The sequence below is a fragment of the Sporosarcina sp. P37 genome, assembly GCF_002109365.1.
Classification (GTDB): domain Bacteria; phylum Bacillota; class Bacilli; order Bacillales_A; family Planococcaceae; genus Sporosarcina.
The window spans coordinates 2,405,114-2,520,456 of sequence record NZ_CP015349.1 but is presented as its reverse complement, the minus strand read 5'-3'; the positions used below and the strand labels follow the sequence as shown (position 1 = coordinate 2,520,456).

The 115,343-nt window shown below is 44.5% G+C and carries 94 protein-coding genes, 2 pseudogenes and 4 riboswitches (1 of these 100 cut by a window edge); of the genes and pseudogenes, 30 read left to right on the top strand and 66 right to left on the bottom strand.

What is annotated here, in order from left to right; translation table 11 throughout:
• Positions 1-339: 339 nt before the first annotated feature.
• A complete protein-coding gene (locus SporoP37_RS12710) occupies positions 340-705 on the top strand; it encodes a DUF2188 domain-containing protein (RefSeq protein WP_085431141.1) in 366 nt (121 codons plus the stop codon).
• Between the two features lie 18 nt (positions 706-723).
• On the opposite strand, the gene SporoP37_RS12705 is transcribed toward SporoP37_RS12710, so the two are convergent.
• Entirely contained in the window at positions 724-1,287 is a 564-nt protein-coding gene (locus SporoP37_RS12705) for a DUF488 domain-containing protein (protein ID WP_085431140.1), read from the bottom strand.
• 244 nt (positions 1,288-1,531) lie between these two features.
• Between SporoP37_RS12705 and SporoP37_RS12700 the strand changes: the two genes are divergently transcribed.
• Entirely contained in the window at positions 1,532-2,425 is an 894-nt protein-coding gene (locus SporoP37_RS12700; RefSeq protein WP_085431139.1) for a diacylglycerol/lipid kinase family protein, read from the top strand.
• 367 nt (positions 2,426-2,792) lie between these two features.
• Here the strand turns inward: SporoP37_RS12700 and SporoP37_RS12695 are convergent, their stop codons facing one another.
• From SporoP37_RS12695 to SporoP37_RS12675, 5 genes are all read right to left on the bottom strand, one after another.
• Positions 2,793-3,305: a hypothetical protein gene (locus tag SporoP37_RS12695; RefSeq protein WP_099662718.1), complete on the bottom strand. Its 513-nt coding sequence runs from the start codon at positions 3,303-3,305 to the stop codon at positions 2,793-2,795.
• Between the two features lie 164 nt (positions 3,306-3,469).
• A complete protein-coding gene (locus tag SporoP37_RS12690; protein WP_085431137.1) occupies positions 3,470-4,666 on the bottom strand; it encodes an NAD(P)/FAD-dependent oxidoreductase in 1,197 nt (398 codons plus the stop codon).
• 107 nt (positions 4,667-4,773) lie between these two features.
• Entirely contained in the window at positions 4,774-7,422 is a 2,649-nt protein-coding gene (locus SporoP37_RS12685; RefSeq protein ID WP_085431136.1) for an MMPL family transporter, read from the bottom strand.
• A gap of 3 nt (positions 7,423-7,425) precedes the next feature.
• Entirely contained in the window at positions 7,426-7,872 is a 447-nt protein-coding gene (locus SporoP37_RS12680) for a MarR family winged helix-turn-helix transcriptional regulator (protein ID WP_081244007.1), read from the bottom strand.
• Between the two features lie 146 nt (positions 7,873-8,018).
• Positions 8,019-9,056 (bottom strand): YeiH family protein, encoded by a 1,038-nt coding sequence (locus SporoP37_RS12675; RefSeq protein ID WP_369922457.1) that lies wholly within the window; start codon positions 9,054-9,056, stop codon positions 8,019-8,021.
• Between the two features lie 112 nt (positions 9,057-9,168).
• On the opposite strand from SporoP37_RS12675, the gene SporoP37_RS12670 reads away from it, so the two are divergent.
• Positions 9,169-10,083 (top strand): LysR family transcriptional regulator, encoded by a 915-nt coding sequence (locus SporoP37_RS12670; RefSeq protein WP_081244006.1) that lies wholly within the window; start codon positions 9,169-9,171, stop codon positions 10,081-10,083.
• Between the two features lie 58 nt (positions 10,084-10,141).
• On the opposite strand, the gene SporoP37_RS17060 is transcribed toward SporoP37_RS12670, so the two are convergent.
• From SporoP37_RS17060 to SporoP37_RS12615, 12 genes are all read right to left on the bottom strand, one after another.
• Positions 10,142-10,327 carry a hypothetical protein gene (locus tag SporoP37_RS17060; RefSeq protein ID WP_099662719.1) on the bottom strand — a complete coding sequence of 62 codons (186 nt, stop codon included), beginning with the start codon at positions 10,325-10,327 and terminating at the stop codon, positions 10,142-10,144.
• Positions 10,328-10,995: 668 nt separating this feature from the next.
• Positions 10,996-11,181, bottom strand: coding sequence for a hypothetical protein (locus tag SporoP37_RS12665; RefSeq protein ID WP_085431135.1), 186 nt, complete (start codon positions 11,179-11,181; stop codon positions 10,996-10,998).
• 11 nt (positions 11,182-11,192) lie between these two features.
• The gene (locus SporoP37_RS12660; RefSeq protein ID WP_085431134.1) at positions 11,193-13,010 is read right to left on the bottom strand and encodes a cation:proton antiporter; all 1,818 of its coding nucleotides are present in this window, start codon (positions 13,008-13,010) and stop codon (positions 11,193-11,195) included.
• A gap of 181 nt (positions 13,011-13,191) precedes the next feature.
• The gene (locus SporoP37_RS12655) at positions 13,192-15,294 is read right to left on the bottom strand and encodes a methyl-accepting chemotaxis protein (RefSeq protein WP_085431133.1); all 2,103 of its coding nucleotides are present in this window, start codon (positions 15,292-15,294) and stop codon (positions 13,192-13,194) included.
• Between the two features lie 147 nt (positions 15,295-15,441).
• Complete coding sequence (locus tag SporoP37_RS12650; protein ID WP_099662720.1) at positions 15,442-15,885, bottom strand: RidA family protein; 444 nt, start codon at positions 15,883-15,885, stop codon at positions 15,442-15,444.
• Positions 15,886-15,901: 16 nt separating this feature from the next.
• Complete coding sequence (locus SporoP37_RS12645) at positions 15,902-16,636, bottom strand: IclR family transcriptional regulator (RefSeq protein WP_196796790.1); 735 nt, start codon at positions 16,634-16,636, stop codon at positions 15,902-15,904.
• 77 nt (positions 16,637-16,713) lie between these two features.
• A complete protein-coding gene (locus tag SporoP37_RS12640) occupies positions 16,714-18,186 on the bottom strand; it encodes an aldehyde dehydrogenase family protein (protein ID WP_231293247.1) in 1,473 nt (490 codons plus the stop codon).
• Between the two features lie 31 nt (positions 18,187-18,217).
• On the bottom strand, positions 18,218-19,018 hold the full coding sequence (locus SporoP37_RS12635; protein ID WP_081243999.1) for a DUF3726 domain-containing protein: 801 nt from the start codon (positions 19,016-19,018) through the stop codon (positions 18,218-18,220).
• A complete protein-coding gene (locus SporoP37_RS12630) occupies positions 19,000-20,022 on the bottom strand; it encodes a membrane dipeptidase (RefSeq protein ID WP_081243998.1) in 1,023 nt (340 codons plus the stop codon). Before SporoP37_RS12630 ends, SporoP37_RS12635 begins: the two co-directional genes overlap by 19 nt.
• Complete coding sequence (locus tag SporoP37_RS12625) at positions 20,019-21,626, bottom strand: hypothetical protein (protein ID WP_232329764.1); 1,608 nt, start codon at positions 21,624-21,626, stop codon at positions 20,019-20,021. Before SporoP37_RS12625 ends, SporoP37_RS12630 begins: the two co-directional genes overlap by 4 nt.
• A 282-nt stretch (positions 21,627-21,908) precedes the next feature.
• Positions 21,909-23,030, bottom strand: coding sequence for a virulence factor (locus SporoP37_RS12620; protein ID WP_081243996.1), 1,122 nt, complete (start codon positions 23,028-23,030; stop codon positions 21,909-21,911).
• Positions 23,031-23,049: 19 nt separating this feature from the next.
• The gene (locus SporoP37_RS12615; protein ID WP_085431132.1) at positions 23,050-24,924 is read right to left on the bottom strand and encodes an ABC-F family ATP-binding cassette domain-containing protein; all 1,875 of its coding nucleotides are present in this window, start codon (positions 24,922-24,924) and stop codon (positions 23,050-23,052) included.
• 222 nt (positions 24,925-25,146) lie between these two features.
• Here SporoP37_RS12615 and SporoP37_RS17665 point away from each other — a divergent pair, with 222 nt between their 5' ends.
• A complete protein-coding gene (locus SporoP37_RS17665) occupies positions 25,147-26,058 on the top strand; it encodes a methyl-accepting chemotaxis protein (protein ID WP_081243994.1) in 912 nt (303 codons plus the stop codon).
• A gap of 750 nt (positions 26,059-26,808) precedes the next feature.
• On the opposite strand, the gene SporoP37_RS12605 is transcribed toward SporoP37_RS17665, so the two are convergent.
• The 3 genes from SporoP37_RS12605 to rbsK (SporoP37_RS12595) form a co-directional block, all read right to left on the bottom strand.
• Entirely contained in the window at positions 26,809-28,434 is a 1,626-nt protein-coding gene (locus tag SporoP37_RS12605; RefSeq protein WP_085431131.1) for a M20/M25/M40 family metallo-hydrolase, read from the bottom strand.
• 97 nt (positions 28,435-28,531) lie between these two features.
• Complete coding sequence (locus SporoP37_RS12600) at positions 28,532-29,062, bottom strand: DinB family protein (protein ID WP_081243989.1); 531 nt, start codon at positions 29,060-29,062, stop codon at positions 28,532-28,534.
• A 168-nt stretch (positions 29,063-29,230) separates the two neighbouring features.
• Positions 29,231-30,112 carry a ribokinase gene (gene rbsK / locus SporoP37_RS12595; protein WP_085431130.1) on the bottom strand — a complete coding sequence of 294 codons (882 nt, stop codon included), beginning with the start codon at positions 30,110-30,112 and terminating at the stop codon, positions 29,231-29,233.
• Between the two features lie 179 nt (positions 30,113-30,291).
• Here rbsK (SporoP37_RS12595) and SporoP37_RS12590 point away from each other — a divergent pair, with 179 nt between their 5' ends.
• The 3 genes from SporoP37_RS12590 (at position 30,292) to SporoP37_RS12580 (ending at position 33,778) form a co-directional block, all read left to right on the top strand.
• Complete coding sequence (locus SporoP37_RS12590) at positions 30,292-31,644, top strand: YjiH family protein (protein WP_085431129.1); 1,353 nt, start codon at positions 30,292-30,294, stop codon at positions 31,642-31,644.
• A 404-nt stretch (positions 31,645-32,048) separates the two neighbouring features.
• The gene (locus SporoP37_RS17055) at positions 32,049-32,216 is read left to right on the top strand and encodes a hypothetical protein (protein WP_157118644.1); all 168 of its coding nucleotides are present in this window, start codon (positions 32,049-32,051) and stop codon (positions 32,214-32,216) included.
• Between the two features lie 341 nt (positions 32,217-32,557).
• Positions 32,558-33,778, top strand: coding sequence for a cation:proton antiporter (locus SporoP37_RS12580; RefSeq protein ID WP_335697022.1), 1,221 nt, complete (start codon positions 32,558-32,560; stop codon positions 33,776-33,778).
• On the opposite strand, the gene SporoP37_RS12575 is transcribed toward SporoP37_RS12580, so the two are convergent.
• Genes SporoP37_RS12575 through SporoP37_RS12565 form a run of 3 tightly spaced genes read right to left on the bottom strand, consistent with a single transcriptional unit; the run spans position 33,779 to position 36,015 of the window.
• On the bottom strand, positions 33,779-34,543 hold the full coding sequence (locus SporoP37_RS12575) for an ABC transporter permease (protein WP_081243985.1): 765 nt from the start codon (positions 34,541-34,543) through the stop codon (positions 33,779-33,781). It abuts the gene before it with no gap.
• Complete coding sequence (locus SporoP37_RS12570) at positions 34,540-35,286, bottom strand: ABC transporter ATP-binding protein (protein ID WP_085431799.1); 747 nt, start codon at positions 35,284-35,286, stop codon at positions 34,540-34,542. The genes SporoP37_RS12575 and SporoP37_RS12570 overlap by 4 nt, the downstream gene beginning before the upstream one ends.
• Before the next feature lie 24 nt (positions 35,287-35,310).
• Positions 35,311-36,015, bottom strand: coding sequence for a CBS domain-containing protein (locus tag SporoP37_RS12565; RefSeq protein WP_081243983.1), 705 nt, complete (start codon positions 36,013-36,015; stop codon positions 35,311-35,313).
• 297 nt (positions 36,016-36,312) lie between these two features.
• On the opposite strand from SporoP37_RS12565, the gene SporoP37_RS12560 reads away from it, so the two are divergent.
• Both SporoP37_RS12560 and SporoP37_RS12555 read left to right on the top strand, forming a co-directional pair.
• Entirely contained in the window at positions 36,313-36,597 is a 285-nt protein-coding gene (locus SporoP37_RS12560; RefSeq protein WP_081243982.1) for a hypothetical protein, read from the top strand.
• Between the two features lie 4 nt (positions 36,598-36,601).
• The gene (locus SporoP37_RS12555; RefSeq protein ID WP_157118643.1) at positions 36,602-36,940 is read left to right on the top strand and encodes a hypothetical protein; all 339 of its coding nucleotides are present in this window, start codon (positions 36,602-36,604) and stop codon (positions 36,938-36,940) included.
• Between the two features lie 47 nt (positions 36,941-36,987).
• Here the strand turns inward: SporoP37_RS12555 and SporoP37_RS12550 are convergent, their stop codons facing one another.
• From SporoP37_RS12550 to SporoP37_RS12535, 4 genes are all read right to left on the bottom strand, one after another.
• On the bottom strand, positions 36,988-37,923 hold the full coding sequence (locus SporoP37_RS12550) for a carbohydrate kinase family protein (protein WP_085431126.1): 936 nt from the start codon (positions 37,921-37,923) through the stop codon (positions 36,988-36,990).
• 96 nt (positions 37,924-38,019) lie between these two features.
• Positions 38,020-39,438: a putative Ig domain-containing protein gene (locus SporoP37_RS12545; RefSeq protein ID WP_085431125.1), complete on the bottom strand. Its 1,419-nt coding sequence runs from the start codon at positions 39,436-39,438 to the stop codon at positions 38,020-38,022.
• Positions 39,439-39,448: 10 nt separating this feature from the next.
• On the bottom strand, positions 39,449-40,216 hold the full coding sequence (locus tag SporoP37_RS12540; protein ID WP_085431124.1) for a cohesin domain-containing protein: 768 nt from the start codon (positions 40,214-40,216) through the stop codon (positions 39,449-39,451).
• A gap of 44 nt (positions 40,217-40,260) precedes the next feature.
• Positions 40,261-43,131, bottom strand: a complete 2,871-nt coding sequence (locus SporoP37_RS12535) for a VWA domain-containing protein (RefSeq protein WP_085431123.1) — start codon at positions 43,129-43,131, stop codon at positions 40,261-40,263.
• A 91-nt stretch (positions 43,132-43,222) separates the two neighbouring features.
• On the opposite strand from SporoP37_RS12535, the gene SporoP37_RS12530 reads away from it, so the two are divergent.
• Together SporoP37_RS12530 and SporoP37_RS12525 are read left to right on the top strand one after the other, a co-directional pair.
• The gene (locus SporoP37_RS12530) at positions 43,223-43,828 is read left to right on the top strand and encodes an Ig-like domain-containing domain (RefSeq protein ID WP_085431122.1); all 606 of its coding nucleotides are present in this window, start codon (positions 43,223-43,225) and stop codon (positions 43,826-43,828) included.
• Positions 43,815-47,735, top strand: coding sequence for an immunoglobulin-like domain-containing protein (locus SporoP37_RS12525; RefSeq protein WP_085431121.1), 3,921 nt, complete (start codon positions 43,815-43,817; stop codon positions 47,733-47,735). The genes SporoP37_RS12530 and SporoP37_RS12525 overlap by 14 nt, the downstream gene beginning before the upstream one ends.
• 49 nt (positions 47,736-47,784) lie before the next feature.
• Here the strand turns inward: SporoP37_RS12525 and SporoP37_RS12520 are convergent, their stop codons facing one another.
• Together SporoP37_RS12520 and SporoP37_RS12515 are read right to left on the bottom strand one after the other, a co-directional pair.
• The gene (locus SporoP37_RS12520) at positions 47,785-50,184 is read right to left on the bottom strand and encodes an RCC1 domain-containing protein (protein ID WP_143565452.1); all 2,400 of its coding nucleotides are present in this window, start codon (positions 50,182-50,184) and stop codon (positions 47,785-47,787) included.
• 47 nt (positions 50,185-50,231) lie between these two features.
• A complete protein-coding gene (locus tag SporoP37_RS12515; protein WP_085431119.1) occupies positions 50,232-52,298 on the bottom strand; it encodes a hypothetical protein in 2,067 nt (688 codons plus the stop codon).
• 374 nt (positions 52,299-52,672) lie between these two features.
• On the opposite strand from SporoP37_RS12515, the gene SporoP37_RS12510 reads away from it, so the two are divergent.
• Positions 52,673-53,596 (top strand): NAD(P)/FAD-dependent oxidoreductase, encoded by a 924-nt coding sequence (locus SporoP37_RS12510; RefSeq protein WP_232329763.1) that lies wholly within the window; start codon positions 52,673-52,675, stop codon positions 53,594-53,596.
• A 104-nt stretch (positions 53,597-53,700) separates the two neighbouring features.
• On the opposite strand, the gene SporoP37_RS12505 is transcribed toward SporoP37_RS12510, so the two are convergent.
• The 7 genes from SporoP37_RS12505 to SporoP37_RS12475 form a co-directional block, all read right to left on the bottom strand.
• Complete coding sequence (locus tag SporoP37_RS12505) at positions 53,701-55,368, bottom strand: glucosaminidase domain-containing protein (RefSeq protein WP_232329845.1); 1,668 nt, start codon at positions 55,366-55,368, stop codon at positions 53,701-53,703.
• Positions 55,369-56,012: 644 nt separating this feature from the next.
• On the bottom strand, positions 56,013-56,948 hold the full coding sequence (rbsB, locus tag SporoP37_RS12500; RefSeq protein WP_085431117.1) for a ribose ABC transporter substrate-binding protein RbsB: 936 nt from the start codon (positions 56,946-56,948) through the stop codon (positions 56,013-56,015).
• A gap of 15 nt (positions 56,949-56,963) precedes the next feature.
• A complete protein-coding gene (gene rbsC / locus SporoP37_RS12495; RefSeq protein ID WP_081244856.1) occupies positions 56,964-57,890 on the bottom strand; it encodes a ribose ABC transporter permease in 927 nt (308 codons plus the stop codon).
• A 1-nt stretch (position 57,891) separates the two neighbouring features.
• The gene (locus SporoP37_RS12490; protein ID WP_085431116.1) at positions 57,892-59,388 is read right to left on the bottom strand and encodes a sugar ABC transporter ATP-binding protein; all 1,497 of its coding nucleotides are present in this window, start codon (positions 59,386-59,388) and stop codon (positions 57,892-57,894) included.
• Between the two features lie 16 nt (positions 59,389-59,404).
• Positions 59,405-59,794, bottom strand: a complete 390-nt coding sequence (gene rbsD / locus SporoP37_RS12485; protein ID WP_081243961.1) for a D-ribose pyranase — start codon at positions 59,792-59,794, stop codon at positions 59,405-59,407.
• Positions 59,791-60,669 (bottom strand): ribokinase, encoded by an 879-nt coding sequence (gene rbsK, locus SporoP37_RS12480; RefSeq protein ID WP_081243960.1) that lies wholly within the window; start codon positions 60,667-60,669, stop codon positions 59,791-59,793. The genes rbsD and rbsK (SporoP37_RS12480) overlap by 4 nt, the downstream gene beginning before the upstream one ends.
• On the bottom strand, positions 60,669-61,661 hold the full coding sequence (locus SporoP37_RS12475) for a LacI family DNA-binding transcriptional regulator (RefSeq protein WP_232329762.1): 993 nt from the start codon (positions 61,659-61,661) through the stop codon (positions 60,669-60,671). The genes rbsK (SporoP37_RS12480) and SporoP37_RS12475 overlap by 1 nt, the downstream gene beginning before the upstream one ends.
• A 167-nt stretch (positions 61,662-61,828) precedes the next feature.
• Between SporoP37_RS12475 and SporoP37_RS12470 the strand changes: the two genes are divergently transcribed.
• From SporoP37_RS12470 to SporoP37_RS12460, 4 genes are all read left to right on the top strand, one after another.
• Entirely contained in the window at positions 61,829-62,152 is a 324-nt protein-coding gene (locus SporoP37_RS12470; RefSeq protein WP_085431114.1) for a hypothetical protein, read from the top strand.
• Positions 62,153-62,184: 32 nt separating this feature from the next.
• Complete coding sequence (locus SporoP37_RS17050) at positions 62,185-62,511, top strand: hypothetical protein (RefSeq protein WP_143565453.1); 327 nt, start codon at positions 62,185-62,187, stop codon at positions 62,509-62,511.
• Positions 62,512-62,602: 91 nt separating this feature from the next.
• Complete coding sequence (locus tag SporoP37_RS12465; protein ID WP_081243958.1) at positions 62,603-62,932, top strand: GRAM domain-containing protein; 330 nt, start codon at positions 62,603-62,605, stop codon at positions 62,930-62,932.
• Positions 62,933-63,077: 145 nt separating this feature from the next.
• The gene (locus tag SporoP37_RS12460) at positions 63,078-65,327 is read left to right on the top strand and encodes a DEAD/DEAH box helicase (RefSeq protein WP_085431113.1); all 2,250 of its coding nucleotides are present in this window, start codon (positions 63,078-63,080) and stop codon (positions 65,325-65,327) included.
• A gap of 135 nt (positions 65,328-65,462) precedes the next feature.
• On the opposite strand, the gene SporoP37_RS12455 is transcribed toward SporoP37_RS12460, so the two are convergent.
• Positions 65,463-68,519, bottom strand: coding sequence for a YhgE/Pip domain-containing protein (locus SporoP37_RS12455; RefSeq protein WP_085431112.1), 3,057 nt, complete (start codon positions 68,517-68,519; stop codon positions 65,463-65,465).
• Between the two features lie 32 nt (positions 68,520-68,551).
• Positions 68,552-69,121, bottom strand: coding sequence for a TetR/AcrR family transcriptional regulator (locus tag SporoP37_RS12450; RefSeq protein WP_081243955.1), 570 nt, complete (start codon positions 69,119-69,121; stop codon positions 68,552-68,554).
• Positions 69,122-69,322: 201 nt separating this feature from the next.
• A riboswitch (TPP riboswitch) is annotated at positions 69,323-69,420 on the top strand.
• 83 nt (positions 69,421-69,503) lie between these two features.
• Here SporoP37_RS12450 and SporoP37_RS12445 point away from each other — a divergent pair.
• From SporoP37_RS12445 to SporoP37_RS12435, 3 genes are read left to right on the top strand one after another with little or no spacing between them, the layout of a single operon-like run.
• The gene (locus SporoP37_RS12445) at positions 69,504-70,274 is read left to right on the top strand and encodes an ABC transporter ATP-binding protein (protein ID WP_085431795.1); all 771 of its coding nucleotides are present in this window, start codon (positions 69,504-69,506) and stop codon (positions 70,272-70,274) included.
• Positions 70,271-71,023, top strand: coding sequence for an ABC transporter permease (locus SporoP37_RS12440; protein ID WP_085431111.1), 753 nt, complete (start codon positions 70,271-70,273; stop codon positions 71,021-71,023). The genes SporoP37_RS12445 and SporoP37_RS12440 overlap by 4 nt, the downstream gene beginning before the upstream one ends.
• Positions 71,020-72,060 (top strand): ABC transporter substrate-binding protein, encoded by a 1,041-nt coding sequence (locus SporoP37_RS12435; protein WP_085431110.1) that lies wholly within the window; start codon positions 71,020-71,022, stop codon positions 72,058-72,060. Before SporoP37_RS12440 ends, SporoP37_RS12435 begins: the two co-directional genes overlap by 4 nt.
• Before the next feature lie 70 nt (positions 72,061-72,130).
• On the opposite strand, the gene SporoP37_RS12430 is transcribed toward SporoP37_RS12435, so the two are convergent.
• Positions 72,131-73,636 carry a S8 family peptidase gene (locus SporoP37_RS12430; RefSeq protein ID WP_198160024.1) on the bottom strand — a complete coding sequence of 502 codons (1,506 nt, stop codon included), beginning with the start codon at positions 73,634-73,636 and terminating at the stop codon, positions 72,131-72,133.
• Between the two features lie 278 nt (positions 73,637-73,914).
• Between SporoP37_RS12430 and SporoP37_RS12425 the strand changes: the two genes are divergently transcribed.
• The gene (locus SporoP37_RS12425; RefSeq protein WP_085431108.1) at positions 73,915-74,997 is read left to right on the top strand and encodes a YARHG domain-containing protein; all 1,083 of its coding nucleotides are present in this window, start codon (positions 73,915-73,917) and stop codon (positions 74,995-74,997) included.
• A gap of 141 nt (positions 74,998-75,138) precedes the next feature.
• Here SporoP37_RS12425 and SporoP37_RS12420 read toward each other — a convergent pair whose 3' ends face one another.
• A complete protein-coding gene (locus SporoP37_RS12420; protein ID WP_085431107.1) occupies positions 75,139-76,317 on the bottom strand; it encodes a tetratricopeptide repeat protein in 1,179 nt (392 codons plus the stop codon).
• 84 nt (positions 76,318-76,401) lie between these two features.
• Complete coding sequence (gene grpE / locus SporoP37_RS12415; protein WP_081243949.1) at positions 76,402-76,995, bottom strand: nucleotide exchange factor GrpE; 594 nt, start codon at positions 76,993-76,995, stop codon at positions 76,402-76,404.
• A gap of 485 nt (positions 76,996-77,480) precedes the next feature.
• Positions 77,481-77,658, top strand: a riboswitch (Lysine riboswitch).
• 117 nt (positions 77,659-77,775) lie between these two features.
• Between grpE and dapA the strand changes: the two genes are divergently transcribed.
• A complete protein-coding gene (dapA, locus tag SporoP37_RS12410) occupies positions 77,776-78,666 on the top strand; it encodes a 4-hydroxy-tetrahydrodipicolinate synthase (RefSeq protein ID WP_085431106.1) in 891 nt (296 codons plus the stop codon).
• Positions 78,667-79,015: 349 nt separating this feature from the next.
• On the top strand, positions 79,016-79,630 hold the full coding sequence (locus SporoP37_RS12405) for a transposase (protein ID WP_085431105.1): 615 nt from the start codon (positions 79,016-79,018) through the stop codon (positions 79,628-79,630).
• A 114-nt stretch (positions 79,631-79,744) separates the two neighbouring features.
• Here the strand turns inward: SporoP37_RS12405 and SporoP37_RS12400 are convergent, their stop codons facing one another.
• The 5 genes from SporoP37_RS12400 to SporoP37_RS12380 form a co-directional block, all read right to left on the bottom strand.
• A complete protein-coding gene (locus tag SporoP37_RS12400; RefSeq protein WP_085431104.1) occupies positions 79,745-80,131 on the bottom strand; it encodes an STAS domain-containing protein in 387 nt (128 codons plus the stop codon).
• Between the two features lie 14 nt (positions 80,132-80,145).
• Entirely contained in the window at positions 80,146-81,840 is a 1,695-nt protein-coding gene (locus SporoP37_RS12395) for a methyl-accepting chemotaxis protein (protein ID WP_085431103.1), read from the bottom strand.
• On the bottom strand, positions 81,841-82,266 hold the full coding sequence (locus SporoP37_RS12390; RefSeq protein ID WP_081243944.1) for an ATP-binding protein: 426 nt from the start codon (positions 82,264-82,266) through the stop codon (positions 81,841-81,843).
• 15 nt (positions 82,267-82,281) lie between these two features.
• Positions 82,282-83,403, bottom strand: a complete 1,122-nt coding sequence (locus tag SporoP37_RS12385) for a PP2C family protein-serine/threonine phosphatase (protein WP_081243943.1) — start codon at positions 83,401-83,403, stop codon at positions 82,282-82,284.
• Between the two features lie 284 nt (positions 83,404-83,687).
• The gene (locus SporoP37_RS12380) at positions 83,688-85,472 is read right to left on the bottom strand and encodes a serine hydrolase domain-containing protein (RefSeq protein ID WP_158233595.1); all 1,785 of its coding nucleotides are present in this window, start codon (positions 85,470-85,472) and stop codon (positions 83,688-83,690) included.
• Between the two features lie 182 nt (positions 85,473-85,654).
• On the opposite strand from SporoP37_RS12380, the gene SporoP37_RS12375 reads away from it, so the two are divergent.
• Positions 85,655-85,885 carry a hypothetical protein gene (locus SporoP37_RS12375; RefSeq protein WP_081243941.1) on the top strand — a complete coding sequence of 77 codons (231 nt, stop codon included), beginning with the start codon at positions 85,655-85,657 and terminating at the stop codon, positions 85,883-85,885.
• A gap of 255 nt (positions 85,886-86,140) precedes the next feature.
• On the opposite strand, the gene SporoP37_RS12370 is transcribed toward SporoP37_RS12375, so the two are convergent.
• Positions 86,141-87,307 (bottom strand): FxLYD domain-containing protein, encoded by a 1,167-nt coding sequence (locus SporoP37_RS12370; RefSeq protein WP_085431101.1) that lies wholly within the window; start codon positions 87,305-87,307, stop codon positions 86,141-86,143.
• Between the two features lie 462 nt (positions 87,308-87,769).
• Here SporoP37_RS12370 and SporoP37_RS12365 point away from each other — a divergent pair, with 462 nt between their 5' ends.
• Together SporoP37_RS12365 and SporoP37_RS12360 are read left to right on the top strand one after the other, a co-directional pair.
• A complete protein-coding gene (locus SporoP37_RS12365) occupies positions 87,770-89,137 on the top strand; it encodes a DHA2 family efflux MFS transporter permease subunit (RefSeq protein ID WP_085431793.1) in 1,368 nt (455 codons plus the stop codon).
• 166 nt (positions 89,138-89,303) lie between these two features.
• Positions 89,304-89,579, top strand: a complete 276-nt coding sequence (locus tag SporoP37_RS12360) for a YqhV family protein (protein WP_081243939.1) — start codon at positions 89,304-89,306, stop codon at positions 89,577-89,579.
• Between the two features lie 67 nt (positions 89,580-89,646).
• On the opposite strand, the gene SporoP37_RS12355 is transcribed toward SporoP37_RS12360, so the two are convergent.
• From SporoP37_RS12355 to SporoP37_RS12315, 9 genes are all read right to left on the bottom strand, one after another.
• Positions 89,647-90,879, bottom strand: coding sequence for an MFS transporter (locus SporoP37_RS12355; protein ID WP_085431100.1), 1,233 nt, complete (start codon positions 90,877-90,879; stop codon positions 89,647-89,649).
• 139 nt (positions 90,880-91,018) lie between these two features.
• On the bottom strand, positions 91,019-91,645 hold the full coding sequence (locus SporoP37_RS12350) for a LysE family transporter (protein ID WP_085431099.1): 627 nt from the start codon (positions 91,643-91,645) through the stop codon (positions 91,019-91,021).
• Between the two features lie 492 nt (positions 91,646-92,137).
• Positions 92,138-93,589: a Na+/H+ antiporter NhaC family protein gene (locus SporoP37_RS12345; protein ID WP_196796783.1), complete on the bottom strand. Its 1,452-nt coding sequence runs from the start codon at positions 93,587-93,589 to the stop codon at positions 92,138-92,140.
• A 108-nt stretch (positions 93,590-93,697) separates the two neighbouring features.
• Positions 93,698-94,804 (bottom strand): D-TA family PLP-dependent enzyme, encoded by a 1,107-nt coding sequence (locus SporoP37_RS12340; protein WP_085431098.1) that lies wholly within the window; start codon positions 94,802-94,804, stop codon positions 93,698-93,700.
• The gene (locus SporoP37_RS12335) at positions 94,804-95,187 is read right to left on the bottom strand and encodes a RidA family protein (RefSeq protein WP_081243935.1); all 384 of its coding nucleotides are present in this window, start codon (positions 95,185-95,187) and stop codon (positions 94,804-94,806) included. Before SporoP37_RS12335 ends, SporoP37_RS12340 begins: the two co-directional genes overlap by 1 nt.
• A gap of 18 nt (positions 95,188-95,205) precedes the next feature.
• Complete coding sequence (locus SporoP37_RS12330) at positions 95,206-95,865, bottom strand: GntR family transcriptional regulator (protein ID WP_081243934.1); 660 nt, start codon at positions 95,863-95,865, stop codon at positions 95,206-95,208.
• Positions 95,866-95,899: 34 nt separating this feature from the next.
• Positions 95,900-96,874, bottom strand: coding sequence for an asparaginase (locus SporoP37_RS12325; protein ID WP_081243933.1), 975 nt, complete (start codon positions 96,872-96,874; stop codon positions 95,900-95,902).
• Positions 96,875-97,157: 283 nt separating this feature from the next.
• Positions 97,158-97,925, bottom strand: a complete 768-nt coding sequence (locus SporoP37_RS12320; protein ID WP_232329761.1) for an urea transporter — start codon at positions 97,923-97,925, stop codon at positions 97,158-97,160.
• Between the two features lie 123 nt (positions 97,926-98,048).
• Positions 98,049-99,788 (bottom strand): sulfatase family protein, encoded by a 1,740-nt coding sequence (locus SporoP37_RS12315; RefSeq protein WP_085431096.1) that lies wholly within the window; start codon positions 99,786-99,788, stop codon positions 98,049-98,051.
• A gap of 198 nt (positions 99,789-99,986) precedes the next feature.
• Positions 99,987-100,104, top strand: a riboswitch (TPP riboswitch).
• A 119-nt stretch (positions 100,105-100,223) separates the two neighbouring features.
• Between SporoP37_RS12315 and thiC the strand changes: the two genes are divergently transcribed.
• Positions 100,224-101,996, top strand: coding sequence for a phosphomethylpyrimidine synthase ThiC (gene thiC / locus SporoP37_RS12310; protein ID WP_085431095.1), 1,773 nt, complete (start codon positions 100,224-100,226; stop codon positions 101,994-101,996).
• 568 nt (positions 101,997-102,564) lie between these two features.
• The gene (locus SporoP37_RS12305) at positions 102,565-104,037 is read left to right on the top strand and encodes a S8 family peptidase (RefSeq protein WP_158233597.1); all 1,473 of its coding nucleotides are present in this window, start codon (positions 102,565-102,567) and stop codon (positions 104,035-104,037) included.
• Between the two features lie 203 nt (positions 104,038-104,240).
• Here SporoP37_RS12305 and SporoP37_RS12300 read toward each other — a convergent pair whose 3' ends face one another.
• The 3 genes from SporoP37_RS12300 to thiO all read right to left on the bottom strand — a co-directional run bounded on the left by SporoP37_RS12300 (position 104,241) and on the right by thiO (position 107,336).
• Positions 104,241-104,987, bottom strand: a complete 747-nt coding sequence (locus SporoP37_RS12300; RefSeq protein ID WP_085431093.1) for a hypothetical protein — start codon at positions 104,985-104,987, stop codon at positions 104,241-104,243.
• A gap of 357 nt (positions 104,988-105,344) precedes the next feature.
• On the bottom strand, positions 105,345-105,923 hold the full coding sequence (locus SporoP37_RS12295; RefSeq protein WP_085431092.1) for a hypothetical protein: 579 nt from the start codon (positions 105,921-105,923) through the stop codon (positions 105,345-105,347).
• Between the two features lie 261 nt (positions 105,924-106,184).
• Positions 106,185-107,336, bottom strand: coding sequence for a glycine oxidase ThiO (gene thiO, locus SporoP37_RS12290; protein WP_158233598.1), 1,152 nt, complete (start codon positions 107,334-107,336; stop codon positions 106,185-106,187).
• A gap of 118 nt (positions 107,337-107,454) precedes the next feature.
• Positions 107,455-107,564, bottom strand: a riboswitch (TPP riboswitch).
• A 104-nt stretch (positions 107,565-107,668) separates the two neighbouring features.
• Here thiO and SporoP37_RS12285 point away from each other — a divergent pair.
• On the top strand, positions 107,669-108,031 hold the full coding sequence (locus tag SporoP37_RS12285) for a hypothetical protein (protein WP_143565454.1): 363 nt from the start codon (positions 107,669-107,671) through the stop codon (positions 108,029-108,031).
• 112 nt (positions 108,032-108,143) lie between these two features.
• On the opposite strand, the gene SporoP37_RS12280 is transcribed toward SporoP37_RS12285, so the two are convergent.
• The 5 genes and pseudogenes from SporoP37_RS12280 to SporoP37_RS12260 form a co-directional block, all read right to left on the bottom strand.
• Positions 108,144-110,525, bottom strand: a complete 2,382-nt coding sequence (locus SporoP37_RS12280) for an Ig-like domain-containing domain (protein WP_198160023.1) — start codon at positions 110,523-110,525, stop codon at positions 108,144-108,146.
• Between the two features lie 275 nt (positions 110,526-110,800).
• A complete protein-coding gene (locus tag SporoP37_RS12275; protein WP_443028380.1) occupies positions 110,801-111,412 on the bottom strand; it encodes a transposase in 612 nt (203 codons plus the stop codon).
• Complete coding sequence (locus SporoP37_RS12270) at positions 111,390-112,928, bottom strand: YifB family Mg chelatase-like AAA ATPase (protein ID WP_085431087.1); 1,539 nt, start codon at positions 112,926-112,928, stop codon at positions 111,390-111,392. Before SporoP37_RS12270 ends, SporoP37_RS12275 begins: the two co-directional genes overlap by 23 nt.
• A 631-nt stretch (positions 112,929-113,559) precedes the next feature.
• The gene (locus SporoP37_RS12265) at positions 113,560-113,904 is read right to left on the bottom strand and encodes a hypothetical protein (protein ID WP_085431086.1); all 345 of its coding nucleotides are present in this window, start codon (positions 113,902-113,904) and stop codon (positions 113,560-113,562) included.
• A gap of 120 nt (positions 113,905-114,024) precedes the next feature.
• Positions 114,025-114,594: pseudogene (locus SporoP37_RS12260) on the bottom strand (ATP-binding protein); the annotation flags it as partial.
• A 90-nt stretch (positions 114,595-114,684) separates the two neighbouring features.
• Between SporoP37_RS12260 and SporoP37_RS17695 the strand changes: the two are divergent.
• Positions 114,685-114,858: pseudogene (locus SporoP37_RS17695) on the top strand (transposase family protein); the annotation flags it as partial.
• Between the two features lie 33 nt (positions 114,859-114,891).
• Here SporoP37_RS17695 and SporoP37_RS17475 read toward each other — a convergent pair.
• Positions 114,892-115,086, bottom strand: a complete 195-nt coding sequence (locus SporoP37_RS17475) for a hypothetical protein (protein ID WP_232329759.1) — start codon at positions 115,084-115,086, stop codon at positions 114,892-114,894.
• Positions 115,087-115,192: 106 nt separating this feature from the next.
• Between SporoP37_RS17475 and SporoP37_RS12250 the strand changes: the two genes are divergently transcribed.
• A protein-coding gene (locus tag SporoP37_RS12250) for a transposase (RefSeq protein ID WP_232329758.1) crosses the window boundary here: on the top strand, positions 115,193-115,343 show its 5' end (the start). It continues 914 nt past the right edge of the window; only the first 151 of its 1,065 coding nucleotides appear in the window; the start codon lies at positions 115,193-115,195; its stop codon lies beyond the right edge, outside the window.

The following is a 115,343-nucleotide window of genomic DNA, read 5'->3' as shown; positions in this document are numbered from 1 at the left end:
GTAAGGTTGTTGTAATGTATCTCAGTTTGATGCCAAACACTACAGGAATATGACATTCTTCACAGTTTGATGATTTCCGTTTATTTCGGTTTTCATAGGTTATACTAGTACTAACAGCAATTGCACAAACGGATATGGGTTGAAGTTTGATGCAGCTGGGTTTGTGATAGTGAAGAAGTAAAGTCGAATAATTTGTACCGCTTCGTCGAAGAGCGCGTACATAACCAAAAGCTCCGCGGCAATGGGTTGACCGCGGAGCTTTTGGTTTTTTTATTCTGCCGAACTCACGTTTAACGTAAATCAATTTTGGGAATTTGTAAAATGAGGAGGTGATGGCAGATGCCATGGAGCAAAAATGATTACCCTGCTTCGTTAAAGAATTTGAGTCCGGACGTTCGCAATAAAGCGATTGAGATTGCAAATGCCCTGCTTCGAGAGAATTACGACGAAGACCGTGCTATTTCTATTGCAACGGCACAAGCTCATGAGTACGTGGAAGGTAAGAGTGAAGGCCGTCCTCAGTATGAAGTAAAGCCACGGAATGATGAATGGATATTTCAAAAGTCCGGAAGTGATCACGTAATGTTTAAAGAAGAGACGAAAACGGCATTACTGGATAAAGCAAAAAAGTATGTCACTGAACATGACGGGATTTTATCTGTTTATCACGCAGACGGTTCACATGAAAAGACGTTATATAAATAACTAGAATGGACAGCCATTCTAGTTATTTTCATTTTCTTCTGACGGATATGTCACTTCCCCGTCTTCTGATATGACCGGTTCAGCGCCCCACTTTCCAACTTCATGATCTTCAATCAGCGTCTTTTCTTTCGGTCCGTCGATAATATGTTTTACATTCCAGCCGTGTGCTGCAAGCCAGTTACTGATCAGCAGCCGATGACATCTTGCCGGATGGCGTTCAGAACAGCATATCGCGACACGCTGCTTTTTCGCTTCATCCATCAATTCATCTGCTCCTTCTTGGAATTCCGCTGTCAGCGTGTAATCCGCATAGTTATGGAAGGATTGATTATTCCATCCGTCATTGACGTCATTGTCGATACTTTTAGATTTTCTTCTGCGCCCTCCCAATTTACCGCAGTGTCTGTAGGCAATGTCATGTGAAGGCAGCCATTCTTTCATCCGGTCTTCGTGAAAATGCGGAAATTTCCGGCTGCCGGGAAACGCCCGCACATCCACCAGTTTTTCAACTCCCGCGTCATCGAGCAATTTCAAAAACTCCTCTTTCGTATGGGTGGAATGACCGACTGTATAGATCTCCATATATACTCACTCCTTCTCTATTGTTATTCCCTGACGAACCGGTAAAATAACCTCTTCTGTCAGTTCTAATTCACTGCTGAAGCGAGCAGCATCTATTCATAAATTATCGATCAAGGGCTTATCCGCCAGGGCGCAAACGCTCTTTAGGTGAATGAAAGAAATCAGCCAGCACTGTCCGCTCTTCATCCACTAGTTTCCGTTTCAATAAATCGGGAATAATAAAGTAAAAAAGGAAGTGAAAACTATGCTTCGTTTCAAACGGGCATTGTTTCTGTATAACCGGACCGCCGGAGAAGATGACACGCAGCAAAAGCTTTCCGATACTATTCATGTGTTTACGCAAGCAATCGATGAACTCATCGTGCTGCATACAGCGTCTGAAGTGGAACTGCAAAAAGCCTGCAGGGAGTACGGCGGCCAAGTCGACCTGCTCATCATTCTCGGCGGGGACGGTACAGTGCATACATGCATCAACAGCATCGCTCCTTTGCCGGTACGTCCCGCCATTGCCATACTCCCAGGCGGCACTTCCAATGATTTCAGCCGGTCACTCGGCATTCCGCAAACATTGAATGAAGCAGCCGCTTCCCTGCTTTCCGGCTCCGTCATTGATACTGATGTCGGACAAGCAGGTGACGATTATTTCATGAACTTCTGGGGGACCGGCCTAGTTACCGACACATCAGAAAATGTGAAATCCAATGAAAAGAAACGCTTCGGCTCTATCAGTTATTTGCTCAGCACATTGCGGACGTTGAATCAAACGGAGCCTTTTTACTATAAAATCCGTTGTGAAGGAACTGAACTGGAAGGTAAGGCTATTTTGCTGTTCGTACTGAATGGCCGGTTTATCGGAACGACTGAACTGCCAATCGTTTCGCTGTCTCCTTTTGACGGGAAGCTGGATGTGCTTATCGTCCGCGATTCCAACTTATCCGCTTTCCGCGAATTGCTTACATTGCAGAATCCTGTTGTGGAAAATGAACAGTTGACCCAGCTCGAATATATTCAAGCGGATGCATTGGAGGTTTTACAGCCCGTTGGCAAGAAGGCGGATATGGATGGAGAGATCTACGAAGAAACTGCAAAGAAGATCACTGTATTGCCGGGACATTTGAAGATGATACGGGTAAAGTGAAGGTAAAACCGGCGGGAGAATGCAGCAAGTCATGTAACTAACACTATGGCTGTGCAGTTCATGCTGAGCGTTTTTTGGTTTACTGCTTTATGAATTTGATTAAACAAAAATCTCTATTGGTTGAATATGAGGAATGATGTTTACTTCATATTCGCGTCTGATAGGTAGATAGTGGTTTGAAACCGTTGATCTGCGCTGCAACCGGACGCTTTCTGGAGGGCGGGCGGTGAACCACACACCCCTCGCTTCGCTCGCTAGGTGTTTCACCTGTCCCGCTGATCCTTCCAGAGTCGCCGGTTTCCGCTCCGATCAACTAAGCGAGTGCGAATAAATCATATGCTGCAAACGCGCCCGATAATAGAATATGCTAATCCCAACAATTAAAAATAACTTCCCCGTTTGTATTTGGTCTCCAATGTTTCTCGTTTTTCAATTCGAGCTCTGATAAATCATGAGAATTGGGATTAAATGGTTCGTTTAGAAATGCCATTTCTAAAACTGTATAATATGGACTCAATTCGTTTATTAGATCTTTAGAATTTAAATAATGAATTTGAAGTTCATTTTCATACGTCGCGATTGCAACATAAGGGAAATATTCATGAAGCAAAATGGACATTATATTTTCACCTATCTTTATATCTAAGCGAAAATAATTTAATGGATACCTGGGCGAAATATAACCAATTACTTCGCCATGAAATTTCCTGGCAATTTCATATCCTAACTTTTTAAATATGTGTCCATCCATCTTCTTTAAATCAATATTTTGATTTGCTAAACCTGTAATATACATTGGTAACCGCATTTTATTCATCTCATCTCCACAAGCATTTATACTTCTAAATGGCCCTTTTATGGAATAAACAATAATATCCATTCTATCACATTCCGGATGAGCTGATTCATTCAATCTGTCTGTTAAAATAGCAGGTTGGCAATGAAAAAAAGACATCTGTTCATAACTGAATGATGTCTTTTGTAAAATATTTGTTAATGACTTCTCCCTAACTATTGAACCAATTAAAGTACATCGGCAGCCCGTCAGCGTTCTATTTCTAAAATCGGTTCATTCGGATTGGACTTCCCTGCCAGTTCATCTCGGAGCAAATATGCACCGAGCATACTGTACACTGTTCCGTTGCCGCCGAGTCCTATCAAATAATAGACATTCGGCTCCAATGGATGACGGCCGATGACGGGCAGTTCATCGGTCGATTCGCCGAACAGCGCCGTCCACTCATAGTCAAAATGAAGCTTCTGCTCTGGGAACAGTTCCTGCAGTTCGCTTTTTAATTGGCCGAATTTCTTTGCGATATGTTCCTCTGAATCAGGTAACGTATCCATATTTTGATCCAGCCCGCCAACTACAATTCGGTTATCATCCGTCAGACGCATATATAAATACGGGCGTTTAGTTTCCCAAATCATCATACGGTCACGCCAAAATGACAAATCTTCTATTGGCTGTGTGGCGGCCGCATAGGTGACTTTCACATCTTTTTGCGGAATTGTCATATCAGGGGCCGGCGCATAGCCTGTTGTGACGATAACTGCCCTTGCCTGAAAATCACCATCCGTTGTTTTGATCAGTACGCGCTCTTCGGTATCCTGAATTCCCAGCACTTCGGTATGTTCAAAGACATCCATTCCTCTTTCATATGCATAGTAAATTGCCCCCATACATAAACGAAGCGGATTCACTTCGGCATCTCCTTCTGTCACAATTGCGGCAGGCTGGGAAAACGGGAAATGGGCTTCGATGTCTTCACGTTCCCAAAACTCCACGGGAAAGCCGTGTTTCCTCAGTGCATCATATTCTTTTTTTAATCTGGCGACATCTTCTTCCGTACTGGCGTAGTATAAACTTTCTCTCGTATGGAAATTCACGTCAAACGGTGCATGTTCCGCCACATCCTGCAGATTTTTCATCGCCTCTTTACATGACAAATAAAATTCGACCGCCTTGTCTTCCCCGATTTGCTTGATTAGTTCATGCAGCATAATGTCGTTGGAAAACTGTAATAAACCGGTGTTAGCTGACGTGCTTCCCCCTCCGGCTTCATCCTGTTCAATCAGCGCAATTGAATAGCCTTCATTCGACAGTACATAGGCAGTCAAAGCCCCAGACATGCCTCCGCCTATAATGGCCGCATCATATATTTCTTTACGCTCGGCCTTAGCAAAACCTTCTCTCTGGAATGTCGTATCCCAATATAGTGATCCTGTATGCAGTTTCATCGTAAACAATCTCCTGTCTGTCTTTTTCACTTTATTTACCCATACTGCGCAGCCAAGTAAACATAGACAAAAAAGCACTCAGCAGAATTTGCCGAGCGCCTTTTCGTTTAACCTCTGAACGGCCACCACACACCGCGTCCGAATGATACCGTAATAGCCGGAATCAGCAGCGGCAAGATAATTAAGCCGTATAATAATAAACCGGAAATAACAATTGTGGCAATCTGCACAAGACTTAAGACACCTGAAGGCATCATTGCCCCGAATGTCCCTGCCAAAATAACAGCTGCCGTAATAATAACCGTACCCATTTTCGCCATTGAATACATCAACGCTTCGCGGACCTTCATACCCCCAATGCTCTCTTCGCGGAAACGGTCCAGAAGAAAGATGGAGTAGTCCACGCCGAGTGCGATCAGCATGATAAATCCGAAGAACGGAACCGCCCAGCTGATCCCGTCGTAGCCGAGACCATTAACAAATACCAATTCCGTAATCGAAATCGCTGTATAATATGTCAGCAATAGCGAACCGATCATATACAGCGGCATGATTGCCGAACGGAACAAGACGAACAATACAATGAATAAGCCGACTAACATAACCGTTACTGTACGCGTAAAATCGGCAGAGGAGATGTCATTCAAATCAGAGTTGATACTTGAAATACCGCTGAATGCCAGCTCTGCATCTTCAAACGGTGTACCGATGACCGAACGCTTTACAGTACCTTTTATATCATGAACCGTTGATATGGCATCACGCGAATAAGGGTTTTCCGTCAAAATGACTTCCATCAGAATTCCCTTTTCATCGTCAAATGCATAGCGGTCAATCACCGGTTTGAATTCTTCATTATCCAGTGTGCCCTTGGGAATGAATAATCCCGTATCCCGCACACTTTTCGTATCCGCCATGTCTTCGAGCATATCCGCAATTTCCTGCAGACCGGTCGTCACTTCGGCCAATCCGTCTTTAGAAGCCTTCACACCGCTGCCCAACTGCTTTAATCCGCCTTTTAATTGGCCAATTTGCGATCCGCTCTGACTAATCTGTGTTCCGGCACCTGCAATCCCGCCGCTGATTTTATCCAGCTCATTACCGAGTGCATCCAAACCGCCCGCTGCCTGTGCTGCCGGCATGCCTTGCTGCAGACCGCCTGAAATCTGCGATAACTGATTGGTAATCTGTTCGATTCCATTTGCGGCTTGGATCAGTCCGGCACCGCCGCCCGCTCCGCCTGAAGGCAGCTGATTGGCTGCATCTCGTAAATTATACTGAACTGTTGCCAGACCAAGACGAATCTCTTGTATGCCGTCATTCGCCTGCTGTAAGCCGTCTGCCATCAGTCCAATCTGATGATCCACATATAAGTCTTCTAACAGTTCACCAGTCGGACGCGTCACCGTACGTACACTTTTGACGCCTTCCACTTTTTCCAGGTCACGGGAAATCGCTTCTAAATATGTGACATCCCCTTCTTTAACAATCGGTGAATCTTTTTTCAATAACACTTGCACAGGCAATGAATCTCCTTCACCAAATGCATCTGAGATGAGATTCAATCCTTTAACAGATTCTTTACTGCTGTCAATTTCATCCACTGTATTAAATGACAGATCATTATCATATGTCAAAAGCAAAGGCACTGTAATCACTGCCACGATCAGCATAGAAACGAGCGGGCGCATGACCGACACCTTACTGAAAGCAATCCACAGTTTACTGTCTTTATGTGATGCGGCACCTTTTGACGGCCAGAATAATTTATCCTTCAAAATTGACATTAACAACGGAACGACCGTGAACAAAATCAGCATGAGGACCGCAATACCGACGGCCACCGCGACTGCCGACTTAAATATTGGGAAGTCCGCAAAGCCGATCGCCGCGAAACCGATAAATACAGCAAGCGCACTGATGAACAGCGTGCGGCCAGCCGTTTTATACGTATTAATGATCGCCTCTTCCACTTCATGGCCTGCGAGCAGTTCTTCTTTATAGCGGCTCAGCAGCAGAATGCAGTAATCTGTCCCGAGACCGAATAAAATCGCCACGAGGAATATTTGCGTGTAATTGGAAACCGGGAACCCAAACCAGTCGATGAAGAAAGCTACCAATGACTGGCTCAATAAATAAGTGATCCCGACCGCCAATAAAGGAACAAACGGTGTCACAATCGAGCGGAACACAAAGAGTAATAAGGCGAAAATTAATACAACAGTTATTAACTCCGTCTTTTTCAAGCCTTCCTGCGCACTTTCATTAACGTCATGATTGATAATTGCTTCCCCTGTCATATAGACTGCATCGTCTTTTGACACCAGGTCTTTTTTAATCTTTTCTGCCACCTGGATAATTTCGTCCTGAGAACCATCCACTGTTATCGGCAGTAAGACTGTTTTTTTATCTTCAGAAACCAACTGATTTTCTACTTCTTCACTTTCAAACGGATCCAGGACACTAGTTACCGTCTTACTGACTCCTTTGATTTCCTCAGCCACAGCGGAAATTTCTTTTTTCTTCGCTTTGTCCGCCGGCTGTTCCAGTGCATAGACGAGCGAAATCGTTTCATCCGCTTCCCCCGCATCTTCAAGCATTTTTGCGGCTTTTTGGGAATCAGCAGAGTCGAGCAGCTGGAAAGATCCTGCTTGTTCTGCCTGCTTTGCCAAATCCGGCGCGAGTATGAATAACACGGCCGTCAGTACAACTAAACCAATCGTAATCGGCCATTTGAATTTTAGTACGTTTTTCACAAATTACCTCTCCTTCATTACTAGAATTGATTTGAGCTTACGAAATGTGCCGATGAATTGCTCCAGCTCCTGTTCATCAATCTGGTCTTTGAACAGCTTTTCGACACTTTCATAGATTGCTTCATCCGAAATAGACAGCACTTCCAACCCTTTTGCAGTCAGTGCAATTCGGTTAATCCGCTGATCGTTCGGGTCTTTTTCTGACACAACAAGTTCTTTTTCAACCAGTTTCTTGAGCCGGGTCGAAATGGCGCTTTTATGTACTCCTTGAATTTCCGCCAGCTGTCCGCTTGATAAGTGTCCATAGGCAGAAAGGATTTTCAACACTTGGATTTGTTCACGCGAATAGTCTTTCCATATCGGCATATCCAAATTTTTAACGACATGTTCAGTGCCGTAAATAATCACTTCTTCAAATAGTTCCACCGCTTCCTGAAGTTGTTCTTTCAAAATAGTCCACCCCCTCAACCAATAGTAATAGTTTAGGGGGTGGACTATATAAAGTCAATCAGCAAAGTCTAGTTTTTTGCAAATAAAAAGTCAGCCCGGCAGAATTCATTCTGCAGGACTGACTGTATAATTTTTGAACTTGTTCATCACACGATAAAATACGCGATGACAGAAAGCAATACCGATGTAATCGCCATAGCAGCGAGCGGCTTCATCGCACGGTCTTTAAGATCTCTCAGACTTACATTAAGTCCAAGGCCGACCATTGCCGCTGTCAGCAACCATGTCGTCAGTGTGAATACACCTTGCATTACGTTGTCTGAAACAGGAATGGAATGACCGAATACATAGCTTCCTAAGATACTAAGAACAATGAATCCTACCAAGAACCACGGAAATTCGATTTTCGCATTGGATTCGTCTGTTCCTTTGTTTTTGCGTTTCATCAGGAAGATGAAGATGAAGCAAAGTGGAACTAACAGGAAGACCCGGCCGAGTTTTGCAAGTAACGCAATCGCCAGACCGTCTTCTCCTGCCGGCGCACCCGCCAGCGCGACGTGTGCCACTTCGTGCAGACTGATTCCTGCCCACATTCCATACTCAATTGAATCCAGCGGAAGAATCGGCCGAAGAATCGTATAGCCAATCGCAAAAATAGTACCCATTAATGCGATGATGCCGACGCCGATCGCCGTATCTTCATCTTTCGCTTTAATAATCGGAGCCACTGCCGCAATAGCTGCCGCACCGCAGACACCAGTTCCGACACCAAGAAGCATGGAAATATTTTTATCCGCTTTAAATACTTTTGCCAGCCATACTGTCATCAATATAGCGAAAATGATGACACCGACATCCCGTGCGAGTAATCCAAGGCCGTCGCTTAACACCGTACTGATGTTTAGCTTCAAGCCGTATAAAATAATTGCCGTCCGAAGCAGCCGCTTAGATGAAAAGACAATTCCGCTTCTGATGATTTCCGGGTAGCCGAAGAATTGGCGGTATGCGACTGCGATAATAATCGCGCATGCCAACTGGCCAATATGATCGAATCCCGGTGCTTTTGCTAAGAAAAATCCTAAAAGTGCTATAAGAAATGTAAATGCTATACCACCGACCCAGGCCAGCCACTTAGGCGGATGCTGGGGTGTATGCTGCTCTGTTGTAATATTTGCTGAAATCACGATAACAACACCTCCTGTTATCAGTATAGTAAATGACTGGCTATAAGAGAAATAACTATTTATAATAGGCATGATAAGCAAAATCATATACATGAAAAGGAGCTGAATCATCATCGATCAACAGCTGTTAGTATTCATTACGGTAGCAGAACGAAAAAACTTCTCAAGGGCAGCCGAGGAGCTGCACATGACCCAGCCCGCCGTCAGCCAGTACATTCGATCGTTTGAAGAATCCATTGGGGTGCGTCTGCTTGAACGCACCAATAAATATGTACGGCTCAACCAAGCCGGAGAAATTGTGTATCACCACGGCAAAGAAATCGTCGGGTTGTATTCCAAGATGCAGAACTTGGTCGATGACTTGGCCAATAAAGCTAGCGGCCCTCTCACGATTGGTGCAAGCTACACATTCGGGGAATATGTCCTTCCCCACATTCTGTCTAAGCTAGTCGCCGATTATCCGTCGATCAAGCCGCAAGTGACAATCGGCAATACAGCAGACATCGCAGAGCTGGTCATCAGCCATCAGCTGGAAGTCGGCTTAATCGAAGGGCATTTTAAAGAGGCGGCTCCGCTGCAAAATGAAGATTTCGCAGAAGATGCGATGTATGTCGTGACCTCGCCCAGCCACCCGTTGGCAAAAGAAAAAGGGCGACGGGCAATTACTGAGCTGGAGAATGATACGTGGCTGCTGCGCGAGGAAGGTTCGGGCACACGGGAAGCTGCGGAGCTGTTCTTTTCCCAGTCGGGGTTCTATCCGAAGCGCATCATGCAGTTCAGCAGCACGCAGCCGATTAAAGAGTCTGTCGAGGCAGGACTCGGCGTAAGTTTGCTGTCGCAGTGGGCCATCCAGAAGGAGCTTCGCTACGGCAGTTTAACGACTCTTTCTTTAAAAGGCACACCGTTCAAGCGCCACTTCTCCATCGTGACCAACTCCCCCTTCCAAACAAAGGCGCTGCAAGTCTTTATTGAGTTGCTGAAGAGCAGCGAGGAGCTGACGGTGTTGACCGGGAAGCGTACGGAGTGACAGCATTGTAACGGGAGAAGCAAAACGGCATTGAACTCACTGCGGCGCTGGCGGATGGCTACGCAATGAGCCAGACAGGAAGACCGCCTGGCTGTCTCATCACTTCGCCGACCGCTTGTAAGGCGCCTCCGTTCAGTGAGCGGATATCACTTTGGCTACTGATTTTTGAAATGTGACGGGCAAGTGCTGTGCAGATGATTTTCTGCTTTTTGCATCGAAAATGGAATACATCAGTTGCCGTCATTGTTATTAGAGAAGCAAAACGGCATTAAACTCACTGCGGCGCTGGCGGATGGCTACGCAATGAGCCAGACAGGAAGACCGCCTGGCTGTCTCATCACTTCGCCGACCGCTTGTAAGGCGCCTCCGTTTAGTTAGGGGGAAGCAGAACATGACACGTCATTTGCCAAAGCATACGCCAGTCGGTAACAAGTCACAGCATTTCCTCTCTTTAAACAACAACCTGGATTGCTTCCACGCAGCAGCGCAGGCACAACTGCGGGGTCGGCCGAAGTCATGAGACAACTGGCGCGCACTTTCGCCAGCTGGCTCATGACGTAAGGCAATCCCCCACGTGCCGGCGCGGGTCCTAAAAGCGGACACTTACTAACTTCAATCCCCGACCACGAGTCGAGCTATGATCCCAAAACAGAGACAGAACGGCATTGGACCCACTGCGGCGCTGGCGGATGGCTACGCAATGAGCCAGACAGGAAGATCGCCTGGCTGTCTCATCACTTCGCCGACCGCTTGGGAGGCGCCTCCGTTTAGTTAGGAAGAAGCAGAATATGACACTTCATTTGCCAAAGCATACACCAGTCGGCAACGAGTCACAGCATTTCTTCTCTTTTAAACAACAACCTGGATTGCCTCTCCGCAGTAGCGCAGGCACAACTGCGGGGTCGGCCGAAGTCATGAGACAACTGGCGCGCTCTTCGCCAGCTGGCTCATGACGAAAGGCAATCCCCCACGTGCCTGTGCGGGTCCTAAAAACTGACACTCGCTAACTTCAAACCCCGACACCGAGTCGAGCAACGCCCCAACTCCATGAAAAAAAGAGCCGCCAAAGTCATCCAGCACTTTGACAGCTCCATTCATACACCTATAACCTATACATTCGCAGGAACACCAGGCCTTAACTTCAGTACCACCAACTGATCCCCGGCATCCAGCGAAATCTTCTTCTGCAGCGTAGCAAAAACAAGCGTATTATTCTTTTTCTTCACAAACAGCGCAGTCGCCGTCTCCGGGATAATATCCTTAAACAGCAAATCCGTCTCAGTGCCTTCCCACTCAAACAAACCAATCTCATAATCCGTATTAATCTTCCGGTTCAGCTCAGGGAAAGTCGCCCCTTCTTCAAACAACAGATGAGCCTTCAATGAAATCGGCAGCGCCGACTTGCTCATCTGATGATTCGACACAGCCGTCAGCGAGAACGTATTATTAAAACCGAACTCTGGCGCAAACGACTGCGTAATCAGCGCATTATACGAAGCGTCGCCCGTCATCGACAGAATGGTGTCATACGGCGCCAAGTCGATGCTGAAACGTGAACGTTCCGACAGGATCTGACCTGTAAAGGTGTCGATGCCGCTTTCCACAGCGGGGCGCAGACGTCCATGCGACGGGTCGACAATGAGCACCGGGATATTCATGTCCTTTAATTGTTTCGCTAAAGAAATAGAAAAACTGCTGGCGCCGACGATGAGTACGCCGGGCGGCTCATTGCTCGCCAAGTTCAGCTTTTTCGCAAGCGGGCCGAGTGTAAAGCCGTGTGCAATTACCGTAATGAATACGAGAGCAAATGTCAGTGCTGTCAGCAGCGAAGCTTCTTCATAGCCGTCGTCAGCAAGTGTCGAAGCAAAATACCCCGCCACAGTCAGCGCCACAATTCCCCTGGGTGCGATCCAGCCGATCAGCAGCTTCTCCCGCCATACCAGTTCGGTCCCGATTGTTGAAAGCCAAATGGACAGCGGACGTACAACGAACAGCATCACCGCCACGAAACCGATAATCGGCAGCGTGAAAATTTGTGCGATCGTTTCTCTCGCCAGGGATGCCGTCAGCAGGATAAAGACCGTGGACGTCAGCATGACAGATACGTTTTCAACAAAATGTCCGACGTTTCCGATAGAGGAAACATAGCGCTTTGAGCGTCCGAGCACAAGACCCATGACAGTCACCGCAAGCATTCCTGTTTCATGCATGATGACTTCTGCCATCGTAAAGCACAGCAAGACAAACGCCAGAATGACCGGCGATTTTAAGTACTCCGGGAACTGTCCTCTATTTGCCATAACACTGATCAGCAGGCCCATCACCAATCCAAGGACGGCGGCCAGTGCAGCACCTCCAAAGAAATTCAATAAATAATGCAAAGATAAATGTTCATTCGTAATTACTTTGATTACTTCATATGCAAATAGAGCAAGCAGCGGGCCTGCGGGATCTACAATAATCCCTTCCCACTTCAGCACAGCTGCGGTGCGGGGCTTCAGTTTAGCATTTCGCAACAGCGGTATAATTACCGTCGGACCGGTCACCACGAAAAGTCCGCCGATAATAAACGATACTTCCCACGTAAGTCCGGCAATAAAATGAGCAGTGACCGAGCCGAGAATCCAGGCTAAAAACGCACCCAATGTGACGACGCGGAAAACAGATTTCGATATGTCCCGTATCTCCCGGAAGTCCAGATTGGAACTGCCTTCAAATAAAATAATAGCAACTGCCAATGAAATGAGCGGACTGTACAGCTCGTCCAGCGCGACTTCAGGATTCACCCAGCCAAGGAGCGGCCCGATCAGCAGGCCTGCGATGGACATGATGAAAATAGACGGCCATTGAATCTTCCATGCCAGCCACTGTGAAAAGATTCCTAGAGCCAAAATGGATACTACACTAATGAGTGCTGCTTCTTCCATACACACACCTGCCTTCTTAGTGGACTTATTTATCTGTTCAGTGTACCAAAAGTGTGCCGCTATGCATAATAGAAAGGCATCATGGTTTGATCGGTTCTCATAAAAGAAAGAACAGTCTGCACACAGACAAAAAACAGAAGCGGATTCATCTTCCCCACCTCTGTTTTTGTTATTCCATCACTTATGATAATTTAAATCGATCGACTACGTTCCGTAATTCCCCGGCAATTTCATTCACTTGGTTTGTGGAATTTGCGACTTGTTCAAGCTCGTGCTGCTGTGCAGCGGACGATGCGCTGACTTGTTCTGCGGATGCAGCGGTTTGCTCTGAAATGGCAGATACATTTTGAATGGATAAAATCGCATCATCTTTGTATTCCATCATTTCAGCCAGTCCTTCCGACAGCTCGGTAATTGCTTTGCGGATTTGATCTGTAATGTCAGCATTCTGAACAAAGGATGCTTCTGTATCAGTCACGGATTGGTTTTGGCCTTCCATCGATTTCATATTCATCTCAATGACCTCTACCGTCTGTTCAGATTCGGCAAGAATTTCTTTGACCGTTTCCTGGATGACTTCCGTTTCTCTGCGGGACTGCTCAGCCAATTGACGGACTTCATTGGCTACGACCGCAAATCCTTTCCCGCTATCCCCCGCACGCGCGGCTTCGATACTGGCATTTAACGCTAACAGATTCGTGTTTGCCGTGATGTCGTGCAATGTCTGGATTACTTGATTAATTGATGAAGTTTTACTTGTCAGCGTCTGAATTTGAAGCTGTACTTTTCTGTTCATATCATTGGCTGCCATGTTATGATCACGTAATTTCCTCACTTCGTTCATTCCATTTTCAGCGGAGTTTGACGCGTCTGAAGATAACTGGTTCATTGTCATGAACATTTCATTCAAATGATCCATACGTTCCGCCAAATCTGAAATTCGGTGACTTGTACGTTCTGTATCCTCAGATTGCTTGGAAGCTCCTTGGGCAATTTCGTCTGTCGCTACAGACACTTCCTGATTGGCGGCCACCAATTCTTCGAAAGCATGTGTTACTTCAGATGATGAATCACTTAATTGTCCAGATGACTGCTGAACTGTCTGCAGTGCCTCATTCGTCCGGCGCAGCATATTATTATAGGCGAGAGACACTAGTCCGATTTCATCGCCGCTGATGTGCTCTTCGTCTACTAGCATCCTCAAGTCTCCCGCTGCTGCAGTTTCCATAGATTTCTGCAACGTTTTTAACGGCTTTAACTGACGATAGATGAAAGCTGCAGATGCGGCTGACATTAATAACATAATGATAATTGCAGAGATAATGGTAATCCATAAAATCGCGCTGAACGTTTCTAAAATAACTGATTTAGGTGTGACTGTCTGGACCGTCCATTTTTCATTGATTTCCTTTAAATTGATAGGTGCGAATGCATTAAATGAGCTTTCCCCCAAGCTTTTGGAATCTACATACATGCTTGTCAGTTCACCTTGATCGAGAACGGATTTAGCCGCATGCCAATCGATTGCATCTGCCATATTCGTAGTATTTAGCTCAGGCTTTAAACTGTTTGCAGTAATATATCCGCCGTCGGTAATGATAGACGCATAGCCGCCCTTTGGCTGAATCGTTTTCACTACGTCTGTCAGGAATTCAATGGATAAATCAGTTGTTAATAAACCGAAGTAATTTCCTGCAGCATCGGTCATCGGAACGGATATGGTCGTCATCAGAATGGTTTGTCCGTTTGTTTCATAGGAATAAGGCTCCGTTAAAATGGAACGATTTTCTGTCTTCGGCACGGTGTACCAGCTGTTAGCCTCCGAATCGTCCATTCCGCTTAACGGCTCTACACCAATTATTTCGTCATCTTTAAAAATATACGGAATGAATTGCTTATTGTCATCGAGCAAATTTTTCGGTATCACTTCTCCTTCGGCAAATGCAGATTGATTGATCACTGCTGCCATACCGGTTGCATCCTCATTCTTCCGAAGGTTATTCTTAATAATTCGAATGACTTCATCAGGCTGCATGCCGCCTTCCGCCTGCAGCGATTCTATTATGTGGCGTGTTGTCCGCAGCATTTCATTCGTTTCACTCAGTTTCGCGCTAAGAACCAATGCATTTTTGTTTGCACTCTCTAAGGCGAACTCTTCGGCATCCTGAATGCTTTGCTTATGTAACATGACACTGGTAACGATCGAATAAACTAAAAACAGCAATAAAAACAAACCGATGATTAGTCCGGAAAGTTTCATTGCAAGACTTGCTGACTTCTTCACTATAGGCCCTCCTAGTAATTTATGAGTAGATCACTAGTATACCTTTAGTCCTCCATAAAAGATATAGTTTTCAGCTAAATGACACAGAAAAAACCTTGCCTGGAAGACAAGGTCAGAATACGAACATAGTAAACTAGCCGGAGTACTTTATTTCACTTCGACAATAACGTCAATCTCCACTGCTGCTCCGCGCGGCAACATCATCCCCACTGCCGTACGGGCATGCGCGCCAACTTCTTCCCCGAATACTTCCACCAGTAAATCAGAAGCACCGTTCATGACTTTGGCCTGGCCTGTAAAGTCAAAAGCCGTGTTAATCATGCCCAGCAGCTTGACGAACTTGGTGACGTTCGACAGTTCGCCGACTTCCTCTTTGATTGTGGAAAGTGCAAACAGAATAGCCTGTCTTGAAGCTGCATAGCCTTCTTCAATTGTCAGCGTGTCCCCTACTTTACCGATTACATCGTAAGAAAGTGATCCCGATAAAAATAGTAGATTTCCTGTACGTACACAAGAGATGTAGTTTCCTCCTTTTGCACGTTTTTCAGGCAACTCCAAACCCAGCTCTTTTAATTTATCCTCTGGTCTCATGTATATCCCATCCTTTTCATAATGCATTGGTGATTTCTTCTGTTGCAGCGAGCAGCCCAGCAATATGAGGTTCCATTGTCTCACGATTCCATCTGAACAATGGGCCTGATACAGACAATGCACCAATTACACGGTGTTCCTTGTCAAAAACCGGTGCAGATAACGCTGCTACATTTGTAGTGATTTCTTCTTCATTTGTGGCATAGCCTTGGTTTCTCGTTTCTTCCAGCAGACGCTCCAATTCTTGACGCTCATCTAAAGGCAATGTGGACAATAGACGATTTTGCAATTCAGGGGACTGGAACGCAAGAATAGCTCTTCCGCTGGCTCCCACGTGAATCGGCAGCCGTTTGCCGATTCCGACAGAACGCCTGATTTCCAGCTGACTTTCATACTCCAGCACACAAACGCGCATATGGCCAGTCGGCATATAAAAGCCTATTGTTTCCCCAGTATCATTTCGCAATGACATGAGCCATGGTTCGATAACAGGCGCGATCGGCATTTCTGTTAAAATTTTATTGGCATAGTCTATAAATATCGTGCCCAATGAATACAGCTTTGATCGGGGATCCTGAAACACCATTCCTTCGAGTTTCAACGTCGTCAGAAGGCGGTGAACGATCGTCGTCGACAGACCGAGACCTTTACTGATATCACTGACACCTTGCGGACCCGACACATCATTCAGATAGTTGATTACGGATATTGCCCTCACTACAGTGGACGATACTTCCGGTGTCTTAGTCATCATTATGAACTCCTTTTATGTAAGGAATAAAAAAGAAGAGGAAAGTTGACGCTATTCCTCTTCTTAATTTATCCCGCTTAGTTGCTGTTGATGTAACGTGTTTTATTCTGGCAGTAGAATTCAACTGCTTCGCTGCCCAACTCTTTATACGTGCCGGTACTTGACTGTTTGTAGCCGCCAAATGGCGCCTGGAAGAACGTGCCTGTTGTTGTCATATTCACTTTGACGATACCTGCCTGAATTTCATTCAATGCGCGGTTCATATATGTCAGGTTGCGTGTGCAAATTGCTGCTGACAGACCGAATGCTACGTCATTCGCCACTTCGATTGCTTCGTCGATGGACTCAATTTCAATGATGCTGATGACAGGGCCAAATACTTCTTCTTGCGCGATTGTCATGTCCGTCTTCACACCGCTGATTACTGTCGGCTCTACGAAGTATCCTTTATCCGAACCTTCGAATGCTGGAATTCCTCCGCCTGTCAGGATTTCGCCGCCTTCAGCTTTTGCTTTTTCAATCAGATCCAATGTGGATTGGCGCTCGCCTTCGCTGACTTGAGGGCCCATTGTTACGCCTTCATCCATGCCGTTACCGATTTTGATTTTCTTCGAAGCTTCCACCAGTTTATCCGTGAATTCCTGACGAATATCTTTGTGCACAAGCACACGGCTCGTCGCTGTGCATGCCTGGCCAGTTTGACCGTATCCGCCTGCGACCGCTAATTGAACTGCCGCATCCACGTCTGCATCTTCCATAACGAGCAATGGGTTCTTACCGCCCATTTCAAGCAGAACACGCTTCATATCTTTTGCTGCTTCTTTATAGATTAAGTTCCCTACACGGTTTGAACCTGTGAACGTAATTGCTTTAACCGCAGGGTGGCTGATCATATCTGTCACCAGACGGCCTGGTCCCACCAATTGGTTGACTACGCCTGCAGGAACGCCCGCACGTTCAACAATTTCAATGAATTTTTGTGCAGTCAATGGTGTTTCAGAAGATGCTTTTAATACAACTGTGTTACCGCTAAGGATGGCCGGAGCAATTTTCCAAGCCGGAATCGATAATGGGAAGTTCCAAGGTGTAACAACCAATACAACGCCCAGTGCTTCTTTATGCAATTCGATTTGTACGCCTGGCATATCCGATTCAACGATGCGTCCCGTCATGCGGCGCCCTTCGCCTGCATAGAACTTGACGATACCAGCTGCGTAATTTACTTCTTTTAGCGCATCCGCGTATGTTTTCCCTTCTTCTTTTACGATAACGCGTGCGATTTCATCTGCTTCTTCTTCCATGATCGCTGCGATTTTGAATAAATACTCGCCTCTTGCCGGTGACGGTGTCTTGCTCCACTCCGGGAATGCTTTTTCTGCCGCTTCGATTGCTGCCTGCGCATCGTCTGCATTGGACTGCTGCACCTTTACGATCAGCTCGTCCGTGTTTGCAGGGTTTTTGATTTCAAGCATATCTGTTCCAGAAGTTTCAACCCACTCACCGTTAATATAGTTCTTCAATACTTTTACTTCGTTTGTAACTGTCATCATGTATATTCTCCTCCAGCTGGTAAATTTCTGTTTACGCCAATTCTCCTGCGCCGCGTTCGCGCGATTGATCTGTTGACTCCACTAATATCTGCTTGCCGGTTTCATTGAGATCGAGCCATAGTTCGCGGTTGACTTCTGTGCCAAACTGCCAGGCCGATTCCCATCTCTGCTCAAAATCATCTGTTGTAGTCAAAATATAGGACGTGTCTATTGTGTCCTGGAATCTATCCATCAATTCATCGATTTGCTCTATGTTGGTCGTGCCAAATATACAGAACCTCGTCGTCACTGCTGGCAACTTCAGTTTGCTGTCTCCTGTCAGCCCTAACTCCTTATTGATTCCTTCCATGATATCTTCATTATTGCGCTTATGAATCATGATCGGGAACAATGAATTAGGTGATGAAATAATCAGTGAAGAATGACTTGGCTTCTTATATACAATAATGCTGGCCAGCCCTTTTCGCGATATATACATCGCCTGCTGCACAAGTACGCGGGACGGTCTGGTGTCACGCACACAAACAGCAGCGCATGGCTGGTTCTGCAAACGGGCAATGACATAATCTGCACACGCTTTTCCGAGCAGCATGCCGCTTTGTTTACCGCCGTCTATAACGGTCACATTATCAGATTCATTCAGTATTTCAAGCTCTTCGAACTCTCCCTGCAAATCCTGCAATTCATCAGAAAGCTGCTGCAGGCCGTATAATCCAAGGAATTCTGCATTCGCAACTGTTTCTGCGCCTTCTTCTGCATAGCCGTAAGGAACTCCCAGGGCCTGGAAGATTTTTTTACAGTGAGTATATAATTCTAAGTGAGAGACGCGCATTTCTCCAACTCCTTCTCTGACTTAAATCCTTCCGCAAAGAACCGGTGCCAGTTACCGCCCATGATTTTGGAAATCTCTTCATACGTCATGCCGCGGGCTTCCAAACCATCCGCGATATTCGGGAAGTCATCCGGCGTCTGGAACCATTCCGGCCAATCCGGCCATCCCGGGCTCGCTTTGGAACCTGCACCGTAATCAATTTCATGTGTCCAGCGTCCCATTCGCATCCATGCAAGGAAATCTGTAGACATATTATGTGTCAAGTCTGTCCCGATGCCTACGTGATCAATTCCCATGAAATCAGCCGTACGGGAGATCATATCACAGAATTCCTCAAGAGTAGTAGCCGCGCCATTAATCAGGTGAGGATACGCACAAACACCAAGTACTCCTTTATTTTCACGTAACGCAGACAGAATTTCTTCTGACTTATTACGTTTTGAAGGATAGATCCAATCAGGATTTGCATGTGTGATCGCCACTGGACGGCTTGAAAGCGCCAAAGTATCAAGGGATGTCTTTGTTCCAACATGTGATAAGTCAATCACCATCCCGACACGGTTCATTTCCGCTATTACGTTTTTACCGAAACGTGAAAGACCCGGATCTGTTTCCTCATAACAGCTGCTGCCGATCAAGTTCTGGTTGTTGTATGTCAGCTGCATAATTTTTACGCCCAGTTCATTGAATACAGATACAAGTCCCAGCTCATCTTCTAAAGCTGATGTGTTCTGCGCTCCCAGGATAATCCCCAGTTTGCCTGTACGTTTTGCTGTTTCAATATCTGCGCCTGTTTTTACAGGTAAGATCAAATCGCTGTGATCTTTGAAAAAGCGGTGCCATTCTCCTACTTTACTTAATGTTTCACGCGCATTTTCCCACAGACCCACGCAGGCGTGCACACATGTTACTCCGCCTTTTTGCAGCATAATAACGAAATCGCGGTCCCATTTACTGAGTTCCAGCGCATCTATTACAATCATATCTTTCATATCGACAGTCATTTGATCTCCTCCGCTTTCGGTAATAATGGATAGAACCAATCGTCCTGGAATGGCGTCTTGCCGATCTCTTCGACTAACGGCGCACCTTGGAATAACGTAATCCGCACCCAGCGATTAGATTTCGGGTCATAGCGCTCCGCTCCGTAAAGTGCTAATTTACAGCGCAGCAGATAGACAGGGAGTAACTCTTTACCCGTCAAATTGGCTCGTATTTCTCCGTACTCCAGCCCGTCAAGTGACTGCATTCTTCTGACGATTCCCCGGAATTCCGGCTTTTTCAGCAGGAAAGCGGCTACATTTTGATCATCAGGCACCGTCTCCATTTCTGCTGCGAGCTGCTGGACCTGTTCCGCAATATTCATCGGCATATACAGTTCGTCACCCGGGTCGATTCCACGTTCCCCAATACGCGGTTCTTCCTTTTCCGCAGAACGGTACCAGAAATAGTGTCTGGACTCAGGCTGTGTAAAGTCATACTCAAATGCCCACTGATATTGCTCTTTGAGAATGCTGCGCAATGCGCCGATCGACATTTCCGGAATTAAATGAAGTCCGTCGTCCGCATTCGTCTGACGTTCCAAATCGACAAGCACTTCAGGGTACAGTTCAATCAATTCCGCATTGATCAATTCATGTGCTTCCATTGTGAACTGGTCTTTCACCTGATCTGTGAAATCAATCCAGATATTGTCTGCAGCTTTCCCTGACATCTCTATATTTGCACAAATAGTATTCAGTAAATTGATAATCTCTTTGACTTCTTTCGCCAAGTCTCTCGGATTCGCAAATACTTCCATTTGCGGAACAGGAGCATCTTCAAAGAAAATACGCACTTGCTCCAACTTCTTCATGAAGCGTTTGCAATCGTCTGCTGTCGGCTGCATTTTTTTCGCACGCGCCAAGGCAACTTCACGAATCCAAATCCACTGGTGAAGCAGTTTCGGATGTGAAATTAAGTAAGGCACCATCCCGAGTCCTGTTGCATTCCCCGTACCGAGCAGTTTTTTAAGTTCAGGCTTCAGTACAGCCGCATTGGGATTCTTTCTCCGTGCAATATGTTCAACCAGTTCAAAGCTGAAATGGCGCAGCATGTAAACTGCGAACATTTGTGATTGATAGGCACCGCTGAACGTATGGTTATCTTTCATATGTTCGTAAGGGGCAATGCCGAATTTCCCATTTCCGTATACCGCAGTCGTGCGGAACAGATAGCCAATGTCATAGATAAATTCTGCATCAGGCTGTTCACCCTGTGACAGGGCTTCCACTACATGAGAAAAAACCCGCTCACTTTTATTGGCTCTGGACCAAACGAGATCTGTGACATCTCCTCTGCCCATTTCCTGTTTCGGAAGTTCCTGTTTCATTCGTTTTAATTTTTTATCGGAAATCAGTCCATCGCAAAGCGCAAATGTAACATCCCATCTTTCTGAAATCACGCGGTCACTGCGTGTTTCTTCGCTGATTTCACGGGATAATGCGACAAATGTATACTGTCCTTGCGGGGTAGTGATACTATACAGCGCATCTCCGTAACCTTCATCATCTAAATTAAAAGCGGTCTGCTTAATCTCCCAAGCCTGATTCATCATTTTACGTACCATAATGCGTAAAAAGCTGAGACTTGTTGAACGCATTACGCCAAGTCGTCGGATGTCCATTACTTCAGATGCCGGCCTTAAAGCATCCGTGTTTTTAATAGCCAGGTTGAACATTATAAAAACCCTCCATTCTTCTACTGCCGCACAATATACATTTCTTTTACGATTATCGGAATGCCTTTCCGAATATCTACTTTCATCATATACCTGTTTAAATTCTCTGTCAATAGTTTCATACAAAAAAGCCTTTGAAATCATCGATAGATTTCAAAGGCTTTTACCAGTTTATTTACTTCGTTCAGTCATTTGCCGCCAAATAGAACCTTGTGCTTCCTCGCCCTCTTCTATGCGGGCAATAGCCATGCGAACTTGCAGTTTGACTTCAAACTCTGTATCGTTTTCTGCTTCATGCAATGCCGGCAGCGCGCGTTCCGTTCCGGTTTCATACAGGAACATCGCTGCCCGCCAGCGGACCAGCTTGTTTTTATCCTGCAGCAGACGGATTGCTGCGGGCTCAAAGCCTGTATAGCCGAGATCACTCATGCAGTCTGCCGCTGTACGGCGAACGGCCCAGCTTTTATCTTCCAGTGCTTTTTCGATATACGGAATGACCGATTCGTCTTCAATCATTCCAAGATATACCGTAGCGAGTCTGCGGATCGACATTTTCTCATCTTCAAGCGCAAGAGTCAGCACGGGATAATCAGATACGTCAGGGTCAGGCATTTGATCAAGCAGCTGAAACCGCGTTTCCCATTCGGGTACGCTAAATTCAGCAACTGTCACTTTTTGCCCCCGTACTTTTGTTTCTTCGTCTGCTTTCTCGGCTTTTTCCACCAGTTCCTGAAGACGTTCTTGAGGGTAGGCAGCTTCCAGTTCCTGTACGACTTGGTCGCCGACTTCCTGCAATTCACCATAGCGGATTCCGTAATCAGCCCATTTACGAAGCAAAATATAATTCTCCACTTCCGAATGATGTACTGTTTCCATCGCCTGAACGAAACGATCACTCAAACCAAAGCGGGCTTCGGCATCGCTGTTGAACACTTTCACCTGCAGCGGAATTTCCTTATAGGTTTGGACATGAACATACACTTCACCGAAATGTTCATCTATTTGCGGTTCTTCTGCTTGCTCCGAAGTTCCATCTTCTTCATTTAAAATCGCGCGGACTTCCGCAAGTATTGATTCCCATGGAACATTCCCGATTCGTTCAACCGCCATGAAGTCCATGACGTGATAGATTCCTTTAATGCCGTGGATCGCCAAAAGAGAACGAATGGGTTCAGGCGCCTGGGCTTCGTCTTTCTTTTTATAGTTATGACTCGTTCCGTCCGGCAATGATGTGTCCATTACAATTTTCATGGAATTTGGACTTGGCGTCGGTTCAATCGATTTTATTTTCAAGAAAATCTCCTCCAATTCATTAGTCGGCCAGTTCCTGCAAATAAGACCAGCGCTCAATCAATTCTTCATATTCGTTATTGAGTGTCACGAGCTGTTCGTCGAGCTTGCGAAGTTGATCATAGTCTGATCCGGCTGTCAGCATCTGCTGTTCTGTCTCGGCAATTTTCTGTTCGAGCATCTCAATATCCGATTCAATCGTTTCCCACTGCTTCTTTTCAGCATACGTCATTTTCTTTTTCGGCTTTTCCTCTTTCACCGCCGGAATTTCCGCTTTTGCTGATGGTTTGTCTTCCTTTACCGGCGTTTCATTCAAATAATCGAAATACAGGCCAAGCCGTACATCCACTTCTCCCGACCCGTCAAGAATCCATAGTTTTCTTGAGATCCGGTCCAGGAAAAAGCGGTCGTGCGAAATCGTCACCACAACGCCGGCAAACGTGTCAATGAAAGATTCAAGGACAGAAAGCGTTTCAAGATCCAAATCATTTGTCGGCTCATCTAGCAATAGAACGTTCGGCTGCTCCATCAGCAGTTTCAATAGATACAGCCGTTTCCGTTCGCCGCCGGAAAGTTTTCCGATCGGTGTTCCATGTGCTGAAGACGGGAATAGAAAGCGTTCCAGCATTTGTGTCGCAGACAGCCGCTCACCGCTGCCTGTCTCTATATCATTCGATGTTTCACGGACATATTCAATGATTCGCTGATTCTCATTCATCTCGGGTATATGCTGATGGAAGTGCGCAATTTTCACAGTCGAACCTTTATCTACTTCACCGGAGTCCGGCTCAATCGTTCCGTCAAGCATTTTCAGAAGCGTCGTCTTCCCCACACCATTCGGACCGACAATCGCTATGCGCTCTTTCGCCTGCAGTATGGCGGAAAATGGATGCAGGATCACGTTATCTCCAAATCGTTTGGTAATATCGCGGATTTCCAGCACCTTTTTACCAAGGCGGGTCGTCTGTAGGTCCATATCAAAGTCTAATGAGGCATCTGACTGTTTTACTTTTTCCTCCAACTCTTCAAAACGTCCGATTCGCGCTTTCTGTTTTGTCGACCTCGCCTTTGCTCCACGGCGTATCCACTTTAATTCATTACGATAACGATTGCGGTTTTTTTGCTCAGAAGAAGCGTTCATTTCTTCCCGCAATGCTTTCGCTTCCAAATAATCTGCATAGTTTCCTGTATGGGAATACAGTGTTTTATCGGCCAGCTCATAAATATGTGTGGCAACCTGATCCAGGAAGTATCGGTCGTGTGTGATGAACAATACAGCCCCTTGGACATTTTGCAGAAAATCTTGCAGCCATTGAATGGATGCAACGTCCAGATGGTTCGTCGGCTCATCCAGCAGCAATAAATCAGCCGGTTCAATCAGCACTTTAGCCAGCGCAACCCGTTTTTGCTGTCCCCCTGATAATTCACCCATTTTCTTATCAAACATATCAATGCCGAGCTTCATCAGTATCGTCCGGGCCTGTGCATTCAAATCCCAGCCGCCTGTCGAATCCATTTCATTCTGCAGGTGTGAGAAACGCTCCTGAAACTCTGGATTAGCAGAATCAGAGGAGAGATTCTGCAGCGCATGTTCATAATTCAGGTTCAAACGAATAATGGGGGCATCGCTCTCAAACACCGCTTCCATCACGGTCAGTTCCGGATTCACCACAGGCTCCTGCGGTAAATAGGCAATTTGGAATTTATTCGGATGATCCATCGAAATCGAATCTGCTTCCGACTCTCCCGCTAAAATCGACAATAACGTGGACTTGCCGGTGCCGTTAATCCCAATCAGGCCGACTTTGTCCCCGCTCTGCATGCCAAATTCCACATTTTGAAATAATGTTTTTTCTCCAACTGTTTTAGTTAATTTCTCTATAGTTACATGACTCATCCTGGCACATCCTATCTTCAAACTGCTTCTATCTCTAGTATAGCCGAAATATTGATAAGTTGAAAACATGCACTTCCGTGAAGACTCCTGTCCTCACAGGATATTTGAATGACAGGCCATCTTCATATTTTATTTTTAATTAGCATTCTATTCCATTTGACTCTGTGTTTTAATAGAGAGAAGAAGATTTACTAAAAATAATAAGTCTAAAGGGGCTGCCGCATGGTACAATCTACCGATTTGCAAGTGACCGATCAATTAGTTGTTCAGGCGCTGGAAGAAAATTTAGCGATCATTCGCTTTACCATGGATCACCGCATTGCTTATGTAAACCAAAACTTTGCACATACAGTAGGCTACGAACCGGATGAAATGATCGGCATGCAGCATGAGAAACTATGCTTCCCCGAATTCCTTGAAAGCAAGGCGTATGACCGTCAATGGGCCAATTTCCAAAAAGGCATCAGCTACCAGGGAAAAATTCAGCGAAAAAGAAAAGATGGTTCGGGAGTTTGGCTGGAAGCTACCTATATGCCCGTTTTTGATGAAACACACAGAAAAGTAATCGGCGTCACAAAAATTGCCACGGACATAACCAAACGGCAAAATACTATTGTCGAAGTCGTCAATGAAATGCACGAAATGGCAGAGAACCTCAGCCGCCAGGCAAATGCGGGGATGAATCGCAGTATGGAGTTATTGACGATGATTGAACGGATTGCAGAAGTATCTGAGCAGAACACGAGTTCATTACAAAACTTGGAGGCTCATTCCGCAGATATCCAAGGAATTGTCACAACCATCCGCGCGATTGCCAGTCAGACGAACTTGCTGGCGCTCAATGCAGCCATCGAAGCGGCAAGAGCCGGTGAATACGGCCGCGGTTTTGATGTGGTGGCTAAAGAAGTGCGCAAGCTGTCGGGGAATGTGCAGGATTCCATCGTGGAAGTCCGCAAAGGCATCGATACGATTACTGCAGACATCGGCGTGATTTCGCATGGCACGTCATTGGCACAGCAAAATATCGTGCAATGTCAAAATGAAATCGAAATCGCCATGAACGACTTCCGCTCCATCGCCTCCTCTGCCGCCGACCTGGAAAGCCAGTCGCAGGAAGTCGGACGCATCGTCTGACATAAAACAAGCCCTACCCAGAAGCCGTATCGTGCTGCTTCCGGAAGGGGCTTGTTTTTATGTACTAGTTGAGCGAGACTGCGGACACCTCTTCTGGATTATAACTGGTTCACACGGGCTGAGGTCATTGTAAATAGTGAAGGGGTATGTCTTTGAAGCCACTGCGGCGCTGGCGGATAGCTTCCGCAATGAGCCGACCGCTTGGGAGGCGCCTTCGTTCAGTAAGTGGAAGTCACTTGGGCCTTTGGTTTTGAAAGGTGAGGGGCACATGCTGCGCAGAAGGATTTTGCTCTTTTGCATCACGACTGGATTACATCGTCTGACGTTTTTGTGATAAGTGAAGCGAAACGGCATTGGACTCACTGCGGCGCTTGCGGATGGCTTCCGCAATGAGCCAGACAGGAAGTGCGCCTGGCTGTCTCATCGCTACGCCTACCGCTTGTAAGGCGCCTCCGTTCAGTTAGGGGGAAGCAGAATATGACACTTCATTTGCCAAAGCATACGCAAGTCGTCTGCCAGTCACTGCACTTCTTCTCTTTTAAAAAGTAACCTGGCTTGCTTCCACTCAGCAGCGCAGGCACAACTGCGGGGTCGGCCGAAGTCATGAGACAACTGGCACGCTTTTCGCCAGCTGGCTCATGACGAAAGGCAATCCCCCACGTGCCGGCGCGGGTCCGAAGAGAGGACACTCACCAACTACAACCCCCGACAAAAAGTCGAGCAACGACCCAACACCATTGCTGGAACACCTTATCTAGACTTAGGCTGATGCTGCATCCCCGCCAGCTTCTTCACCAGCTGCTCCAGCAACACAGGCATCTCCTTAAAAGCACTCTCAATATGCAGGCGCTCCGTCTTCTGATGTGCATCCTTGCCGAACGGCCCCACATTCAAAACCGGCGCCGTCAGCTTCCGCATATCCTCAAACGGAATCTCATACGTCGCACCATACACCGGCGTATTATCCGCAAACGCCTTCCAATGACTCGCCTCATCCTTATAATGCACATAGCTCAAATCACAAATCCCATTAAAATAATGCACCTGATCAAGCGTCAGATCAAACATCTGCGCCCGCTCCTGCAAAAACTCGATCGACTCGATAACCAGCGGATCCTGCGATGAATTGACTGCCGGGTAATACGGCGGGGCATAGAACAGAACGGTTGCCGGACCTAGTTCCTGACACTCCATCATCAGCGTATCAACAATGCGGATGCACTGCTCCCGGTCATCCCGATCGTCTTGCAGCAGCACTTCCTGCTTAAGACGATGCACTTCGTTCTCTCCCAATTTCCCCACAGCATATTGCAGCAACTCTTCAAAACGCAACACACGGATTTCCCCAAGCGGCACAGCAGATTCACGATCACAAACCGCCTGATAATGTTCATTGCATCGACTCATCGCTTCATTTGCCACCTGTTCGAATAAATCCATAATTTCAGCGGCAGTCTGTTTGAATACGAAGACATTATATAGCGCCGCTGCCCGCTGCGGGGTCTGTGTAGAGTACTGGTTCTTCAAGTCCCTCTGCATCAGCGTCACCGGAAGGGGAGTAGATTCATTCTGGTCTACTTCACGGAAAAGCGGATTCCATTCCATCGCATGCGTTAAAAATGATGCCATATAGTCTGCCGTGATGCCTTTCAGCGGCTCTCCCACATGCGTTTCCTTGCCGTAGAATAACGCGGACGGCATGATTTTCCCGATCGTTCCGGAATAAATGTATTCTTTTGTATCCGCAGGGCCCTGTGAAAAGGAAGGCTCTCCGTTCAGGAAGAGTTTATAATGATAGCCCTCCTGCTCCTGCAGACGCACAAGTTCTTTCACCGACGCGCGCATGCCGGCCGAATTCACTTCTTCGTCGGGTACGGTGCACAGCAATAAATTGATTGGCCATTTTTCGAGGCTTGCACGTTCGATCAGCTGAATATGCAGGGCAAGCCCCATTTTCATATCCATCGTGCCTCGTCCAAATAAATAATTGCCTGATTCCAAATCTGCGCGCGCGGCTTCCGGCAATGAATCTTTGTTTTCTGTCAGCTTTTTCGTCAGTTCTTCCGGATAGAACGCAAGCGGTTCAAGCGCTCCGTATTCATCGGTATGCACCGTATCAAAATGACTGATCAGCACAATTGTATCTGTTGCATCTGGGTGTTTATATAGGGCATGAACCGATTGCCGTCCAAGACCTGCATCATGGAGCGTGATCTGGTCGGGATGTTCAGTGAAGTATGTCAGTTCGCTTAACTTATTTTGCAGCTTCCAGGAAAAGAAACGTTCCCCTTCTGTCAGTGTGCGGCTATCCCAGCTGACCAATTCACAGAGTAAGGCACGCAGCTTTTCAGGTGTGTCAAAACGATAACGATTCATTCTATCTCCCCCTTAACAGTTAGCTAAAGTATATCTTATAGAAGGTAAAATGAGAAAAGAACTTGCGCCAGCATAGGCAGCAAGTTCTTTCTATTTATTATTTAGACGATGTAACGAGCGGCCGTGAAGCAGATTTTACTTGCTCGACAGCACGTTTCAGTTGCCGTAAATGACGTTTTTCATGGAAGCCGACGAAACGGAACCATTGAATGAGCGGAACATTACCAAAAACCGGATGTTTGAGTGATTTGCAGCGCAACTCTGTTTCCGTTGCAGATTCATAGATATCCAGCAAAAAATTTCTGGACTCATGCAGCTTCTCTTTTATCTCTGGAATGGAGAGATGCGCTTCTGTCGGTTCTGTGTATTCTAAGAAATACGCTTTGAGTAAAGGACTGGACGATACGCCAATCGGTTTTTTGAATACATGCAGACTGTCAGGATTTTTTAGTTCCTGCGCGATGTTTGTAGCAACCCGGCATTCCATTAATGCTAAATGTTCCACAATCTGCTTTGGGGACCAGCCGCCATGTGATGGTGTCTCGTTAAACTCCTTATCTGTCAAGCCTTCAATCAACTGTAAGATACGTTTACGGACTTTGATGTTCTCTCCAAAAACCACCAACATCCTCCTCCATTTCTTTCACATAATCCACTCTATTGCAATAGCATACGCCTTTTATTCGAAGATTTAAAGGGAGAACGGTCAGATTCTATACATTCCATTCAAATGGTGACAATTGCGTGCCATCCGGCATATTCTCAGACTGTCCCAATGCGCGGTATCATCGCATATTTACCCGTTATGATCTGCCAATCTGTCCAGCACTTGCTGTTCATTCGGCATACCGCCCTGTGCGCCGAATTTTTCCACTGCCAATGAAGCAGCCGCATTCGCAAAATGAATGGCAGACTTCAGGCTTTGTTTTTGCACTAATTGACTCGCAAGCGCTCCATTAAATGTATCCCCCGCGCCTGTCGTATCCACGACGGGCACAGATATTCCCGGAACACGCACAATCTGCTTACCGTCATGATAACAAACACCTTCACTGCCGAGCGTCACGAGCAATTGATTCGGATAGGCCGCTACCGCTTCTTCTATTGAAGTGCCGAACAGTTGAGCACATTCTGTTTCATTCGGCGTCAAATACTGCACGTATGGCATGAAATCAAGCTGAAAACTGCTCGAAGGTGCGGGATCCATGATGACAGGCACGTGTGCTTCCCGGCAAAGTTCGAGTACCCGCCACACCGTCTCCGCAGGAATTTCAAGTTGCATCATCACCAGCAGGCTAGCTTGAATGACAGACTGTAAGCTATCAATCCGCGCGCGTGTAAGTGCATGATTGGCCCCCGGAATAGAAATGATCCGGTTATCACCTTCTGTTAATAAAATGACCGCCACACCGGATGGCCCTTCCACCTGAAGAACAGCCGACGTGTCAACTTTCTGCTGCTGCAAGTTGTCTATAATCCTTTCTCCAAATGAATCCGAGCCCACAGTACCGATCAGCCGGACGCTTTGTCCCAGCCGCGCACACGCCGTCGCCTGATTAGCGCCTTTACCGCCGGGCGCCGTCTGAAAGCTCTTCCCCCTTATGGTTTCCCCCTGCAGCGGAAATTGATCCGCTTCTGCAATCACGTCCATATTTGCACTTCCGATTACGGTAATCATGCTCTCTCCCCCACTTCTCACTCTTTCATCCGATCATATGCTTATGTAAAGACATATTCAATCTGGAGCGTCCGCTGACTGAAAAGTTGCATTTTGTGTTAAAGTATTTACTTCAGCTGTGTAAACAGTATAATGAATAAATATACAACAACTAGACTATATACAAGGAGCGAAATACCTTGAAAAAATATTCTGTCGGCACATGGCTTATGTTCTTAATCCCGTCCATACTTGGGATTATGTTATTCATGATTCCATTGCCATTTGAAGCGGGCTGGAAAGTGCCGATTGCCAAATTGGCAGATATGCTGGCCGGCTCACTTGAACCAATTATTCCACAGCTGATGATGTACTTGATCATCGCTTCAGCACTTGGATCCGTACTCTATTTATTCGTTAGAGAAAATCCGAAACGGCCTTCATTCTTTACCAATTTATTTAAAGTCACACCATTTTGGACGGTTACCCGAATTATAGGCGCCGTGTTTGCCGTTATGGTTGTCTATCAATTAGGACCTGAAGCAATTTGGAGTGAAGATACCGGCGGCCTGCTGCTTGCGGGTGACGGACTGGTTTCATTCCTGTTCAGCATCTTCTTCTTTGCAGGATTTCTGCTACCTTTATTGCTGAATTTTGGATTGCTTGAATTCTTTGGTACGCTGATGGTGAAAATTATGCGCCCGCTGTTCAAATTACCCGGACGTTCTTCCATTGACGCGCTTGCCTCGTGGATTGGGGACGGAACAATTGGTGTCCTGCTGACTAGCAAGCAGTATGAAGACGGTCATTATACACAGCGTGAAGCGGCGATTATTTCCACTACGTTCTCGGTCGTATCGATCACATTTACATTGGTCATCATCGATAAAGTAGGGCTCGGAAACTACTTCCTGCCATTTTATGCAACCGTTCTTTTCACCGGATTGGTCCTGGCACTCATCATGCCAAGAATTTATCCGTTACGTTCCATTAAGAATACGTATATCGACGACCGGGAGTATTCAACTGATGATGAAAAACTGCCGCCCGGCACAAGCGTATTTAAACTGGGGTTAACCAGTGCACTTGACACAGCGTCCAAGCAGCGTTCGGTCGTGAAGACCGTTCGCGCCGGCATGCAGAATGTGCTCGATATGTGGTTCGGCGTAGCACCGGTCGTTATGGCATTCGGTACTGTCGCTTTAATGATGGCGGAGTACACAAGCATTTTCCGTATTCTCGGAAAGCCTTTCGAATATGTGCTGAATTTCCTGCATATACCTGAAGCGTCTGAGGCAGCTCAGACCATGGTCGTCGGATTCGCAGATATGTTCCTGCCTGTTATTTTAGCTGAAGGTGTAATCACATCACCGATCACGCTGTTTACAATCGCAGCAATCTCGGTCATTCAGCTAATTTACATGTCTGAAGTCGGCGGACTGATTTTAGGTACGAAGATTCCCCTGAACATTTTCGACTTGCTCATTATTTTCTTGTTGCGCACGATCATTGCGCTGCCTATTATTGCCGGTATTGCACATTTATTGTTTTAAACCGTGAGAAACCCGCTGCTTCCTTGTGAAGCGGCGGGTTTTTTTGTGGTTTTGGGGGACTATGTTTGCGGGGTATGAGCGGTTGAACGGGACGTATGAGCGCTTAGGCGGAGACTATGAGCGGATAGCCTAGCTGATTGAGCGGTTGAACGGGACCTATGAGCGCGACGGCATGGGCTATGAGCGCGACTTCATGGGCTATGAGCGGTGAGCCTGCTTGATTGAGCGGTTGAACGGGAACTATGAGCGCTTGGGCATAGGCTATGAGCGGATAGCCTAGCTGATTGAGCGGTTGAACGGAGACTATGAGCGCGACGGCATGGGCTATGAGCGGTGAGCCCAGCTGATTGAGCGGTAGACAATAGCTATGAGCGGTTGCCGCGATGGATTGAGCGCTTGACGAAATGTATGAGCGGCAATCCGTGCTATGGAAGCTCGGCGGAGGGATGGACTCGTATAAAGCCAGAGTCGTCATCACCCTCCTCTTTCTTCACAGGAAAAAGCTGCTCTCTATAAAGAAAGCAGCCAAATTAAACAGCCTGAAAGCAAGTCTGTTGAATGTCCGCAAGTAAGGGAGGGTTGCGTTTGAAGAGTGGCTTCGCAAAGCAATGGTGTGCTTTTACATGCTGCTCTCAAATAAATCATTTTTTGGCAGATTGCTTTCAAGGTTTTGTACGATATACAGTTTATGCTGACGGAATTCCGAAAGCCATTTATACAGAGATGGTTTGTCTCTGCTGCATGAATCGCTGCCGGAAATGAATCGAATTAGATTTATTACTACTAGTATAATCGATAATGAGAATCATTGTCAAATAGATTTTTCATAATGAATACTTTGTACTATGTAAAGTTTTAGGCTAAGAAGACGGACGTTTTCGTTTCTAACCTCTCCACCAAGGGAATAAAACCATTGAGAGAGAATATCAAGAAAGGTGTGGATGGCATGAATGCTGTGCAGATCTTAATTTTATTAACAATCGGATACGCTGCGATGACGATCGATAAAAAGCAACGGAATTTTCCGCTGCCTGTCTTTCTGGCAGTCATTGGATTCGGATTATCTTTCATTCCCTACTTTGCTTCTATCAGCGTGTCTAAAGAAATGATTTATACTATTTTCCTGCCCGGCTTGCTGTTCGCATCCGCCTATCACTACTCTGCGTCGTCGCTGAAAAAGCATGCGCGGATTATCGGTACGCTTAGTACGGCTGGGCTGCTTGTAACGGCGCTGATTTTAGGGTTTGCCGCATACTGGATGGGGGCGGATGCCGGGATTTCACTTGTGGGAGCTTTGCTGGTTGCTTCAATTCTCACACCGACCGACCCGGTTTCTGTCGTGTCGATATTGGCAAAGTCATTGGATGACCCCTCCGTATCTGAAATTGTCGACGGAGAATCGATGATTAATGACGGTACGAGCGTAGTGCTGTTCACTGTGCTGTTGACGATGTTCACGAAACAGCAGGAGTTTGAGTTTTGGCCGTTTGTCGGGGAATTCTTGTCTGTATCTGTCGGCGGCATTGCAACCGGACTCATCGCGGGCTGGCTCGTCAGTAAAGCGATTCATCTGTCTTCACACCGTGAGAATCAAGTGCTTCTGAGCATTATCATCGCATACGGGGCATTTCATGCAGCGGAAGCTTTCGGGTTTTCAGGTGTGCTTGCGACGGTCGCCGCGGGTATTATGCTGTCAGGAGAACTTAGCCGGGCTGACGATGAAGAGCTGCACAGGGAATCATTAAACGGATTTTGGGAAGTGGCGGAGCCGGGGCTGCTGTCTGTGTTATTTTTAGTCATCGGAATCACAGCGGCAGACTATCTGTTGCCAATCTCCAATTGGCTGCTGGCGATCGGGATTTTCATCGTGTCGATCATCACACGGTTTATCGTCATTGCGGGAACGATGCAGTTATTTTCAGGGTACCGAAAGTTATTGAACGTCAAAAAAGCCGCCCTTCTGTCATGGGCCGGCATTCGCGGTACAATGTCGATTTTCCTGTTGCTCAGTTTGGCAGATGCCGCCGATCAGTCGGCGGATGCGTTAATTTCATTAGGTTTTGCGGTAGTTTTACTGTCACTCGTTGTTCAAAGTATCGGCATTTATCCCCTATCGAAAGCACTCGAAAAATAATTACTTCGAGTGCTCTTCCTGCTGAATCATCTGCATCCGTTCATTAAACAGTGTGGGATAGGAAAGCAGTCCCAAACAGACACTTGTCATTGCCGCAGTAGTCAGCAATAAGAAAATGACTAATAACTGAAACTGCACCGCTTCAAGCGGATCAGCCCCTGCAATAATCTGTCCGCTCATCATACCTGGCAATTGTACAAGACCCATCGTTTTCTGACTTTCTATCGTCGGAATCATACTCGCCTGAATGGAACGGATGAGCTGCTTATGAATCGCCTGCTTCGGCGTGCCGCCAAGAGACAGAATTAATTCACTTTCTGAACGGTGTGTTTCCACTTCAGCCACAAAGCGATTGAGGAATAAAATCGCCAGCACCATGGAGTTACCGATTACCATGCCCGTCAATGAAATAATGTATTGCGCAGTCGCGGGAACGATATGGAAACCAAGCAAAATCCCTTGCGTCAAGACTTCCAAAAATACGAATGTCACAATAAGCTTCCAAGTGATTCCTTTAATTTGCTGCCCTTTTTTGCGCGCATTTTGAACAGCCGCCGCAATAATCAATACGACCATCAGGAAAATGAAGAGATAGCTTTCCGAATCGAAAACGAATTTTAATACGAAGCCGACCGCCACAAGCTGGACTATGGAACGGACTGTTGCAATGATAGTGTCTTTCTCCAGCTGCAGCCCGAGTGTTTTTGACAATACGAGCGGAATGAGCACAAAAATGAGCGTCAGGAATAAGGCAGTCGTACTCATGAGAAATCTCCTTTCAAGAAACGGTCAACTGATGGTATATCTGAATGCTCAAGCACCGATATTTCCCCCGCTTCCACCAATTTTCCGTCCACCATGATCCATGCATACTGTCCCATGCGTTTGGCCTGTTCCAGATTATGTGTGATCCAAACCACAGTGATCCCCCGCTCTTTATACAATCTCCAAATTAAGTCCTCTACTTCATTCAATGAAGACGGATCGAGTGCGGATGTAATTTCATCCATTAATAATATTTTCGATTCATTCAGCAGTGTGCGGGCAATCGACACTTTCTGCTGCTGACCGCCTGACAAGTTTCGGCTGTCACGTTCCAAATACGTCTGTTCAAGACCTACTTGATCCAATATATCCAGTGCCCTTTCTTTACTCAGCGTTTTCCCTTGCAGACGCAGCGGCAATGCCAAATTATCATAGACGGTTCCCGCAATCATCGGCGAATTCTGCAGCACCATACCAGCCTGTCGCCGCAGCTCAATAGGAGATAACTTGTCGATTGCCTGTCCTTCGAGTAAAATTTGCCCGCTTGTCGGACTCACCAATCCGTTGCACATCTTTAATAACGTCGTCTTCCCTGCGCCGGATGGTCCGACTAATACTGTGATTTGTTCTGCAGGAAAAGACCCGGTAATGTCCTCTAAAATTTTCGTATTTCCCGCTTCAAATGAGACACCCTGGAAATGAATAGCAGGCTTGTACACTGAGTCTTCATGTTCAACATCCATCAATTTCACCTTTTCCGCCTTCCATTATAAATCGAGCTTTAATAAATCTAACGGCGTAATAATACCAATCAATTTTTCATCTTTGCCGCCATGTTCCGTGATCAACAGCGCTTCAAGACCTTGGGCTGACGTAATGGATTTCCTAAAATAGCCCTCTGCTTCATAAACCGACATGTCGCTTTTGACGAAACGATAGGTTTTTCTTCTTTTTTCGTGATTATATACATCTAATAATGTCGGTATTTCCCGGGAAATGCTGTCGCTGTCTTGATCTGCCAGCCAGTTCATAATGCCATTCGCGGTAATTAGACCGATAAATCGCCCTTTTTGATAAATCGGTAGCTGATTGAACTTTTTCTCTTTGATTAACCGCAAACCGGCAGCCAGTGATTCTTCCGCTTGCACAGTATGCACTTTTCTCGAAAATAAATCTTTCACTGTCACCGGGTTCGATAATTTTTCATCAATATTCTCAATTAATTTCACAATTTCATCATGCGGCTCGGCTATAGCATAATCAAATCCCGTCCGGTTATGTACAATGGCGTTACGCAAACTGCCGTATTCACGCAGTTCATCTTCATATCGCGCCACCACAGCATTTTGCGATTTCGCCCTGTCAATTTTCTTGGAAAAAGAGAAATGACTCGGCAGGTCCGTGATTTTCATTAGTGCTTTATCAATCCGATTATACGCAACCAAAAAGCGCTCCGAATTTTTATGTTCCATAGCATTTCCCACCTTTTCTAGGAGAAGTATAGTATATTACAATAGCCGCGCTGTCACACCAGCCACCTGTCCAGTTCGTCTGTACATATTGAAATGAACTCCCTAATCTGTTCTAACATATTTCCCGCCGCTTTGCTTCCCAAATCATATCATACGGCATGATTCAAAAGACATATTTCGCTATATCTTCTATGCGGACCGCATTTTTATTAAAAATCCCTGGAACATACAATGAAGCGGCACAGTCCACTCTCAATTTTCAACATACGCTAAAGAGAGAAGGAGGTGCAGATTAGTATGTCATCAAGAAAATTCAGGCCTTGCAGACATTGTGACTCATCGTATATTCCTGCAAGAAAAATGCGTTGTTATGATGAAAAAAAGATTATTCATATATTGGCGGATTTGACGATGGGAGCGCCTGTTGAGATTACATTAAAAGATTCAAAAGAGTTTCAGCATAACGGCTACTACTTACAATATGACCGAAAAAGTTACTTGGTACACTTCCAGCCTTTCGGTGATCCCGGCGTGCTGGAAATTGACGTCTCTGAGATTTGTACCATCAGATACAGTTCATGAAGACATGAAGAAAATGTACACAGGCGCAACGTGTACATTTTTTTCATTTTATTTTGCCGATTTTCTTCTGTTAGAGCGGTTGCGGATGAGGTATGAGCGGTTGGCCGAGGGCTATGAGCGCGGGCGGATGAGGTATGAGCGGTTGACCGAGGGCTATGAGCGCGGGCGGATGAGGTATGAGCGCTTGGCCGCGGGCTATGAGCGCGGGCGGATGGGCTATGAGCGCTTGGCCGCGGACTATGAACGCATGCGGATGAGCTATGAGCGCTTGGCCGCGGACTATGAGCGCATGCGGATGAGCTATGAGCGCTTGGCTGCGGACTATGAGCGCGGACGGGCGTAGTATGAGCGCTTCGACACGCACATTGATCACACACACGATCTGCAGCGTCAATCCAGTTCATCCGCATGCGGCATAGCGGATAGGGCACCTGGCTTCATTGCACATAGCGCCCCCATTTGATTGCCGAATTGGATGTGGGAAAGCATATCTTCCAGGGTGTCCGGTCTGCCATGCAAATGAAGGCCGCGAAGCACACCCGCTATGAACGCATCCCCCGCCCCCGTTGTATCTACAGGCTCAATCGGCTCCACTGCCACATGCCGGCGCACCCCTTGAATAATCGCAAGCGTCCCCGACTCCCCAAGCGTCATCATAACTACAGGGATCTGATAGACGGCCAGACGCTCTAGAGCTCTTTCCACATCGGACTCTTCAAACAGGAAAAGCAGCTCTTCCTCCGTCAGCTTCAATAGATCTGTCTGCTCTAAAAACGGCAGAATCGTCTGTCGGCAGATGTCTTCACTTTCCCAGCGAAGCGGCCGCACATTGGGATCAAATGAAAGATATACGCCATTTGCTTTTGCCAGTTCCACAGCCTTTTTTGTCGTTGCATGGGCAGTCGGCTGAAACATGGTGCCCGAACATATATGCAAAATGGAGGCGTTTTGGAAAGCCTGTTCCTGTAAGTCTTCCGGCTTCACCTGGATATTAGGCGTGTCATCTGCATAATTCGCAAATACCCGGTCGCGCTCCGGCGTTAAATGAACATAGACGCGATTTACTTTCTTTTCGGGCACACGGACTGCAAAAGTTAAATCGACACCTTCATGACGAAGCTCATTTTCTGCAAATACGGAGTCTTCGTCCTCTCCAAAAACGGTAATCAATGAAGATTTAGCCCCAAGACGTGAAACACCCGCCGCCACATTAACCGTTGCGCCGCCAAGGAACGTCGAAAACTCTTTATTCGTTTCATCTGTTGCAATATAGTCTACAAAAATATCCCCGTAGATCAGCACGTGTTTCTCTTGTGAATGATTCATGTGATCGGCCTCCCTTGGACGTTTCTTTCTATACTATCACAGAAAAAAGCCATCTTCTCTGATTATCAATCGGTCAGAGAAGATGGCTGCGCGTCATTAATTAGGCTTTAGCACGTGCTGCTTTGTTTCAAGCAGATTTCCGTATTTATCATACATACGGAATGTGACAGTTGAATTGGCCGGGAAATTCGAACTGATTAAGCTGAATTTTTTATCCCCTTCAAAGTGCATATTATACGTATTATTAACAGTTACCTTATAAACATCCTCCGATACATCAACTTCAATCGTATGAAGGTTCAAGAACTGCACATAGGCGACTTTTATGCCGTTCAGGTAATTTGCCGATACGACATTAACCTCTGCACTTACCGTAAATCCGCTGTCCCCGATTTTTCCTCTCGCAATCACGGTGCCGATTTTCGATGTATCAACCGGCTCCCAGCTGACCGCTTCTTTACCTGTTGTTTTGTCTTTATACGTGACATTTACTTTTAAAGGCAGCTCAGGTGTCCCATTCAGCTTGACGTTGATTGGCAATGGCTTTTCAACGGACATGATATTGGAATCAATGACCTGCATGCTGAATTTTCGCTTTTCTGTGTCGCCAACTGCGTCAGTTACTTGAATATCAAAAACGAATGTTCCTGCACGTGTCGGTGTGCCAGTAATTTGCCCTGTCTTTTCATCCAATGTCAGGCCTGCCGGAAAGGAACCTGACCGCTTGTATGAATATGGGGCGCGACCATTCATTGCAGATATATGCCCACTGTATTCGCTTTTTAATACCGCATTGTCAAGCTCTTTCGACTGAACTGCCAAGAATGTAGAGCGCTTGTCTGCAACATAGTCCAAAATGATTTGGGCGTCTTCTTGAGTCAATACTCCATCTCCATTTACATCAGCGGATAAGAAAGCTTCCCGATCTGTAATTGGATCATTCAAATGCTGTAAAATCCGAATAGCCGCTGCGGCAGTAGGTTTATTGTTTCCTACAACGTCACCGACAGGCATTTTACGTACGATTTTTCCGTTCATTGGTGTCACAATGACGTCCTGATTTAAACGGCCTTTCATATTTAACGATGTGATGGAGAGATCGGCAGAATCGCCAGCTTTAAAAGAAGAGGAGAGTTCATACACTAAATGGCCTACCAGGATTTTATTTCCCACTAAACGTTCTTCTTTTCCTGAAATCGGCAAGAAGTTTAAATCTAATGTATTATTTGTGATTACCGATCTCGTCCGAAACTTTTGATCGTCAAAGGCTGATGACGGACGGAAACTTTTCAACGTAATTCCCTTCCCCGCAATAGGCCCCGTTATCACAAAGTTGGCTGACGTCAAATACGATGTGTCCCGAATGGTAACCGGCACTTCTACTGTTGTACCAAGTGAACGGCTTTCACCGACTTCCAATATCTCCGCATATGTTGACTCTGTATTAAGACCTGACACCGCGACTGCGCCCATCACTAGCAGAAGTAATAAGACTTTATTCATTAAATTTTTCATATCCCTCACCTCAATTCACCTTAAATTTAAGCCGTACTGGCTGATTTAGTTTCGCACCGTTCATTGAACGAAGCTGGTCCGTAATTTCTAATGTATACGTAGAACGTATATATGATCCGATCGGCTTCACCCGAAACTGTGTGGCATTGACTAATTCTAATTCAAAAGGAAAATCGGCGGATCCTCGCTTTAAACTGACAGCACTTGTGTTCAATGTCGCTGGGTTGTAAGGCTTGTTTAATGTAATAAGCCATGGCTTATCCACTGTAACTGAATTTGGATGAGTGGACTCTTTGCCATCGAACGGTTTAATTTGTCCATTTATTAATTGAGTTGTAATACGCTTTCCCTGTTCATTATATAATTCAACGTTTTGCAGTGTTAGATTGTGTATATTCCCATAACCCGCAGAGAGTACTGTAGCTTTCACTTCCATTACAGTCCCATCAATCAAACTGCCGCTGGATTTTGCAAACGACATGGAAACTTTTCCTGCCGCATCACTTCCCGCAGAGGATAGATAGTCAGACAACGTGTCTGTCATTTTGACATCCGAGGCATTAATTCGTAATTGTTCCGGATTATAAAGTATATCGAATGAACCGCCTGCAATTTTCTCATCACTGCTGATAAATACAGACAATGTGGTAGAGCCGCTTCTTTCAATAAAAGCTGATGACACACCGACCGCAGTTTTCTTCACAGTCGCTTTTGCCGATGTAGTCGGGATAAACAGCAGTAACATGCTGAACAGTAGTAGAATCTTTAATTTTTTCATAAATTATGTACGGGCGCTTCTATCCGCGCCCTGCCTCCTTTTTATCATCTGGCAGAAAATCGTAGCTGTTTAGGTGAGTATTCTTCCAGTATTTGATTGAATAATACTTGGTTTTCTAAAAGAGTTTTAATTGAGTAATAACCAGGCGACACGCCGGAAGTTGACGTGAAGTTCACCGGATAAGTCGTTCCGATCCGCTCGAGTTCATTGGATACAGCATCGTAGGCGATAACTTCTACGTAATCAGTAACTTTCATAGATGCACGATTAAATATGAAATTATTGCCGGCCTTGTTCGCTCCCAATGTAATGCCGTTAATACGGACTTCGACACGCGCCGTTCCACTGTCCGTTTCTATCGTTCCGCCTGATAACATGCCTGGATTTGTAAATGTTAATTTTTTGATGTAATTTCCCGGCACGACAATCCCGATTTTATCTACGTCGTACAGACCACCCATAATTTTGTCAAAGCGGTCATTATCGCTGACAAAATCTTCAAGCGTCTTAATTCCTTGCAGCAAATCGTTCTGACCTAATACTTTCACCGCAGCTGTATCAATCAATCCGCCATCTGCTGTTGTCGCCACAATGCTAGTTTCCCCTTTCATATGGGGTGTCACAATTCCGCCTGGGGTGACAGTTGCAACGGCCGGGTTGGTTGATGTCCAGCTGACTTGCTGATTCGTTGCATTCGTCGGATACACTGTATATCCAATAACAATTTTCTCAGGATTATAAGTTCCCCTATCATTTTCGGTAAAGACGATTTCATTTCTATCCAATTTTATAGAAGTGACCTTTCCGCCTGACCCAGGCCCTATCTTCACTTCCACTGTATAGACGCTTTTCGTACCGTCCACCGCAGTAACTTGTACTTTCACTTCTCCCGTGCCATCAGAAGACAGCGTTCTGTCTAAAATATCAACGATTGCATTACGGTCCTGCGGGCGCGCATCCACTTTGAGTGTTTGAGCTCCGCCTGCCGGATAGTCATCTGCCGGCACTTCAAATCTGAAATAATTTCTGACAGCCGGTGTGAAGCCTGGCACTGCTTTGTCGTTAATCGACAGACTGGCTAAATTTGAATTGGCTGATTTTACGACTTCATTCAGCTTATTCCATCGTACATAGGGGTCTGTCGGGTAATCGGACAAATTGCCATGCAGCTCGAGTAAGTTAAAAGTAAATCCTTTTGCCTGAGCCCGGATTTTCCCTTTGTTCATCAACGCTACTTTATGTCTGCCTTCCGCATGGAAATTATAGCGGCTATAGTCTTTTTCGTACTGCAGCATTCTATCCGAATAAATTGGATGTCCTTCCCCGTCACCGGATTGAGTAAATGTACCTTCGATTTTCAGCACGCCATCCGTCAAATGCCCTTGGTCATTCATTGGCTTGCCCAGATGTATATACGTTCGCGTGGCATGGTTTCGTTTACTTGCTGTGGAGAAATCTCCAAAAACATGTACAAAATCCCCGTCGCCTTCACCGTATTGCGGTGTCGAAGTATCCATCGAACCTTTGATCATTGTCAGCCAGCCATCGGAAATCGTATAGTCTCCATAAATTTTGACCGTTCCATGATTAACGAATAACTGCCCGCCGGCTTGTCTGACGTGACCTTTATTATTGGTCATCTCCATCGATTCTTTAGATCCAACTTGCACCAATCCGCCGCCTGCATCCAGAGATTTATTCTCCATATATGCATCGTCAAGTAACGGTCCGCCGTTGATTGTCAGATTGCCGTCTACTTGAAGTTTGCCTTCCTGCACATTAAAGCGGCCTTTTTGTTCCAAATTATTTTTCGCATGGAACGTACCGCCGTTCAGATCTATACGTCCCTCTTGCAGAATCGGTGATGAAATGATTGCTTCCTGGCCGTTGAGATTTAAATATCCATGAATCCGCTGGGTATAAGATGCGAGCACAAGTTCAGGTGCAGCCGAATTTTTATAATTTCCATTCACTACAATGGAGCCGTCTTGCGTGACATTTTCTGTTACATTCAGCTGGCTGTTATTCAGTCTAATGCTTGAACCTGTTTTTTGATCCAGCTTCTTGGCCTTGATCACAGCGCCGTTTACAGCCCGGATTTCTGTACATTTCAGCAGGACTAAATCATCCGTTACAGTTAAGTTATAGCCATTCAAATCAACTTTTACATTTTCATGCACCAGCAATCCTCTCGGCTCAGTCACATCACTTGTCAATGTCCAATCGCTGTACAGTTCACGGCCGGGAAAATCGGCAATTTCCTGCCGTAAATTGGAAAGTACCTCTCTCAAGTATGCAGCATTCACAGCAGTATGGAAATTGCCGTCTGTAATCCTTGAAATCTTTCGTAATGTCGTTTCATCTATAATAGATGAAGGTGTGCTGCCAAAACTGATCGTGTGAATTTGAATATCTTTTTCGTATGCTTCATTGGCAAGCGAAAAAATCTTTTCATTGTTTATCGAAGTTCCTGCTGTCATCAGAACAATGACTTTATCATTTACTGATTGTGTCGCAGATAAATCCCGAATCGCTTTTTCTAGCCCCGTACTTGCATCATTTGCATTTTCTTCGGAACTTGTCAAAAGTTTTTTTAGCGCGGCCTTTGCCTGATATTTATTGGATGATAACGAAAATGAATGCGTCACCGCTTCATTGAAACCAACAATGCCGAATCGATCCAATGTATCCGCTTGATCTACAGCGAATATTGCCTCATTGATTCTGGATTGACTTGGGTCTTGCGCCTGCATGCCAGGAGTATCTTGTATGACAAAAACAACGTCTCTTCCCCGCTCGATTCCGCAGCTATTATTCGATTGATTTGCAGCTGCTTCTGTCCCTTCCGGCTGCCTGACCAGTAATGAAACGAGCAATAAAGCCAGCAAGGCAATGATTTTCCTATGTATCTTCATTTTTCAACTTCCTTCCCGATAATATAAATAGAGCATTTAGCCTCTTCGCAGTATGTACACACTACAAACACACATTAAAGGAGATTTGACTATGCGATTTCTTATTATTACTGCTGTCGCGTTACTTAGTTTCTTGCTGACAAGTCTGTTCAGTCATCCAATCAGTTACGCAGCGGGTATCGAGCCCATCACCGCCCCTAAAAAGCCATGGACAATCACATTTTCACATGACGTATCTGATGAAACAGCCAATTTAGAACTCATTACTATACAATCAAAAAATAATAAGCTGTCTCTTTCTCTATCGGCAGATTTGAATAAAGTTATAGTAAAACCAAAAAATCCATACTTGTTTGGTGAACGGTATACACTGACAATCCCAGGCAGTTTTCGAGCTGCTTCTGGCAAGCTGCTAAACAAGCCGGTAACGAAAGAGTTCGAGATGACTGGAGTGTACATAACAGACGTTTCCGCCACTATGAATCAACTTGCCACTACCGTCTCCGTTAAAGTAAAGCCCGATGTGGTTTCTGTCTTCTATTCAATTAATAGCGGAAATCAGATTAAACTTCATCGCGATGGCGCAGATTCCTTTTCTAAAGGACAGATTGGTTTGGTTACAGGCGATTTGCTGACGATTAACGTATGGAATGAAGCAAATCAATTAATAGAAACACAATATTATGAGGTTAAATAAGGAAGGAATGAAAAGCATGAAGAAGTTTTTCCCTGCATTTATGGCTTTTTTATTAGTGTTTTCTACTATTGGGCCGTTGCCTGGGGTGGCAGAAGGTTTTCCTGGCAGGGTTACATATGACGTGGTCGCTGGGGATGACAATAAGGGCGTTATAGAGGTTGATATGGATGGCGGTAACTCCGCTTGGAAAATCACACTGCACAAAAAAAGTACTGGTAATCGAGTAGGAGATTTATTAAATGAAAATACTTCCTTTCCCGGCGTTACTCCAGGAATTTATGAAGTGAGAGCTGAAAAAATAGATTCTAATCCTAAGTTGACTCAAATTTCACCAGCAATAACTGTAAAACCTAAACCTATATTAGCTGAAAGAGACGTTACTACAGAACCCTATAGGATTATTATTAGTAATGTGATACCAGGTAGTGAAGTAAATCTTTACAAACCAGATTCACAGGTTCCTTATAAAACACAAAAACCTAATGCTAACAATATAGTCATATTTAATAAAATTGATGCAAATAAAAGCTACAGTGTAACTCATTTCATTGATGGTGCAAACAGCATTCATTCTAGTGCGATAACTGTAAACCCTGCTCCAGTTACATTGGAATGGGTAAAAGACTCAGGAGCTGCAAATAATTCAGGTGAAATAAAAGTTACAGGAACGAAAGTTAAAAATAATTTAATTATTTATCGTGCAGAAAATGTGGGGGGAAGTTCGGCTGAATATAAACAAATTACCGCTGTGGGCCCCACTACTACAGTTTCGGGATTGAGAGATGGAGTTTACTCGATCATTCAATCAGAAACTGAGGACCATTTAAAAAGCGAAATATCGAATGAAGTTGTTATTAAGAATGAACAGAAACCCACTATTGAATTAGAAAAACCAATTTACGAAATTTTTCATAATGTTCAGGGACAAAATGAATATACCAATCCCGGCTATAAAATAACTAATAAAAATGGTACTACATCTGAAATTCGATATGATTCTTTAGTTTGTGCACCTGCAAACAATTTAAAAGTTAGCGTTTCTATCGAATATGAAGGCGGTGTCATAGGCAACGGTCAAAAGCCTAACCCTGGAAAATATAAAGCTATATACACAGCAACCGATTGTGAAAATCAACAATTGTATAATACAGCTATAAGAGAAGTTATAGTATATCCCGAAAAAATAAAAGTTAATAAAACGGTAAATACGTTAGAATATCATGGCAGTTCTCCTATCGAACGACACCAGTTCGGTTCAATTACCGTTGAAAATGTATTCAATAATGCAGACTTGTTTTTATATCAAGACCCTAGTGAATCGAATGATTTAAGCAAAGCACAAAAAATTAGGGAAATTACAAATTTAAATGAAAACACCTATACGTTTCCAGATGTCCCCGTAGGTAAAGGCTACTTTGTCTTTCAAGAAGTAGAAGGCGTAAAAAGTAAATTTTCAGATCGTGTGGAGATAAAAGATACAACTCCTCCCAAAATTATATTAAATGCTAAAGACGGAGCTATAAACATAGATTTAGAAGTTGGCGATGAATTCAAAGATCCCGGCTTTACTGCTGTCGATAATATTGAAATTGCGGAAAAGATTGTTACGTATCACCCTAGTCCTGTTAATACAAGCCAACCCGGCGAATATACAATTTTCTACAATGCAAAAGACACTGCGGGTCTGTCCGCAATACAACAAGTGAGAACTGTTACAGTGCGGCCAAAACCTGTTATGGCAATAGGCAGTACTGCTGCTGTTGGTGAAATTGGAGTTACGAATATCTTTCCTAGTACACAAACCAATAAAACTATACTAAAACTTTACAAAGCAAATAACGATGGTGTCTTCCCTGACAACATTGATGACCCTGTAAAGAAAGTCGAACTGGACGCAGGGCAGACTACTTATGTATTTAAAAACATAGAGCCAGGAAGATATCTCGTTAGACAAGAAGTGAAATCCCAGATAAGCCGCCAATCTAATGTAGTGGAAGTCGTAGATATAGACAAACCCCATATCACATTAATCGGCCCTGAAAATATCAACTTAACGCTGGATAGTGAATTGGAGCCTTATTATACAAAGAATAACCAGTTTAAAGATCCTGGAATTACAGCAGAAGATTATTTATCAAATGAACAGAATCCGCTTTCTTTAACTTCTACGCTTGTTTTTAAAGATACGGACGTCAACTCTTATAATGTAAAGGGAACCTCTATAAAATACCCTGAGTTTAATACTAATGAACCTGGCATATACAAAATCAGATACACTGCCGTGGCAACACGGGGAGCAAAAGCTTTACCAAAGTATAGAACTATTACAGTAGCACCACCAAAACCGGGACTTGTTACCGCGACTTCAAGTACTATCAAAGTTAGTCCTGAAACTGAATCCGGTAACCAAGGAATCTATTCTCACTCTACAACAAGAGCAAATTTATACAATGCATATGGACAGCTAATAAAATCAAGAAACGTGACTAATTCAAATAATTTCACGTTTGAAGACGTCCCAGCAGGCATCGGCTACTACGTCACACAAACAGTAAACGGCATCGAAAGCCAGCCTTCCCTGCCAGTAAACGTCAGCATATTCGGCGATGCAAAACCTAATGCACTCATTACTTCATTCAATTTTAAAGAAGTAGATGCAATCAGTGTCATTGATCAAAAAGCAGAAAAAATTACCGTAACTGTACCTAAAACGGCAAAATTAACTAGCTTAACACCTGTCATTACAAGTATTGGGACGGTCACACCAAACCCATCAGTGATAACCGACTTTTCGGACGGCCAGCCTAAATTGTACCGTGTAGTAAATTCAGCTAACAACACTACGACTGAGAAAACATACTCTGTTACAGTGAAACATGCTGCTAACAGTTCGACTGGCAGTCTGCCGCTCGAGAAAGACGGGGAGCTTACACCACTGTCCCCTTCCGTTTCATTAAGCCCTGCTGAAATGGAGACAGCAAAGGATCATGGTGTAACATTTATAACGAAAGATAAAAAAGTAGAAGCTCATGTGCCCGCTAGTAACGTGATAGAATCCCGGCACTCTACTTTCACATTGAAGCAACCGCTGACTAACGGCCCCTATGAAATTAGCTTTGGCAACTTATCCCGCTTTATGCAGCCAATTGAGCTAAAGCTGCCGAAGTCGGGGACTAAGACATTGGCTAAACTGGTTGATGGGTACACAGTCGACGTGCCAAGTGCAGCTACTTCCACCTCAACTACCGGTTTGGTCAATGAACCTGGAACATATGCCCTAGTTGACAGTGTGGGTGCACCGCGCATTAATCCGTCGTCAACAGGAAGTGCGGTATATACGTTGCAGTTAGCTTTACTGGAAACGTCCGGTACAATTTATTACACAACAAGCAGTAAAGATATTTCATACACAAGCAGCGCGCTGTCAAATGACAAACAATTAAAAAACAAATATGTAGCTACAGCATCACCTGCTGATATTCTGAAGTGGACGAAATATACGCCTAATGATAAAATTTCGACGCCAACAGGTGAATTATATGCGGTTGTTGTAAAAGGAAATCAAATCAGCCAAATTGCGTCCCTCGAAGCTGCGCCAGCAATTGACTGGAGCAGAAATATTCCTTCTTACGATACGCACAAAGTTCTGAACATCAATTTCAATGCCCGAGTGGACCGCGAAGCGCTGTACTCCGGCCTGATCTATGTTACAGATGATACGACCAATGAAAAAGTTGCTGCTGCATTGCAAATGAGTAGTGACGGCAAAACGATTTATGTCGTTCCACAAAAAGCTTACACCCGCGGGAAACAGTATACTCTGCATATTGACCGCCAGTTCAAAGGCAATACGAAAAATAAAGAATTCTTGAAAAAGTCTTTACTTCAAACATTCACCATTAACTGATAAAAAAGGAGCTGCTCCCAATCCGGGGCAACTCCTTTTTGCTGTGAGATTACAATTTAATCTGGAACTTCATCTGGACTTTTTCCTTTAACTTGGCACCGTTTGATGACTTCACCGTATCTTCTATAAACAGATAGTAGGTAGCCCCTCTTTTATACTGATACCCATTTTGCAATCGAATTTCCATCGCGGTTCCTTTATTAGAAACCTGATAACCAAGTGGAATCTTCACGCCTGACTCATTTAATACATAGACGGAGTCAGGATTGAATGTCTTGATATCCAGTTCTTGGCTGAGGTTAATTTTCCAAGCTTTCGTAGGCTCCACATTAAATCGGTCATCTTCTGTTTTATACCCTATGCGAGGATAAGATACTGCGCCGTCCTGCTGCTTTACAACAACCGTGACGCTGGCAATCTTCCCGCCGTCCACCGAAGTTACTGCGATGGTAGTTTCCCCAGCGGAATGCGCTGTGATTTTACCGCCTTCCACACTCGCAACAGTCGGTTTGCTGGAATACCAGTTCACATGTTGATTCGTCGCGTTTGAAGGACTGATTCTGGCGGTCAACGTTGACTGCTCCCCTACAATTAAATCCATTTCAGGTCCTTTGCTCAGTGTAACCGATGCAACCGGAATCTTCGTTAAGACATTTTCTGCTACAACAAATGTGTTACGAGAAATATTTGTCAGGGAATCTGTCTGCAAGCCCGGATTCAGCGGATCATTGCGTTTTACAGCAACTGCCCCGCTTTCCTTATCTCGCACGACAAATGAATAAAAATAATCTCTTGGCTTTAATGTTCTGGATACTTTCCATGTATTATTCGGCTGCTTAACCATTGGAATTTCGATCCAGTGGTAATCATCCCCGAAGTTCCCTATGACTGAAACAGATTTTGTTTCCGCATCCAGTTCAAGCTGCTTATTATAATCGTAGCTGCTGTATGTGAAAGTGACTTCTTTATGATCAATTATCGGGCCAACAGTTGCGTAAGGAGCAACTTTCAGCACACTGAACGTCCGTCCGAAGTCGTCAATCGTTTTGTCACGGTTGAGCGGATCCACTGTCCATTCCCCGTTAACACGGAAGCCGTACTCATACTGCCCCGGCTGCAATTCTACCTGGAGTTCCCAAACGTTTCCTGGTTTCCTTTCCATTTGCAAGTCAACATTATCGTTAAAACTTCCATTCAATTTTACGTCTTCAGTCAGACTGGTTCCGATGTATTTAAACTTTACTTGTCCCCCTTGAACGAAAGGGAACTCGTCCAGTTTCATGACGCCGTCAATGCCGGACACTTTTTTAAATATTGGCAGTTTGGTTGTAGAATCAGATGATAATTTATCCCATTGCCAGACGGTGCCGTCGGATTTTACTGCTAGTGTGAAGCTGTCTAAGTATCCGCCACCTCCAATCGCCACTGCATCAGACATTCCTTTTATTTGAATGGGCGCTGTCTGTGAAGTCTGGATACCACTCGTATTACGGCCCCATTGCCAGACGGTGCCGTCGTCTTTCACAATTATTGTATGGTTATCCCCCGCTGCAACTGAGCGAATATTACTTACGCCTTTTACCAAGAAGGGCTTCAACTTATTTTCATATCCGCCATCCCCAAGCTGGCCATAATAATTACGGCCCCAAGCGAGCAGGGACGTACGGTCTTGTTTTAGAGCTAATGTATGATTGTCACCGGCAACAATTTCAATTATTTCACTTAGTCCGCTAATTTGTTTCGGTTCAACGTTGTAATCCATTGTCTGACCCAATCCAAGTTGGCCAAAGGTATTACGTCCCCACGTCCAGACAGTACCGTCCATCTTTAATACAACTGAGTGGTCTTTTCCTGCTGCAACTGCAGCCACATTTTCTAATCCGTCTACTTTTACAGGCACTGCTGAGAAATAGGTAGATGTCGTTCTACCTAGCTGGCCATAATAGTTATATCCCCAGGTCCAGACATTCCCAAGACGATCAACTGCAAGTACATGGCCTCCCCCTGCTGAGATATCTATCATGTTCGCAAGCGATATCTGAGCAGGGTTTTTATCCACATTGCCGCCCATCGAGGATGCTCTGCCTAATTGGCCTAAATCATTTAGTCCCCAGCTCCAAATATCCCCTTTAGTATCAAGCGCAACAGTAAAGTCCCCCCCCGCCGAAACCGCTAAAATATCCGATAATCTCTTTCCATTAGCCATTTGGATGGGTACAGGCTCAATCGAACTGCCACTTGGCACTGCGCCCAACTGGCCGAATGTCTGATCACCCCAACTCCACACACTACCGTCTTCTTTTAAAACGACTAAATGACTCTTTCCTGCGCCTAGTACATTTTTGTGATTAGCGATGCCATGTGCATTTGCAGGATTCACAAATAAAATTAGAAACAAAGTTAGTGACAGATATATCATTGTATTTTTTTTAATAAATTGAGTGAACATAATCGACTCACCCCTTTCTTTTCTGAATGCCTCTGCCAGTTGCAATGTTATGGCTCAATTCCTACCTTTAAATTGATTTGATATCTTGTCACACCATCCGTTGCTTCTAGAATAATACTATTATTCTCTCTTATATCAGCATCAGTTACACCTTTAATATTGAGGTTTTGACCTTCTATACTTACCGCCCAATGTGCAGCTTTTCCCTTCACATTCCAAGTAATTGTTTTTTCATTCAAAACTTTAACTATAGAATCTTCTTGAATTAACTTTATAATATCTGTCAATGGAAGGTTTATTGAATCATCAATAGTGAGTTTTGGTATATTATCCGATAGGGTTGCTACAGTTACATTAGTCATTTCATCTTCGGCGACTTTTACTTCATTTATTGTGAAATATTCTCCGGTAAATTCCTCATCACCTATCACATTCTCTTTATCTTTTATAAATACAGTAAATGCGTTTTCTTGTTTTAGTTCTCCAACCTTATTAGTTAAGTCTATCGACCCGCTGACCACTTCTAAATTAACTGCTGATTTAGCATTATATAAGAAATGTAAAGGCATAGTATTAATAGTATTAGTTGTAACAATACGAAGGGGAGTTATATTTTCTATACTCACTCCGCCATGTGAGATGAATTCATTCAAGTGGATGGAGTTAATTCCGCCGCTTTCAAATATAGTTAGTGGTTTTTCATCTTCTGTACCTTCTGTGCCTACTGTAACTTTATCTAAAATAGCAGTTCCCTCTTTACCGACATTTACAGTCAACTTTCCGTTAATTCTCATATCGTTAAGACGAATTGCAGTAGACTTTTCACCTTCGCCACTTATTAATTCAACATCCCCGTTAATTATTCCGCCAGTGATTGTTACATCGCGAGCTATTTTTACAGGTCTTTGTACCGTACTATCTAACACTGTATTTCCTAATTCAATTTTCTTAAGCCTTGTATTTTTTATGGCCATATCGAATTGATCACGATTTTCAACTGTCGCCAAGTTCCCCACTGAATATACAACACCAAAGTCATTCAATTTACTAAGAGTTGTCTCCTCCATAATACTATTAAGCAAAGCAGGTGAAGCCATAAAGTCGTAAAGAGATACTGGCTTACCATACAATTTAGGATTTGCTTTTATATAATCATTGATTTTGAAGTCTTTTTGAGAATCATTTACACGCATTTTAAAACTTCTGGTTTCAAGCTTCCGACCGTCTTTACTATAAGCCGTTAATTGAATTTGATCGTTTTGATTATTATATTCATCACAGTCATTTTCCTTCGTAGAGGGATCCTTGCATACAATCGTCTCTATTCCTGCTTGCCCCAAAGAAAAACCATTCACTCCAGCAGTCGACCGATCTAGGTCTCTCGAATGTTTTGAATCTGTGCCTGTACCCAATTTCACTTTCAAACGTGTCGCTGCAGGATCTGCAATTACATCGATATTTGATAGGTTGGGTGATTTTTTGCTCGCTGCATCTCCTGGTCCAACTGCTTCAATATAACGATGTATCGTCTCAATCTTTGTCATATAGACAGGCGGGACCTGAATCATTACATTACGGGGTTCATTATATTTAAAAATATTAGTATTTATTTTCGTTGCATTATCAACATTAAGAAATACTGAATTGAACCCTGGCGTCAAATCATAAAACTTAAACGGCAATACATAATCAGTTATCTGGTCAAAATAGAGTGAGCCCTGTTTGATAACCAATTGAAGATCTTGCTTGTTGATATGATCGACAAACTCCAGGTTTTTGAACTTTATAGTCAAAATATTCTCGTTAGGAGCTATACCTTTATTCACACTTTCTACTATAGGTAATTCTATATTCCCTCCTGTAGTAATTTGTTCAACGCGAACGTTGGCCGTTCCCATATCATTAACTTTTTTATCAAATGCAATCACCATTTCCTTTGCACCACTAAACCCATTGTACTTCGCATCTTCGTCCACAATAAACTCATACTCATAAGGCTTCTTCTCAACCGGCGCCGGAGTTCCCGGCTTTGCCGCTGCATCGGCCTTCAATCCCGCGCCGAGCACACTGACCAACAGCATCAGTGCCAGCGCTGCTTTCCATAGTTGTTTCATCTGCTTATTCTCCCCCGCTCAATTAATTTGGTCTTGCAATAAATAGCCAATGACGGCTTTTACACCCGCCAGTCTGAGCTGATCACATGGCTATATTGAAATAAAGTCTCCTTCTCCATTTATCGGCATAATCAGCCAGTAGTTAAGAAAACAGAACCAATCCTTTTGGGCTATTTGTCCAGTGTGAAACATAAAGGGGAAACCAAAAGACAGAAAACATTTTTTAATAGCTGAATGAGTAAAATCAAACTCACTGCTCCCCGCATTCCCACTTTTTCTATACCGCAGCTTCTATTTTCCCGCCAAACTGGACATTCTAAAGTTTATCCGCTGCACGTCACGGGAAATCTACTATCCAAATGGAGTTAAAAGGAATGAGGAAACGTATGATATATGATTGTGCAATTATCGGCGGAGGACCTGCCGGATTAAGTGCTGCTTTAGTGCTGGGACGTGCAAGGCGGAATGTCATTATTTTCGATGATGACCATGCAAGAAACCGTGTTTCCCGTGCATCGCATGGCTTCCTGACGCGTGACGGGGTGCACCCTGCAGAGTTGCGGCGCATAGGACGTGAAGAACTTAGGCATTATCCATCAGTCAGCTTTCATCATAAAAAAATCGTTGCGGCGGAACGGCTGGATGAAACGCATTACGAATTAATGACAGCAGACGGCAAAATGTTCCGCACACAGAAAGTGCTTCTGGCAGTCGGCTTGCGTGATGAGCAGCCAAACGTGCCGGGGATTGAGCGCTTTTACGGCACATCGATTTTCAGTTGCCCGTATTGTGACGGCTGGGAAATGCGGGATCGTCCGCTTGCGGTATTTGCGGATAAAAACGTGTTTAAGCTGGCAGCGGAAGTGTATACATGGAGCCGTGATCTGATTGTTTTTACAGGCGGAGAAGGTCAATTGACGGAAGAGGAGCGAGAGAAGCTGAACGCGAAGGATATTCAAATTGTAGACGATATAATAGATGGCTTGGAAGGAGCTGATGGTCAGCTGCACAGCGTACGTCTTGAGGACGGCACATTGGTAGACCGAGCCGGCGGTTTTGCTTCCCCTCTTTGGAGTCATCCAAATCATTTTGCTGACGAATTGGGATGTGAACGGAATCAGTACGGCGGCATTCAAACCGATGAATACGGGAGAACTACCGTTTGGAATGTCTATGCAGCAGGCGATGTTTCACATATCGTTCCTTCGCAGCTGCTCGTTGCGGCAGGAACAGGGAGCGCCGCGGCCATCGGCATCAACGGCGACTTGACCAATGAAATCTTCAGCCGTATGAATTAAATATAGCAGGCTGCGAACCCGAGTGTCGGTCCGCAGCCTGCTGTTATCATTGTTTCTTTAACGAAATCCTTTAACAGTATTCATTATAAGGCTTCGTCTGTATTTCACTGCCATTCAAGCCGACCTACATAATCGCCGTGTACATACAGCGAATCATACGGAGCTTTATCTGAACGCATTTTAATCCATGGAGATTCCGGCAATTGATCGTCCTGGATAATAAGCGGCATGCCGACTTTCGGATAGTGATAAATTTTTAGTGACTCTCTATATGGTGCCACGCGCACATTTAAGTTCACTTCATTCGTCAACCCAATCTTCAGCTGATCAGCCATTTCCCTGCCGCCCATTAAACGGTCCATGCGATACAGGTGCCCTGCAATTTTAGAGCCCCAATATGGATCGGATGCATATTTAACATTCATGCCGATCGCTTTATTGCCGAAATTCGTCCCATTCGCATATTTTGCAAGGGGCGGTAAATAGTTTCTGTTCAAAAACGCATTGACCAATTCCTGAATATTGGCACTTATCGAATCAAAGTGTTTATTCGACGGATTATCATCTGTCACATACATGCCGAATAAATTATTAGATTCCAGCGCGTACTTACTGAGCCCGTACTGGCTTTCATGCTGTGCAAGCGCCAGAATATGCATCGCATTGACATGGCTCTCTCTTTCAATTCGCTTTAATTCTGAACCCAGCCCGATCAGTTTGCTTCTCGTTGTCGCATGTTTATAGGTGGCGGAGTCTGGATTAGATCGCTCCAATTGTCCTAGCTGCATCATAATATAGGCGTCCAGCTCCTGTGCTGTGTAACGCGTCATACTGCGCATCGGCAAGTGCTGGAAGTATTGATGAGCTGTGCCAATCAAAGCTCCCGTTTCATTATAAAAATGACTGCCGTCCGTGCTGTAATATTTCACTCCTTCTTGCATGAAACTTGGCGCCGCTCCCATTTCATAAGATCCATATTTCTTCGTATGGTGCGAATAAATTAAATGATAGAGCGAGTTGTTCATTACTTTATAATGCGTACGGTCAGTCACCGTCTGCATTGGAAGCAGTTTAGCATTTTGCGGTTTAATATAGAAGTTTCTCCCCGCCAGCTCGATCTCAACGTATGCAGCAGTCGAGTCTACATACACAAGCTCGGTGTGTGCAGGGACATAAGTTTCTTGAGACGTCAGGGCCGCATTATTATATAAAATAGTCAATGAACTGCCGCCAGACGCCACCGTTGAAACAAGCCCTGCAGGCATATGAATGATTTCATTTTGGAACAGAACTGCCTGACCGGCCCGCATCTGACTTGCCGCTGCTTCAAAACTCGGGTAGCTCGCGGCGACAGTCGTTGTGCCATTGGCTTGTACTGTTGCCACGTCATAAGTTGGGCTCTTCTTGATGGAAAATGTTTTGGTGACAGGCTCTTTCAATTCGGTGCCTTCATTGTTTCGCAATGCCTGCGTGATATGGAGCGTATACGTTTCCCTATTGCGATAATTGCCTGCCGGCGGCGCCATATGTATCTTCTTGTCAGAGTCCGAATAGGTAATCGGATTCGTCTGTTTCTCATTGTTAGAATCGGTGATGTAGATAGTTTTAGTAGTCACCGTTGCCTTGTCCACCGGTTTATTGAATGTGACAATCCATGTCTTGTCCGGCTCCTGATCCGGCGAATGATCCTGCCAAGCTGCAGCTTCGGCTGAGAGCGTCAGAGCGAAAGTCACCATTATGGCGATTACTGCAGTTGCGATAATTTTCCACATGTTTTTCAAATCTAGCAACCTCCTTTTGTTGTCAATTATACAGGAATTTACTAGATTCGATAGAGTGACAGATAAAATTGTTGGGGATGGATTTTGGTGGCGCGCAATGAAGCCTCAAGTCCGAGCAATGACCCCGGCCAGCCGCTCAATAATCCTTCGCAAGCGATCATACCTGCGCTGCAACCGCTCAATGACCCCCCGCAAACGATCATACCTACGCCCTAACCGATCAATGCCCCTTCGCAACCGATCATACCTACCACTCAACCGATCAATACCACCTCGCAAGCGATCACCTACCCCTCAACCGCTCAATGCCCCTTCGCAAGCGATCATACCTACGCCCTAACCGATCAATGACCCATCGCAACCGATCATACCTCCTCCTCAACCGCTCATACCCCCGCCTCAACCGCTCAATGACCCCTCACAACCGATCATACCTCCTCCTCAACCGCTCAATACACCCTCGCAACTGATCATACCCCCGCCTCAACCGCTCAATACACCCTCACAACCAATCATACCTACACCCCAACCGCTCAATGCACACCAAACCCCTCGCCCCCACTACACTTCCAAACGCAAAAAAACTCCCCAGCCAAAAATCTGGCCAGAGAGTTTCCCTTATTCATATACTGCACTTACTCTTTAATCAATTCCAAATCAACTGGAATATCCGCTTCGATTTCTTCGCCGTTCAGCTTAGCCACCGCCGCTTCCATTGCCTTCTTCCCGATTTCTTCAGGTTTTTGTGCAATGGTTGCAGCCAGTTTGCCGTCTTTAACAGAATTTACTGCATCGTCTGTTGCGTCGAATCCGATGACGATAATATCTTTACCGGCAGATTGGATGGCTTCCAATGCGCCTAACGCCATTTCGTCATTATGTGCGAATACGGCTTTGATATCGGGGTTCGCCTGCAAAATGTTTTCCATGACCGTCAGACCTTCTGCACGGTTGAAGTTTGCTGTTTGTTTTGCCGCGATGTTTACTTTACCTTCCACCGCTTCGTTAAAGCCTGCTCCGCGGTCGCGCGCTGCGGATGATCCTGCAATTCCTTCAAGTTCCGCTACTTTTGCGTGATCTTCGCCAAGCAGTTCCAGCATATATTCTCCAGCCAACACGCCGCCTGCTTTATTATCAGATGCGATGTGTGACACCACTTCTCCGCCTGCCGCACTGCGGTCTACTGTAATCACCGGAACGTTCGAGCTGTTTGCAGATTCTACCGCAGAGACTACCGCTTCAGAATCTGTCGGGTTAATAATAAGTAAATCTACACCTTGCTGAATTAAATCTTCCACGTCGCTCGCTTGTTTAGATGCATCGTCCTGTGCATCCACAACGATCACTTCTGATCCCGAATCCTTCGCCTGTTCTTTTACCCCTTCACTTAACGTGACAAAGAATGGGTTGTTCAGCGTAGAAACCGACAGTCCGATTTTATACGCTTTGCCGCCGTCTTTACCTGCGTCTCCCTTATCATCTGATGAGGATTCTGAGCCTGGCTGCTCCAATGAACAAGCTGCCAAAACCAGCACGACCGCCATAAGCAATAACCATTTGATATTCTTCATTCATTTCACATCTCCTTATGCTGTCTTTTTGCGATCCAAGAGCACCGCGATTAATATAACTGCACCCTTTACGACCTGTTGGAAGAAAGAGGATACGCCAATCAAATTCAACCCGTTATTTAAAACACCGATAATCAGCGCACCGACTAACGTGCCGACAATCCATCCGCGGCCGCCTGTCAGACTTGTCCCGCCGAGCACTACGGCAGCGATGGCATCGAGTTCAAACATATTTCCCGCTGTCGGCTGTGCTGAATTCAGACGTGACGTCAAAATGAGTGACGCGATGGCTGTCAAGCCGCCCGCCAATGAATACACATAAATTTTAATTCGATCGACATTGATTCCGGAAAGACGGGATGCTTCTTCGTTCCCGCCGACCGCGTAGACACGGCGTCCGAATGTCGTTTTCTTCAATATAAAGTACAGCACTGCAAAGGAGATGGCCATCGTGATGACCGGAACCGGGATACCGAAAATATATCCTTTCCCGAGCATCTGGAATGTGAACGAGTCGCCAAGCCCAGAAATCGGACGTCCTTCTGTGTACACAAGCGTCAGTCCGCGGAAAATGGTCATCGTCGCAAGAGTTGCGATGAACGGTGCGACCTTCCCTTTCGCAATGATCAATCCATTAATAGCACCTAGCAGCACACCTAACAGTACGCCGAGCAGCATAGCGAGAATAGGATCCATACCGCCTGACATCATACCGGCTGTAACTGCCCCGGTCAGCGCAAGAATCGAACCGACCGATAAATCAATTCCGCCCGTCAAAATAACAAACGTCATCCCGAACGCAATCAATGCGTTAATCGATACTTGGCGCAATACATTGAATAAGTTATTCAATGTTAAAAAGCTTGGACTCATAATCGAAATAATGACAACGATCAAAAGCAATCCAATGACCGGTCCTAATTTCTGTAATGAAGATCTCATATTAATCTTGGACAACTTTGTCACCTCCTGTTGCAAAATGCATAATCCGTTCCTGTGTCATTTCTTCTTTTGGCAAATCTGCCATCAGTTGCCCTTCATGCATCACGAGCACACGGTCCGCCATGCCGATCACTTCGGGCAATTCGGATGAAACCATCACAATGGCGACGCCCCGTTCCGAAAGTTCATTGATGATGCTGTAAATTTCCTTTTTCGCTCCGACATCCACACCTCTTGTCGGTTCATCCAGAAACAGAATATCTGGTTCAATCCCGAGCCACTTGGCAATGACGACTTTTTGCTGGTTTCCGCCGCTCAGGGATTTCACAACTTGTTCCGGTCCCGATGTGCGTACGCCAAGGCGTTTAGACATCGTGTCATATAAATTTTTCTCTTTATTTTTCTGGATGACACCTGAATTGGAAATGCGGTTAAAGTTCGTCAGGCACATGTTTTCTTTCACGGAAAAATCGAGTATGAGCCCTTCTGATTTCCGGTCTTCCGTCACAAATCCAATGCCAAGCTTTTTCGCCTGCAGCGGATTAGAAATCACCACTTGTTTGCCGTCGATGAAAATCTTGCCCGCAGTCGGTTTCTTAAAGCCAAAAATTGATTGAATCACTTCTGTGCGCCCCGCACCCATCAATCCGGCAATGCCGACGACTTCCCCTTTATGCACTTCAAACGATACATCTTCAAATATGTCGCCGCGTGCCAAACCTTCTACTTTCAGTTTGACTTCGCCAATTTCACTCGACCGCGCCGGGAAGCGTTCGCCAAGCTCACGTCCAACCATCATCTGCACGACTTCTTCAAACGTCGTTTCCTTAATATTGCGCACACCGACGTACTGACCGTCCCGTAAAATGGTAATACGGTCGCACATTGCGAAAATTTCTTCCATTCGATGCGAAATATAAACAAACGATACGCCTTCTGCCTGCAGTGCGCGGACAGTCTGAAATAACGTTTCGATTTCACGGTCGGTCAGTGCTGCAGTCGGCTCGTCCATGATGATCAATTCCGCATTCGAGGAAACAGCTTTTGCAATTTCAATGATTTGCTGCTTACCGACAGATAATTCACGCGTGATCGTACGCGCATCGACATGCAAGCCGAGTTTTGCCAAAATCTCTTCCGCCTGGCGATTCATTTCCTTCGTCTTCAAAATCCCCGTTTTCCCGAACGTCTTTTCATTGCCTAAATAAAAGTTCTCTGCAACGGTCAGATCCGGCAAAATATTAAGCTCTTGGTGAATAACCGCAATTCCCGCTGCCTCGGCTTCTTGGGCGTTTTTGAATTCCACCTTCTCGCCTTTCACCCAAATCTCTCCTGAATCACGGCTGTAAATACCGGTCAGAATCTTCATCAGCGTGGACTTTCCTGCGCCATTCTCTCCCATAAGCGCATGGATTTCACCTTTCACTACGTCAAACTCGACATTTTCGAGCACTTTGTTTCCATTAAAACTTTTCGATATCCCGCTCATCGCAATCATCTCTGCTCACCCACTTTCAGAATATGACGCCTGACTGCACGATAATATTGGCATAAGGTGTCGCTTCTCCTGTACGAATAATCACTTTGGACTGTCTTGACTGTTCTTTCAGCTGTTCATGCGTCAGCTCAGCAACCGGACATTCCAACTGATTGATTTCGCTGTACACATGCGGGTTCTCTAATTTCATTTCGCCTGCAATATATACTTTTTCTGCTTGAAAATCTTCTAATATTTCAAATAAAATTTCCGTAAATCCTGGTTTTCCCAACGTGTAGGAAAGATCGATGCAAGGAACACCTTCAGGAATCGGCAAACCGCAATCCGCAATCGTCAGCTGATCCGTATGGCCCATTTTAGCCAGGACCGCCGCAATTTCCCGATTGATCATGCCATGCTTTTTCATTTCATTTCCTCCAACCGCGCGGCTACTTCCTCTGCGCTCGGCATACCGCCTTGTGCGCCAAACTTCTCTACGGATAATGAAGCCGCCGCATTGGCGAAACGGACCGCTTTTTCCAGCTCCATCCCCGCGACGATCGCATGCGCAAACGCCCCATTAAATGTATCGCCTGCTCCCGTTGTATCTACCGCTTTCGTCGGGAACCCTTCCACAATGACATGGCGTTCACCGTCAAAGTACCGGGCTCCGTCTTTCCCCAGTGTGATAATCAAACGGTTTGGATATTTTTCTAAGGCATCTGTCATGTTCATGCCGAAAATTTGTTCACATTCTGTTTCATTTGGCGTCAAATAGGAAATCGAAGGCATCATATCCAGTTCAAAACCGCGAGCCGGCGCAGGATTCAACAGAACAGGAATGCCGATTGCCTGACATTTCGCCAATGTGTATATCACAGTAGGTATTGGAATTTCCAGCTGCAGCATCACCAATTTGCTGCGCTTGATGACATCTTCCACTTCATCGATATGTGCAGGCATCAGCAAGGAGTTTGCACCGGGTACTACGATAATCCGATTGTCTCCTTCTGACAGCAGAATATTTGCAATGCCGGAAGCCCCTTCTTCTGTACGGACGCCTGCAGTGTTCACATGATTCTGCTGCATATTATTCACGATACTCGTGCCGAATAAATCACTGCCTACGCAAGCGACCATATTTGTTTCACTTCCAAGCCGTGCTGCCGCAATCGCCTGGTTCGCACCTTTTCCGCCTGGCACCGTATCAAACACATTTCCAAGAACTGTCTCTCCCTGATCCGGGAAATTTTCCGTGCCCACTACCAGATCCATATTGGCACTGCCAATGACTGTTATCATCATGCTCCACTCCTTGTCGTTTCCCGAATGAGCAGCTCTGCCGGAATTAATACTTCACGCTCCGTCAGTTCCTGCCCTTCAATTAATTTAATGAGCATCCTCGCTGCCGTTGCGCCAATTTTATATAAATCCTGCGCTACCGTCGTCAATCCGGGGGTTAATTGGCCTGCAAGCATCGTCCCGTCATACCCGACGATTTGAAGCTGATCCGGAACATGAATGCCGAGCGAATGGGCAGCTTTCATTGCCCCTGCCGCCGTCACATCACTGCTCGCGAAAATCCCGTCAATCGGCACGTCCTGCAATATGTCCTTCACAATCTTTTCAGACGCTTCAAACTGAAACGGACATTCCACAACATGCGTCTTTACGTCTTTCTCATTCACCGCGTCATTGAATCCGTCGAACCGGTCATCCGCCGGTCCCAATCCCGAAGGACCTCTCATGCAAAGAATATTTTTACAGCCGCTCTGCAATAAATGCTCCGTCCCAACGCGCGCACCTTCCCGGTTATCCGTTGCAATATACGGAATCGACGAATGAATTCTGCGGTCAATTGCTACAATCGGCACATTTAATTCAGTATAGTGTTCCGCTTTTTCATGACTTGTCGCCACAATAAAACCCGCCACATACTTTCGCTGAAGCGTCTGAACATACTTAATTTCTTTTTCCAGCTCTTCATCCGAATTGCATAAAATCACGGTGTAATCATACGCCAGCGCAACATCTTCGATCGCCCGCGCCAGCTCCGGAAAGAACGGATTCACAATGTCCGGAACAATCAGGCCGATAAATGTCGTTTGCTTTGTGCTGAGCGAACGCGCAATCATACTCGGCTGATAATTAAGCTCTTCAATCGCCTGCGAAATCACCCGTTTCGCGTCCTCACTTATGTATCCTTTATTATTTAAATAGCGTGAAACAGTCGCTACCGAAACCCCTGCTTTTCCCGCAACATCCCGAATATTCGCCAACCATTCCACCTTCATTCTATTCTTGTGTAACCGGTCTCACATTTCGATGTGGTACCGGTTACACACAATGATAACAGATGAAGATTTTTGATGTCAATAGTGAATTGGAAGCCTGTGGCTACGGGCTTTTATGAGTGAATTTTTAGACTTGTGGGGCTATTTTGTGTGGGTGGGGTTGGGGGTTGGCGTGGGGGTATGAGCGGTTAACGCGCTGCTATGAGCGGATGAAGCGGCAGTATGAGCGGTTAACGCGGGGCTATGAGCGGGTGGCGCGGCAGTATGAGCGGTTGACGCGGCGGTATGAGCGGTTGACGCGGCGGTATGAGCGGTTAGCGCGGGGCTATGAGCGGTTGACGCGGCGGTATGAGCGGTTAGCGCGGGGCTATGAGCGGACAACGCGTGACTATGAGCGGTTGACGCATGGCTATGAGCGGATGAGGCGGCGGTATGAGCGGATAGCACGTCGTTGTGATCAGTCATCGCGTCACTATGAGCGCGTGACGTAGCAGTAGACCAGTTAACGCGTTGCTATGAGCGGATGACGCGGCAGTATGAGCGGTCAACGCGCGGCTATGAGCGGATGACGCGGCAGTATGAGCGGTCAACGCATGACTATGAGCGGATGAAGCGGCGGTATGAGCGGATAACGCAGCGGTATGAGCGGTTAACGCGTCACTATGAGCGGATGACGCGGCAGTATGATCAGTCAACGCACTGCGATGAGCGGATAACGGGGCAGCTCAAGCGATTATCGTCTGCGATCAGCGAAGCCCCCTGCCACTTTGTCGCGGCCAGGCACTTCTCATCACTATTTTCATTCGAATCTGCCAGAAAATCAAAACACTCTTCCCATAACCCGCCTTAGCTGCATGGAATCAGCAGCACTTGTCTAGACATATCTATAAGGGTAAGATAATACTAATCTCAAGAATCACACCTATAAAGGAGAGATCGGCATGGCGGATTTCCGCGAGAATGAAAAAGTTCAATATGAAATTCCGGCAAACTTGCGTAAGAGTATAGATTACGTCAGCGGTAATTTATTCATCACTGATCAGCGCTTTATCTTCCAGCCCCGCAATATGCATTTTCAAAGAGATATTATCGAATTCGAGATCAGCGACATTAATAATATCGATTCATCGTATGTACTGGGCATAGTCCCAAATGGCATTACAGCTGAATTAAAAGACGGTACGATGCACACCTTTGTTTTAGAGAGTTCTCATTTTGTAAAGTGCGATGAAATTCTAAAAAGTGTCTGGGCTCTTATGAATAACGACTAGAGTAAATTACAGGGTGAGATTTTAGTACACATTTGTTCAAATTCAAACACTTTATAGTCTACTTGTTCATTATATATCCAGAATATTGATTTATTAGTAAAGTGAATGAAAAAATCAAGGGGCAGAGATAAAAGAGGTGTACGTTATGAATAAATATGGAAATGAGATAACTTCATCACTTGAAAGATTACAGACTGAAAATATGTATTTAAAAATGATCCTGGAAACCCATCTGCCAGGATTTCAAGTTAAAGAACCCCACATGGTAGTTACTGATCATTCGACAGCCCAGGAAAAGGTGCAGCTTTTCCAAAGTATATTTCGCGGCAGGACAGATGTTTATGCAACCAGATGGGAAATGCAAAATGGCAAGAGCGGTTATTCCCCCGCTCGTCAACGTAACAAGTACATTCCCCTTACTGATCAGACAATTTACGATCATCTAAGCGGCAAACATGTAATCGGGCTATACCCCCTTTTAGCAGATAACTCATGCTGGTTTCTTGCAGTTGATTTTGATAAAAAGAATTGGCAGCGTGATGTGCTGTCATTCGCAAGTATTTGCAAAGAAATCCGAATTCCTTTCAGTATCGAAAGATCCCGCTCAGGCAACGGTGCACATATATGGATTTTCTTCTCCCATCCTTTATCTGCTTCACTCGCCCGCCATCTTGGTTACGCTTTGATGGAAAAAGCGGATAATAAAATGTCTGCAGAACTAGAGTCATTCGATCGTTTATTTCCAACCCAGGATCACTTACCTACTGCTGCTAGTTTAGGTAACTTAATAGCCTTGCCATTACAGCGCTATGCACGGGATTTAGGCAATAGTGTATTTGTGGATGAAAATTTCCGGCCGTTTGAAGATCAATGGCTGTACTTATCCTGTATACAGAAAGTTGATCCACTTGCCATCGAACATTACGTAAACTTGCTCGGCGTAACTGGCCGCGGCGATAAAACTACTGCAAACCCTGATGTCCTTCGAGCCGTCAAAAAGAACGGTATTCATTTTACATTGGCGGATTTATCAGATTCACTTTTATCGCAGCTTGAAGAAGTTGCTTCTTTTGGAAATCCAGAATATTTTAAAGCAAAAGCCAAAAGACTATCTACATATAATATCCCGGCCGTGATTGAAGGTTTTGATAAAACTATTACCCACCTCATTCTTCCCCGGGGATGTGAACAGGCTATTCACGAATTACTATCCTCAAAAGGAATTCAACCGGAATGGATAAACGAACGGTTTTCAGGCAGTCCAATTGAAATAAATTTTCACGGAACTTTGTCATCACAACAGTTCGATGCACTGCAACAATTACGGGCGCATGACAGTGGAATTTTGGCAGCCGGCACGGGATTTGGAAAAACCGTAACTGCAGCAGCGTTAATTGCCGAACAGAAAGTCAATACGCTCATCATTGTGAATCGTAAGCAATTAATGAATCAATGGATCGACCAACTCTCACTGTTTCTGGACATACCCCGCAATGAAATAGGGCAATTTGGCGGGGGCAAGCGTATGTCGACGGGAAGAATTGATGTAGCTACGATTCAAACACTCACTTCTAATGGTATCGATCCTGTTATCACGCAGTATGGACAAGTTATTGTAGATGAATGTCATCACCTTTCAGCCTATACCTATGAACAATTAATGAAGATGGTGCGAGCAAAGCATGTGTATGGTCTGACGGCGACACCTGTCCGAAAAGATGGACTTCACCCGATAATTACCATGCAATGCGGGCCGGTCTTATACAAAACAGACGCTAAAGAGCAGGCGCTCACACGGCCGTTCCATCATTTCATCCTAGAAAGAAAAACTTCTTATCAAACCGCTTCTGAAAATATTCAGCAAATGTACAATGAAATTGCAGAGGACACTAAACGCAATCAATTAATTTTCGACGATGTACTTAGTGCGCTGGAAGAAGGTAAAACACCATTAATTCTGACTGAAAGAATTAGCCATGTGAAAATACTTCATCGTTTATTTAAAGGTTTCGCCAAAAATATCGTTGTGCTTTCGGGTGACCTGACTAAAAAAGAGCAGGACCAAGCATTAGAAATGATTCAAGATCTGCCAATGGAGGAGGAACTGTTAATTATAGCGACTGGAAAGTACATTGGTGAGGGTTTTGACTTTCCGAGATTGGATGCACTTTTTTTGACTATGCCTATTTCTTGGAAGGGACTCCTTACACAATACGTTGGGAGGCTGCATCGGAACTATTCCCAAAAGCAAGAAGTACGCGTATACGATTACATTGATCATAACGTACCAAGCCTTGTACAAATGTCCAAAAAACGGTCAAAAGGCTTTCGGGATTTGGGCTATGTCAGCAAAACAGGCGGTACATGCAGTTCGGAGCAAATGAAGCTATTTTGATAGGCATTAGGAGACGGCTTTCGCGCAGTCTTCTTTTTAAATAGCGCGCCCCCTCCCAACCCACAAAAAAAAGACCGCACACAGAAGTCAGCCCCAGCCGACTTCTCGTACAGTCTTTCCTTTCACTAAAACCACTCACATTACAAGATTACTTTCCTTCGCTTTCTCAATAAACTTATCACTCGATTTATTGAAGAATTTCTTCAAACCAACTCCCGCAGCTATCGCAATTGCGAAGTAGATGAGCAGGTAGATGATTTGCCGTACTGCTACTGCCCAAATGATGCCGCCGATTGCTTCCCTCAATAGAGTAATCGCGTGAGTGAACGGCATGAATGCTGAAATTCGCTGGAAGAAGTCAGGCGCCATTTGGATTGGGAATGTTCCGCCTGATGCACCGAGCTGCATCACCATCAAAATGATGGCGATGACTTTTCCAGTGTTGCCGAATACAGATACCAGCGTGTAGACGATTGTTACGAAGACGATACTGATCAGCATGCCGAATAGCACGAACGGCAGCTTGTTCACCACGTACACATTCATAATGAACAACTCACCGAGCGTCACGATTAATGATTGAATCGTTCCAATTCCGGCGAAGATAATTAGCCGTCCCATATACGTCTGGTAACTTTTAAATCGTGTCTTCTCGCGGATATCCACCTTCAATGTAGAAACCATCAGCAAGGCGCCGACCCATAATGAAAGCGTCGTATAGAACGGGCTCATCGCGGAACCGTAGTTAGGTATCGGATACAGCTGGTGTTCGTCCAGCACAACGGGGTCGGCGAAAAATTTACTGATGCCGGTTGGGTCCGTCGCGAGAACATCCAGCAGCTTATCCAAATCTCCGTCTTTTTCCAGTGCGCGAATTTTCTCCGCCATCGTTTCAATCATGTCGCGTGCTTCAGGGAAGTATTTCTCCGCTTTGGCCAAGTCCTCTTTCCCGACTGCGATGCCTGCTTCTGCTTTCTCAAGCGCTGTGCGAAGTCTTGGAATTCGGCCATTCACTTCATCAAGTACATCAGATACATCGTACAGCGCATTCGTTGCGTCACGCATAGCCGATTTATATTTTCTCGTTAAATCGCTGTTGACGAAATCAATTGCCTCGCCAACAGAACGATCCAGTTCACCGGATACGCGGTCGACTTCAGCGAGATGCTTCTTGCCATTCGCTTTCGTTTCATTAATACGGCTGATCAGCCCGCCGACCGATTCATTCGCTGTTGATAAACTGTCCTGAACCGTTTTGATCCGCTCAATTTCACTCGACAGCCGATCTGAATTAATGAAATTCTGAAGGTCGGTCAATCCGCCCGTGATGGAGCCAATGGCTGAAAGGCCGTTGTCAATTCGGCCGACCATTGTCTGCAATGCTTCAATCGTGCGCTTCGGATTCTCGGCCGTTTCAAGCAGCGCTGCCAGTTTTTCATCGATTTCAGTTTTCGACGCCTGCAATTCATTGAATCGGTCGCGCAATCCCTGATCAAATGTCTGCAATTGTTTAATCGCTTCATTGATCGCCTGTTGACTGCTTGCGTCGAATTGCTTTCGTGCATCGGTAATTCGCTGCTCTGCTGCCTCTAACTGACCTTTCAGCTGATTCAGCAGCGCCAGGCTCGGCTTTTCTCCTTTATCGATGGCGGCCTGCAGTTGGCTGATAACTTGCTGCGTTTTTTGCAGCTGCGTCTTTAAGTCAACGAATTTTTGTTCGAGGCCTGCAATTCTGTCGCTGCCTGTCAATTTACCGGCAGCTTCAAGTACGGAAATCACTGTATCCACTTTTCCCAGCTGGCTTTCAATCGCTGACGACATGCCGTCCAATTGCTCTTGGAATCCGCTTAGATCAATGGATTCCCGCTTATCAATTAATTTTTGAACAGCCTGCAGTGCATGGGCATTTACTTCTGTCGCGCGGTCGAGCAAGCCCGTGATGTTCGCGGACAGTTCTTTCAGCTGTTTCATAAGTTTTTCCGTTTGCGGTGACAGCACATTTTCGTAACTGTCTTTCATTCGGTCCATATCTTCAGCCAGTTTGTCTGACAGCGCCTGCGTCTGTGTAATCAGATCAGCTGCCGGATTTTTCCCGCTCTGCAAGTCCGAAATCAATGTTTGCAGATTCTGTTTTAAACGGGTTAAATCCGCCGTGCTGTCACTCAATGACGCCTGCAGCTCTTTAATATTCGCAGAGTCTTTTAATTGTTGATCCTGTTTTTTCAAATACTCATAGATATCGTCAAGACGTGCATTCGTATCTTCCAGCTTCCCCTGCTTATCACGCAGCGAATTGACAAGACGATCCACATCTTCGCCTTTGCCTGACAGCTCGCTCGTCAAATTAGGCACTTTGCGGAACGCCGTCTGTGCACTCTCCAGATTCGACGTAATCATACGCAGCGTATTGTCCACGGCTTTTTCATTTTCTTGGAGCTTCGCAATCAGCCGGGCATTCAGTTTTTTGGCATTGGCATGCACTGCATCCACGTCGTCCAGCACTACATCGACCCGGTCCACAGAAGAATCTGCGAAATTCAATCCTTTATCCACCAGCTGCAGCTTCGAATAAATGTCCGGAATATCTTCTTCCAGCTGATAAATAATATCGCGCAGCTTTTCGATATTGGCGCGGTTGCCTTCGAGCTCCACGCCCAAATTGTTGAATACTTTAATAACGGCTTTATTCGCTTCTTCTACGAAAGTTTTGTCAATGTTTTCTACGATAGAAGAAGCACCTTTACTTGCCACTTTGGGAGAAATCGCATTGATCTTTTCGTTAATATAGTAATCGAGTGTCGGCTGTTTGATATCATCTGTCACGACACTGCTCAAATTCTCAGAGAAATTTTTCGGAATGATGATGGCAGCGTAGTAATCGCCGTGCTTAACACCTGTAATCGCTTCGTCTTTCGTCACAAACTTCCAGCCTAAATCATCGTTTTTGGTCAGTGAGACGATGACTTCATCCCCGACATTAAATTCCTTATCCTCAATGACTGCACCTTCGTCTTCACTGACAACCGCGACTGACACGCCTTGCGTATTCGCGTACGGATCCCATGAAGCAAGGATATTCATCCAAGCATATAATGAAGGAAGGAAAGCAATCGCCGCAATGACAATGAGCGCCGCTTTGTTTTTTGTGATATTCCGGATGTCCCGTTTAACAATAAACCAAATTTTATTCATCTAGTATAAAACCTCACTTCTACATTCCTGCATCATACCAATAGGCTGGAGAAAATTGTCTCATTCAGCACATCGGTAATTTGCTCCTCTGACAGCTGTTCGTCGTGAGTTTTAGACCAATCGACGACTAATGCCAGATAGGATTTAAACAAAAGATAGGCGACCAGTTCGCTGTTGCAAGGCTTCAATTCCCCTTTTGCCACTCCGCGCTCAATCTTTCCTGCAATAAACTTCAAAATCTCTTTTTCTATTGACGTCAGCACATCACCCACTGCCGGGGTGCGCAGCTCTTTTTCTTCTTCAATCAGTTTAACAAACAGCTGATGCGTTTCACGGAATTTCAGTAATTGCATGATGCGTGCATGGGCATTCTCCTGAAACGAAGCGCCTTCTCTCGTGCTTTGCTCAGATACATCTTTCATTTCACCGACCATCTTCCAAACGATGGAATGAAACAGCTCTTCTTTGTTGGAGAAGAATGTGTAAATTGTACCCTTACCGACATTTGCAATTTTCGCTACTTGATCCATGGTCGTCGCTTTATATCCAAACATCGTAAACGACTTTTCCGCCGCCAGCATTATTTCTTCTCTTCGATCCATCATGACACTTCCTTTAAAATGACCAGAATACCATTCCGGTCTGCTAGTCATTATATTACATAGATTCATCAATGAATGCAAGTTTTCTTCTTTCATTTTCAGGCATCGTTTCATTTGTTAGATATAAAACGGACAAGCATCTGGTAACCTATTCCAATGCAGTCTTGACTAATAGTAGCCGATATGACACCATTAGAGGTGGATAAACACTAGGGGTGCTTTTGCTGAGAGAGGCCGTTGCCTTAACCCTTGAACCTGCACTAGGTAATGCTAGCGGAGGGAAGTGGACATATGGACGGGACTGGCCGTACTATGCAACCGCTTCGCAAATAGAAGTGGTTTTTTTGCGTCTATTTTTGAAGAAAAGAAAAGTGGTGCTTACATGAAGACAAAAGTTCTTGAATTTAACAGCGTATCGTTCCACTATCAGACGGCGAAACATGCAGCACCTGCAGCTATCTTGAACAACGTCGACTGGCATGTGAATGAAGGGGAATTTGTCAGCATCATCGGGCCGAGCGGTTATGGAAAAAGCACACTGTTTCGGCTGATTACAGGGCTTGAGAATCCCGACTCCGGCCGCATTTTATTGAATGGTGAAGCGGCTGCAGACCGTCTCGGAAAAGTCGGCTATATGCCGCAGCAAGATTTGCTTATGCCGTGGCGGACGATTCTTGAAAACGTTCGGCTGCCGCTTGAGCTGCAGCGCGTAAAGCCGTCTGCTGATGAAATGATCGGGCTGCTCGCAGATTTCGGACTGGCCGGCGAAGAACACGCGTATCCCGGAAGTCTGTCAGGCGGCATGCGGCAGCGCGTTTCGTTTTTGCGCACAATTCTCACGGGCTCAAATATTTTATTGCTGGACGAGCCGTTCAGTGCGCTCGATGCCATCACACGGCTGACGATGCAGGAGTGGCTGATCGGTCAATGGCGCAAACTCGATAAGACGATTTTATTTATCACACATGACATCGACGAAGCGTTATTTCTGTCAGACCGGATTTTCGTACTTGCTGAAAAGCCGGTGCAGACGATTCGCGAAGTACAGGTGCCGCTTGACCGTCCGCGGGTGATGCGGGACTTGGCACAGCCTGAACTCGTGGAATTGAAAGAGCAGCTGATCGCGGAGCTTCGTTCGGAGGAGCGAATATGAAGATGAATATTTCTTATATCTGGCCGGCTTCTCTCATTTCGGTCTTGCTGGTCATCTGGGAAATCGCAGCGCGTCTTTACGACAAAAGCTTCCTTTTCCCGTCACCCACCGCCATACTGCTCAGATTATGGGAATTAAAAACGGAGCTGTTTATCCACCACTTGCCTCCGACTGCGCTGACGATTTTGATCGGCTTGTCCATTTCCATCATCGTCGGATCTGCACTGGCGATTGCCATGTACAGTAAAAAGCTGATGGAGCAGGCGTTTTATCCCATTCTGATTGCATCGCAAACCATTCCGATCATTGCGCTGGCACCGATTTTCGTTCTGTGGTTCGGCTACAGCATCTGGAGTAAAGTGGCGGTCACTGTGCTGATTACATTTTTCCCGATTACCGTCAGCGTCTTTGACGGCTTGCGTTCATCCGACCGGAACCTGCGCGAACTGATGCGGACGATGGGTGCGTCGGCAAAAGATATATTCTATAAGCTGGATCTGCCGTCTGCACTGCCGTCGTTTTTTTCAGGACTTAAAGTGGCGGTCACACTGAGTGTAATCGGCGCGGCAATCGGCGAATGGCTCGGTGCACAGGCAGGGCTCGGCTATTTCAGCAGACGAATGATGACCCAATTTGACAGTGCAGCTGTATTTGCACCCATCGTCCTGCTGTCTGCAGTGGGCATCCTCTTTTTCCTGATTGTTGTGTCCGCAGAAAAATACTTTTTACAATGGAGGAACGACCAATGAAAAAACACTGGTTACTGGGGATAACGTTTCTTTTATTACTGATCGCCGGCTGCACTAATGAAGCAGAAGCGCCCGGCAATGAAGAAACGCCGAATAACGAAAAGAAAAAAGTCAGTATTATGCTCGATTGGTACCCAAACGCCGTACATAGCTATTTATACGTCGCACAGGAAAAAGGCTATTTCAATGAAGAAAATGTGGAAGTCGATATTCAATTTCCTGCGAACCCAACCGATCCGATGAACTTGACCGCAGCAGGCAAAGTGACGCTCGGTCTGTATTACCAGCCGGATGTGATTTTGGCGCAGGCAAATGAAGATATCCCCGTAAAGGCGATTGCCTCAATTGTACGCGAACCGCTGAATTACACGGTTATGCTCGAGGAGAGCCCTATTCAGTCTCCTAAAGACATGGAAGGAAAAACGATCGGCTACCCGGGCATTCCGCTCAACGAATCATTGATCAAAACTATGGTAACGAATGACGGCGGTGACTTCGGCAAGGTGAAAATGATTGATGTAGGGTTTGAACTGGAATCATCACTCGTCTCTAAACGTGTTGACGCGGTCACGGGGACATTCATTAACCATGAAGTGCCTGTCATGAACAGCAAAGGCTTCAAAACGCGCTACTTCAATCCCGTTGACTATGGTGTGCCAAATTACAGTGAAATCGTCCTGCTGACCAGTGACGACGCATGGAAAAAAGATCAGGATGCGATCCAGGCATTCTGGAGAGCAGCACAAAAAGGCTATGAATTCATGGCAGAAAATCCCGAAGAAGCACTTGAGCTGTTAATGAACAATCAGGATCAGGCGAACTTCCCGCTTGATCGGACGATTGAAACGGAAAGTTTGAACATTCTGCTGCCTATGATGGATACAGGCGGAGAAGCATTCGGCAAGCTCGACGAAACATCTTGGGAAGAAGTGCGGGACTGGCTGTACGAAATGGAATTGATCAAGACAAAGCCTGAAGTTGAAGATATGATAGAAGACATCAGTTCGACTGATGTGTTTTCAAAAGTAACGAAGTAAAAAGAGACAGACAAAAAGCTGTTGCGGAGAGTCTTCTAGACTTCTGCAACAGCTTTTCTATTAGCCGGCGTCACTCTGGCTGCACAATAAACTTTATAATCACCGACTTCTTCAGCGGCTCATTCTTCGTATTCGGCAACCCTTCCTGAACTCGTAAATAATGAATGCCTTCACCCCAATGCGTGTTCGGTGAGATCAGCAGCTCTTTTCTGTCCGCGGGATTGACCCGGGCAGTAAAATCAAGCTGCCGATCCGCACTGTTCGGCGAACGCGTAATATCAATATACGGATGATAATTCTCCGCCATGTTTAATTCATGTGAAAAACGGACAGTAAATACTTTTGCAGGTTTTACTGTCTTGTCTGGAAAGTCCCCTGTAAATGAAGGCTCATTTCCGCCCGGCAATAAATAGTGGAGCATGCTAATATTCAGCAGCCCCGCCCCGTAATGTGGATCTTTTCCCGGCACACCAAGGTCTGTTGCCGAACTTTCAAGCAGCCGTTTCATGTCACTTGGTGCCAAATGAGGCCGCAGCGATTTCACGACAGCGGCAGCCCCTGCAACGACAGGTCCGGAGAAGGAGGTCCCGCTGACCGATTGATACCTGTTGTGAATGGCCGTAGTAAAAATAGCCGTTCCAGGCGCAACCAGACTAATATGCTTATTATAGTTAGAAAAACTGGCGCGTTTATTCAGCGGATCTGTTGCTCCAACAGAAATCACATCTGCGTACGATGCCGGATACATGATTTCATTGCCTTTTTCGGCACTGTTTCCGGCAGATGCCACGACAGTGATGCCTGACTCGACAGCCCGTTTAATGGCTTGCTCTTCCAGCAGAGAAGGCTCGCTGCTGCCAAAGCTTAGATTGATCACGTCCACTTTTTTCGCTAGTGCATAGTCAATCGCTTTAATGGCATTGGAAACTTTGCTTGTCCCATTCACATGAGAAATTTTCAGCGGCAATACGCGTACATTATACGTTCCGGCAATCCCCGCCACACCGAGGTGACTTCCCGTATCTGCTGCAATGACACCCGCAACTGCAGTGCCATGTCCGTTCATATCTTGCACGTCCCAGTTATCTGCATAAAAATTAAAGCCGCCCGCCTGAATACGGCCCTGCAGATCTTCATGGTGCAGATCAATACCTGAATCGATAACCGCTACGACAGCGTCTTTTTGCTGTTCTGCCGCCCTGGCCCAAATCAGCCGCGGCTTCACCTGCGGAATCCACCATTGCTTCGTCAAATCAAGATCGTCGTATGAAATATGCGAATAGCGTTCATAATTCGGCTCTACATGCAAAACGCCGGGGTCTTCCAGCAGCTGTTCTTTGACAATCTTCATTTCTTTTGCGTCTGTGAAGCTCCACAACTCCACCTGATCCGCAATATTTTCACGGCTTTCCACACCCGGCAATTCTTCTTCAGCTGAAAATGACTGTCTAGTTTCTTCATACTCTACTAATAACTCCGTATACTTTCCATCTTCCGCACTGGCCGATTTATGAAACCCCATTATAGAAAACAGCCCGATAAGCAATAGTAAACTTGTAAGGTGCTTTTGATTCATTTCTTCACTCATCTCTAGTAGTTTTTATATGATTGTGGAATAAAATCCGTTGAATGTACCCTATTATAGCCCAAAAACTGCTAATCTCCCAGACTTATTGATGAGCATAATACCGATTTACAGGAATTATTTTCAAATAGCGTATAAATTGGCATACTTTACGCCCACTGTATACAGCGAAAATCCTTTCATCTAGAATAATCGAGCCAGACATAGTATAATCTTGACTACGTTGGCATCCGTGCCACGGAGCCTTAGCATAAAGTAGGAGCATACCCATGAAAAAATGTCTAATATGTAATGAAGTGAATACTGATGATCAAGAGACCTGTACGAATTGCGGAACGACATTTACTTTACGGCGTTCTTATACTAAAAAACAGTCTTTACTGAAACTGCCTATTTATCTGCTCGCAGCAGCTGTAATAGTGATTATCATACTAACCGGTTATCTCATTTTAGAAAATAAATACGGCAAAGAAGCCACTACAGAGCAATTCATCTCTGCGCTGATCGCTCAGGATAAAGACACTCTTCAAGAATTAATCAAACCAAAAGACACACGCATTGCAATCGATGAAGAAAGCATTCAAGCGCTGCTGCACCTTGTGAAGAAAAACCCTTCCATCGTACAAGTCGCGGAAAATAATTTGCTGAAAGAATCCGAAGACGGCATGTTCTCCCTGCGCGCAGCAGGCAAACGATTCGGCCTATTCCCCCGCTATACGATCAATCCGGCGGGCTATATTATGAAAGTAAAGTCACTCGGTGAAGAAACTGTGCTGGCATTACATGATGCAGAAATCGGCTATATCAAAAAGCGTGATGAAACGGCTGAGTTCGGACCGTTCCTTGCAGGCATCTACCCTATTCAAATGACGACTACGATCGATGAAGAACTCGTGCAGGAAGAAATTCAAGCCAATGTATTCGGCGCAAAACAAACGATTCAGCTGTCATTTGATTCGGTAGAAGAGCTGGCGGCAGAAGCTAAAGAAAACGAAAGCACCCCTGACAGCGAAGCCACCGTACAAAATGACGTAATGCCGGAACAATCCGACGAACCAGTCATTATCAAAGAAGTGATAAAAGAAGTGCCGTCGGGCGTCTATCAGGACCAATTCATCATCTCATACAGCGGAGACGTCTTTTTGGACAAATCCGACCTGAATGGATTATCAAAAGAAGATCTGCGGCTCGCACGTAATGAAATCTTCGCGCGCCACGGCTATATGTTCAAATCAAAAGATCTGCAGAACTACTTCGGTTCGCAGTCATGGTACGAACCCAATCCCGACTTTGACGGAAAGCTCGCGGAATGGGAAAAGCATAATATCCAGCTGATTAAATCATATGAGTGATACAGGGGCGACCGGGAAAGATATTGGACTTTCCTTGGTCGCTTTTTTTGTGTGTCTTGGGGGTTGGATCGGCGCGGTACAAACTCGCTCTGCCGCACCCCTCCGCCATTTCTGCACGCCAAAAAACGCGGCAAGAAAATCTCACCGCGCTTCCTCTTCCGCCGTTTTCAACATTGCTTTCGCCTCATAGGTCACCCAATCTTTATTCGGTTTATTGACAAGCTCCTGCAAAATCGCGATGGCGTCATCGTGTTCATCCAATTGCATCAGCGCACGGCTTTCCTGCAGACGGATTCCTTCCCGATATGGCGATTCTTTATAATTCGGGTTGTCTTCTTTTAAAAATGCCCGAGCGATATCGACGACTTTCTGATAGTCCCGTTCCCTCAAATAACTGGAGGCAAGGAAATAGGATGCGTCGTCGGTGAAATAGTCGCTTTCTTCCGTTTGCACAGCATACTTCAAATAGATAATAGCTGCCGGGAAGTTTTCGTTTAAAAACTGCTTATAGCCTTCATTATAATACGTTTTCGCTGCTTCTTCTGTAACGTATGGAAGTTCTTCTTCCTCTTCAGGCTTTGCTTTAGGCTTTTTAGCAGGTTTGTCCACGACTGCGATCGGCTTCTCGGCAGGCGTAGCGGCTGGCGGTTCGTTAGCGGTTTGCTGCTGTCCTATCATATTGGCCAGCAGCATCACGATTGAAACGAGCAGCACACCGGCAATGGCAATTAAGCCTGCCACGGCGTTTTTCTTCAGTTTGCGCTTCCTCTTCGGCTTCGGCACAGGCCTTGCAATATCCGGACGCGGAGGTTCTGCCGCCACAACGCGTTTGATCGTGGAATCGTCCAGTGCGTACATTGGCAAGCCTGCTGTAAAGCGCGCCAGCGTGCCTGCGTGGTAACGCGCCAACAGGATCGTTTTCATTCGATACAGTTCAATCGGAATCGGCAGTTTTCCTGCGAGATGAATGGCATAATCAAGTATATGTAGTGCATTTTCCGCATAGCCCAGCTGAATTTCTGAAACGGCGCGGTTATATTCAGCGACGACTTGCGTGTATGTGTCCCAATTGCCGAGAATCATTTCCTCAAGCTTCGCTACATGGGGCTCCTTACTGTCCAGTTCTTTCAAATAGGCCAGTGCCGCATGCAGATTGCCCACTTTACTTTCAAGCACTGCCTTGTGCCAGAGAATCTGCTTCTGGCTGACACCCATTTTTTCAAGCTCTCTTATCGTATCTAAAGCATGGCTATAACGCTTCTGCCGGATCTCCTTTTGCATTTGCTGGACCAGCATCGGGATGTTAGTGAATGAACTCATTGAATCACCTCCACTTACTCAATGGGCGGACGCAGTGACTCAACCATTGATTGATCAGTGTGCTCGTCATAGACGTTCCCCCTTCTACAAAACCGTTTTCACTAGCGCGTATTGAACGACTTGATCTTCCAGTATAAATGCTCTGCGGAAGACAGCTCCTACCTGGAAGCGGTCCACACCTTCATCAGCTTCTTCTGCTGGTATGGTGCCGATTGCTTCCATAAAGCTTTCATCAAAATACTCGCCAAGTACAGCCCGTTCCTGAATGCCCATCTCTCCGAGCAGACGGTGCGCTTCATCCAGCATCACATCAAACTGTTCAATGAGTTCTTCTGAATCAAAGCCGAGCTTATCGCGGCCTTCTTCAAATAATGTAAAGATTTCCACTGCGCGTTTCGCCATCTTCACCCGGTCCTGCAAGGCTTCCTCCTGCAGGCGTGTAACCGCTTCATCGACAGGCAAGATTGCTTGATTGCTTTCCAATAAATCTTCCAGCGAGCGGAAACTGGTGGAGGTAAACTGCTGAAATTGCTTCAAATCTTCTTTTGTGACCGGCTTTTCAATAGGATCTACTTCAAAATCCTCAATCGTAATTTTCTCCAGCTGCATTAATTCTTTATCTAATAAACGCTGTAACTCTTCCGGCCTGTTATTCGCGGACTCATGCATAGTACTCATCGAATTCCCCTTTTCAGAAAACCTATGTAGTGTTTCAAGCAAGAAAAGCCCAGACTCACGTTAGGCTATTATACTGATAAGATAGCATTTTTTGGGGGCCAACACAATACTGGGCGGTGAATTGTCGAATGATTACGTCCGCCTGCGCATTCTATCTGACGGGATGCTGCAGGATCTGCCACAGATAGACAAAAAGAGTCCCCGCATTTTGAGAACTCTTCCTGTATTGAACGATTTAGTTGTAGTATGAGTAAAACCTCATTCTGCTTTCCTTGATCAGCGGCGCAAAGTTTGTATTCTGAACATTTTTGGTTATTGTCAGATGGTACTAGTATCTGTTTCATCTAGGCAAGAAGAAATCGATTTCTGAGAAAACCACTGACATTTCAAACTATTTTTGCATTTGTATAATGTTTTGGTTGCTATTTCCCGAGATACCTAGTAGAGTGGGGTTAATTAAACATTCACTTATTTCGAACTTTCCGAAGTAAGATAGAGGCGCAAAAACCATTAGTACACAATCAGAGGATCATGAGGTTCTGTGAAGATTGTCGAAAGGGGAATTTGCCGAAGCGGCGAGAAACTCATGATCTCCAAGCTGATCCTGGACTGAACAAGTGCAGGATTGTCATATAGGAAACTATATGGTGGGCTATCTCATGCAAAGAAATAATTCATTATTTCAACGCAACAGCGAGCCCTCGTTGTTGCTTTTTGCGTTCATTAACATACCGCCCCCACCTCTGTGTTTTTTAATAAAATGATAGGATGTGGAGAATAATGAATTTCGGATCAATTATGACAGCAATGGTAACTCCGTTTACTGAATCAGGAGACATTGACTACACAGCAACTCGCAATCTGATTAACCATCTGCTAGCCAATGGAACAGACTCACTAGTCGTCGCAGGTACCACAGGAGAATCTCCTACACTTACGAATGAAGAGAAAGTGGAACTATTCAAGTTCACTGTCCAAACCGTGGCAGGCAGAGCACCTGTCATCGCCGGCACTGGATCGAACAGCACAAGAGAATCGATCGATCTGACCATTCAGGCAGAAGAAGCAGGAGTTGACGGCATTATGCTCGTCGTCCCTTACTACAACAAACCTTGCCAAGAAGGATTGTATCAGCACTTCAAGACGATTGCACAAACGACGACTCTGCCGGTCATGCTGTACAATATTCCTGGACGCAGCGCAGTGAACATGCTGCCTGAAACAATTATCCGTCTGGCTGACGTTCCTAATATCACGTCTGTAAAAGAAGCGAGCGGTGATCTGGACGCTGTGGCATCTATTATCGAGCATACAGGTGACGACTTCTTCGTCTATACAGGCGACGACTCATCGACACTTCCGGTGCTGGCGATCGGCGGAACAGGCGTCGTATCGGTCTCTGCACATATTATCGGAAATGAAATGCAAGAGATGATCCATCAATTCAGAAGCGGCAATACCAAGCAGGCGGCAGCTATTCACCGTCGTCTATTGCCGATTATGAAAGCAATGTTCGCAGCTCCGAACCCTTCTCCAACGAAGGCTGCATTGAATTTGACAGGCGTTCCAGTCGGCGGCGTGCGTCTGCCAATGATTGCTTTGTCAGACGAAGAAGTGGCTTCATTGAAGAATGTGCTGGAACTTGACGATCGGGCTGCTGTGGGTTTTTGATGTATGTAGAGGAATGAAAATAAGCTGTTCTGGAAAGTCCTGTGTCTATGGACTTTCTGGGACAGTTTTTTTGTGTTGGTGCTGTTAGCGGTACCAGGTCCCGGTACAATTTCCACACAATTTGTCGAAGATGGTGCCAGGTCCCAGTACAATTCGCACACAATTCACATTCAAAAAACCTAAAAATTCAATTCTTCTACTGTATCAGCCCGAAAGATTCAATTCTTCAAACCCCCAACATGATTCGTATGCACTTTACGCTATCCAAAATTCAATTTCGCTCTTTTGACCAAAATAAAACTTCCCCTCTATACTCAACATATTCACAGGACAAGAGGAGGAGAGATCAATGGCAAGACGCAAACGGAATTGGAGGCCAGGTGTAAACTACCATGTCGTCATGCGCGGCAATAACCGACAGAACATCTACGCTACCGAAGAAGACATGTTGCACCTGATGCGATGCATAGGCCACGCATCTATTAATTATCACTTTACAATTTTTGCGTTCTGTATCATGACAAATCACTATCATATTTTACTACAATCCGAAGATGACCTTTCCAAAATCATGCGGCATATCAATCGAAAATACAGCGATTATTACTCTAAACGTTATGGGTATATCGGACAACTTTACCAGGGCCGATATTATTCCAGAGAAGTAAAATCGCCTTACGCATTGCTCGCTGTAAGCCGCTACATACACCGAAATCCGATCGCAACAAAAACACCAATGGTCAAACATTTGGCTGATTATCCATTCAGTACATTCCCCTGCTACCACTCTTCTGCTCCATCACCTTATCCGTATCTCAATACATCAAAACTCCCGCACTGCCTGCCACAACCGTTCGAGAAAACTACAGAAGCCTACGTGCACTATTGTTTGATGAAAACGGAAGATATTTTGAACGTCTACAAAAGTAAGGACATTTTAGAAGCGCTTACGGAATTACAATAAAATGATACTCGAAAAGACTTCTAATCTACTGGATTAGAAGTCTTTTTGCACCGCATGCTGAATTAACTGAATAGTTCCGGAATTGTGTGGGGACCTGGTACCACCAACACCAATTCAATACTCATCAACAGTAAGTTCCGTCTCTACATGGTGCTGAAGCATTTTAAAAGCAGCTGCTTCGCTGTCAACGATCGGGAAAATTCTGTCACATTGGGAAATGGAGAATAACTTACGGACAAAGTCGTCAACGATAATAATGACGATTTTCTCCTTTTTCAACGATACTTTTTTGGCAAAGTTGACGATCAAACCGAAGCCTGTACTGTCTATATTCTGAACTTTGCTCATATCCAGGATGAAACTGCTGTCTTCTTTCTGCAGTATGCTCTGCAGCCGTTTTTTCAGCTCTTCCATTGAGCCGTACTGCAAATGGCCTGAAAAACCGAGAATCACATACGAGTCTTTTTCCGTCACTTGCAATGCTGCTGTTTTTTGTTCCATTCTGCCTGCCTCCATTACATTTTAAATTTATTCACTTCTTCACGTAAACGATCGGCTACTTCCGCTAAGCTGGTTGTGTTGTCGGCGATTTCCGCTACTGTGGCATACTGTTCTTCAGATGAAGCGGCAATTTGCTCTGTCGCAGCAGCGGACTCTTCAATGATGGCGGAAATATTTTGGATGGCATCTTGGACATTTTGAGAGTTTTCATTCACGTGTACGAATGCTTCTTTCATCTGTCCAACCCCCGACTCTGTCTCACTGACTTTCTCCACGATATGCTTCAGCGCTTCCCCGCCTTGATTAATAATGACGACTTGCTCTTCCACTGCTGTCAGATTACTTTCCATCGTCCGGACTGTCACCGATGTTTCTGCTTGAATATCGGTAATTAAATCCGTAATTTGCTGGGCGGCTGCTTTTGATTGTTCAGCAAGTTTACGCACTTCAGCTGCAACGACCGCAAAACCTTTGCCGTGCTCTCCTGCTCTTGCTGCTTCAATCGCCGCATTCAGCGCCAGTAAATTTGTCTGTTCAGAAATCGCGGTGATGACGGTAATAATTCCGCCGATTTCTTCTGAACGCATGCCCAGTTTTTGAATGGAATCGGTCGCATAGCTTACCGTTTCTGTCACTGTGCTTAAATGTTCAATTGCTTTGCTGATTGCCTGCTCACCTTCATGCGCAATAACCGTAGATTGCTTGGCGTTCAGCAGGCTCTGCTCGACATGCCCTAAATTAATTTCCACTTCAGCTATCGTATCGCGCATCATTCCAGCAATCTGTTCCGCATGTTCGGACTGATTCGTCACACCGGATGCAATTTCATTCATGGTCGAAGCGATTTGGCTAGCCGTTTCATTCGTCTGCTGCGATGACTCTGCCAGTGCGACTGAAGAATTGGCGATTTCTTTGGCATTTCGCGCGACGTGCTCGATTGTTTCCGTTAACTGTTCTTTCATATGGCGGAAGGCAGTTGACAGGTCAGCGATTTCGTCTGTTCCTTTTGCTTCATAAAGCGCAACATCTAAATTCAAATCTGCCAGTTCATTCGCATTGTCACGCAAACGATTAATCGGCCGAACAATGATGCGCTGGATAATAAAGCTCGCAATCAGAATGACAAGTACCGCAAGCACTAAGGAAATAATAATCGTCTGTGTTGCGGAAGAAGCAGCAATTTTGATATAAGGCGCCACAGGAATCGCAACCGCGATAATTCCGATCACGTCACCTTCCTTGTTAAAAATAGGATCGTAGACCGCTTGAAACGGCTCGCCCAGAACATCTGCCGTACCGATAAAACGTTCCTTTTTTCCCAGAACAACGTCTCCTACTTGCTCAGACACTTTCGTACCTAAACGGCGTTCCCCATTTTCTATAATATTCGTTGTAATCCGTGTATCATTTTGAAAAATGGACATCGTGTTCCCGAATGTCAGCTCCCCCAGCTGATCTGGAATATCGTATGCTTCGTTCATATCCATTTCGCCTTTATATAACGAACCATTCGTGATGGACCAGTCGCCCGGCACGGAATTATTCAGCAGCTCCATACTCAGCTGCAGATCGGACATCAATTTCGTCTCCGCGGCCTCAAGCAAATTCCCTTTTGTGGCATAGTAATTCAGACCGCTTAAAATACCGGAAAGCAGCACAATTGCCAGTAATATTACTCCGTTAATCTTTTTGCCAATTGACCATTTCATTTATCGTTCCTCCGAAGCCAGTAATTTTTTCTTCACGCCGACCAAAAATTGCGAGCCGGACAATTGTTCAAACCACAGCTGATCAACCATATGCTGTATGAATAAAAAGCCGCGCCCCCGCTCACAGAAGCTTTCATCTGCAAGCGCAGCACCGAGAATTCCAGGCCACTGCTCCTCTGGTATTCCTTCCGCAGAATCGGTAACCGCAATATGCAGCTGATCATCTTCATTGCGCACATACACTTCAATCGATTCAGTCCTGCCGTCTTTCTCCATCGCTTCCACTGCATTAATCACAAGTTCATGCGTCACAAAACAAATCTCTCGGGCGCATGGGATCGCATACAGCTCCGTGTAGTTTTCCATGAGCTGATCTATCAGCCGGATCGACTGCTGGTTCGGTATGATACTGAATGTAAACTCCATAACGGTTTCCCCCACTTATAATGCAGTTGTGATCGAAACAACTGTAATATCATCTTCCAAAGGCAAATGCGGTAATTTGTACTCTTCCGTAAACTTCCGCAGCATCAGGCGGCTATTTTGCGAACTGTATGAATGAAAAAAGTCCCAGTCAATTTTCTGATCAGGATATAAAGTGAACAAGCCGTCTGTATATAAAATGATACGGTGCCAACCTGTCAGACGAATGCTCTTCGCCTTGACTTGGATGGTTGGAAACAGGCCGAGTATTGGCGAATTCGCATGCATCATCACGGTTTCACCGTACTTCCCGAACATGACCCCTTCCGGATGTGAAGCATTTACATACTGCAGCGTTCCATTCTTTGTATCAATGACCACATAGATCGCCGTCACTAAAAACGAATCAAGTCCGTCAGTGGAAAACAGTTCATAAATTTTCCTGTTCATTTCTTTCATTACACTGACAGGATCAATCAGCTTTACGATAATATCCTTCAGCAGCGACCGAATGGACATCGTCACGAGCGCCGCCGACACCCCGTGGCCCATCACATCAAACAGCAGCACCGCAGTCAGATCATCATTGAGCTGAAACCAGCAATACATATCGCCGCCGAGTGACTGAGAAGTAAAATACATGCCGTTCACTTCAATAGACGGCAGCATCAATTCTTGCGACAGCGCACTTTTCTGAACGTTTTTCGCAATGGCCAAGTCCGTTTTCAGCTGCAGCTCATGCGCTTTCCGCTTCTTCGTTTCTTCATAATAGTTCAGCGCAATCCGAATCCGAATCTTCAGCTGAATAAAATCAAACGGTTTCAGGATGAAATCAAATATCCCGGTATCCAGAAGACGTTCAAAAATGACCGGTTTTTCATATGAAGTCGACAGCAGAATCGGCACATCCCGCCAGCCTTTCAGCGCTTCAATTTCACGGCAATTTGCTTCGTAATTGTTTACATTTAAATTCGCGTCATAAATAATTAACCTAATCTCTTCATCTAAAAATAGATGCTCATATTGAATGGCCGTATATGCACTTTGAAATACATGTATCGTGTGCAGATCCAGCTGCTGCAAGTTTTTCTGAATTTTAAGGACATCATTGCCTACATCTCCGATAATAATAACAGTCATTCTTCAGTAACTCCTTAAAATTAGTAGTATACTAGTTCAATATCATTATACTTTATGTCTATGAGGAAAGATATAGACTGTCAGCATTTTTGCAAAGAAATTGAATACAGCAGGGTGTTTATATAGCGAGTAATTATATGTATTTTTTATTGAATCGCATAACTAATACAATAGTCCAATAAAATTTCACCAAAAAAAGCACACCCCCTTGCATAACAGGAAGATGTGCTTTATTCGTATCACTTGCTTTTCTGTTGCCGCTGCAAACAGTCCAGTGTTTGCACTCATCGGTAAAACTCCCAATACATCACATTCACACACAGCGACACGCACGAGAGAACGGTAAAAATGAAATATACCATTTGCCCCTTAGTAAAATGAAAGGTCCATCTCACTGCTAACCAAGCTGCACAAAACGACCCGGCCATCATTACATAAACCAGTGAAAAAGCCATGAAAACTTTCAGCGAATCGTAAGCAGTGAAGGACAATGCTTGATAAAACATCCCGCTAACAGCAGCCGCCAGCAACACATTTAGTACATTTGGCAGAAGAATGGCCGCGCGCCGCATAGTCTTTCGGAAACCCGCAATACCCAGCAGAATGACCGAATACAAGACAGAAATCAATCCAATCCCAATCAAACACCAGTCAAGCACATGCCGCCACATAGGCACTTGCAGCAAATCTCCGTTATACGCTGACAGAATATTTCCATGCACGGGATGCTTAGAATACATATCACGGCTATAGATTCCCAGCTCCCCGTCAGATATATACACACCGGGACTTCTCTGCGCGTAGACGACTCCATTTGTTTTCAAATCTTTGGAACCGGATGTTGTGACCGATATGCGATTCAGCACACCGTATATCTTGCTGAATCCGTGGTGCGGCATACGTGCCGGCTCATAGACACCTTTCCAAACGGAAGGATCTTCAAGCCCTTGCCCCTCCGTATGATGCTCCGGCTTTCCAAATAACAAATCAGGAATGCCTAATGTAAAATTGCTTTCATTCGCCTGATTCGTCAACACCAGCACACCAATTCCTTTTTTCTGGTCCAGATACATAGAAGAACTGAACGCTGCGGTATTTCCGCCATGGCCATACACTTCACTTGAAGCAGGCAATGCAAACAAACCGTTCGCCATACGCGGAATATCTGTTCCAGGATAATAATCAGTCGGCTGGAATAATTGATGAATCGTCTCTGCCTGCTTAAACAGCGGGTGTCCGTCTTCAGATAATAACGCGGCTGCAAGCAATCCTAAATCATTCGCCGTCCCTATGACACTGCCCGCAGGATACAGCGGAATCGCATAAAAATCCGGAGCCATCCGTTCATTTTCCGCCGTATATCCTTTGATTTTAAGCCGCTGCTCTTTCACCCATTGATGATCACGCTGCAAGGGGTCAATGGAAGTGTGCTCCATTCCTAACGGCCGGAATATATGATTGTGCACATACTCCCTGTAATCCTGCCCGCTGACCCTCTCCACAATATACGCCGCAAGCGCGGCCCCATAATTAGAGTACGCAGCGACTTCACCCGGCTGGAACACTTGCCTCACATCGGCATTCTCCAGCGCTTGTGCAAGCGAAGGAATTTCAGCAGGTGCAGGAAGCATCAAGTCTGTAAACGTATCATCAAATCCAGCTGTATGATTCATCAGATGCTGTAACTGTATAGGTTTAGGGAACTCAAATGAATTCGGCAGATAATGCTCAATATCCTGTTCCAGTTCCAGTAACTCTTCCTCCGCCAACTGCATGACGCTGATCCAGACAAGTACTTTAGAAACTGATCCCCACTCGAATACACTTGCATCATCGACAGCGCGCTGCTTTTCTAAGTCCCCATAGCCTGCTGATTTCCGAATGACTGCTTCCCCATCTTGAACGACTTGTACGGCAAGACCTGCAGAATCGTCTTGATGTTCTGTAATCAGCTGATCGATTTCACGTTCCAGGGATTGTGTATTCAGCGCATAGATAGATGAAGGAAAAATGATGCACGCTGCACACGTTATGAGTAATAAATGAATGCACGAAGTTAGGTGTTTCATGTATACCCCCCTTTTTCGTTCGGTCTGGGTGTTAACACGCAGAACTTCACCAGTTGCTGCTTCTTTCATGAATTTCCGATAAATTATCTAGTGCTTTTCACTCTATTATATTGAAAACCGTGTGTATTGTATTACACCGCTTTGCTGCCTGCTACATACAGTACGGCAAGGGGGTGATATTCATGTCCAAATGCGATAAATTAAGTAATGAATGGCTATTCTTCTTCGGAATTTTAGCCGCATATGCAGTGCTGGGATTGTTTTTAATCGTCCCTGTTTTACTGGCATCCCTCGCAGGAGGCTTGCTGCTGACAGTCTTCGTTGGCATTTTGGTGATCATCATTGTGCTGTTCGCGCTGGCGATTATTTTGAAAGGCCTTTCCCGGCTGTTTCATTTTTGTAAACGCTATTGATGTGAATACAGCCGTCACTTTGTAAGTGGCGGCTGTGTTGTACATATATAAATAGCTGTTTGAAAACTGATTGGATTATTCAATGCGAAAGATGGCTGCAAAATGCACTATTCACGGGGGCGTTTTTAATTTCTCATCTACTATATTAGATAGTTTTGCTAACTAACGCGACTGAGCTAATAATACTGACGAGATTATTTTACGGTAATTTATGGATCTGTTTATTTTTTGCAGACTAATTAAATACTAAGTTAATCACCAGGTCCAATTATATGCCTTTACTTTCACTTCAGTGACCTTCCCTTTGATTTCTTTTGAAATTTCAGGATAGGTCATTTCAAAACCGGCAGTACTTTCTGGATTCAGACTAACTGTCAATGTTTCCTTCAATACACCAATCAATTTCCCTTCACTATCATAAAGACCAGCTGCTAAACGCACATCATCCACCAATTCTTCAGTGGGATTTTGCACAGTCCCTGTCACTACATAAGGATTTCCGTAATCATTATTTGTTTCCCTGAAATTCACATTTTCCGTTTCGAGTAACATGGCAGCATCCGTCGTCTTACTAAAATCGATGTTTACAGTAACGTCTGCCACCACATCCGCTTTGTCTACCGCATTTAGCATAGCGGTATCGCCGATATATGCTGTTTCGCCCGGAGATAGTGTATTAGGAACAGGCGTGACCATGTCTGACGTTCCTACGATTGCACCGCTATCGTCAACAAAGTTAATTTGAATGGAACCTAGATCAGCAATTGCATCACCAGTATTTTTAATCTCTGCACTGTAATTAGTCCATACTGTTCCAATACTGTCTTTCCACGAATAGAATACTTGATCTGATATTTCTACATTTGCTTTCTGTGATGCTTCCTTTTCTTTTCTTTGCTTTAATTTTTTTGCAATCGGTGCTTTAAATTCAGCCCGTAAGTTATTGAAGATTTCCGCGTATTCATCTTCATTTTCAGAAGTAGTACTGTACACTAACTGAAAATCCTTATTCTCTCTTTGAAATGCTAAGATTACCTCACGCAAGTCTCCTGCTCCATTCTCTACATTCAACAATACGAGCTTTCCTTTTGAACCATCATCATACGTAGTTGGCACACTTTCTATAACTTGTACATTTTTACTCTCAACTGTACTTTGAGATTCTCCAACCATGCTGGAAAAATACTCTTTACCTTCACTATGTACGTGTTCAGTCAGAAATTCTTCTTGTTGTTCTTTGCTCCCATTAATAAATTTGCTGTAAAACTCAGAGGCAATTTTTTCCTCCCTATCCAACCTTTTCTTTTCTGCGTTGCCATTCTCCCCGGCATTTACATCGTTCGTTGACATCGTTTCTTTCGTTTCTCCGCAACCAGTTAGAATTAAAGATGAGCAAACCGCAGCAAACAATAATCTCTTCATAAAGCCACTTCCTATTCCTTTTTCCTACTATTCTACATGAACTATACCATTTTAGTAGTTAAATCATACTAGTGAATAGAATTGTGTTAAAAACGTTTAAGATAACAAACAATTTATCAAAAATATGTAATCACTTTCTATAATAGGGCATATAGGCCAACAACGATATCACAAAAATGCAATTGCGTTGTGCCCCGTCACTCTGTTCTAATTTGAATGCGTCTTCAGCAGTCGCCATTATATCCTCCCTTTCCACATACATGCTATAATGCTCAAGCGGCAAGTTATGAATAGCGATGAACTTATTTCATCTAAGGATATCTTTCTCTGGTCATCGCCAAGATCGATATCCTTTGTCTCATCATAATTCGTTTCTTGCATATGCACTTTGCATCAGTCTGTTTAGAAAGGAAGTAAATTGTGTCCTCATTACAAATCGTTCAAGTACGTCATCCGAAAGCGATGGCTTTTACTTTGATGTTTGGAGCTTTTATCGGATTGTTTGGTGAAACAGCTTTAAATATGGCTCTTACTAATATTATGTCCGACTTCTCTATCACATCGGCAACTGCACAGTGGCTGACTACAGGATATTTATTGACGCTAGGTATTCTAGTGCCTGTCTCTTCTCTCTTAATCCGATGGTTCACCACAAAACAATTACTCATTGCTTCTCTTGCCTTTTCAATAGCAGGGACAATTTTAGCGGCGGCAGCACCCAGTTTTGCCGTGTTGTTTATTGGACGGATCGTTCAGGCGATCGGAACAGGAATCCTGCTGCCGCTGATGATGAATGTTCTTTTATTAATTTTTCCGATCCATAAACGCGGTGCCGTCATGGGGGTCATGGGACTAGTCATTACAACAGCCCCTGCAGTAGGCCCTGCCTTATCCGGCGTAATTGTTGATACCCTGGGATGGTCATATATCTTCTGGCTTAGCTTGATATTCTATGTAGGATTAATCGTATTAGGTCTGAAGCAAATTGATAACGTCTCCCAAATTACCAGACCGACGATTGATGTCGGATCGATTATCTTGTCCACGCTTGGTTTTGGCGGATTAATTTACAGTTTAAGTACGATTGCGGAAAAGTCTATAACTTCCGCACAAGTATATACACCATTGGCAATCGGTGTTACTTCTCTCGTGCTATTCGTCACCAGACAGCTGAAGATGAAACAGCCGATGATCAATTTGCGTGTGTTTAAATATCCGATGTTTACGTTAGGCACATTGCTGCTGTTCATTGGGATGTTTTTAATTTTATCTACAGCTATTTTACTGCCACTGTACTTGAGAACTTCTTTACTAGTAAGCGCGGCAATGGCGGGGATTATTCTGCTGCCAGGGAGCGCCATGAACGCATTGCTGTCTCCGGTTGTAGGCATACTGACGGATAAATTCGGTGTCAAAAAGATTTTACCGATTGGTTTTCTATTCACCGCAATCTCGAGTATCATGTTTGTCATAATTATTTCAGCAGAGACAGCCATTTGGCAAATCGTCATTGCATTCCTGATATACTTTATGGGCATTTCCATGATTATCATGCCTGCACAAACCAATGGATTAAATCAATTACCGCGCGAACTCTATGCAGATGGTTCAGCGGTAATGAATACTCTCCAACAAATTGCAGGCGCCACAGGAACGGCATTAGCCATTACATTATTGGTACATGGCCAAAACTTGCTTTTGAAAGTCTCACCGAGTGCTCCTTCTGTTGAATTAATCGCAGCGGGCACGAAATATGCGTTTTACTTTATCGCAGCGTTTGCTGTTGCAGGTTTTATTGCATCGCTGTTTGTAAAACGTGTTCGTGTGTGAATTACTGAAAGGTACCAGGTTCCGACACAATTTAGAATTGTCTCGGAACCTGGTACTTTTTTAAGCAGCGCGATGAAGCAACTTCGCTCATTCTATTGTGATATCTAAAGGGCTAAATAACTCATTAACGCACTGCATATACTAAGCATAAATACAATCAGAGGACGTGGTTTCCGTGATAGAAAGTGCGTTGCTTTTCATTATTATATTGAGAGTTATTTCAGGAAGTATAGAAGTAACGGCTGCCGCACTGATGTTTAAATTTAATGACTTAGAAAAGGCGTTTTATATTAACTCTTTGCTTGCGTTAGTAGGTCCTTTTATATTAATAGTTACGACGGGAATCGCATTGCATGGTCTTACTGAAAAAATATCTTTAGTGCGAATAATTTGTCTGTTCACCGGAATCTTCCTCATTATTTTCAGTTTAAAATCCAAATAAATTACTCCCCATACATATCTGCAAACAGAAAGAACCTGACAGTTTCATCGTACTGTCAGGTTCTTTTTCAGTTTCTTTCATTAGATTCTTCAATTTCTTCAACGTTAATAAATTTAAAAACAATAACAGTCAAAATTAATCCGAGGAGAGCGGCAATAATATAACTGCCGGCGAGAAAATCTTTCATGGCAATTGACATCAAAGGAGGGCCGGCTGCTACACCGATAAATCTTGCTGAACTGTAAAATGAGGAAACTGTGCCCCGCAGCTCTTTTTCAATATTTTCTGTAATGATTGCATCCAGAGCAGGCAATAATGCGCCGATTGCTATTCCTACTATACTGGTTACGATCAGCAACAGGATCAATTTTTTGCTTGTAAAGCCTACAAAAATGACACTCGCGGACATGGCGAGTAAGCAAATGATCATTAGCCTTTTTATGGTTTTCAGATCCCCTTTAATTTTTCGCCCCGATAAAAAGGATGCCACGCAGAGGAATAATAACGGAATTGCCAACACAAAGCCTTTCTTAATTCCCGCGATATCATGTGTTTTCTCAAGGTTCTCCGATAAAAAAAACAGCATACTGAATAATACCAGCATGACCAGAACTCCATTGAGAAATACGGTATACAGCCATTTGCCTTCTGATGCAAATATTTTTTTCGTGTTCTGTATAAAGACCTTAAACTTTACCGGTTCATCTTTTTCTTTCGGGACTTTCACAAAGAAAAAGATCAGTATAAAAGAAATGACACTAAGTGCAGAAATAGAGAAGAACGGAAGGAACCATAATACAGCAGCAAATACTGAACCTAAGATCGGCGCTAACACTTTTCCAAACGTATTCGACGTTTCAATAATCCCTAAACAGCTGCTGCTTTTTTCGCTGTCATCTTTATATAAGTCACCCACGAGCGGTAAAACGATCGGCATAGCACCCGCTGCTCCTATCCCTTGTAATACCCGGCCGATTATAATCATCATATAGGGGTCATCCATCTTCCACGAAGCAAATCCGGCAATCAGACCCCCGATCAATGCGAAGACCAAACTTGGCAATATCACCATTTTCCGTCCAAAGCGGTCTGATAAATAGCCGGCCACGGGGATAAGTAAAATAGCCGCCACTGAATAACTGGTAATGATCATACTGGACTGAAACGATGTAATGCCGACTTTTTCTTCCAATAAGGGAAGCACGGGTATGAGCATTGAATTCCCCAGCGTCATAATAAGCGGAATTGAGGCCAGACTTACAATGCACCATACACTAACTTTGTCCCCGTCTTTTTCCATTACCACACCTCATCTTATGCTGTTCTATTGATTAACGGTATGGTTTCCAAACGGGAACTTTTTATACTGTAATAACTTTTTTAGCGCCACTGACATGCCATTATGTAAAATCATGTGAAAACAGCCCGCTGAAGATCACTTAAAACAGCGCCTGATAAGCTTGGATACCGAAGTAAATTCCAAAACCGATCATAGATATAGAGGATATAATGGAAGTGATCAGTAACACCTTAACGGACAAAATCTTGCGTGCTCCGCCGGATAAAACAGCCATACACAAATCCACGATGATGATACCCGACAATATCGCAAGACTGTTTATGATGATTGTATGACCCGTTGAACCGCCAGCTGTTTTTGCGAGGATTGAACCGTATATGCCCAGCCAAAAAATAATAGTCAGCGGATTCATCAATGACATCAGAAAGCCGGTCAGCATAGATGTCCGCAGTCTGACTCTTTTGCCGAATTTCACACGCATTTCCACTTTATTTAACGTCAGCAGATTTTCTATACCTGTATACATAAGTACAAAACACCCAAACGACCAGAGAATGATTTTAAGTAAAGGTGAATCAATAAATTGTCCGACTCCGAAATACACGAGAATCATGTACATAATATCCGTTGTCACGGAACCTAAACTAAAAGCCCAAGCGTGGAAAAACCCGCGTTTAAGCCCCGTATTTAATAAAACAGTTTTAACCGGTCCGATTGGCGCGGCTAACGATGCGCCAAGGAAAATATATATCAATATTGAATTCACAAAACTGCCCCCTTTAACATGCCGTCATTGCATTTTATTCGAAAATAATGCCCGATAGGACTTGTTAAGAGATAACTTTAAATAATTTTTTTAGATTGTATCTGGCATAGAAGCAGTTTTGTGCGTGGAATTGGTTTTCTTTTCAAACATCACTGCGCATCATGACACAGCATTATCAAAGCAAATGCCACATATAAAATAAGCTCCTTCGCTGATTTCTCAGTTCAGGAGCTTATTTTTCTTATGATTATTTATTTTGATCGCTAACCGGCTCTTTTTAACTATCTGCGCCAAGCACCCGTTTTCCATTGACAAATGTTGTATCACTGGTTCTGGGATCTGACTAAGATTGGAGATGTTGAAGTAACACTTAATGTCCCCCAATCCCGATGCACTTCGGAGTTGCGTCGAAATTGGAAACTTTGCTCTAATTTGACTGTGTGACACGTAAAAAAACTCATCGCCAGCTGGCGATGAGCTAATTAATCATACTTAGTCATCTTTTGTCTGTATTGTCACGGCTGTTTCAGGCTTGCTCAAGTCTACAAATGATTTGTTATTATTTGAAAGTGCAATTGTTTCTATCTCATCTGTGCTATTCTTTTCATCCCAGACCCATGGCTGCTTTTTAATTGCGCGATCTGCAAATGGGATATAGATTGATAAAATAGCAAAAATACCAAGTAGCATGACATACCACATATAAGGAATAATCTCGATTGGGGATACAATACCACCTGCAATTCCCACTAGTAATAATATTTGATTGCCATAAGGCAGGAGTCCTTGTGCTACACTGCTGAAAATATCCATTAAAGCAGCAGTTCTCCTTGGATCTACCTGGTGTTTATGCGTAATTTCTTTAGCAATATCGTTTGTAGCAATCAGTGCTGCTGTGTTATTCGCTATCGCCGCATCTGCTAGTGCGACCATTCCGGAAATACCGAGTTCAGCGGATTGTCGGCCTTTAATATTCCTTGTTACCTTCTCTATGATAAATTGAATGCCGCCAGCATCCTTCATCATTTGAGAAAGCCCGCCAATAAATAGTGCTAACACTACAATTTCAATCATTCCTTCAAAACCATCAAACACCGCCTGGTTGAAAGAAAGGAAAGTTAGATCACTAGTGAACAATCCGATAATACCAGAAAGTATGATCCCACTAGTTAACACAGCAAATACATTCATTCCTAATACCGCAAATAGCAAAACAACAAAATAAGGGATAACTTTTATCAGGTTATATTCGCCTATTTCTATAGGAGCGGAAGTCGCCTGCCCGCCAAATACCAATAGTAATATTACAGTAACCACAACTGCCGGCAAGGCTATCCATAAATTAATACGGAACTTGTCTCTCATTTCAACTCCCTGACCTCTTGTTACAACTATCGTAGTATCAGAAATAATCGATAAATTATCGCCAAAGAATGCCCCTCCCAACACAGCCGCAAATAACATGGCCATATTCAAATCGGCAATCTGTCCGATACTAAATGCGATTGGTGCCAAAGCTGCCACAGTTCCACTTGATGATCCTGTTGCCAAAGACATCAAAGCACAAATTACAAAGAATCCTGCAATAAGAATAGAAGTTGGCATGAAGGTTAAACAAAGATTAACAAACGACTCAACTCCACCCATTGCCCCTGCAACAGTAGAAAATGCACCAGCCAGTAATACTGTTAACACCATAATTGCTATGTTTTCATTTGTACATCCCGAAATAAAGGAACCTATCTTTCTTTCCATTGGGGCTTTGTAAATAACAAACGCTGAGATAACTGCCAAGAATAAAGCGGCAGATGGCGGAATCTGATGAAACGGCTTTTCTACTCCTACAAATGTCAGTATAATCCCCGTTCCAACCATTAGACCTATAAATATTAATAACGGCAGTAAAGCTAATCCATTCGCACCTCTGTTTTCTATTCTACCCATTCCCCCACTACCTTTCCAAATATTCCGATTATTTTTCGCACGCAAACTGAAATCGCTTACAAAACAAACCTTGGATAGTGTCTGCTATCATGCAGACACTATTCTCAATTATTGTAATTTACCTCTGCCCTTGACTTCGTATTCCCCAAATACTTTGCCTTCTGAAATTAAATAGGCTTTCTCATGTAAATTACATACTGGACAAATATGATTTGGAATGATCTCTATTTTGTCTCCTATTTTAACTTCCTTGTTAAACTTTTCATTGTAAATAATGGCATGCTCATCATAAACATCATAAATGTATACTTCATCATAATCTTTAATACGGCCCAGCCCTGTAGTTTTAGTGATTCCTTTACTTCTGGTTTGTGCAGTAATACCTTTCGCACCGACATCGGTTATAACCCTTTCACGCGTAGGTTTACTAATAACAGTAGTTAAAATTGTGGCAGCACATTGATTGTAAGAATTAATCACATTAGCCTGAGATGCATCCATAAAGACATACGTTCCAGGTCTAATTTCTGTCACGCCGCTTGGTATGTCATAGCCTTGAATTAATGAAGGTGTGGATCCAATGCTAACTACTTCCAGGTGAAATCCATTTTCATTGGCAAGTTCCGCAAACCTAAGTGTTCTAGCCACACTTGTATAGAAAATATCTTTGCACTCTTCCAAGTCTTCGGCCATATAGGAATGCCCATCATGTGAGAAGATGCCTTTAAGATCGATGTTTTTAGACTTTTTCAATTCATTCAGAAGTATGACGAAATCACTTTCCTCTATAATTCCGGAACGTTCTTCTCCCACTTCAATTTCAATTAAGACTTTCGCTTTCTTACCGGAACCTTCAAACACTTCTTCAATATCCGGAAGTTGGCTTGGATCGTCTATCCCAAATGAAATTTCTATAGTATCGGATAACTCTCTAATCCTCTCTATTTTCTGTCGCCCAACCACTTGATTCGCTATAAAAATATCTGTAAGTCCACTTTCCGCCATCACTTCTGCCTCACCCAGTTTGGCAACGGTAATTCCATTTGCTCCAAGCTCTTCTTGGATAATGGCTATTTCAGGGATTTTATGTGTTTTAGTATGAGGACGTAAACTTACCTTATTTACATTTGCATATTGTTGCATGGATTGAAGGTTTTTCATCATAATATCCCGATCAATTAATAGAGCCGGTGTATCTAACTCCTTATAATTCATTACGATTCCCCCATGGCAGCGATTGCTTCAATTTCCACAAGACATCCACTATAGAGGTTATTTGAAGGGACGACTACCCTCGCAGGCTTATGATCCCCGAAAAACTCAGAATAAACTTCGTTCAGTTCCGGCCACAGCTTAACATCAGGTATGTAGACCCGGCACATAATGACAGACTCTTTATTTAATCCTGCTTCCTCTAGGACACACTCTAAATTACGAAGCGCCTGGACTGTTTCCGTTTTCACTCCACCTTGAGGTATGGTTCCTGTTTCTGGATTTATGGACAATTGTCCTGATATATATAGTACACCGTTATATTCCATAGCCGGGACGTAGTGTCCTCCGTCACGAATTGAGTATTTTGTTTCAATTTTCCTCATGGTAGCTGCCCCCGTCTTTTAAAAGTTTTTTAACAAGTATTCTAAATCGTCTTCCATATGTTCTTGCATTAAATTTGATGCTCTATCTGAATCTTGATCCTTTATTGCATTGTATATTTCAAAATGTTGGTTATGGATGACTACTCTTCTTTCCGCGTCTCTTAGCTTGGAACTTTTATAGAATCTCGTTAAGTTTCTAAGTTGATTAGTCTGCTGATATAACCTCTCGTTCTTACTCTCATTGAGAATAATATCGTGGAATGCCGTGCACATTCTATTAAAGTCATCGGATTCATCAGGATTTCCAAGTTCATTGATAAATCTTTCTTTCTGTAAAAATAGCTCTTGTAATTCCTGATGAATTTCTTCATTTAAATTCGAAATTAATAGTTTGACTGCGAGTGATTCTAGAGCAATTCTGCATTGATAAATCTGTTTTAGATCTTCCTTGGAAGTTTTGTAGACAAATAATGTACCATTTTTCCTAAGAAGAAGGCCTTCCAATTCAAGTTTTCCAACAGCCTCTCTAATTGGACCCCTACTCACGTTTAACTTCTTAGCTAATTGTGCCTCTACAATTTGTTCATCTGCTTCAATAGCACCAGTTAAAATATCTTCTCTAATAGCCTCATAAATTTGTAAATACAATGGCGGAGCTTGGACTATTTGAATTGTCAACTTCTACTCCTCCTCTGTCACCTATTATTTAACATCAGCTTTCAAAATACTCTTTATTGACAGGAACACCTGCAGCTAATAATACCGCTAGCTTAATCCTAGCTTTTTTTCCATCATAGTCGCTAGCAAGAATAACCCCTTCATTCTGCAAACTCCATGCACTGCCCGGGAAGTCATAGACAGTCTTTACCTCTCCTTCTTCTGCGCTAGTAGTCAAAATTACAATAATGCCTTTCTCAACTGCTCGCTTCACGCTGTCTAAAATATAAGGAGGAGCGTGTCCTCTGCCTGGGGCCTCAATGATAATACCTTTTGAGCCTGATTCTGAAGCGCAATCAATGAATTTCCCATCTGATCCAAGTGCACATTTAACGAGATCAATAGCTGGCAAAGGATTTTTAATAGTATAAGTTTCTCTATGAATTGGTTTTTGATAATAAGAGACTTTCTCTTGATCTACAATTCCTAAATAACCAAACCCGAAAGATGTAAACCCATCAACGTTGGAAGCATGCTTTTTTTGAACATAACGACCTGAGAATATTCTCTCATTAAACAAGGCAATTGTTCCCAAACTACGGCTTTCCGGATGTGCAGCTAAAATAATCGATTGTCTTAAGTTTACAAAAGCATCCGTTCCAATAACAGTTGGTCCTCTTTGGGAACCTGTGATAACAACAGGACGATCATCTGAAATTACGAGATCTAAGAAATAAGCAGTTTCTTCTAAAGTATCTGTACCGTGGGTAACTACTATTCCATCAACTTGTTCATTTTGAAACACTTCTTCAATCTTCTCTTTAAGTGTATATAAATATTCAAAGTTCATATGGTTGCTTGGAATTTGGAATACCGACTGAACGTCTACTGTAATTGTTTCAGGTAAGTCACACATCTTGGATAATTCTTCTCCAGACATAACGCCAGCCGTAAGCAAACCTGTTTCCGGATTTCTTTTACTGGCAATAGTTCCGCCAGTACTTAACATGACAATTTTCTTCTTTTCCATTTTTAATCCACCTACTCTTTATTTATTCTTCATATATCTTTCATTTGGTTGTCAGCTGTTATCTGTTAACAGCTAACAGTTAACGATATGGAAAGCTTAAAACAAGTTAACAGAATTGTCAATACTATTTAGTGAATTATAATTTTTCCTACTAGTTCGCATTTTATAATTCGTTTTCACACTAAGGAATAGAAACTGTATGAATTTCATAACTAATGTAAAGGTAAAAGGTCCCGCTACAATTCAGAATTGCAGCGGGACCTGGCACTGAAAAACAGGGCTATTACAATTTCGGCAAAACTTTTCTAGCGCCTAATATCAGCCAAGTACTCAGCACAAATGGCATTGTCAAAGCGGGAAGCCCCAACGGCAATAGCCAAATGCTGACACTTGCCATAAGGGGAACTGTAATACATGCCGCCGCCACACCTGTAATAGGTGCATAGCGATTTTCCTTCGTGTTGTACACAACCGATACGGCTAGAATGGTCAAAATAGCGTTATAGCCATATAACCCCAGTAGGATTAGCGCATGTTCCCCCGCTAATGCCAAAGCTGTCAAACACGCGACCACATTACCAATGACCGCATATATTCCCATTTTTCTGCTAGCCCAAAATATCGCAATGAATAATAAAAGACCAGGTATGGCTTCGGTAACGAAAAAGATTTGACCGATTCCATTAAACGTTGATTGAAGCAGATTGATTTTTCCTTCCATATTCAATTCCCAATTAGCTAAACTTTGAGGAGACAGTGACCCGCTTAACTTAATGCTTTCGAGTTTATAGGATGCAAGCAGTGTGAACCAAGTTAATAGGATAAATGGCAATGTCAAGATTGGAATGCCGAGGTTTCCTAAGAAATACATTAACGTCGCGGTTAGTATCGCAGTGACCGCTGCGCCAACCAGTGCCACAACCCAGGCAGTAGGCCCGGTCAAAAATGTTTGCAGCACCAATCCGGTAAGCACAGAATTATAGCCCATCAAACCTTTACGGACCAATGTTTCATCTGCACCGCCTATTTTCGCAACTAGCGTACCGATCATGGCGGATAAAAATGCAATCACCCCTAATGAAAACGAAGATATCGTAATCGCTAATTATTAAGGTGCCAGGTCCCGATACAATTCAGAATTGTATCGGGACCTGGTACTCTGTTCGTACTCTATTCATCGCCTTCCCGGACCCAACCGTTTCTTACCACGCTCATCCGCCAATAACTTTTCCAATTTACACCGAATCACCTTTGATTCATCCGTCGCATTCGCAGGATCAGCCAAATTGTTCGTCTCCAGCGGATCTTCGGCAAGGTTGTAAAGTTCAAATTGATCGCCAGCCGGCTCTGTTTTGACTGCCTCTACCAAGCATCCGTCTTTCTCAACAAGTGTTGTATCACTGACTCCGGGATCTGTCCAAAATTGAGGGTTGTCAAAGTATCGGGCAAATTTCCAAATTTCATGCTCCTTGCTGCATCCCGTTGGAAGTGAGGCAAAGACGGCTTCGATCGAGCTTGGCTGGACAACTTGTTCGTAAGGGCGCCCGGTAATCGGGTTTGTTTGGTTGAGCCCTTTGAAGACATTATCTTCTGTCATGAAATACAGCGGTTCATTTGCCCGAAAGAACTGGTCACGGCCGTAAAAGAGCGGTGTCAGATTCCTACCAACGAGCGGCTGTGCTTCTGTATGATCGCGGGATAGTTTCCGTTGTACAGAAGCTGCGTCAATTCCTGCCAATCCCAGAAGAGTAGGCAGAATGTCGACGTGGCTCGTTAGCATGTTTGTAGACTTTGCATTATGGAAAAGTTTTGGGCTATGAATGATGAGAGGCACGTGAATGGATTCTTCGTACATCGTGTACCATTTCTGATACAGGCCGCCATGCGCATCCAGTTGCTCCCCATGATCCGAAGTGAACACGATGATCGTATTATCGAAAAAACTGGACTGTTGGAGAGCCGTAATGACTTTCAAGAGTTCGTTATCCACTTCTTTTTGAAGACTGTAATACAGCTGACGGTAAAAATTATTATCATGTATCGGCTGAAGCCCTTTTGGATACGTTTGCCGATAGCTTTCCTGTACCATGGGTTTCGACTGCAGTGATTCGTGAACAGTCGGGGCTGGAGGTATGAAAGGCAGTGTGGGATCTACTTCGAAAGTAAAGTTAGGAGAAATGGCTGAAAACATGCCATACAATGCGATATCGTGCGGGTTGACGAATGAACATTGAATAAACCAAGGCGTATCCTTTTTATCACAATGTCTATCTTTATCTAATTGTTTTATGAGTTTCACGGCATCCGCTGCATACACTTCATCGCGCCCGCTCGTTCCAGTCCCTGCAGATGAAGCAGAATTTCTGGGATCTGCACCATGGGGGTCCGGACCAATCCACTCAGAAAAGCCGTATTCATTCAGACGGTCTGCCTTCCGATAAATTCTCTCATTCTTTTTATTAGGCACACCTGTCTGCTGATCGTAACTGGGCAATGAATTTTTCGTGCCCGGAATGAGGATATCAGGTTCCGACGCATGCCACTTCCCTTTCCAAAACGTTTTGTAGCCTGCAGCGCGGAAATAGTCCCCTATCGTTGGAACGGTATTCGGATCCAGCCAGAATAGATCTGCGTCGAACGAACCCTTTGCAGCACCCGGTGTTTGCGTGACGCCATGTAATGAAGGATAGTGCCCTGTATATAATGAGGTCCGGCTGGGAGAACAAGCCGTACTCGCTGCATAATGGTTCAAAAATGAAAGCCCGTTTTTCCGCAGCAGTTCCTGCGCCACCAGATTCTTTCTTCTCCATCTTTGCAGATCCTTTGTTTCATAAACAGGCGGAAACCGATCCTGGTCCACCATTAAAAACAAAATGTTCGGTTGTGACTCCCCATAATGGAATTCGCTTGTCATACATGATTCCCCTTCCTGCGTTTAGCCGTGCTCTAATAAGTTATGTTGGGGATAGGAGTGCAGGTGAATGAATTCTGTGGATTTACTAAGATTGAATGATACAGTATGTAAATAACGGTATACATGGCAAATATAGTTATAATGACCCTTTGAAAGCTGCGCAGGCCATGGTAGACTGTTCCTGTTCACACAATTAAATACAATAACTAGGGGTGTCCAACGTAATTGGACTGAGATGGAATGATTGTACACGCATTCCGGACTCTTTGGACCTGATCTGGCTCGTACCAGCGTAGGGAAGTTTTCATTTTATCAGCAGCGCATTTTTTTGCGTTTTGGAGACCAGGTCCTATTTACGGAACTGGTCTTTTTTGTTGCCGATTCCCTTTACTTGAATCGAGTCATGTCACCCCCTCAAAAGGAGACGATGACCACATGCAAGAGAAGAAAGAAGAAATCCATATCCACAAATGTTTTCCGGCAAGCAGAAAGATTTACGTACGAGGAAGCCGTCCAGACATACTCGTACCGATGCGCGAAATTGAGCTGTCACCTACTGTAACTGACCAAGGTGAAATTGCGAATGAACCTTTCCGTGTCTATGATACAAGCGGTAAATATACGGAAGCCGGTTATCAGGCAGACATCGAAAAAGGACTGCCGACTATCAAAAAGAATTGGATAATTGAACGAAATGACGTAGAAGAGTATGAAGGCCGGCAAGTGAAGCCACAGGATAATGGGTATCGTTCAATGGAACAAATGGAACATGACGCTGAATTTCCATTGCTGAAACGCAAACCATTACGGGCAAAACGCGGCATGAATGTTACGCAAATGCATTATGCGCGCAAAGGAATCATTACACCTGAAATGGAGTTCATTGCAATCCGTGAACATGTAACGCCTGAATTGGTCCGGGATGAAGTCGCGAGAGGACGGGCAATTATCCCGTCGAATATTAACCACCCAGAAGCGGAACCAATGATTATCGGCAGTAAATTCCATGTAAAAATCAATGCGAATATCGGGAATTCTGCCGTTTCTTCATCCATTGCTGAAGAAGTGGAAAAGATGACATGGGCTACACGCTGGGGCGCAGATAATATTATGGATTTATCAACAGGAAAGAACATTCACACAACACGTGAATGGATCATCCGCAACTCCCCTGTCCCTGTAGGAACGGTTCCATTATATCAGGCGCTGGAAAAAGTAAACGGCAAAGTGGAGGACCTTTCATGGGAAGTATTCCGCGACACGTTGATTGAGCAGGCAGAGCAAGGTGTCAGCTACTTTACCATCCATGCGGGTGTATTGCTCCGTTATATTCCTATGACAATTCATCGTGTGACCGGAATTGTCTCACGGGGCGGTTCTATTATGGCCCAGTGGTGTATGCTGCATCATAAAGAAAATTTCCTGTACACACACTTTGAAGATATATGTGAAATTATGAAACAGTATGATATTGCTTTTTCATTGGGAGATGGATTACGTCCAGGCTCCATCGCTGATGCCAATGACGAGGCCCAATTCGCTGAACTTGAAACACTTGGAGAGCTTACGAAAATTGCTTGGACCCATGATGTGCAAGTAATGGCAGAAGGCCCCGGACATGTGCCTCTGCATTTAATTAAAGAAAACGTTGATAAGCAAATGGACATATGCCAGGAAGCACCGTTCTATACACTCGGTCCTTTGACAACAGATATTGCTCCTGCCTACGACCACATCACATCCGCTATTGGTGCGGCAATGATTGGTTCGTTAGGGACAGCGATGTTATGCTATGTAACTCCTAAAGAGCATCTTGGCCTGCCGAATAAAGAGGACGTGCGCGAAGGCGTCATTGCTTATAAAATTGCGGCACATGCAGCTGATTTGGCAAAAGGCCACCCGAGCGCATACAAACGTGACCATGCACTATCAAAAGCCCGTTTTGAATTCCGCTGGCGTGATCAATTTAATTTAAGTCTGGATCCTGAACGCGCGATGGAATATCATGATGAAACATTGCCGGCTGAAGGAGCAAAGGTCGCTCACTTCTGTTCTATGTGCGGGCCAAAATTTTGCAGTATGCGAATTTCACACGACATTAGAAAATACGCCGACGATAACAGTTTAGAAGAGAAGCTTGCCGTTGAAAACGGTATGAAGGAGAAAGCTGAAGAATTTAAAAAATCCGGTGCCGGAATCTATCTGTAATAAGGAGGGATTGGAGTTATGACAGCTGAACAATTACTTCATCAAATTACTGTGAAACGCCAAAATCTTCATCTGTTAGAAGAACAGCTGGACCTCCTGCAGGCACAGTGCATACACGAATATACCGAAACCGCAACATACAGGCAATGCATAAAATGCTTAAAGACAGAGAGTGTCCATTATTAATAGTGATTCTGCAGCGTTCGAGGATTGTATGGCAATTAAACATAAACAAAATTAAGTTTTTACGGTGTTGGTTTGTAAAATTATTATGTATCAACTACGAAAAGAAAGCCTTCTGGATGAGTTCTCATTCAGAAGGCTTCTTTCTAGAAGAAAACAGCGCCTCCAGTGGAAGAACTATTTATTTACTACAAAATGTCTGAGCAGTGTTTGACTTGTGCGATGCATAGGTAAAATTTTGATCATTTAATAGGTATCGTTTGACGCCACCTGTAAATCAGGGAAATATTTCATATTATTCCAATTACACATAGAACAATTGTCAGACACCTGTTACTATTAAGTTATCGATGAGTAATAAAATCAATTTACAGGAGGTATGCAGATGAAAAAATTAGTTGCATCATTAATTGCAGCACTGTTGGTTGCTTTCGCCGGCTTCACGATAAACGCGCAGGCTCAAAGTGTTGAGGGGAAGTATATTGTATACTATGAAAATCATGCGAGCATCAACCCCGACAGAATCATGGAGCTGGGCGGCGAGGTTTTACATGCGTACAAGCATCTTCCTGCCCTATTAGTTCAGTTGTCTGATCCACAACTAAACAAAATAAAGTTTGATGAAAGCGTTAAACACGTCGAAGCCGATGAAGAAATCAGACGATATACGCCTATCCAATCCCTTGACGGCCGTCTGAGCCAAGGCATCAATCAAACCATTCCCTGGGGCGTGCGGAAAGTTCGGGCGCAGTCATCTTGGAGAAATTATACAGGTAAAGGTGTCAAGGTCGCTGTGCTCGACAGCGGTATTTCTTTACGGCATGAAGATGTAACAGTCAGCGGAGGTGTTTCATTCGTAGCGGGCACCAGTTCTTATGCGGATGATCATAACCATGGAACGCATGTGGCGGGCATTATCGGTGCAAAAAATAATCATACAGGCGTTGTAGGCGTAGCACCTGATGCTGAGCTCTATGCGGTAAAAGTAATAGACAGAAACAACTCCTTCTTAACTTCCGATCTGATAAAAGGAATAGATTGGTCCATCACGAATGAAATGGATATCCTGAATATGAGCTTATACACCTATGATTACTATAATCATTACGGACTTCATGAAATCATTAAGACAGCTTACAATGAAGGTATGTTACTTGTTGGGATTACAGGTAATACCGGAACGGATAGTCGTGATAACACCGTGAATTATCCCGGTAAATATTCTGAAGTGATTGCAGTCGGATCGATTGATGAAGACAGCCTTGTGTCGTATTACTCCTCGTTTGGATCAGAAACAGAAGTTACCGCGCCAGGCAGTTATGTGTACAGTACATTGAAAAATGGATCCTACGGTTACATGAGCGGAACGTCTATGGCAGCACCGCATGTAGCAGGTCTGCTGGCACTTCTGAAAGAAGAGTATCCGAACTACACAAACCGCCAGCTGCGCAGTAAATTAATTCAAAATTCCATTGATATGGGCACACTGGGCCGCGATCCTTATTACGGCCACGGATTGGTTCAAGCGAATGTAGCGGAAGCTCACTATAAAACATGGCCAGCGAAGAAAAATATACCGCAGGATAAAGTATGGAAAATTAAGTTCAATCATGCAGTAGATACTGCCAGTGTGAACGATGCGACTGTGTATATTACGAGCGGTTACGGATATAGGATGCCTACGGTCGCCAATTTGGCAAAAGATGAGAATGGAAAAAATACGATTGTGGAAGTTTGGACATATGATCTGTTTGAACTCGGCGGAACCTATACCTTATGGATAGAAGATTTGCGCAATGCGGATGGGAAATACTTAAAAGAGAATGTGAAGATGGAGTTTACTATTTCAGATATGTAAAAGTTCAGCTACTTCTCTATAGGCAGTATGCTTTGCAATAAATAACTGCGCGGTGCATAGGCTCCTGTTTTATCATTTAACTACGAAAGAATAACCCCACTTCACAAAAAGTGGGGTTCTATGACGTTATTGAACTGAATGCAGTCATAATGAATAGAGAATTATTACACACTTCCCAAGCAGTCATAGCATCGCCGTTTCCATTAGTTTTTATTGTCCTCTTCTTTTAAAAACCTCTTATTAAAGAAAAGATGTAAATCACCTTTGTAAAATGTAAAGCAGTAGCTTCCTAATAAAATTAACGTCAGGCCAATAAAAAAGACATGTTCATTCGGATCTAGAGTTTTATCAAGAATACCTAAAAAAGTAGTCACTAAGATTAAGGCACTTAATAAATGAGTGAAGCTTGTTTGGAACTGTTTGATAAAATTTCCTGCCGCAGAACCTTTGTCTATGCATACCTTTTTGCTAAAAGAGCCTAAAAAGTGATGAAATACCACGCTGAAAATTACATAGATCAGATAAGTGAAGATGAATGACTTAAATATTAGTGAAAATACTTGGGTTCCCGGTAACTGCGGAATGTTGTTCAATGTATTGGTCATCATGATGTAAGTGAAAACTGAAAAATAAACGGCCAGGAAAGCTGCAAATTCATAAATGGCATACGTTACTATACAGATACGGTCGTATAGGTACGTAAAAATACCTTTTTTTGAACTCTCTATGGTCCAATTGTATGAGAATCCAGAAATAAACTGAGCTATGTAAAAGCAAACAGCTAAAAAGAGCAATGTGAACATACTGCCGGAATTTAATAGAGCTAAAAACTTATCATACAGCGTTTTTATAGTGTAGTGATTAGCTGTTATTGCGGCAACGAGCAGTGGCAATAAAAACAATAACAGGCCATTAACATATAGAGATTTATTATTTTGTATTGAAATCATTCCTTATCGTAAATTGTGTAATTGGGTTTTTGTTGTTTTTTGAGATGCACACTCAAAAGAAGAGTAATGAAAATAGCGATAAGCAGAACGCTAAAAATCCTAATTGTGTGTGCCACAGGTGCCCTGAATCAATAATTGTGTCTCGCATAGTCTTTACTCTTACCCCATTTAACAACCAGTCTATTGTCCTTTAATCATCTAATTCTCGCACGTGTTATCTTTCAACCTTGCTGGTCATCTCTTCATCGGTAAACTTCTTTTTTATATCATGAAATCAGTAGAACTGTTAATGAATCAAGCGATGCATAGGCGCTCTTTGAAAATTCACCCAAAGCTATTTCTTGGTTTCTGTTCCCCTCAAGGTCTTAAATTATTATCAAGACTTCCATCAGGATTACTTCTGTCATATCCGCTATTCCCACCGCGCCAATATCCTTCTACTTTTGTACCGTTAGAACGTTCATAACCTTCCACCCAATGAGGATCAACATGGTGTATTTCACTACTATCTGAAGGAATAGTTTCCTCTATTATGTAGTCACCGTAATCATACTCTTCATTAACGGGACTATCCAAGAATTCATAAATCAGTGACCCAGCTACAAGAAAAAGCGTCGCAGTAAAACTTAGCGAAGCTATTTGAGACGACCAATTCTTCACTACATACCAAATATGAAGAGGGTTATATACCTTGACAGCAGCTTCAGCATCGCGATAGAGTGCAGCACGCTTGTTTGCTCGAAACCACATAAAGAAATGCCTGGAATAGTTCTTATTGAACTCTCTTTCCACATCCTCTATCACTTTTGAGTGGGGAATAAAAGTGAGAATAGTAACCAGCGCAAACACTATAAAAGCAATCCCTGTAATAATATAAAATTGTTCGTACCAAATTTCCTTTTCCCACGTTTCAGTAATCCACTTAAAAATGTACATGATTAGTTACCTCGCTTAAAAGAATCCTCTAATGTATTTATTAATTGTGTGATGCACTGGTAACCATTACTCAAGTCCGTTATTACCCAACTATTACTGCTGAAATTGTATCCCATTAACGGAAGTGAATTTTACACCATCTTTTGTTATTGCAATTTCTGCAAGTCGACTTGTTCCAGCTAGACCGCCAAATTTTTATGTGCCTATAAAAAATATTTAGTTTTTTGGTGCACAGGTACCAATTTCTTCGGTGTTCGAACTTTACAAGAATCTTGCACCAAGCCTATTGGCGCCGCTTACAACGGAAAACCGTGCCGGTGCCAAAGGGGTAAGCAGCTTGTGCGTTTCCTGACAGCCGTTTATGTAATCCTTCATCAGTATACCTGTAATCGGGCTAAGCAAAATGCCGTTCCGGTAATGACCGGTACAGATATTCAGCCCGCCGATGAACGGATGAGCTCCCATGATTGGCAGATGGTCTGCAGCCCGGGGACGTACACCGGCCCATGTCTTGTGGATCGTTCCGTCACTAAGCACAGGCAATAGACGGGAAGCCCGCTGCAATAAAGAAAGAATACCGCGAGCCGTGACTGATGTATCAAAGGAACCGGGAATAGACGTTGCACCGATGAGCATTTCCTTATTTCGTTTCGGCACAATATAACAGCCGTCTACCGCAAAAACCGTTTTAACCGGTGCAGGGCCGGCCAATCGGATCGACAAGCATTCGCCTTTTACAGGAATGACGGGCAAGGAAAAGCCGGTGTCAGCTAAGAGATGACTGCTCCAGGCACCGGCTGCAACCGTCACTTGGGCTGCATGAAACGTTCCGACTGAAGTATCAATCCCCACTATCCGATCTTGCTGAATCAGCAGACGAACAACTTTTGTTTCTTCATATACATGGACACCTGCATTCATTGCTGCTTTCAAAAAGGCCTGTGCGAGCAAAGGGGCTTTTACTTGATGGTCTTTCTCCAGAAAAATGGCGCCAGCAGTTTGAGACGTCATACAAGGTTCAATCTCCGGCACTTCCTCCGGCTCAAGCCACTGAATGGATGGGTCCTTTTCGGATAAAAAGTGATATTGCCGGCGCAGCTCGTCCCGATCCTGTTCTGTCGCGGCCGTTTTCATCAGGCCGGCTGTTCGTAATTCAATGTCAATACCCGTTTCAGACAGCAATTCATCACGAAGTTGAGGGAACATCCCCCGGCTTTCCAGCGCAATGTCCAATAACGGATTTTCCCGCTCAAATTCATTTTGCGCGCCCAGCATCCCTCCTGCCGCCATCGAGGCCTGTCCAGCTTTTCCTGCATCAAATACAGCTACGCTTACGCCTTCCTTGGCCAGCCGATAGGCAATGGAACAACCAATTACCCCTCCGCCTATTACAATATGATCATATGTCTTCATGGTCTCCGCTCCCTCTAAATGGTTAACATACTGATGTACCGGTCTGGAAGGAAATAAAAAAGCGCCGCTTCCCAGAAGAAAGCAGCGCCTCATGTATACAGTCTATAACATACAGTGGTTGTAAGCAGTGCCACTTCCCTCCGCCAGTATGACCTGGATCAGGTTCTAGGAGTCCCAAAGTCCATTACTTTGATCTCAGCCTTCTCAAAGGCACCTCCAGTGGATGAACTATTCATTTTTTTCAGATTAACACACAAGCTGAAATCTGTCATTTATTTCTTGTGCCAGGTTCTCACACAATTAAAAACCTGCTGTTAATTTGACGGGTGCCTGTGCATCACACAATTAAGTTCAATCATGCAGTAGAAACTGCGAGTGTGGTCGAGGCGACTGTGTATATTACAAGCAGTTACGGTTATAGGATGCCTACGGCTGCGAACGTAGCGAAAGGTGAGAATGGAAAAAATACGATTGTGGAAGTCTGGACATATGATCTGTTTGAACTTGGGGGAACTTATACCTTATGGATAGAAGATTTGCACAATACTGATGGGAAATATTTAAAAGAGAATGTGAAGATGGAGTTTACCATTTCAGATTTTTCAGGGCTTGACTATTTTCCAATAGACAATATGTATTATGATCAAAAATCGCCATTTACGGTTTACTGTAAATTATGGTTATTAGATACCTAACCTATGTTCCAAATACGAAAGAAGAACCCCACTTCTCACAAAGTGGGGTTCTATAACGTTATTCAACTACTAAACTTAACCAGCTAATTGTGTGCTGCACAGGCACCTGTTACTAGTTAATTATCACCGTAGAGCCGTCATACGTAGTAAACTTTATTGTAAACTGATCCCAGATGGTTTCTATAGTAAAAATATAATATTTCCGATCGTAATATGTGTCTGTCGGCTGATAATATATAGATTCCGTTCCCGATGAAACAAACTCTGTTTGGACATCAGCGGAATTCTCGGAATAAGCTTGCTGTAGATACTCCTGTATCTGGTCTAAAGATGGATTCATCGGAGAATCTATAAAGGATTTACTGTCGACTGCGTCTAATAACCATTTGTCATCTTCCTTTACAAAGGTATAAATTGCATTGGTGCCTGAACTTAATCCGATGTTTGGCACAACAGTCTGCAGTATAAGCTTTTCAGGACTTGACTCGATTACGTCAAATTTCAAGACAGTTGACACACGTTCTGCAAACAAAGATATGTCTACAGTAGGATGCATAAATTCTTCATAATAATCTCTTAACCCTTCTAAATAATTAGAAGTGACTAACTTCTTCAAATCATTTTCAATGTGTGAAAAATCTTTGTAGGCGCCATTAACAATTTCTGCTTTTTCAAGAATCTTTCTTATATCCGGTCCGACGGTTTCAACCATGCTTCTCATTTCTTCTAAAGAAATCGATTCAGCAATCTGAACCGGAATGGTCGCTTCTACTATTGCATCCCGGCCATTATCATAAGTAATGGTAATAAAGGTTCGATCACCACTCTTTGCAGTTGTTTTTGCACGTACTTCACCAAGGTAATTAACAGAAGCCACATTCTGATCTTTCACCTTCAGCACTATACTGCTGTCTGGCAGCGTCATAGGATTCGATTTCCATTTATAATCTATACCTTGAATGTTTAGCTCTGTTTTTTCACCCGGTTTCAGCACGATAGGGTCTGCCGTCAACTTCCTTAAGCTGCACGTAGACTTTTGGTGAATCGGTTTATTAAGATATGAAATTAGCACTTTCCAGGCAGTATCTTCGGATTTTCCTATACGCGCTGACGATTCAATATAATATTCATCTTTTATACTAAAGCACATATTGTCTTTTTCGATTTCACCGGCCGCTTTTATCTTATAGCCTCCTAAAGTATCTATACCTGCAAGTGTAAACTGCAGAATCTCAGCATTTACAGTGGGACCTGCGCCAACCTTCCCTTCTACTTCACCTTTCATAGATAGAAATTCAGCAGACAGATCACTTGTTGAGTGATCGAAAGATTCATAGCCGTCTGTTTCTTTTTTTACTCCAAGATTATAATACTCGTCTTTAACAACTTCAAATTCTATATATACCTTACCACTTGCCTCGCATTGTAAGAAAAATTGAATTGATACACCTGCCAATCCATAGGCTTTGACTGGGAACGATCCGCCAATCGGGATTTTCAGCGGCTCTGATTCAGCACTTGATACTTGAAACTCTACATTTAATGAAGTTTTTAAACCGCTATTTAATTCTAACCAGTTAACAGTTAATCCCTGTAAATCGATGTTGACCATCGGCTTGATCAATTCAATTTTTCCGCCAAGAGTGGCTGCCCCGTGATCTGCCCCTGCCGGAAGTAATTGAACGTCACTAAACTCTATATACGGATTACTTTTTTCGCTTCCAATTTTAATTTCTCCTATTGATGCGTCTGATAGATTTTCAACTTCAAAAGTGCGTATATCCCCGCTCTTTGTTTCGCTAACCACGCGCGATTCTAATTCAGGATCCAGCGTAAAGTCATCAGATGTAATCGCTAACGCATTCGACATATCAATATCTTTTATAACATCCTCTAACTTTGGCTCCTTTGTTGTCATCACTGTTTGATTTCCATCGTAGTTAATATCAACAATTTCTTTTGACCAACCTAAAGGATATCGTTTGGTTTCAGGGAAAATAATGATATCCCCTGCAGATAGTCGTTTCAATACTTCTGGCATACCTTTAAAAACAAATGTATTATCTTCATAATTCCAGTCTTCTATTGACTGCGAGATATTACTAGGTAAACTTGTCACGCCTTCTTGGTAAGTTACAGCATTTTCGCTGTCGTTACGCGGCACGAATACATCCGACTCATCCCGCTGATCACCCGTTTGAAACGGCATTTTCACCGGAGCACTTAACAATTTGCGTTTTGTTGAAGATACTTCATCCGCAACAAACAGCGTATAAGAAGTATTTGGACGATAACCTTCTTTAGGCGGTTGAACAATTACTTTATTCCCTTTATCCACTAGCATCGCTGTCGTTTGAACCACTTGACCGGCTTCGTCCGTTATGTAGAGATGCTTATTCGTAATGGACCCAACTTCAACATCTTTATTAAATGTAATCGTCCATTCCTTATTCAACGGAACGTTCTTTTTCATCGGCAGTGTCGTCCAATCCATTTCTGCCTGCACGGAAAGCGAAGACATCAGCATGCCCTTAATAAAAATACTTGTCAATAAAAGCATACAAATAATTAAAGTACTTCGTCTCACGAATTGCCGCAATAAAATCTCCTCCTCATTTCACATCATTAGTTATATACTACCACTACAAACGATGCCTGTGCCGATATACTAGAACCAGTTCCTGTGCATCACCCAATTAAAAAACAATTCAAATAACCAAATCAGCCCCCTGATCTCATCAGGAGGCTTTTCATTTTCTCTTAAAACCTTCACTCATATGCGTTATTCTGCAAGTATTCCTCCAAGCTTGTGATTTCCTCTAAGTCCATTTCACAATATGCCGCGTAAGCTGCCTGTGTTTTTTCAAATGACGGAGGAAGACAGCGAAGGAGGGAGGAGGTATCTACGTAGGAGGGCAGCTGCTCTGGCCGTGTTTTGTAAAAAGAAAAGGAGCTGAAGGGGTAGTCAGCCAGCTGGCTGACCATAGGTACGATAGTTTCAATCGGGTTGCGGTGAATGTAGCGGCTGACGGCGAGGAGTGCCTGCGGAGTGTCGACAGCCTTGGCAAAATAGCGGCGCTGATAGATCCGTCCGACGTGATAATAGCGTTTGGCGTAGTAGTCGCTGTATCGCCGGTTGATTTGCTGCATGATTTTCGAGAGGTCATCCTCCGAGCGGATGAGCAGATGGAAGTGATTGGTCATGATGCAGAATGCCGGGATGGCAAACCGGTATATTTCAGCCGCGTGCGCGATACAGCGCATGAGGTGGTACATATCCTCGTCAGCAGCAAAAATGTTCTGCCGGTTATTTCCTCTCATAACAACATGGTAGTAGGCGTTAGGCTGCCAGTTCCGCTTACGTCTTGCCAAAATGTTCACCCCCTTGCAGGGCATTCGGCAGCTTGCGCCATTTGATTGCTTCTTCGATAGCCGAATCAGTCATTGCTTCGCTGCCCTGCAGGTCGGCAATCGTCCGAGCAAGCCGGAGCAGCTTGACTTGTGTGCGGTTGCTCCATTTCTGCTCGAAGCAGACTATACTGATCCATTGCAGCTGAATTTCAGAAAAGCCTGCTGTACGTTCCAGCTGTTGATAGGATACCGTAGCGTTCAGTGCATGGCTTTGATAACGCTCATACTGGAGACTGCGTGCGCAGCCGACACGGCGACGGATTTCTGAAGATGTCTCGCTCGCTGCCTTTTCCTGCAAGCCGCTGCTCTTCAGTGACAGAACGAAATCAAGACGATCCACGATAGGACCGGAAACTTTTAGCTGGTAGTCTGTCACCTGTCGCGGTGTGCAGGTACAATAACGCTCTCTGGAGCCGTAATAACCGCAGGGACAGCGATTGGTGGCTGCGATTAAGGTGAAGGAAGATGGATAGGTAACCGCCTGTTTTACCCGGCTGATGGTTACTTCTCCTGACTCCATTGGCTGGCGAAGCATATCAAGTGTTTTTCTTGAGAATTCACCCAGTTCATCAAGGAACAGCAATCCGCGGTGAGCCAGCGAAATCTCCCCCGGCTTTGGATGCGTTCCGCCGCCGATCAATGAAATAGCAGACGCTGAATGATGTGGCTGGCGATACGGAGGGCGCAGCGACATACCTTTCTTTTCCCGTGCGAGATGATACAAGCTGTAGACTTCCAATGCATCTTCTTTCCGCAGGTCAGGCATGATGGACGAAAAGGCGCTGGCCAGCAGACTCTTGCCGCAGCCCGGCAGACCGACGAGCAATGTATGATGCCCGCCCGCCGCTGAAATTTCAAGTGCTCGTTTTGCCTTCGTTTGTCCTCGTACAGCCGAGAAGTCCGTTTGAAATACTTCTGCGTCATCTGCGGCTGCAGAAATGACAGAGGTCAATATGCCTTCGAACAGTAAGGAAGATTGTCCGCGTAAATGCTCAACCAGCGCTTCAACGGTCGGCAATGGAACGAGTTCGGCTTCTGCCGTGTCATCTAAGAAAGATACATCGACCGGCGGCAGGTAAATTCGTTTGAAGCCGAGCGACAGTGCCTGCTGCACAGCAGGCAGCAGGCCATGGAACGGCAAGAGTTCACCGCTCAGCGAGAGGGATGTGATGACACAGACTGAATCATCAATCGGAAGCGGTGAATCGGTCAGCTGCTGGTAGGCGGCCAGCAGCATCGCTCCATCAAACCCTGTCCCGCTTTTGCGCAGATCAGCCGGCGATAAATGAATCGTCAGCTTCTTCATCGACAAATCGAAATCCAAACAGTGCAGGCAACTGAGCACCCGCTCCTTCGACTCTTTCATACTCGCATCCGGCAATCTGATGATCACACACTGTTCCTTATCAATGCGCACATTCGCCTCTACCCGGACCCGTTCTCCTTTCATGCCCTGCAGCCCCACACTCATCACAGCAGAAGACATACTTACTCACCTTCTTATCTTATATTTATATACTTGAAGTATAGGGGCATACAGAATACTCGTCAAAACAGCAAAATTGATTTTTACAGAAGACAAACTGCGTAGGTACCGAGTTTAGATTTGCAAGAATTCAATTTTAATGCAGAATTCAAGGAAAGAATTGAATTCTTACTGTTTTATATAATGGGTGTTTCGGTACATTTTCGATGACTATTTCGACTCTGTGCTTTCCCTATTAATAAACAGAAGTAATTTTCCAAATTAGAAAACTTTCATCTAAACAATAGTACGACACGCAACCTAAATAAAAGCCCTCTAACCGATCGCTCGATTAGAGGACTTCCATATTCACACTCCAAGGTATTTGAATTGTGTCTGAATTGTGTGATGCACAGGCACCGGTTTTTAGGTATTTGAATTGTGTCTGAATTGTGTGATGCACAGGCACCGGTTTTCAAAACTTGTTGCAACATGTTCATCACCTCCTTAAAATTTAGGTCGACCAATTATGTCACCTCCCCTAGCGAAACTAGCAACTAGCGACAGTTATATAATAATGACGCTAGTTTCAAGTGCCACATTTTCACCGGAATGCATGGTAGTACAGGGTTTTACATTGCCATGCATTATCTTATTTACTAATGTCGCTAGTTTCAGAGAAATAATGTCGTGAGCATTCTTCAACGCCTACGGTAAAATCGGGTACGATTTCATCATTGACCAGCCACACTTCGTACGGTTCTGGCAGACCCGTTTCGATGATAATGACTAAGTAGAAATTGCCTTTCTCATCTGTATAGCTTGCACTGTCGGCTAGAATTGGATCTGCCAAATGATCAATGACATGTAGGGGCACTAATCGCTCGTCTACCTCATCTCTCAAAAACCAAAGCACCTCACCATGAATTTGACTAATTGATACGTACGCACCAAGCTTCTTCGTCAGCACTTGCGAAAGACGTTGTTCTGCACACATGATTATTCACTCCTATTATTCTTACTATTTAGTAGTGGCAAGGGATTTCGAAAAACCAGCTGTGACCGTCAAGTAGAATTAAGCAGTTTTCGACAATTATCACGCAACAGTTTTCAACAATTAAGATTCAACACCTGTTGTCGTAAATAACGTTTGCCGGTACTTCATTCGAATACTGTCCTGCTCCTCGCTGAACGTTAAAATCTCGCTCCGATGCAGTAAACGATCCAGGATGGCTGTGGTCAATGTCGGATCACCTAAAAACTTCCCCCACTCTCCAGGCCCCTTGTTGGATGTCAGGATAAAGGCTGCTTGATCGTACAGTTCATAAATGAACTGGAAGAATAAATGAGCTTCCTGCGGCTCGTATGCCATATACATCACATCATCTATGATAATCAAATCGGATTTGACGATCCGTTTGTAGCGGGTTTTAGACTTGGCCGTATAATCCTTGGTCTTCAATACATAAATCAGTCGGTCCATCGAGATGAAGGACACTTGGTGCCCTTTCTCGATCGCATGGATACCTAATGCTGTAGATAGATGGGTTTTGCCGACACCTGTCGGCCCCATCATGATCAATGTGAAACATTCTTCTATCCACGTCAGCTCTTTTAAGACATTCAGTTGCTTGGCCCCGACTGCGGTCTGTTCTTCTAACCGAAAGTTCTCCAGGGTGAGCAGTTGTAACCGTCAAGTAGTTTTGGTTCTTACGCGAACTTGGGGAGGTGACTTAGGGGATGCTAGATTGATATAATAAAAAGAAAGGAGTGCTTGATGATGAACTTTCTCACCTGGACACCTCCCGATTCTTCTCTAGAACTGCTTCACGCCGAATCCACTTCCGACAAGATCCGGCTGATTGTTCAAAGTACCCGATCCTCCTCCTGCTGTCCCACATGCTCCCAGTCTAGTACCCGACCCCATAGCCGCTATACCCGTAAGCTGCAGGACGAGCCTTTTAATGGCCGGCCTGTGGAACTGTTAGTTCTCACCCGAAAATGGTTCTGCATATATGCGGAATGTCCCGTGAAGGTCTTCACGGAAAGGTTTGAAGGGCTTTCGCCGAACCGCCATCGAACGCAACGGGCCGAAGACATCCTTCGGGAAATTGCGTTCTCCACTAGCTGCCTCACTGCCGAAAAGATCGCCCATGCCATCCATATTCCTGCCAGCCATGATGCACTGTTGTCACTGATCTACCGGACAGATATAACACCTGAGGTGTCACCCTTTCCTAGGGATTGATGATTTCGCTTTTCGCAAGGGCCATACCTACGGTACGATGATCTGCGATCATCAGAAGGGGGTCCCCTTGGCCCTGCTGCCCGATCGCCTGCCCGAAACTGTCACCGCCTGGCTGAAACGTCATCCTTTCATCCAGGTTGTCAGCCGAGACGGCTACACCGCATTTCGTCAAGCCATCACCCAAGCAA

Excerpts from the sequence above, each read along its gene's own strand:
- SporoP37_RS12710 (WP_085431141.1), top strand. The coding sequence starts at position 340 with ATGCCATGGAGCAAAAATGATTACCCTGCTTCGTTAAAGAATTTGAGT.
- SporoP37_RS12705 (WP_085431140.1), bottom strand. The coding sequence starts at position 1,287 with ATGGAGATCTATACAGTCGGTCATTCCACCCATACGAAAGAGGAGTTT.
- SporoP37_RS12700 (WP_085431139.1), top strand. The coding sequence starts at position 1,532 with ATGCTTCGTTTCAAACGGGCATTGTTTCTGTATAACCGGACCGCCGGA.
- SporoP37_RS12695 (WP_099662718.1), bottom strand. The coding sequence starts at position 3,305 with ATGGATATTATTGTTTATTCCATAAAAGGGCCATTTAGAAGTATAAAT.
- SporoP37_RS12690 (WP_085431137.1), bottom strand. The coding sequence starts at position 4,666 with ATGAAACTGCATACAGGATCACTATATTGGGATACGACATTCCAGAGA.
- SporoP37_RS17060 (WP_099662719.1), bottom strand. The coding sequence starts at position 10,327 with ATGACGGCAACTGATGTATTCCATTTTCGATGCAAAAAGCAGAAAATC.
- SporoP37_RS12665 (WP_085431135.1), bottom strand. The coding sequence starts at position 11,181 with ATGAATGGAGCTGTCAAAGTGCTGGATGACTTTGGCGGCTCTTTTTTT.
- SporoP37_RS12660 (WP_085431134.1), bottom strand. The coding sequence starts at position 13,010 with ATGGAAGAAGCAGCACTCATTAGTGTAGTATCCATTTTGGCTCTAGGA.
- SporoP37_RS12650 (WP_099662720.1), bottom strand. The coding sequence starts at position 15,885 with ATGAGACCAGAGGATAAATTAAAAGAGCTGGGTTTGGAGTTGCCTGAA.
- SporoP37_RS12645 (WP_196796790.1), bottom strand. The coding sequence starts at position 16,636 with ATGACTAAGACACCGGAAGTATCGTCCACTGTAGTGAGGGCAATATCC.
- SporoP37_RS12640 (WP_231293247.1), bottom strand. The coding sequence starts at position 18,186 with ATGATGACAGTTACAAACGAAGTAAAAGTATTGAAGAACTATATTAAC.
- SporoP37_RS12635 (WP_081243999.1), bottom strand. The coding sequence starts at position 19,018 with ATGCGCGTCTCTCACTTAGAATTATATACTCACTGTAAAAAAATCTTC.
- SporoP37_RS12630 (WP_081243998.1), bottom strand. The coding sequence starts at position 20,022 with ATGACTGTCGATATGAAAGATATGATTGTAATAGATGCGCTGGAACTC.
- SporoP37_RS12625 (WP_232329764.1), bottom strand. The coding sequence starts at position 21,626 with ATGGTACGTAAAATGATGAATCAGGCTTGGGAGATTAAGCAGACCGCT.
- SporoP37_RS12615 (WP_085431132.1), bottom strand. The coding sequence starts at position 24,924 with ATGAGTCATGTAACTATAGAGAAATTAACTAAAACAGTTGGAGAAAAA.
- SporoP37_RS17665 (WP_081243994.1), top strand. The coding sequence starts at position 25,147 with ATGGTACAATCTACCGATTTGCAAGTGACCGATCAATTAGTTGTTCAG.
- SporoP37_RS12605 (WP_085431131.1), bottom strand. The coding sequence starts at position 28,434 with ATGAATCGTTATCGTTTTGACACACCTGAAAAGCTGCGTGCCTTACTC.
- SporoP37_RS12600 (WP_081243989.1), bottom strand. The coding sequence starts at position 29,062 with ATGTTGGTGGTTTTTGGAGAGAACATCAAAGTCCGTAAACGTATCTTA.
- rbsK (WP_085431130.1), bottom strand. The coding sequence starts at position 30,112 with ATGATTACCGTAATCGGAAGTGCAAATATGGACGTGATTGCAGAAGCG.
- SporoP37_RS17055 (WP_157118644.1), top strand. The coding sequence starts at position 32,049 with ATGTATGAGCGGCAATCCGTGCTATGGAAGCTCGGCGGAGGGATGGAC.
- SporoP37_RS12575 (WP_081243985.1), bottom strand. The coding sequence starts at position 34,543 with ATGAGTACGACTGCCTTATTCCTGACGCTCATTTTTGTGCTCATTCCG.
- SporoP37_RS12570 (WP_085431799.1), bottom strand. The coding sequence starts at position 35,286 with ATGGATGTTGAACATGAAGACTCAGTGTACAAGCCTGCTATTCATTTC.
- SporoP37_RS12565 (WP_081243983.1), bottom strand. The coding sequence starts at position 36,015 with ATGGAACATAAAAATTCGGAGCGCTTTTTGGTTGCGTATAATCGGATT.
- SporoP37_RS12560 (WP_081243982.1), top strand. The coding sequence starts at position 36,313 with ATGTCATCAAGAAAATTCAGGCCTTGCAGACATTGTGACTCATCGTAT.
- SporoP37_RS12555 (WP_157118643.1), top strand. The coding sequence starts at position 36,602 with ATGAAGAAAATGTACACAGGCGCAACGTGTACATTTTTTTCATTTTAT.
- SporoP37_RS12550 (WP_085431126.1), bottom strand. The coding sequence starts at position 37,923 with ATGAATCATTCACAAGAGAAACACGTGCTGATCTACGGGGATATTTTT.
- SporoP37_RS12545 (WP_085431125.1), bottom strand. The coding sequence starts at position 39,438 with ATGAAAAATTTAATGAATAAAGTCTTATTACTTCTGCTAGTGATGGGC.
- SporoP37_RS12540 (WP_085431124.1), bottom strand. The coding sequence starts at position 40,216 with ATGAAAAAATTAAAGATTCTACTACTGTTCAGCATGTTACTGCTGTTT.
- SporoP37_RS12535 (WP_085431123.1), bottom strand. The coding sequence starts at position 43,131 with ATGAAGATACATAGGAAAATCATTGCCTTGCTGGCTTTATTGCTCGTT.
- SporoP37_RS12530 (WP_085431122.1), top strand. The coding sequence starts at position 43,223 with ATGCGATTTCTTATTATTACTGCTGTCGCGTTACTTAGTTTCTTGCTG.
- SporoP37_RS12525 (WP_085431121.1), top strand. The coding sequence starts at position 43,815 with ATGAGGTTAAATAAGGAAGGAATGAAAAGCATGAAGAAGTTTTTCCCT.
- SporoP37_RS12520 (WP_143565452.1), bottom strand. The coding sequence starts at position 50,184 with ATGTTCACTCAATTTATTAAAAAAAATACAATGATATATCTGTCACTA.
- SporoP37_RS12515 (WP_085431119.1), bottom strand. The coding sequence starts at position 52,298 with ATGAAACAACTATGGAAAGCAGCGCTGGCACTGATGCTGTTGGTCAGT.
- SporoP37_RS12510 (WP_232329763.1), top strand. The coding sequence starts at position 52,673 with ATGAGGAAACGTATGATATATGATTGTGCAATTATCGGCGGAGGACCT.
- SporoP37_RS12505 (WP_232329845.1), bottom strand. The coding sequence starts at position 55,368 with ATGTGGAAAATTATCGCAACTGCAGTAATCGCCATAATGGTGACTTTC.
- rbsB (WP_085431117.1), bottom strand. The coding sequence starts at position 56,948 with ATGAAGAATATCAAATGGTTATTGCTTATGGCGGTCGTGCTGGTTTTG.
- rbsC (WP_081244856.1), bottom strand. The coding sequence starts at position 57,890 with ATGAGATCTTCATTACAGAAATTAGGACCGGTCATTGGATTGCTTTTG.
- SporoP37_RS12490 (WP_085431116.1), bottom strand. The coding sequence starts at position 59,388 with ATGATTGCGATGAGCGGGATATCGAAAAGTTTTAATGGAAACAAAGTG.
- rbsD (WP_081243961.1), bottom strand. The coding sequence starts at position 59,794 with ATGAAAAAGCATGGCATGATCAATCGGGAAATTGCGGCGGTCCTGGCT.
- rbsK (WP_081243960.1), bottom strand. The coding sequence starts at position 60,669 with ATGATAACAGTCATTGGCAGTGCCAATATGGATCTGGTAGTGGGCACG.
- SporoP37_RS12475 (WP_232329762.1), bottom strand. The coding sequence starts at position 61,661 with ATGAAGGTGGAATGGTTGGCGAATATTCGGGATGTTGCGGGAAAAGCA.
- SporoP37_RS17050 (WP_143565453.1), top strand. The coding sequence starts at position 62,185 with ATGACGCGGCAGTATGAGCGGTCAACGCGCGGCTATGAGCGGATGACG.
- SporoP37_RS12465 (WP_081243958.1), top strand. The coding sequence starts at position 62,603 with ATGGCGGATTTCCGCGAGAATGAAAAAGTTCAATATGAAATTCCGGCA.
- SporoP37_RS12460 (WP_085431113.1), top strand. The coding sequence starts at position 63,078 with ATGAATAAATATGGAAATGAGATAACTTCATCACTTGAAAGATTACAG.
- SporoP37_RS12455 (WP_085431112.1), bottom strand. The coding sequence starts at position 68,519 with ATGAATAAAATTTGGTTTATTGTTAAACGGGACATCCGGAATATCACA.
- SporoP37_RS12450 (WP_081243955.1), bottom strand. The coding sequence starts at position 69,121 with ATGGATCGAAGAGAAGAAATAATGCTGGCGGCGGAAAAGTCGTTTACG.
- SporoP37_RS12445 (WP_085431795.1), top strand. The coding sequence starts at position 69,504 with ATGAAGACAAAAGTTCTTGAATTTAACAGCGTATCGTTCCACTATCAG.
- SporoP37_RS12440 (WP_085431111.1), top strand. The coding sequence starts at position 70,271 with ATGAAGATGAATATTTCTTATATCTGGCCGGCTTCTCTCATTTCGGTC.
- SporoP37_RS12435 (WP_085431110.1), top strand. The coding sequence starts at position 71,020 with ATGAAAAAACACTGGTTACTGGGGATAACGTTTCTTTTATTACTGATC.
- SporoP37_RS12430 (WP_198160024.1), bottom strand. The coding sequence starts at position 73,636 with ATGAATCAAAAGCACCTTACAAGTTTACTATTGCTTATCGGGCTGTTT.
- SporoP37_RS12425 (WP_085431108.1), top strand. The coding sequence starts at position 73,915 with ATGAAAAAATGTCTAATATGTAATGAAGTGAATACTGATGATCAAGAG.
- SporoP37_RS12420 (WP_085431107.1), bottom strand. The coding sequence starts at position 76,317 with ATGAGTTCATTCACTAACATCCCGATGCTGGTCCAGCAAATGCAAAAG.
- grpE (WP_081243949.1), bottom strand. The coding sequence starts at position 76,995 with ATGAGTACTATGCATGAGTCCGCGAATAACAGGCCGGAAGAGTTACAG.
- dapA (WP_085431106.1), top strand. The coding sequence starts at position 77,776 with ATGAATTTCGGATCAATTATGACAGCAATGGTAACTCCGTTTACTGAA.
- SporoP37_RS12405 (WP_085431105.1), top strand. The coding sequence starts at position 79,016 with ATGGCAAGACGCAAACGGAATTGGAGGCCAGGTGTAAACTACCATGTC.
- SporoP37_RS12400 (WP_085431104.1), bottom strand. The coding sequence starts at position 80,131 with ATGGAACAAAAAACAGCAGCATTGCAAGTGACGGAAAAAGACTCGTAT.
- SporoP37_RS12395 (WP_085431103.1), bottom strand. The coding sequence starts at position 81,840 with ATGAAATGGTCAATTGGCAAAAAGATTAACGGAGTAATATTACTGGCA.
- SporoP37_RS12390 (WP_081243944.1), bottom strand. The coding sequence starts at position 82,266 with ATGGAGTTTACATTCAGTATCATACCGAACCAGCAGTCGATCCGGCTG.
- SporoP37_RS12385 (WP_081243943.1), bottom strand. The coding sequence starts at position 83,403 with ATGACTGTTATTATTATCGGAGATGTAGGCAATGATGTCCTTAAAATT.
- SporoP37_RS12380 (WP_158233595.1), bottom strand. The coding sequence starts at position 85,472 with ATGAAACACCTAACTTCGTGCATTCATTTATTACTCATAACGTGTGCA.
- SporoP37_RS12375 (WP_081243941.1), top strand. The coding sequence starts at position 85,655 with ATGTCCAAATGCGATAAATTAAGTAATGAATGGCTATTCTTCTTCGGA.
- SporoP37_RS12370 (WP_085431101.1), bottom strand. The coding sequence starts at position 87,307 with ATGAAGAGATTATTGTTTGCTGCGGTTTGCTCATCTTTAATTCTAACT.
- SporoP37_RS12365 (WP_085431793.1), top strand. The coding sequence starts at position 87,770 with ATGGCTTTTACTTTGATGTTTGGAGCTTTTATCGGATTGTTTGGTGAA.
- SporoP37_RS12355 (WP_085431100.1), bottom strand. The coding sequence starts at position 90,879 with ATGGAAAAAGACGGGGACAAAGTTAGTGTATGGTGCATTGTAAGTCTG.
- SporoP37_RS12345 (WP_196796783.1), bottom strand. The coding sequence starts at position 93,589 with ATGGGTAGAATAGAAAACAGAGGTGCGAATGGATTAGCTTTACTGCCG.
- SporoP37_RS12340 (WP_085431098.1), bottom strand. The coding sequence starts at position 94,804 with ATGAATTATAAGGAGTTAGATACACCGGCTCTATTAATTGATCGGGAT.
- SporoP37_RS12335 (WP_081243935.1), bottom strand. The coding sequence starts at position 95,187 with ATGAGGAAAATTGAAACAAAATACTCAATTCGTGACGGAGGACACTAC.
- SporoP37_RS12325 (WP_081243933.1), bottom strand. The coding sequence starts at position 96,874 with ATGGAAAAGAAGAAAATTGTCATGTTAAGTACTGGCGGAACTATTGCC.
- SporoP37_RS12320 (WP_232329761.1), bottom strand. The coding sequence starts at position 97,925 with ATGATCGGTACGCTAGTTGCGAAAATAGGCGGTGCAGATGAAACATTG.
- SporoP37_RS12315 (WP_085431096.1), bottom strand. The coding sequence starts at position 99,788 with ATGACAAGCGAATTCCATTATGGGGAGTCACAACCGAACATTTTGTTT.
- thiC (WP_085431095.1), top strand. The coding sequence starts at position 100,224 with ATGCAAGAGAAGAAAGAAGAAATCCATATCCACAAATGTTTTCCGGCA.
- SporoP37_RS12305 (WP_158233597.1), top strand. The coding sequence starts at position 102,565 with ATGAAAAAATTAGTTGCATCATTAATTGCAGCACTGTTGGTTGCTTTC.
- SporoP37_RS12300 (WP_085431093.1), bottom strand. The coding sequence starts at position 104,987 with ATGATTTCAATACAAAATAATAAATCTCTATATGTTAATGGCCTGTTA.
- SporoP37_RS12295 (WP_085431092.1), bottom strand. The coding sequence starts at position 105,923 with ATGTACATTTTTAAGTGGATTACTGAAACGTGGGAAAAGGAAATTTGG.
- thiO (WP_158233598.1), bottom strand. The coding sequence starts at position 107,336 with ATGAAGACATATGATCATATTGTAATAGGCGGAGGGGTAATTGGTTGT.
- SporoP37_RS12280 (WP_198160023.1), bottom strand. The coding sequence starts at position 110,525 with ATGGATTGGACGACACTGCCGATGAAAAAGAACGTTCCGTTGAATAAG.
- SporoP37_RS12270 (WP_085431087.1), bottom strand. The coding sequence starts at position 112,928 with ATGTCTTCTGCTGTGATGAGTGTGGGGCTGCAGGGCATGAAAGGAGAA.
- SporoP37_RS12265 (WP_085431086.1), bottom strand. The coding sequence starts at position 113,904 with ATGTGTGCAGAACAACGTCTTTCGCAAGTGCTGACGAAGAAGCTTGGT.
- SporoP37_RS17475 (WP_232329759.1), bottom strand. The coding sequence starts at position 115,086 with ATGGCTGGCAGGAATATGGATGGCATGGGCGATCTTTTCGGCAGTGAG.